At 62.4% G+C, this 113,243-nt stretch carries 108 protein-coding genes, 1 tRNA gene and 1 pseudogene (1 of these 110 running past the window's edge); 73 read left to right on the forward strand and 37 right to left on the reverse strand.

Going from position 1 to position 113,243, the window contains the following annotated elements:
* Positions 1-105: 105 nt before the first annotated feature.
* From PH586_RS02820 to yjeH, 4 genes are all read right to left on the reverse strand, one after another.
* On the reverse strand, positions 106-927 hold the full coding sequence (locus PH586_RS02820) for a polyphosphate kinase 2 family protein (RefSeq protein ID WP_271346242.1): 822 nt from the start codon (positions 925-927) through the stop codon (positions 106-108).
* An 82-nt stretch (positions 928-1,009) separates the two neighbouring features.
* The gene (gene yejK / locus PH586_RS02825) at positions 1,010-2,017 is read right to left on the reverse strand and encodes a nucleoid-associated protein YejK (protein ID WP_271346243.1); all 1,008 of its coding nucleotides are present in this window, start codon (positions 2,015-2,017) and stop codon (positions 1,010-1,012) included.
* A gap of 88 nt (positions 2,018-2,105) precedes the next feature.
* The gene (locus PH586_RS02830; protein ID WP_271346244.1) at positions 2,106-3,449 is read right to left on the reverse strand and encodes a TAXI family TRAP transporter solute-binding subunit; all 1,344 of its coding nucleotides are present in this window, start codon (positions 3,447-3,449) and stop codon (positions 2,106-2,108) included.
* Between the two features lie 49 nt (positions 3,450-3,498).
* Positions 3,499-4,761 carry an L-methionine/branched-chain amino acid transporter gene (yjeH, locus tag PH586_RS02835; RefSeq protein WP_271346245.1) on the reverse strand — a complete coding sequence of 421 codons (1,263 nt, stop codon included), beginning with the start codon at positions 4,759-4,761 and terminating at the stop codon, positions 3,499-3,501.
* 129 nt (positions 4,762-4,890) lie between these two features.
* Here yjeH and PH586_RS02840 point away from each other — a divergent pair, with 129 nt between their 5' ends.
* The 5 genes from PH586_RS02840 to PH586_RS02860 all read left to right on the forward strand — a co-directional run bounded on the left by PH586_RS02840 (position 4,891) and on the right by PH586_RS02860 (position 10,879).
* On the forward strand, positions 4,891-5,310 hold the full coding sequence (locus PH586_RS02840) for an Lrp/AsnC family transcriptional regulator (protein ID WP_271346246.1): 420 nt from the start codon (positions 4,891-4,893) through the stop codon (positions 5,308-5,310).
* A gap of 8 nt (positions 5,311-5,318) precedes the next feature.
* On the forward strand, positions 5,319-6,539 hold the full coding sequence (gene sbcD / locus PH586_RS02845; RefSeq protein WP_271346456.1) for an exonuclease subunit SbcD: 1,221 nt from the start codon (positions 5,319-5,321) through the stop codon (positions 6,537-6,539).
* The gene (locus PH586_RS02850) at positions 6,536-9,955 is read left to right on the forward strand and encodes an AAA family ATPase (protein WP_271346247.1); all 3,420 of its coding nucleotides are present in this window, start codon (positions 6,536-6,538) and stop codon (positions 9,953-9,955) included. The genes sbcD and PH586_RS02850 overlap by 4 nt, the downstream gene beginning before the upstream one ends.
* Before the next feature lie 133 nt (positions 9,956-10,088).
* On the forward strand, positions 10,089-10,529 hold the full coding sequence (locus tag PH586_RS02855; protein ID WP_271346248.1) for a type 2 periplasmic-binding domain-containing protein: 441 nt from the start codon (positions 10,089-10,091) through the stop codon (positions 10,527-10,529).
* Positions 10,530-10,573: 44 nt separating this feature from the next.
* Positions 10,574-10,879, forward strand: a complete 306-nt coding sequence (locus PH586_RS02860; protein WP_271346249.1) for a type 2 periplasmic-binding domain-containing protein — start codon at positions 10,574-10,576, stop codon at positions 10,877-10,879.
* 201 nt (positions 10,880-11,080) lie between these two features.
* Here PH586_RS02860 and PH586_RS02865 read toward each other — a convergent pair whose 3' ends face one another.
* Positions 11,081-11,989: a haloalkane dehalogenase gene (locus tag PH586_RS02865; RefSeq protein ID WP_271346250.1), complete on the reverse strand. Its 909-nt coding sequence runs from the start codon at positions 11,987-11,989 to the stop codon at positions 11,081-11,083.
* Positions 11,990-12,314: 325 nt separating this feature from the next.
* Here PH586_RS02865 and PH586_RS02870 point away from each other — a divergent pair, with 325 nt between their 5' ends.
* The gene (locus PH586_RS02870) at positions 12,315-12,740 is read left to right on the forward strand and encodes a potassium channel family protein (RefSeq protein ID WP_271346251.1); all 426 of its coding nucleotides are present in this window, start codon (positions 12,315-12,317) and stop codon (positions 12,738-12,740) included.
* A 101-nt stretch (positions 12,741-12,841) separates the two neighbouring features.
* Positions 12,842-14,137 carry an ABC1 kinase family protein gene (locus tag PH586_RS02875; protein ID WP_271346252.1) on the forward strand — a complete coding sequence of 432 codons (1,296 nt, stop codon included), beginning with the start codon at positions 12,842-12,844 and terminating at the stop codon, positions 14,135-14,137.
* Between the two features lie 34 nt (positions 14,138-14,171).
* Here the strand turns inward: PH586_RS02875 and PH586_RS02880 are convergent, their stop codons facing one another.
* A complete protein-coding gene (locus tag PH586_RS02880; protein WP_271346253.1) occupies positions 14,172-14,984 on the reverse strand; it encodes a substrate-binding periplasmic protein in 813 nt (270 codons plus the stop codon).
* 238 nt (positions 14,985-15,222) lie between these two features.
* On the opposite strand from PH586_RS02880, the gene osmF reads away from it, so the two are divergent.
* Genes osmF through PH586_RS02900 form a run of 4 tightly spaced genes read left to right on the forward strand, consistent with a single transcriptional unit; the run spans position 15,223 to position 18,997 of the window.
* Positions 15,223-16,143, forward strand: coding sequence for a glycine betaine ABC transporter substrate-binding protein OsmF (osmF, locus tag PH586_RS02885; RefSeq protein ID WP_408636737.1), 921 nt, complete (start codon positions 15,223-15,225; stop codon positions 16,141-16,143).
* Between the two features lie 7 nt (positions 16,144-16,150).
* Positions 16,151-17,329, forward strand: a complete 1,179-nt coding sequence (locus PH586_RS02890) for an ABC transporter permease (protein ID WP_271346254.1) — start codon at positions 16,151-16,153, stop codon at positions 17,327-17,329.
* Positions 17,313-18,257: an ABC transporter ATP-binding protein gene (locus PH586_RS02895; protein ID WP_271346255.1), complete on the forward strand. Its 945-nt coding sequence runs from the start codon at positions 17,313-17,315 to the stop codon at positions 18,255-18,257. Before PH586_RS02890 ends, PH586_RS02895 begins: the two co-directional genes overlap by 17 nt.
* Positions 18,254-18,997, forward strand: coding sequence for an ABC transporter permease (locus PH586_RS02900; protein ID WP_271346256.1), 744 nt, complete (start codon positions 18,254-18,256; stop codon positions 18,995-18,997). The genes PH586_RS02895 and PH586_RS02900 overlap by 4 nt, the downstream gene beginning before the upstream one ends.
* Before the next feature lie 13 nt (positions 18,998-19,010).
* On the opposite strand, the gene rlmF is transcribed toward PH586_RS02900, so the two are convergent.
* The 8 genes from rlmF to PH586_RS02940 form a co-directional block, all read right to left on the reverse strand.
* The gene (rlmF, locus tag PH586_RS02905) at positions 19,011-20,066 is read right to left on the reverse strand and encodes a 23S rRNA (adenine(1618)-N(6))-methyltransferase RlmF (RefSeq protein ID WP_271346257.1); all 1,056 of its coding nucleotides are present in this window, start codon (positions 20,064-20,066) and stop codon (positions 19,011-19,013) included.
* 98 nt (positions 20,067-20,164) lie between these two features.
* On the reverse strand, positions 20,165-20,725 hold the full coding sequence (locus PH586_RS02910) for a VTT domain-containing protein (protein ID WP_271346258.1): 561 nt from the start codon (positions 20,723-20,725) through the stop codon (positions 20,165-20,167).
* A gap of 14 nt (positions 20,726-20,739) precedes the next feature.
* A complete protein-coding gene (locus PH586_RS02915) occupies positions 20,740-21,036 on the reverse strand; it encodes a winged helix-turn-helix domain-containing protein (protein WP_271346259.1) in 297 nt (98 codons plus the stop codon).
* An 80-nt stretch (positions 21,037-21,116) separates the two neighbouring features.
* Positions 21,117-22,499, reverse strand: a complete 1,383-nt coding sequence (gene nhaD / locus PH586_RS02920; protein WP_271346260.1) for a sodium:proton antiporter NhaD — start codon at positions 22,497-22,499, stop codon at positions 21,117-21,119.
* A 290-nt stretch (positions 22,500-22,789) separates the two neighbouring features.
* The gene (locus PH586_RS02925; protein WP_271346261.1) at positions 22,790-25,639 is read right to left on the reverse strand and encodes a valine--tRNA ligase; all 2,850 of its coding nucleotides are present in this window, start codon (positions 25,637-25,639) and stop codon (positions 22,790-22,792) included.
* 143 nt (positions 25,640-25,782) lie between these two features.
* Complete coding sequence (locus PH586_RS02930) at positions 25,783-26,181, reverse strand: DNA polymerase III subunit chi (protein ID WP_271346262.1); 399 nt, start codon at positions 26,179-26,181, stop codon at positions 25,783-25,785.
* A gap of 10 nt (positions 26,182-26,191) precedes the next feature.
* Positions 26,192-26,611 carry a DNA polymerase III subunit chi gene (locus tag PH586_RS02935; protein WP_271346263.1) on the reverse strand — a complete coding sequence of 140 codons (420 nt, stop codon included), beginning with the start codon at positions 26,609-26,611 and terminating at the stop codon, positions 26,192-26,194.
* 76 nt (positions 26,612-26,687) lie between these two features.
* On the reverse strand, positions 26,688-28,178 hold the full coding sequence (locus tag PH586_RS02940; protein WP_271346264.1) for a leucyl aminopeptidase: 1,491 nt from the start codon (positions 28,176-28,178) through the stop codon (positions 26,688-26,690).
* Between the two features lie 142 nt (positions 28,179-28,320).
* Between PH586_RS02940 and lptF the strand changes: the two genes are divergently transcribed.
* Together lptF and lptG are read left to right on the forward strand one after the other, a co-directional pair.
* The gene (lptF, locus tag PH586_RS02945; protein ID WP_271346265.1) at positions 28,321-29,442 is read left to right on the forward strand and encodes an LPS export ABC transporter permease LptF; all 1,122 of its coding nucleotides are present in this window, start codon (positions 28,321-28,323) and stop codon (positions 29,440-29,442) included.
* Positions 29,435-30,496 (forward strand): LPS export ABC transporter permease LptG, encoded by a 1,062-nt coding sequence (gene lptG / locus PH586_RS02950; RefSeq protein WP_271346266.1) that lies wholly within the window; start codon positions 29,435-29,437, stop codon positions 30,494-30,496. The genes lptF and lptG overlap by 8 nt, the downstream gene beginning before the upstream one ends.
* A 53-nt stretch (positions 30,497-30,549) precedes the next feature.
* Here the strand turns inward: lptG and PH586_RS02955 are convergent, their stop codons facing one another.
* Together PH586_RS02955 and PH586_RS02960 are read right to left on the reverse strand one after the other, a co-directional pair.
* A complete protein-coding gene (locus PH586_RS02955; protein WP_271346267.1) occupies positions 30,550-31,050 on the reverse strand; it encodes an RDD family protein in 501 nt (166 codons plus the stop codon).
* 113 nt (positions 31,051-31,163) lie between these two features.
* A complete protein-coding gene (locus PH586_RS02960; RefSeq protein WP_079203013.1) occupies positions 31,164-31,376 on the reverse strand; it encodes a cold-shock protein in 213 nt (70 codons plus the stop codon).
* Positions 31,377-32,329: 953 nt separating this feature from the next.
* Between PH586_RS02960 and PH586_RS02965 the strand changes: the two genes are divergently transcribed.
* The 7 genes from PH586_RS02965 to PH586_RS02995 all read left to right on the forward strand — a co-directional run bounded on the left by PH586_RS02965 (position 32,330) and on the right by PH586_RS02995 (position 41,997).
* A complete protein-coding gene (locus PH586_RS02965; RefSeq protein WP_271346268.1) occupies positions 32,330-34,498 on the forward strand; it encodes a hypothetical protein in 2,169 nt (722 codons plus the stop codon).
* Between the two features lie 301 nt (positions 34,499-34,799).
* Positions 34,800-35,918 carry a hypothetical protein gene (locus PH586_RS02970; RefSeq protein WP_271346269.1) on the forward strand — a complete coding sequence of 373 codons (1,119 nt, stop codon included), beginning with the start codon at positions 34,800-34,802 and terminating at the stop codon, positions 35,916-35,918.
* Between the two features lie 9 nt (positions 35,919-35,927).
* Positions 35,928-36,485, forward strand: coding sequence for a sigma-70 family RNA polymerase sigma factor (locus PH586_RS02975; RefSeq protein ID WP_271346270.1), 558 nt, complete (start codon positions 35,928-35,930; stop codon positions 36,483-36,485).
* A gap of 91 nt (positions 36,486-36,576) precedes the next feature.
* Entirely contained in the window at positions 36,577-37,209 is a 633-nt protein-coding gene (locus tag PH586_RS02980) for an anti-sigma factor family protein (protein WP_271346271.1), read from the forward strand.
* Between the two features lie 389 nt (positions 37,210-37,598).
* Positions 37,599-38,729, forward strand: coding sequence for a S8 family serine peptidase (locus PH586_RS02985; RefSeq protein ID WP_271346272.1), 1,131 nt, complete (start codon positions 37,599-37,601; stop codon positions 38,727-38,729).
* Between the two features lie 135 nt (positions 38,730-38,864).
* Positions 38,865-40,142, forward strand: coding sequence for a hypothetical protein (locus PH586_RS02990; protein ID WP_271346273.1), 1,278 nt, complete (start codon positions 38,865-38,867; stop codon positions 40,140-40,142).
* A 1,228-nt stretch (positions 40,143-41,370) separates the two neighbouring features.
* Entirely contained in the window at positions 41,371-41,997 is a 627-nt protein-coding gene (locus PH586_RS02995) for a trimeric intracellular cation channel family protein (RefSeq protein ID WP_271346274.1), read from the forward strand.
* Between the two features lie 216 nt (positions 41,998-42,213).
* Here the strand turns inward: PH586_RS02995 and PH586_RS03000 are convergent.
* Both PH586_RS03000 and PH586_RS03005 read right to left on the reverse strand, forming a co-directional pair.
* Positions 42,214-42,324, reverse strand: a pseudogene (locus PH586_RS03000) (IS5/IS1182 family transposase); the annotation flags it as partial.
* A 180-nt stretch (positions 42,325-42,504) separates the two neighbouring features.
* Positions 42,505-42,589 (reverse strand) — tRNA-Leu (locus tag PH586_RS03005).
* 112 nt (positions 42,590-42,701) lie between these two features.
* Between PH586_RS03005 and queA the strand changes: the two genes are divergently transcribed.
* From queA to PH586_RS03035, 6 genes are all read left to right on the forward strand, one after another.
* A complete protein-coding gene (gene queA / locus PH586_RS03010) occupies positions 42,702-43,751 on the forward strand; it encodes a tRNA preQ1(34) S-adenosylmethionine ribosyltransferase-isomerase QueA (RefSeq protein ID WP_271346275.1) in 1,050 nt (349 codons plus the stop codon).
* A gap of 14 nt (positions 43,752-43,765) precedes the next feature.
* Complete coding sequence (gene tgt / locus PH586_RS03015; RefSeq protein WP_271346458.1) at positions 43,766-44,881, forward strand: tRNA guanosine(34) transglycosylase Tgt; 1,116 nt, start codon at positions 43,766-43,768, stop codon at positions 44,879-44,881.
* A 40-nt stretch (positions 44,882-44,921) separates the two neighbouring features.
* Positions 44,922-45,254, forward strand: a complete 333-nt coding sequence (gene yajC, locus PH586_RS03020) for a preprotein translocase subunit YajC (RefSeq protein WP_271346276.1) — start codon at positions 44,922-44,924, stop codon at positions 45,252-45,254.
* 62 nt (positions 45,255-45,316) lie between these two features.
* Positions 45,317-47,185 carry a protein translocase subunit SecD gene (gene secD, locus PH586_RS03025; RefSeq protein WP_271346277.1) on the forward strand — a complete coding sequence of 623 codons (1,869 nt, stop codon included), beginning with the start codon at positions 45,317-45,319 and terminating at the stop codon, positions 47,183-47,185.
* A gap of 9 nt (positions 47,186-47,194) precedes the next feature.
* Entirely contained in the window at positions 47,195-48,100 is a 906-nt protein-coding gene (secF, locus tag PH586_RS03030; RefSeq protein WP_271346278.1) for a protein translocase subunit SecF, read from the forward strand.
* Between the two features lie 113 nt (positions 48,101-48,213).
* Positions 48,214-48,750: a glycine zipper 2TM domain-containing protein gene (locus tag PH586_RS03035; RefSeq protein ID WP_271346279.1), complete on the forward strand. Its 537-nt coding sequence runs from the start codon at positions 48,214-48,216 to the stop codon at positions 48,748-48,750.
* 89 nt (positions 48,751-48,839) lie between these two features.
* Here PH586_RS03035 and suhB read toward each other — a convergent pair whose 3' ends face one another.
* The gene (suhB, locus tag PH586_RS03040; protein ID WP_271346280.1) at positions 48,840-49,655 is read right to left on the reverse strand and encodes a type III secretion system regulator SuhB; all 816 of its coding nucleotides are present in this window, start codon (positions 49,653-49,655) and stop codon (positions 48,840-48,842) included.
* Positions 49,656-49,800: 145 nt separating this feature from the next.
* Here suhB and trmJ point away from each other — a divergent pair, with 145 nt between their 5' ends.
* The 22 genes from trmJ (at position 49,801) to PH586_RS03150 (ending at position 68,886) form a co-directional block, all read left to right on the forward strand.
* On the forward strand, positions 49,801-50,580 hold the full coding sequence (gene trmJ / locus PH586_RS03045) for a tRNA (cytosine(32)/uridine(32)-2'-O)-methyltransferase TrmJ (protein WP_271346281.1): 780 nt from the start codon (positions 49,801-49,803) through the stop codon (positions 50,578-50,580).
* Positions 50,573-51,352 carry a serine O-acetyltransferase gene (cysE, locus tag PH586_RS03050; RefSeq protein ID WP_271346282.1) on the forward strand — a complete coding sequence of 260 codons (780 nt, stop codon included), beginning with the start codon at positions 50,573-50,575 and terminating at the stop codon, positions 51,350-51,352. The genes trmJ and cysE overlap by 8 nt, the downstream gene beginning before the upstream one ends.
* Positions 51,353-51,492: 140 nt before the next feature.
* Positions 51,493-51,984: a Fe-S cluster assembly transcriptional regulator IscR gene (gene iscR, locus PH586_RS03055; protein WP_271346283.1), complete on the forward strand. Its 492-nt coding sequence runs from the start codon at positions 51,493-51,495 to the stop codon at positions 51,982-51,984.
* 49 nt (positions 51,985-52,033) lie between these two features.
* The gene (locus tag PH586_RS03060; RefSeq protein ID WP_271346284.1) at positions 52,034-53,248 is read left to right on the forward strand and encodes an IscS subfamily cysteine desulfurase; all 1,215 of its coding nucleotides are present in this window, start codon (positions 52,034-52,036) and stop codon (positions 53,246-53,248) included.
* Positions 53,249-53,289: 41 nt separating this feature from the next.
* The gene (gene iscU, locus PH586_RS03065) at positions 53,290-53,676 is read left to right on the forward strand and encodes a Fe-S cluster assembly scaffold IscU (RefSeq protein WP_079203001.1); all 387 of its coding nucleotides are present in this window, start codon (positions 53,290-53,292) and stop codon (positions 53,674-53,676) included.
* 11 nt (positions 53,677-53,687) lie between these two features.
* Complete coding sequence (iscA, locus tag PH586_RS03070; protein ID WP_079203000.1) at positions 53,688-54,011, forward strand: iron-sulfur cluster assembly protein IscA; 324 nt, start codon at positions 53,688-53,690, stop codon at positions 54,009-54,011.
* Between the two features lie 7 nt (positions 54,012-54,018).
* Positions 54,019-54,540, forward strand: a complete 522-nt coding sequence (gene hscB, locus PH586_RS03075; protein ID WP_271346285.1) for a co-chaperone HscB — start codon at positions 54,019-54,021, stop codon at positions 54,538-54,540.
* Between the two features lie 53 nt (positions 54,541-54,593).
* Positions 54,594-56,459: a Fe-S protein assembly chaperone HscA gene (gene hscA / locus PH586_RS03080; protein ID WP_271346286.1), complete on the forward strand. Its 1,866-nt coding sequence runs from the start codon at positions 54,594-54,596 to the stop codon at positions 56,457-56,459.
* Positions 56,460-56,461: 2 nt separating this feature from the next.
* Complete coding sequence (gene fdx / locus PH586_RS03085; protein WP_271346287.1) at positions 56,462-56,800, forward strand: ISC system 2Fe-2S type ferredoxin; 339 nt, start codon at positions 56,462-56,464, stop codon at positions 56,798-56,800.
* A 22-nt stretch (positions 56,801-56,822) separates the two neighbouring features.
* Positions 56,823-57,023 carry a Fe-S cluster assembly protein IscX gene (gene iscX / locus PH586_RS03090; RefSeq protein WP_271346288.1) on the forward strand — a complete coding sequence of 67 codons (201 nt, stop codon included), beginning with the start codon at positions 56,823-56,825 and terminating at the stop codon, positions 57,021-57,023.
* 176 nt (positions 57,024-57,199) lie between these two features.
* On the forward strand, positions 57,200-57,631 hold the full coding sequence (ndk, locus tag PH586_RS03095) for a nucleoside-diphosphate kinase (protein ID WP_238039797.1): 432 nt from the start codon (positions 57,200-57,202) through the stop codon (positions 57,629-57,631).
* A 24-nt stretch (positions 57,632-57,655) separates the two neighbouring features.
* Positions 57,656-58,804 carry a 23S rRNA (adenine(2503)-C(2))-methyltransferase RlmN gene (rlmN, locus tag PH586_RS03100; RefSeq protein WP_271346289.1) on the forward strand — a complete coding sequence of 383 codons (1,149 nt, stop codon included), beginning with the start codon at positions 57,656-57,658 and terminating at the stop codon, positions 58,802-58,804.
* A 13-nt stretch (positions 58,805-58,817) separates the two neighbouring features.
* Positions 58,818-59,576 carry a type IV pilus biogenesis/stability protein PilW gene (pilW, locus tag PH586_RS03105; RefSeq protein WP_271346290.1) on the forward strand — a complete coding sequence of 253 codons (759 nt, stop codon included), beginning with the start codon at positions 58,818-58,820 and terminating at the stop codon, positions 59,574-59,576.
* Positions 59,576-60,532, forward strand: a complete 957-nt coding sequence (locus PH586_RS03110; RefSeq protein WP_271346291.1) for a RodZ domain-containing protein — start codon at positions 59,576-59,578, stop codon at positions 60,530-60,532. The genes pilW and PH586_RS03110 overlap by 1 nt, the downstream gene beginning before the upstream one ends.
* Before the next feature lies 1 nt (position 60,533).
* The gene (gene ispG, locus PH586_RS03115; protein ID WP_238039793.1) at positions 60,534-61,646 is read left to right on the forward strand and encodes a flavodoxin-dependent (E)-4-hydroxy-3-methylbut-2-enyl-diphosphate synthase; all 1,113 of its coding nucleotides are present in this window, start codon (positions 60,534-60,536) and stop codon (positions 61,644-61,646) included.
* Positions 61,647-61,664: 18 nt separating this feature from the next.
* Positions 61,665-62,954 (forward strand): histidine--tRNA ligase, encoded by a 1,290-nt coding sequence (hisS, locus tag PH586_RS03120; protein ID WP_271346292.1) that lies wholly within the window; start codon positions 61,665-61,667, stop codon positions 62,952-62,954.
* 38 nt (positions 62,955-62,992) lie between these two features.
* On the forward strand, positions 62,993-63,637 hold the full coding sequence (locus PH586_RS03125; protein ID WP_271346293.1) for a tetratricopeptide repeat protein: 645 nt from the start codon (positions 62,993-62,995) through the stop codon (positions 63,635-63,637).
* Positions 63,630-64,781, forward strand: a complete 1,152-nt coding sequence (bamB, locus tag PH586_RS03130) for an outer membrane protein assembly factor BamB (protein ID WP_271346294.1) — start codon at positions 63,630-63,632, stop codon at positions 64,779-64,781. The genes PH586_RS03125 and bamB overlap by 8 nt, the downstream gene beginning before the upstream one ends.
* A gap of 128 nt (positions 64,782-64,909) precedes the next feature.
* Positions 64,910-66,382, forward strand: coding sequence for a ribosome biogenesis GTPase Der (der, locus tag PH586_RS03135; protein ID WP_271346295.1), 1,473 nt, complete (start codon positions 64,910-64,912; stop codon positions 66,380-66,382).
* Positions 66,383-66,535: 153 nt separating this feature from the next.
* On the forward strand, positions 66,536-67,684 hold the full coding sequence (locus PH586_RS03140) for a pyridoxal phosphate-dependent aminotransferase (protein WP_271346296.1): 1,149 nt from the start codon (positions 66,536-66,538) through the stop codon (positions 67,682-67,684).
* A complete protein-coding gene (locus tag PH586_RS03145) occupies positions 67,672-68,463 on the forward strand; it encodes an amidohydrolase (RefSeq protein ID WP_271346297.1) in 792 nt (263 codons plus the stop codon). The genes PH586_RS03140 and PH586_RS03145 overlap by 13 nt, the downstream gene beginning before the upstream one ends.
* Before the next feature lie 63 nt (positions 68,464-68,526).
* The gene (locus tag PH586_RS03150) at positions 68,527-68,886 is read left to right on the forward strand and encodes a hypothetical protein (protein WP_271346298.1); all 360 of its coding nucleotides are present in this window, start codon (positions 68,527-68,529) and stop codon (positions 68,884-68,886) included.
* A gap of 1 nt (position 68,887) precedes the next feature.
* Here the strand turns inward: PH586_RS03150 and leuA are convergent, their stop codons facing one another.
* The 5 genes from leuA to xseA all read right to left on the reverse strand — a co-directional run bounded on the left by leuA (position 68,888) and on the right by xseA (position 75,061).
* Positions 68,888-70,558: a 2-isopropylmalate synthase gene (gene leuA, locus PH586_RS03155; RefSeq protein WP_271346299.1), complete on the reverse strand. Its 1,671-nt coding sequence runs from the start codon at positions 70,556-70,558 to the stop codon at positions 68,888-68,890.
* Positions 70,559-70,872: 314 nt separating this feature from the next.
* Complete coding sequence (locus PH586_RS03160; protein ID WP_271346300.1) at positions 70,873-72,129, reverse strand: mechanosensitive ion channel family protein; 1,257 nt, start codon at positions 72,127-72,129, stop codon at positions 70,873-70,875.
* Between the two features lie 91 nt (positions 72,130-72,220).
* Complete coding sequence (locus PH586_RS03165) at positions 72,221-72,763, reverse strand: hydrolase (protein WP_271346301.1); 543 nt, start codon at positions 72,761-72,763, stop codon at positions 72,221-72,223.
* Positions 72,764-72,802: 39 nt separating this feature from the next.
* Positions 72,803-73,627: a M23 family metallopeptidase gene (locus PH586_RS03170; RefSeq protein WP_271346302.1), complete on the reverse strand. Its 825-nt coding sequence runs from the start codon at positions 73,625-73,627 to the stop codon at positions 72,803-72,805.
* 54 nt (positions 73,628-73,681) lie between these two features.
* The gene (xseA, locus tag PH586_RS03175) at positions 73,682-75,061 is read right to left on the reverse strand and encodes an exodeoxyribonuclease VII large subunit (protein ID WP_271346303.1); all 1,380 of its coding nucleotides are present in this window, start codon (positions 75,059-75,061) and stop codon (positions 73,682-73,684) included.
* A 107-nt stretch (positions 75,062-75,168) separates the two neighbouring features.
* On the opposite strand from xseA, the gene PH586_RS03180 reads away from it, so the two are divergent.
* The 5 genes from PH586_RS03180 (at position 75,169) to tadA (ending at position 81,158) form a co-directional block, all read left to right on the forward strand.
* Positions 75,169-75,720 carry a sugar ABC transporter ATPase gene (locus PH586_RS03180; protein ID WP_271346304.1) on the forward strand — a complete coding sequence of 184 codons (552 nt, stop codon included), beginning with the start codon at positions 75,169-75,171 and terminating at the stop codon, positions 75,718-75,720.
* A 128-nt stretch (positions 75,721-75,848) separates the two neighbouring features.
* Positions 75,849-77,318 (forward strand): IMP dehydrogenase, encoded by a 1,470-nt coding sequence (gene guaB, locus PH586_RS03185; protein WP_271346305.1) that lies wholly within the window; start codon positions 75,849-75,851, stop codon positions 77,316-77,318.
* Positions 77,319-77,544: 226 nt separating this feature from the next.
* Entirely contained in the window at positions 77,545-79,125 is a 1,581-nt protein-coding gene (gene guaA, locus PH586_RS03190) for a glutamine-hydrolyzing GMP synthase (RefSeq protein WP_271346306.1), read from the forward strand.
* 183 nt (positions 79,126-79,308) lie between these two features.
* A complete protein-coding gene (locus PH586_RS03195; RefSeq protein WP_271346307.1) occupies positions 79,309-80,676 on the forward strand; it encodes a multicopper oxidase family protein in 1,368 nt (455 codons plus the stop codon).
* The gene (gene tadA, locus PH586_RS03200) at positions 80,676-81,158 is read left to right on the forward strand and encodes a tRNA adenosine(34) deaminase TadA (protein ID WP_271346308.1); all 483 of its coding nucleotides are present in this window, start codon (positions 80,676-80,678) and stop codon (positions 81,156-81,158) included. The genes PH586_RS03195 and tadA overlap by 1 nt, the downstream gene beginning before the upstream one ends.
* Before the next feature lie 524 nt (positions 81,159-81,682).
* Here tadA and mltF read toward each other — a convergent pair.
* A complete protein-coding gene (gene mltF, locus PH586_RS03205) occupies positions 81,683-83,143 on the reverse strand; it encodes a membrane-bound lytic murein transglycosylase MltF (RefSeq protein ID WP_271346309.1) in 1,461 nt (486 codons plus the stop codon).
* 143 nt (positions 83,144-83,286) lie between these two features.
* Between mltF and purL the strand changes: the two genes are divergently transcribed.
* The 3 genes from purL (at position 83,287) to PH586_RS03220 (ending at position 88,119) form a co-directional block, all read left to right on the forward strand.
* On the forward strand, positions 83,287-87,180 hold the full coding sequence (purL, locus tag PH586_RS03210) for a phosphoribosylformylglycinamidine synthase (protein WP_271346310.1): 3,894 nt from the start codon (positions 83,287-83,289) through the stop codon (positions 87,178-87,180).
* Between the two features lie 168 nt (positions 87,181-87,348).
* The gene (locus tag PH586_RS03215; protein WP_271346311.1) at positions 87,349-87,618 is read left to right on the forward strand and encodes a CDGSH iron-sulfur domain-containing protein; all 270 of its coding nucleotides are present in this window, start codon (positions 87,349-87,351) and stop codon (positions 87,616-87,618) included.
* Between the two features lie 183 nt (positions 87,619-87,801).
* Entirely contained in the window at positions 87,802-88,119 is a 318-nt protein-coding gene (locus PH586_RS03220) for a Nif3-like dinuclear metal center hexameric protein (protein ID WP_271346312.1), read from the forward strand.
* 101 nt (positions 88,120-88,220) lie between these two features.
* Here PH586_RS03220 and PH586_RS03225 read toward each other — a convergent pair whose 3' ends face one another.
* The 4 genes from PH586_RS03225 to PH586_RS03240 form a co-directional block, all read right to left on the reverse strand.
* The gene (locus tag PH586_RS03225) at positions 88,221-88,649 is read right to left on the reverse strand and encodes an organic hydroperoxide resistance protein (protein WP_271346313.1); all 429 of its coding nucleotides are present in this window, start codon (positions 88,647-88,649) and stop codon (positions 88,221-88,223) included.
* A 240-nt stretch (positions 88,650-88,889) separates the two neighbouring features.
* Positions 88,890-89,339 (reverse strand): MarR family winged helix-turn-helix transcriptional regulator, encoded by a 450-nt coding sequence (locus PH586_RS03230; RefSeq protein ID WP_271346314.1) that lies wholly within the window; start codon positions 89,337-89,339, stop codon positions 88,890-88,892.
* Between the two features lie 151 nt (positions 89,340-89,490).
* Positions 89,491-89,988 carry a L,D-transpeptidase family protein gene (locus tag PH586_RS03235; protein ID WP_271346315.1) on the reverse strand — a complete coding sequence of 166 codons (498 nt, stop codon included), beginning with the start codon at positions 89,986-89,988 and terminating at the stop codon, positions 89,491-89,493.
* A gap of 19 nt (positions 89,989-90,007) precedes the next feature.
* Positions 90,008-90,565 (reverse strand): NUDIX hydrolase, encoded by a 558-nt coding sequence (locus PH586_RS03240; RefSeq protein WP_271346316.1) that lies wholly within the window; start codon positions 90,563-90,565, stop codon positions 90,008-90,010.
* Positions 90,566-90,733: 168 nt separating this feature from the next.
* On the opposite strand from PH586_RS03240, the gene PH586_RS03245 reads away from it, so the two are divergent.
* From PH586_RS03245 to PH586_RS03265, 5 genes are all read left to right on the forward strand, one after another.
* On the forward strand, positions 90,734-91,336 hold the full coding sequence (locus PH586_RS03245) for a CoA pyrophosphatase (RefSeq protein ID WP_271346317.1): 603 nt from the start codon (positions 90,734-90,736) through the stop codon (positions 91,334-91,336).
* A 42-nt stretch (positions 91,337-91,378) separates the two neighbouring features.
* On the forward strand, positions 91,379-91,903 hold the full coding sequence (locus PH586_RS03250; protein ID WP_271346318.1) for a gamma carbonic anhydrase family protein: 525 nt from the start codon (positions 91,379-91,381) through the stop codon (positions 91,901-91,903).
* Positions 91,900-92,091: a DUF1289 domain-containing protein gene (locus PH586_RS03255; RefSeq protein ID WP_271346459.1), complete on the forward strand. Its 192-nt coding sequence runs from the start codon at positions 91,900-91,902 to the stop codon at positions 92,089-92,091. Before PH586_RS03250 ends, PH586_RS03255 begins: the two co-directional genes overlap by 4 nt.
* Positions 92,092-92,138: 47 nt before the next feature.
* Positions 92,139-93,320 carry a formate-dependent phosphoribosylglycinamide formyltransferase gene (gene purT, locus PH586_RS03260; RefSeq protein ID WP_271346319.1) on the forward strand — a complete coding sequence of 394 codons (1,182 nt, stop codon included), beginning with the start codon at positions 92,139-92,141 and terminating at the stop codon, positions 93,318-93,320.
* Between the two features lie 68 nt (positions 93,321-93,388).
* Positions 93,389-94,051, forward strand: coding sequence for an SGNH/GDSL hydrolase family protein (locus PH586_RS03265; protein WP_271346320.1), 663 nt, complete (start codon positions 93,389-93,391; stop codon positions 94,049-94,051).
* A 98-nt stretch (positions 94,052-94,149) separates the two neighbouring features.
* On the opposite strand, the gene PH586_RS03270 is transcribed toward PH586_RS03265, so the two are convergent.
* Positions 94,150-95,436 (reverse strand): HlyC/CorC family transporter, encoded by a 1,287-nt coding sequence (locus PH586_RS03270; RefSeq protein ID WP_271346321.1) that lies wholly within the window; start codon positions 95,434-95,436, stop codon positions 94,150-94,152.
* A 10-nt stretch (positions 95,437-95,446) separates the two neighbouring features.
* Complete coding sequence (locus tag PH586_RS03275) at positions 95,447-96,247, reverse strand: cytochrome C assembly family protein (RefSeq protein WP_271346322.1); 801 nt, start codon at positions 96,245-96,247, stop codon at positions 95,447-95,449.
* Positions 96,248-96,404: 157 nt separating this feature from the next.
* On the opposite strand from PH586_RS03275, the gene ffh reads away from it, so the two are divergent.
* From ffh to rplS, 5 genes are all read left to right on the forward strand, one after another.
* Positions 96,405-97,778, forward strand: a complete 1,374-nt coding sequence (ffh, locus tag PH586_RS03280; protein WP_271346323.1) for a signal recognition particle protein — start codon at positions 96,405-96,407, stop codon at positions 97,776-97,778.
* A 193-nt stretch (positions 97,779-97,971) separates the two neighbouring features.
* Positions 97,972-98,223, forward strand: a complete 252-nt coding sequence (rpsP, locus tag PH586_RS03285; protein WP_238039762.1) for a 30S ribosomal protein S16 — start codon at positions 97,972-97,974, stop codon at positions 98,221-98,223.
* 8 nt (positions 98,224-98,231) lie between these two features.
* The gene (gene rimM / locus PH586_RS03290) at positions 98,232-98,768 is read left to right on the forward strand and encodes a ribosome maturation factor RimM (RefSeq protein ID WP_271346324.1); all 537 of its coding nucleotides are present in this window, start codon (positions 98,232-98,234) and stop codon (positions 98,766-98,768) included.
* 5 nt (positions 98,769-98,773) lie between these two features.
* Positions 98,774-99,526, forward strand: a complete 753-nt coding sequence (gene trmD / locus PH586_RS03295) for a tRNA (guanosine(37)-N1)-methyltransferase TrmD (protein WP_271346325.1) — start codon at positions 98,774-98,776, stop codon at positions 99,524-99,526.
* Between the two features lie 42 nt (positions 99,527-99,568).
* On the forward strand, positions 99,569-99,919 hold the full coding sequence (gene rplS, locus PH586_RS03300) for a 50S ribosomal protein L19 (protein ID WP_238039759.1): 351 nt from the start codon (positions 99,569-99,571) through the stop codon (positions 99,917-99,919).
* 443 nt (positions 99,920-100,362) lie between these two features.
* Here the strand turns inward: rplS and PH586_RS03305 are convergent, their stop codons facing one another.
* The gene (locus PH586_RS03305; protein WP_271346326.1) at positions 100,363-102,204 is read right to left on the reverse strand and encodes a cation:proton antiporter; all 1,842 of its coding nucleotides are present in this window, start codon (positions 102,202-102,204) and stop codon (positions 100,363-100,365) included.
* A gap of 85 nt (positions 102,205-102,289) precedes the next feature.
* Here PH586_RS03305 and xerD point away from each other — a divergent pair, with 85 nt between their 5' ends.
* From xerD to thrC, 4 genes are all read left to right on the forward strand, one after another.
* On the forward strand, positions 102,290-103,186 hold the full coding sequence (gene xerD / locus PH586_RS03310; protein ID WP_271346327.1) for a site-specific tyrosine recombinase XerD: 897 nt from the start codon (positions 102,290-102,292) through the stop codon (positions 103,184-103,186).
* Between the two features lie 92 nt (positions 103,187-103,278).
* Complete coding sequence (locus PH586_RS03315; protein WP_271346328.1) at positions 103,279-104,004, forward strand: DsbC family protein; 726 nt, start codon at positions 103,279-103,281, stop codon at positions 104,002-104,004.
* Between the two features lie 119 nt (positions 104,005-104,123).
* Complete coding sequence (locus PH586_RS03320; RefSeq protein WP_271346329.1) at positions 104,124-105,428, forward strand: homoserine dehydrogenase; 1,305 nt, start codon at positions 104,124-104,126, stop codon at positions 105,426-105,428.
* Positions 105,429-105,508: 80 nt separating this feature from the next.
* Positions 105,509-106,918: a threonine synthase gene (gene thrC, locus PH586_RS03325; protein ID WP_271346330.1), complete on the forward strand. Its 1,410-nt coding sequence runs from the start codon at positions 105,509-105,511 to the stop codon at positions 106,916-106,918.
* 82 nt (positions 106,919-107,000) lie between these two features.
* On the opposite strand, the gene PH586_RS03330 is transcribed toward thrC, so the two are convergent.
* Together PH586_RS03330 and PH586_RS03335 are read right to left on the reverse strand one after the other, a co-directional pair.
* On the reverse strand, positions 107,001-107,264 hold the full coding sequence (locus PH586_RS03330; protein WP_271346331.1) for a hypothetical protein: 264 nt from the start codon (positions 107,262-107,264) through the stop codon (positions 107,001-107,003).
* A gap of 20 nt (positions 107,265-107,284) precedes the next feature.
* Entirely contained in the window at positions 107,285-108,484 is a 1,200-nt protein-coding gene (locus tag PH586_RS03335; protein ID WP_271346332.1) for a CaiB/BaiF CoA transferase family protein, read from the reverse strand.
* 97 nt (positions 108,485-108,581) lie between these two features.
* On the opposite strand from PH586_RS03335, the gene PH586_RS03340 reads away from it, so the two are divergent.
* From PH586_RS03340 to recJ, 3 genes are all read left to right on the forward strand, one after another.
* Complete coding sequence (locus PH586_RS03340; protein ID WP_271346333.1) at positions 108,582-109,121, forward strand: YaeQ family protein; 540 nt, start codon at positions 108,582-108,584, stop codon at positions 109,119-109,121.
* A 105-nt stretch (positions 109,122-109,226) separates the two neighbouring features.
* A complete protein-coding gene (locus PH586_RS03345; RefSeq protein WP_271346334.1) occupies positions 109,227-109,631 on the forward strand; it encodes a DUF1330 domain-containing protein in 405 nt (134 codons plus the stop codon).
* A gap of 65 nt (positions 109,632-109,696) precedes the next feature.
* A complete protein-coding gene (gene recJ / locus PH586_RS03350; RefSeq protein ID WP_271346335.1) occupies positions 109,697-111,409 on the forward strand; it encodes a single-stranded-DNA-specific exonuclease RecJ in 1,713 nt (570 codons plus the stop codon).
* A 192-nt stretch (positions 111,410-111,601) separates the two neighbouring features.
* Here the strand turns inward: recJ and PH586_RS03355 are convergent, their stop codons facing one another.
* The 3 genes from PH586_RS03355 to PH586_RS03365 all read right to left on the reverse strand — a co-directional run.
* Entirely contained in the window at positions 111,602-112,273 is a 672-nt protein-coding gene (locus PH586_RS03355) for a transglutaminase-like cysteine peptidase (RefSeq protein WP_271346336.1), read from the reverse strand.
* 248 nt (positions 112,274-112,521) lie between these two features.
* Positions 112,522-112,998: an ester cyclase gene (locus PH586_RS03360; RefSeq protein ID WP_271346337.1), complete on the reverse strand. Its 477-nt coding sequence runs from the start codon at positions 112,996-112,998 to the stop codon at positions 112,522-112,524.
* 63 nt (positions 112,999-113,061) lie between these two features.
* On the reverse strand, positions 113,062-113,243 hold the end of the coding sequence (locus tag PH586_RS03365) for a gamma-aminobutyraldehyde dehydrogenase (protein WP_271346338.1). 1,243 nt of this gene lie beyond the right edge of the window; the window shows 182 of its 1,425 coding nt (coding positions 1,244-1,425); its start codon lies off the right edge, out of view; its stop codon occupies positions 113,062-113,064.

Raw genomic sequence — 113,243 nt, forward strand, 5'->3', positions numbered from 1 at the left:
ACGCGGGCGCGGCTGCAGCCGCTCAGCGCTTGCTTGCGGCTCGCGCTGAACACCGCCTCAGGGCGCGCCTCAGCGGTTACCCCGGGCGAGCAACGGGAAGGGCCGCTAGTCCGCGCCCTGCAGATCGTCCAGCGTGAACGGCGGCGGGCGATCCGGCCACTCGAGGTGCAGCCGTTCGAATTCGCGGGCCAGCAGGCTGGCCAGCAACCAGTCGCGCAGCCAGCGATGTTCGGCCGGCAGCACATACCAGGGCGCCGACTGGCTGTGGCTGGCCGCCAGCAGTTCGCTCCAGTGTTGCTGGCGCACCTCGTAGCTGCGGTAGGCCAGCAGGTCACTGGCGCGCAGTTTCCAGCGCTTGTCCGGGCGCTGCAGGCGTTGCAGCAGGCGGGCTTTCTGTTCGTCCCGGGAGATCTGCAGGTAGCACTTGAGCGGATGCAGGCGCTGCGCCGGCAGGCCCGCTTCCAGGGCCAGCACGCGCTGCAGCCGAGCGGGCAGTTCGGTGGCGCCGATCAGGCCGTCGAACAGGTCGCTGGCCAGGCCTTCGTAGTAACTGCGGTTGAACACCCCGAGCAGTCCGGGGTCGGGCAGCCGGCGCCGATAGCGCCAGAGGAAATCATGCCGTCGCTCGCCGGCATCCGGTTGCTTGAAACTGTGCAGGCGCAGGCCTTGCGGGTCGATGCTATTGAGCACGCGGCGGATCACGCCGTCCTTGCCGGCGCAGTCCGGGCCTTGCAGCACCAGCAGCAGGGCGTCCTGGCCGTTGGCCCAGAGCCGGCGCTGCTGGTCGTTGAGCCAGGCGCGCAGTTCGGCCAAGGCCAGTTGCGCGGTCGTTCTCTGCAGGCCGAAATCGCGCGCCGGATCCTGGGCAAAAGGGGCCGCCGGATCGAGCAGGCAATCGTCGAGCACACTGTCGGGCAGGCGTGACATGGCACAGTGCCTCGCAGGTCATGAAACTATCGAACCCAGCAGCACGAGTACCTGCGGTTGCTTGCCGTCGGCACTCGGTCGTTCAGTCCTTGCGGCGTTTCAGCTGATCGGTCAGTTGGGTCGGCAGGTTGCGCAGGATCAGGGTGCCCTGGCTCTCGTCGTATTCGACTTTCGAGCCGAGCAGGTGGGCTTCGAAGCTGATCGACAGGCCTTCGGCGCGACCGGTGAAACGCTGGAACTGGCTGAGGGTGCGCTTGTCGGCGGGAATTTCCGGCGACAGGCCGTAGTCCTTGTTGCGGATATGCTCGTAGAAGGCGCGCGGGCGCTCCTCGTCGATCAGCCCGGAGAGTTCCTGCAGGCCCATGGGCTCGCCGATCTTGGCCTGACTGCTGGCGTAGTCGACCAGGGTCTTGGTTTTTTCCCGCGCCGCTTCTTCTGGCAGGTCCTCGCTTTCGACGAAGTCGCTGAAGGCTTTCAGCAGGGTGCGGGTCTCGCCCGGCCCGTCGACGCCTTCCTGGCAGCCGATAAAGTCGCGGAAGTACTCCGACACCTTCTTGCCGTTCTTGCCCTTGATAAAGGAGATGTACTGCTTGGAGTTGGCGTTGTTCTGCCATTCGGAAATGTTGATCCGCGCCGCCAGGTGCAACTGGCTCAGGTCCAGGTGCTTGGCGGCGGTCACGTCCAGCGCCTCGTTGACCGCCACGCCCTCGCTGTGATGCAGCAGGGCGATCACCAGGTAGTCGGTCATGCCTTGCTGGTAGTGGGCGAACAGCACATGGCCGCCGGTGGACAGGTTGGACTCCTCCATCAGCTTCTGCAGGTGCTCGACCGCCTGGCGGCTGAACGCGGCGAAGTCCTGGCCGGCGTCGAGGTAGTGCTTCAGCCAGCCACTGAAGGGGTAGGCGCCGGATTCGCCGTGAAACAGGCCCCAGGCCTTGCCCTGCTTGGCGTTGTAGCTCTCGTTGAGGTCGGCGAGCATGTTCTCGACGGCCTGCGAGGCGCCCAGTTCGCTGTCGCGGGCGTGCAGCACGGCGGGCGTGCCATCGGGTTTCTTGTCGATCAGGTGGACGATGCAGTGGCGGATCGGCATGGACGAGCTCTCACAAATCTTCAGCGGTGAACGGGGGCGCTGACAGCGGGCGATGGCCGGTTTCGCTGCCCCGGGAATGCTGCGCAGTTTACCCGAGTGTCTTGGCTTCGGTCGCCCGTCGCTGCTGCAAGGTCTGCAATCGCTCGATCACGTAGCGCAGGTGCACATGCAGCTCGTACAGTTCGTTGGAGTAGGACAGCGGCACCTCGACCTTGGCCAGTTCGTCCTGCAGCTGTTCCAGGCGCGCGATCTCGCTGCCCAGGCGTTCCGGCAGGGTGCCGGCGTCCAGTTGCCGGTCAATCTCGCGCAGGTGCTTGTACCAGCGGTAGATGCGCGCGCGGATGCGCCAGCGATACAGCGGGCCGACGGCCTTGAGCAGCGGTACCAGCACCACGATCAGCGGGATCAGCAGGATGATGTAGCGATCGGCCAGGGACGCGATGCGAAACGGCAGGTAGCGCTGCAGCAGCGGTAGGCCGCTCTTGTAGTAGTGCTCGGCGTCGCTGGACAGCTCGAAGGTGCGTGGCACGGCACTGGGAAAGGCGCCGGCCTGATCGAGCAGGCTGCCGTCCTTCATCACCTCGCGGCTGGCCTCGAGGAACAGTGGCACCAGGCCCGGGTGGAAGTGCTGGTTGATCACCAGGGTGGCCACCGGGGACAGGGTGACGGTGGTCTGCGGCGGGCTGTTCAGCGCCAGGTTGAGCAGGCCCTCCTCGATCGTCACGCGCTTGAAGAACGGCAGGCGGGCTTCATAGGCGGCGGCGCGGCGGAAGTTGGCCAGGCGTAACGCCGGGTTGGCCGCCAGTAGTTGCACCCGGGCGTTCTCCGCCGGGCCGACGAAAAAGGCCGCGTCCAGCTCGCCGGAGTTCAGGGCGGCGGCGGCCTTGTTGCCGCCCAGATTCTGCCAGGTGGCGGGGTACTGCTGCGGGGCGATGGCGTTGGCAGCGAGGATTGCCGCGCTGGCCGCATGGGTGCCGCTGCCGATGCTGCCTAGGGCCAGGCGCAGCGGCAGCAGATCGGCGATGCGCTCGAGCGCAATATCCTTGCGGTAGAACAACCACAGTGGCTCCTGATACACCGCACCGAGGCTTTGCAGGCGGTTTTGCTCGGCGCCACTGAGCTGGCGCTCCAGGCCGCTCTGCACCAGGGCGATCTCGACCTGACTGTCCTGCGCCAGCAGCCGCTCGAGGTTGTCCCGCGAGCCGGCGCTGGGTACCAGGCTCAGCTCGAAGCCCTCCTTGGCCAGCTGCGTCTTGAGCTTCTCGGCAAATAACCGGTAATTGCCCCCCTCCGCACCGGTGGCCATGCTGGCGTGCATCGGCGGCGGCGGGGCGACGAAATAAAACACGGCGCCGACCAGCGCGGCGACCACCGGGACTATCCACAGATTGGCCAGCAGCATGATCTTCAGGTCTTTGACTACGCGGTGCATGGAGCTTCCTTCCGGCGGGTTCGCCCCAAGGATAGAAGCATCCAGGGCCTCAGGTCACCTTTGCCGCTTGCATCGGCGGGTTGCGCAGGTAATCGAGCGCCGCCAGCACGGCCAATAGCCCCAGGGCGTACCAGGCATCCATGCCCAGCATCAACAGCACCAGGGTGCAGAGCAGCGCGCTGAAGCCGGCTAGCCAGCGCCAGACGCCGCGCAGCAGTGCCCAGCCGGCGGCCATGCTCAGCAGGTAGATGACCACGAAGTTGCCGTTGGCGTAGCGGATCAGGTCGTCCACCGAGAGCTTGAACAGCCCGGCCAGGCTGGCGCACAGGGCGCAGCTCAGGACCACCAGCAGCAGGGCGCGGGCCGGCACGCCGTGGTGATTGCGTTGGGCCAGGCGGGCGGGCAGCTTGCCTTCGTCGGCCAGGCTCCAGATCAGCCGGGCGAAACCCTGGATATAGACGTTCATAGAGGCGAAACAGGCCAGGTAGCCGACCAGCGCGATCAGCCAGCGCGCCCGCTCGCCCAGCAGCAGGTCGAACAGCCGTGGCAGCGAGGCGGCGTCGCTGTGCACATTGCCGTATGCCTGAAAACTCAGCACCGCGACCGAGCAGGCCCAGTACACCAGGCCGGCAAGGAGTACGCCGAGTAGCAGGGCCAGCGGGAAGTCGCGCGTGGGGCGCTTGAATTCCTCGCCCATGTGGGTGAACGCCTCGATGCCGACGAAACACCAGAACATCACCCCCAGTGCCGCGGGGAGCAGGTGCCAGGCGCCGTCGATGGGCGGCAGCAAGGGCTGGCTGGCGTGGGGCAGGTCGCCGACCCACCAGATCAGGCCGACACTGCCGACAATGGCCACGGCGATCAGGCCCTGCACCAGCCCGGAGGCCTTGGCCGGCCGCTGGCCAAGCAGCAGGATGGCGCCGAGGGTGGCGAGCTGGATGGCCAGCGCCTGGCCGCGACTCAAGTCGACCACCGCCTGCCAGAAGCCGCTGGCGATATTCAGTGCCGCCGGCAAGCCGACCGGCAGCACGGCGAGGAACAGCCAGGCGCTGAGGCGCTCCATGCGCGGGCCGAAGGCGCGGCCGATCAGGTGCGGCGCCCCGCCGGCATGGGGGTAGTGCCGGCCCAGCTGGGCGAAGGTGAAGGCGATCGGCAGGACCAGGGCGATGAGGATCATCCAGGCCCACAGCGAAGCCTCGCCAGCCGCGGTGGCGGCCAATGCCGGCACGACGAAAATGCCGGTGCCGAGCAGCGAGGTGCTCAGCAGGCCGATGCCCTGCAGCAGGCCCAGTTCTTGGTTGAGGCGGCTCATGTTGTATGCTCTGCGGTTGTGTTCGTCATGATAATTCCCCCGCCTGCTGCTGGATGCTGGCGAAGCGTCGGTTTTGTCCGACGAACTGGCGGAATTGACCGTCAAATTGCCTTTTGCCCGAGAGCCCAAGTGGACAAGTTCGATCAGCAGATCCTCGCCCTGTTGCGCGCCGATGCGCGTGTACCGGTGAGTCAGATTGCCCGTGACGTCAACCTGTCGCGCTCCGCCGTGAGCGAGCGCATTCGCCAGCTGGAGCAGCGCGGCATCATCAGCGGCTACCATGCCCAGGTCGCCCACCCGGCCGATGCGGGCATCAAGGCCTATCTGGAGCTGTTCTATCAGGGCGGGCGCTGCGAACACTACGTGGAGCGCATGCGCAGCTTCAGCGAAGTCCGCCGCTGCAGCGGTATCAGCGGCGAAACCGACATGCTGGTGTATATCGAAGCGCCCTCGATGCAGCGCCTCAGCGAGGTCCGCGCAGAGATCGAAAACTTCCCCGGGATGCAGAAGGTCAAGACCCATATGGTGGTCAAGGATTGGGCCATGTGAGCGGAACCATGCGCATCCTCCACACCTCCGACTGGCACCTTGGCCAGCACTTCATGGGCAAGACCCGCCAGGCCGAGCACCAGGCCTTCTGCGCCTGGCTGATCGAGCAGGTGCGCGCGCATGAGGTCGATGCGCTGCTGATCGCCGGCGATATCTTCGATACCGGCGCGCCGCCCAGCTACGCCCGCGAGCAGTACAACCGCTTTATCGTCGAGCTGCGCGGCAGCGGCTGCGAGCTGGTGGTGCTCGGTGGCAACCACGATTCGGTGGCCATGCTCGGCGAGAGCAAGACCCTGCTGGCGCAGCTGGATACCCGGGTGATCCCTGGCGTCTGTGCGGATCTGCGCGAGCAGCTGCTGGTGCTGCACCGGCGTGACGGCGCGCCCGGGGCAATTCTCTGCGGCATCCCCTTTATCCGCCCGCGCGATGTGCTGCAGAGCCAGGCCGGGCAGAGTGCGCAGGACAAGCAACTGTCGTTGCAGCAGGCGATCCAGCAGCATTACCAGGCACTGTATGCCCTGGCGCTCGGCATGCGCGCCGAGCTGGGTGGCGACTTGCCGATCATCGCCACCGGGCATTTGACCACGGTCGGCGCCAGCGCCAGCGAGTCGGTGCGCGAGATCTACGTCGGCAGCCTGGAGGCCTTTCCCACCAGCGCCTTTCCGCCGGCCGCCTATATCGCCCTGGGGCATATCCACCGGCCACAGAAGGTCGGCGGCCTGGAGCATATCCGCTACTGCGGCTCGCCGATCCCGTTGAGTTTCGATGAGGCCCGACAGCAGAAGGAGGTGCTACTGGTCGACCTGGATGGCAGCGGCTTGCGCGCGATCACGGCCCTGCCGGTGCCGCGTTTCCAGCCGCTGCTGTCCGTGCGCGGATCGCTCGAGGAGCTGCAGCCGGCGATTGTCGAGGCCGCGCAGCAGGGCAGTAGCGCGTTACCGGTGTGGCTGGAAGTGCTGGTGAGCACCGATGACTACCTCAGCGACCTGCAGCTGCGCATCGCCGCGCTGTGCGAGGGCTTGCCGGTCGAGGTGCTGCGCATCCGCCGCGAGCGCGGCAATGCCGTGGCCGCGTTGCAGGGCCAGGCCCGGGAAACCCTGGACGAGCTGAGCGTGGAGGAGGTGTTCGCCCAGCGCCTGGGCAGCGAAAGCCTGGATCAGGCGCAGCAGGCACCCTTGCTCGCCCTGTACCGCCAGGTGGTAGGCGAATTGCGCGAGGACCAGGCATGAAGATCCTCAGCCTGCGCCTGAAGAACCTCAACTCGCTGAAGGGCGAGTGGAAGATCGATTTCACCGCCGAGCCGTTCAAGGACAACGGCCTGTTTGCCATCACCGGGCCGACCGGCGCCGGCAAGACCACCCTGCTCGACGCCATCTGCCTGGCCCTGTACCACCGCACCCCGCGCATGAGCAGCATCTCGGCCAGCGCCAACGAGCTGATGACCCGGCACACCGGCGATTGCCTGGCCGAGGTCGAATTCGAGGTCAAGGGCGCGCGTTACCGCGCCTTCTGGAGCCAGCGCCGCGCCCGCGACAAGGCCGACGGTGCGCTGCAGGCGCCCAAGGTGGAGCTGGCCACGGCCGATGGCACCATCCTCACCGACAAGATCAACGAGAAACTGCGCGAGACCGAGCGCCTCACCGGCCTGGATTTCGAACGCTTCACCAAATCCATGTTGCTGGCCCAGGGCGGTTTTGCCGCCTTCCTCGAGGCCAACGCCAACCAGCGCGCCGAGCTGCTCGAAGAGCTGACCGGCACCGACATCTACGGGCAGATTTCCCAGCGCGTGTTCGAGCAGACCCGCGAGGTCAGAGGCGCCCTCGACCAGCTGCGTGCGCGCGCCGCCGGCGTCGAGTTGTTGGGTGACCAGCAGCGCAGCGAGCTGCAGCTCGAAGCCCAGCGCCTGGGCGCCGAAGATGCCCGCCTGAATGCCGAGCAGGACGACCTGCACCGCCAGCGCCAATGGCGCGAAGACCTGGGCAAAGCGCAGCACCAGCAACACAGCATGGCGCTGGCCGAGCAGGGTGCCCGGGACGAGTTGCAGGCCGCCCAGGCGCAGCTGGCGCAACTGGCCGCCAGCGAGCCGGCGGCAAGGTTGCAGCCGGTTCATCGCGACTGGCAGCAGGCTCAGCAGGCCGTGCGCCAGGCCGAGCAGGCCTTGCAGCAGACCCAGGTCGCGCAGCAGCAGGCCGCGCAGCGCATCGGCGAGTGCCTGTGGCAGGCTCACCAATACAGCCAGCAGCTGCTTGGCGAGCGACAGCACGCCTACGACCAGCTGGCCGCGCAGCGCCAGCACCTGGACAGCCGCCTGGCCGAGCAGGCGCCACACGCCCGGCTCGGTGAGCAGCTGGTGGCATGGCGCAATCAGTTCGCGGTGCGCCAGCAGTTGGGCATGGACATCGACCAGCTTGGCAGCCGCCAGCAGCAGACCGCCCAGGACGCGCAGCTGCTGCAGCGACAGTTGACCGAGCAGAGCGCGCAGTTGAGCGCCGAGCAGGCGCGCCTGCTGGAGGCGCAGCGGGCAGAGGGCGAGCAGCAGCGGCTAGTCGATGAGCTGTTGGCCGGGCGCAGTGAAGCCGCCCTGCGCGAGCACTGGCAGCTGCTGCACCGGCGCAGCGGCCTGCTGGAGCAGCTCAAGCAGCTGGCCAGCGCTCGCCAGCAACTGGCCGAACAGCAGGCGCAGCTGGACGGCAACGTCGGCGAGTTGCACGGTCAGCACGCCGCCAAGGATGCCGAAGTGCTCGCCTTGCGCGCGCGCTACAAGGATCTGCAGCAACAGCTGCGCGACCAGGAAAAACTGCTGGCGCAGGAGCAGCGCATCCAGGCCCTGGAGGCCTACCGCGCGCAGCTGCAGGAGGGCGACGCCTGCCCCTTGTGTGGTTCCCACCAGCACCCGGCGATTGCCGCCTACCAGGCGCTGGACGTATCCGCCACCCAGCTGGCCCTGCTGGCGAAGAAGGCCGAACTGGAGACCCTGACCGGCAGCGGTCAGCGTCTGGCCAGCGAGCTGGCGACCTTGACCTCCCAGCTCGAACAGCAGCGGCAGCAGTTGCAAGCTGCCCGTCAGGAGCGCACTGAGCAGGACCAACGCTGGCAGCAGTTGACCGAACAGCTCGGCACCGCGCTGGCCGATGCCAGCGCCGTGGCCGCGTACGCGCAGCAGCAGGCGGGCGAACTGGAGGCTAGCCAGCGCCGCCTGGATCAGCTCGATCATTTGAAGAGCGCCCACGAAGGCGCGCGCACGGCTCGTCAGCAGCTCGAACAGGCGTCTGTCGCCCGGCAGCAACAGCTGGCCCTGAGCCAACAGCAGCGCCAGCACCAGGACACTCAGCTGGCGGAAATCGCCGCGCGCCTGGAACAATTGCAGGGCCAGCGCCGCGAACGCGACGGCGTCCTCGGCGCAGAACTGACCGCCCTCGGCTACAGCCTGCCCGCCGACGGTGATGCCTGGCTGCGCGAGCGCGAAGTCGAATGGCACAGCTGGCAGCAGGCGCAACAGCGGCGCCAGCAGCTGGAGGCTGAACAGCGCGAGCTGGAGCATGCTCTCGGCCTTGCCCGCGAGCTGCACGGCAACTGGCTACAGCGCTGGGCGGCAGAGCCGCGGGAACAGTCGTCGGCACTGGCGGCGGTCGCCGATGCGCGGGCCGCCCTGCAACACGCCGAAGCGCAGCTCAGCCATGAGCAGAGCCGTCAGCAGCAATTGCACGGTACCCAACAGACCCAGGCGCAGCGGCTGAGTGATGATCAACATGCCCTGCAGACCAGCGTGCAGCAGTGGGCGGCGGCCCTGGCCGCCAGCCCGTTCGACGACGAGGGCGCATTCCGGGCCGCGCTGCTGGACGATCAGCAGCGCGCTGCGCTGTCCCGGCTCAAGGAGCGCCTGGACCGCTCCCTGGCCGAGGCCCAGGCGCTGAAGACCGCCGCCGACCAGCAGGTGGCGACCTTGCAGGCCAATCCGGCCAGCGAACTCGAGCGCGAACAGCTGGACCAACGCCTGCAGTTGCTGACTGCCGAGCTGAAAACCCTGACCCAGCGCCAGGGCGAAATCCGCGCCCAGCTGCAGGGCGACGATGCGCGGCGGCTGGGCCAGCAGAGCCTGTTCGCCGAGATCGATGCCAAGCAAATCGAGTATGACCTCTGGCAGCAACTCAACAGCCTGATCGGCTCGGCCGACGGCGCCAAGTACCGCAAGTTCGCCCAGGGCCTGACCCTCGACCATCTGGTCTACCTGGCCAACCAGCAGCTCGAACGCCTGCATGGCCGCTACCAGTTGGCGCGGCGTGGCAGCGGCGAGCTGGAACTGGAGGTGATCGACACCTGGCAGGCCGATGTCGCCCGCGACACCAAGACCCTGTCCGGCGGCGAAAGCTTCCTGGTCAGCCTGGCCCTGGCGTTGGCCCTGTCCGACCTGGTCAGCCACAAGACCAGCATCGACTCGCTGTTTCTCGACGAAGGCTTCGGCACCCTCGACGGCGAAACCCTGGAAATCGCCCTGGATGCCCTCGACAGCCTGAATGCCAGCGGCAAGATGATCGGCGTGATCAGCCATGTCGAGGCCATGAAGGAGCGGATTGCGGTGCAGCTGAAAGTGCACAAGAGCGTGGGCATGGGCTACAGCGCCCTGGATCGACGTTATGCCCTGTGACGCGTCGATGCTTGCCCGGCAACCCGGAGGTGCGCCGCGTCTTTACTATGCTGGCCCGGGTACTGACCAGGTTCTTCGGTACAAGCTGGAACCATGGACGTGATGCCCCATCGGGGCGAGGGAGAAGCACGCTTTGCTCAGGCCGCTCATCTGTACTGCTTGGTTGCTGTTTTGCCCCGACGTGGTCCTGGCCGAGCAAGCAGCGGCCGCGCCACTGAGGTTCTGCCATGAGGATCAGGACGCCTATCCCTGGGTCATGACCGACAAGCGCGGGCTCAACCTGGAGTTGCTGGATTTGGTCGCGCAGTCCCTGGCGCAGACCTTCAGCTTTGTTCCCGTGCCCTGGAAGCGCTGCCTGTCCGGGCTGCAACAGGGTATTTATGACGGCGCCTTCGCCGCCAGCTTCAAGGTCGAGCGCATGAGCGCCGGGCGATATCCCCTGGCGGCGGATGATCAGCCGGACGCGAGCAGGCGCCTGCACATGTCGCGTTATGCGCTTTACCGCCGCCGGGGCGACGCGGTGAGCTGGGACGGTTCGGCGTTCCGCCAGCTGAGTGCCGAATCGGCTCGCTGAGCGGGTTTTCCATTGCGGCTTTTCTGCGTGAGCAGGGCGCCGAGGTGGATGAAACCAGTCGCGACCCCTTGGCGCTGCTGCGCATGCTCCAGTACGGACGTATCGAGGCGGCGGCGCTGCAGAGCCAGCGCGCCGACTTCATCCTGCAGGCCAATCCGCCGCTGGCCGCCCGGATCGAAAAGGTCGAGTCGCTGCTGGAAGAAAAACCCTATTACCTGATGCTGTCCAAGGCCCTGGTCGCCGAGCATCCCGCCCTGGCGCAGGCTATCTGGCGCGAGATCGCCCGGCAACGCGAGTCCGCGACCTATCAGCAACGCATGCGTGTATTCCTCAGCAGCGCCACGCCTTGAGGCATGGCGCGGGCGGCCGACGAGCCGACTCAGGCCCTAGCAGCCTGTCGGACTTAACACTGTCCTACTGCGGAAAAGCCGGATTTGATCATTTCTTGCGCGCTTTCTCGTTAAATAGAGCGACTATTCGCCTCAAAAGCGCGCAAGAACTGCTTCAAACCGAACTTTCCCTCGCTACGGACGGTCAAGTCCGACAGGCTGCTAGGGCGTGGCAACGATAAAGCGCAGCACCACTGCGGCCAGCTCTTCGCCCCGGTCTTCCTGGAGGAAGTGCCCGGCACCGGCGATGGTGGTATGGGCCTGGCCCTGGGTGCCGGGAATCACTTTTTGCATCAGTTTGTCGCCGCCGGCGGTGATCGGGTCGCTGTCGCTGAAGGCGGTCAGGAACGGCTTGCACCAGTTGGCCAGCACCGCCCAGGCCGCGCGGTTGGCCGCTGCGGCCGGATCGTCCGGGGTGGTCGGTACCAGCAGTGGAAACTGGCGGGCACCTTCCTTGTAACGCTCGTCCGGGTAGGGGGCGTCGTAGGCGTCTATCACCGCCTGGGGCAGGGGCGTCAGGGTGCCGCCCTTGATCACCCCGCCGGCGGGAAATACCGGCACCTCCTGGGAGAATTTCTGCCAGTTGCTGAAGGCCGCGCCGGGATTGTGATCGCCGGTCGGCAGCATGGTGTTGGCGGCCACCACCCGGGCAAAGCGCAGCGGGTGTTCCGCGACCAGGCGCAGGCCGATCAGGCCGCCCCAGTCCTGGCAGACCAGGGTGACGCGCTTGAGGTCGAGTTGTTCGAGCACCGACTGCATCCAGTCCACATGCCGTTGATAGCTGTAGTCCTGGCGTTGAGTCGGCTTGTCGGATCGGCCAAAACCGACCAGGTCGGGAGCGATGACCCGATGCCCGGCGGCGACGAGTAGGGGGATCATCTTGCGATACAGGTAACTCCAGGACGGTTCGCCGTGCATCAGCAGCACGGGATCGGCAGTGGCAGGCCCCTCGTCGAGGTAGTGCACGCGCAACTGGCCGCTCTCGCCGTCATCCACCTGCAGATAATGGGGCGTGAAGGGATAGCCCGGCAGATTGGTAAAACAGCTGTCCGGGGTGCGTAGAAACTCCATGGGGTTGTTCCTCTTACTGGAAAAACTGACAAACTGGTGCTTGTTGGTGGCGCTGGACAGTCAGTTAACTGCCATGAATATAGCTGCATCAGCGGGGGAGGGGGCGTGACCAGCGCTGGCCTCAAGCCTGCTGGGCCTCCCGGGCATACGCATGCATGATGGCCTGGTAAAGGCCTCACGACTGCCCCTGGCCGCTGGGGTAGGCCGGAGCCAAGCGTGGCACTGAGGCAGTGGCCAACCCGCGACTCATGGCGGAGGCTATGCTCGACGTGGCTGCCGCGAAGCAGCGCTGCGACCTATCAACGCCCTAGAAGCAGGATTGCCAGTGATTGCCGTATTTCTAGTCAACAGCCTGATCGTGATGGCCGCCGTCATCATTCACTACGAGTTTCTCTATAGGCTGACGCAGCTGTTGCCGCGCATCCAGGTGCTCCATCGTTTTCGCATCGTGCTGGGCGTCGGTGGCGCTCTGCTGGCGCATGCGGTCGAGGTGTGGATATTCGCTTTCGCCTACTACCTGATGCACCGTGCCGGTGGCTGGGGCTACCTGGAAGGCAACTTCAACGGCAGTTTGATGGACTCGGTGTATTTCTCCTTCACGACCTTCACCACCCTTGGTTTTGGCGATATCCAGCCGCACGGCGATCTGCGCTTTCTCACCGGTATCGAATCGCTCACCGGGCTGGTGCTGATTACCTGGACCGCGTCCTTTCTCTTCGTGGAAATGCAGCGGTTCTGGAATACGCGATAGCACCGGTCATGGCTGCGCTGTCATCTTTGCTAACAGGCTTGCCCGTTGGTTACTGCCCCGAGCTGGCGCATGATCAGGGCTGGTACTGATGAGCAGCGCACATGGCCAAGCCCCCGCTAATTCCACCCCCAGCCTCCGCACTCGGGCGTTTTTTCAAACTGGCCAGTACCGCGACGCGTATCGGTGGCGGTGTGCTGGGACAGCAGCTTAGCCCGGGGCGTTCGGCTATTGATTGGCAGCCGGTGGCCGAGCAGCTGGGCACTTTGCTCGGCGAGATGAAAGGCCCGGTGCTCAAGCTTGGGCAGATGGCCTCGCAATGGCACGACGTGCTCCCCGAACCGGTGGCGCAGGCCTTGGGCAAGCTGCAGAATCGGGTGCCGGCATTGCCCTTCAGTGCCCTGCAAGGGCATTTGCAGCAGGTCTATGGCGATGAGTTAAGCCAGTACTTCCAGAGTATCGAGGAGCAGCCGTTTGCCGCTGCTTCGTTGGGCCAGGTGCATCGTGCGGTGGCGCTGGATGGGCGGGCGCTGGTGCTCAAGATTCAGTACCCCGGTATCGCCGAGATCTGCGCGGCGGATTTGCGTCAGCTGCGTCGTCTGCTGCCGCTGGGGCGTTTGTTCCGCGCGCCGGCCGAACAGTTGGAAGGGGTCTATCAGGAACTGGCGGCGGTGATCGCGGCCGAGCTGGATTACCCGGCGGAGATGCGCCGCCTGCAGCAGTTCCGCGCGTACTTTGCCGACTGGCCGGGGCTGCGCCTGCCGCAGCCGCAGGAAGATCTGTGCCGCCCGGGCGTACTGGCGTTGAGCGAAGAGCCCGGCTTGCCCTTTGCCGACGTCGCTCAGGCCAGTGCCGAGGTGCGCGAACGCCTGGCCCTGACCCTGGTGCGCTGGCTGAGTACGCAGGCCTTCGAGCTGGGGTTGCTGCATGCCGACCCGCATCCGGGCAATTTCGCCTACACCGCCGCTGGCGAGTTGGTGGTGTATGACTTCGGCTGCGTGCTGGCAGTGTCGCCCGCGTTGCTGGGCGCCTATGTGCAAACCTACCGGGCGCTGCAGGCGCGCGATGGCGAACAGCTGGAGCGGGCTTTCCAGGCGCTGGGTACGCGCCAGCCGCAATCGACCACCCCATATGGCCTGTATCGCCAGTTGCATGGCTTGCTCGGGCCGCTGTTGCAGCGCGGTAAGCGCTGGGATTTCGCCGCCACGCCGCTGCACCAGCAGGTGCAGGCGCTGTTGCCGGATGTATTGGGCGCGCTTGGCAGCCTGCAACCGGCGCCGGCCACCCTGCTGATCAACCGCACCCTGGAAGGGCATTACTGGAATCTCAGCCGGCTTGGGGTGGCCTTGCCGCTGGCGGATCTGCTGCATGAGCAGATGGCGCATGCGCAGAGCCACTAGCCGCCTGCGCGCTCGAGACCAGGCCGGCCGAGGCTTAGGGCGCGACTGAGTCGGCCTCGGGGGCGGTGTTCTGGCCTGCTGCCTGTTGGTACTTGCCCAGCTGAAGGTCGCGGAAATACTGCTGGTAGCGGCCGCTGTCGCGATACTGCTGCAGGCGCCGGTTGAAGCGCTCGCGTAGCGCCTGGCTGCCTTCGAGCTGCCTGGGGAACAGCAGGTAGCTGAAGTTGTTGAGCAGGGGCTTTGGGTGGTGGGTGATCTTGGCGATGTCGGCCGGGGTGAAATGGTTGTGCAGTGCGGCGTAGCCGACGTTGATTTCCTGTGGGTAGAGTGCCACGCGATTTTTCAGCAGTTTCTCGAAGTTCTGCATGTCGCTTGGGACCCGTTCCATGCGCACTTTACCGGTGTCGAGAAAGGCATCGAATTTGGCGCCATAGCTGTACCCCAGGCCGCCGCCGAGGGTCAGGCCGGTCAAGTCGTAGAGGCTGCGCCAATTGAACGGAAAGCTTTTCAGGTGGAAGAACACGAACTGTTCGTCGAGGATCGGCGCGCTATAGAGGAAATCCGCCTCGCGCTCGTTCTTGTGCATCCACACTGCGCTGGCGGCAAATCGGCCAGCGGCGGTTGCCGCATAGGCACGGGGCCAAGGCAGGAACTGGAAGCGCACGCGATAGCCTTCGTCGGCGAACAGGTCGCTGATCAGGTGGGCAATCACGCCGTTGTGCTTGAAATCGGCAGACAGGTAGGGGGGCCAGTCGCCGACACTGATGACCAGCTCCTGGCGTTCGGCGGCCTGAGTGCTCAGGCACAGCAGCAGGCAAAGGCTGATGCATAGTCGTCGGGCATTCATTTGCGCTACTCGGTTTGCACTGCATCCATAATGGCACGTTGGCCAGCCCTTTGTACGTTATCGCACATAGGCCAGTGCTCAAGGGGGCGGCGCATTGCCTGAGCGTGATAAACGCGGCAATGACGACGATTTGCTCTGTGATTGATGCGTGCCTATGGTCATAAACAGCAAGCCGGTTAAGCTTAAAGGCGCTGCCTGGCGGTAGTGCCGGGTCGTCAACCAACAGGGTGGAAAAACCATGTCTTCATTGGGCAAGCTACTGAGTCGTGCACTTGCACTGCTGGCGCTGTGGGGCGTAATGGGTGCTGTCCAGGCGCAGTCAAGCGTGGTGGTCGCCTCCAAGATCGACACCGAGGGCGCGGTGCTGGGGCAGTTGATCTATCAGGCACTCAAGCGAGGCGGGGTGCCGGTGGAAGATCGCACCCAGCTCGGCGCCACCAATATCGTGCGCAATGCGCTGATCGCCGGTGAAGTCGGCATCTACCCGGAGTACACCGGCAATGGCGCGTTCTTTTTCGACAGCGCCGACAGCAGCTTGTGGAAAGACGCCGGGCAGGGATACGCCAAGGTCAAGCAACTGGACTTCGAGGCCAACCAGCTGGTCTGGCTGCAGCCGGCCAACGCCAACAACACCTGGGCCATGAGCGTGCGCGGCGACCTGGCCCGTGCCCACGGCCTGAAGACGCTGGATGATCTGGCCCGCTACCTGAAAGAGGGCGGTGACTTCAAGTTCGCCGCCAGCGCCGAGTTCGTGGAGTCGCCGACGGCGCTCCCGGCATTCCAGGCGGCCTACGGCTTCAAGCTTGGGTCCGAGCAGCTGCTGATCCTCTCTGGCGGCAATACCGCGGCGACCATTCGCGCCGCATCGTTGCAGACCAATGGCGTCAATGCGGCCATGACCTACGGCACCGATGGTGGCTTGAGCGCCCTGGACCTGCAGGTGCTGGAAGACACCCGCGGCGTGCAGCCGGTCTATCAGCCCGCGCCGGTGGTGCGCGCGGATGTCCTGGAGGCCTATCCACAGATTGCCACGCTGCTCCAGCCGGTCTTCGCCGCCCTGGACCTGCAGACCCTGCAGCGGCTCAATGGCGAAGTGGCGGTACTGGGCGCCGAGCCGGCGAAAGTGGCGGCAGCCTTCCTCGATCACCTGGGCCAATGATGTTGGCATGATGGTGTCACTGCGGGGCAATAGAGTCATTCCGGTGCTGGCGCTGATGGCGCTGGCACTGCTGTGGAGCCTGGATTTCGTCAGTGTTCAGCCCAACCGTATCGCCCCGGGTAATGGCCTGGGCCTGCTGGCGGCTGTGGGGCTGCCGTGGGCGTTGACGCTAACGGCGGCATTGCTGGCCTGTGCGTTGCTGGCGCTGCGGCCGCAGCAACCGGCCTACTGGCCGATCCTGTGGCTGGTGTCGCTGCTGGTGCTGCAATTACCCCTGAGCCTGGCCTGGAGCATTGAGCGCCATATAGGCGCGGACATGCCCTATGCGCGGGTTGGCATAGGCGCGGGTTACTGGAGCCTGCTGTTCCTGCTGGGGCTGCTGCTGATCGAACTGCAGCAGCGCCTGCGTCTCGCGCGCGCCTGGCTGCTCGGCAGCGGCATCGCCCTGGCCCTGCTGCTGTGGTGGCTGGCCCCGCAGGATTGGCTGGAACCGTTGGCCTTGCTGCGTGAGTACAGCTCACGCCGCAGCCAATTCGCCGCGGCCTTGGCCAGTCATCTGGGCCTGGTCGGCGGGGCTGTGGGGCTGAGCCTGCTCCTGGGTGGTGCCATCGCCCTGCTGCTGCAACGTTATCCCGGGGCGCAAAAGGGCAGTATTGGCCTGCTGAGTTTTATCCAGACCATTCCCAGCCTGGCACTGTTTGGCCTGCTGATTGCGCCGCTGAGTTACCTGTCGGCGCAGTTTCCCTGGCTGCAGCAGCTGAATATCCGCGGTATCGGCTGGGCGCCGGCGCTGCTTGCCTTGATCGCCTACAGCCTGCTGCCGATCGTGCGCAATACCTGCGTCGCCCTGGCGGAAGTCGAGGCCGCTGTCATCGAGTCCGCCCGCGGCATGGGCATGAGCCCCACTCAGGTGTTCCTGCAGGTACGCCTGCCGCTGGCCATGCCACTGATCATCGAGGGCGTGCGGGTTACCAGCATCCAGGCCATCGGTCTGACGGCAGTCGCCGCGCTGATCGGTGCGGGCGGTTTTGGCACCTTTATCTTCCAGGGCCTGGGCCAGTCGGCGATGGACCTGATCATTCTCGGCGCCTTGCCCATCATCGCCCTGGCGCTGCTGGCGGACAGCCTGTTCAGTCTGTTGGCCGAACGCTTTTACTCAGGAGTGGGCGATGATCGAGCTGAGTAACGTCAGCAAGCTGTTTGACCAGGCCCGGGCGGTGGACGATATCTCCCTGACCGTGGCCACCGGCGAGCTCTGTGTGCTGGTCGGGACCTCCGGCTGTGGCAAGTCGACCACCTTGCGCATGATCAATCGCCTGATCGCGCATTCGGCTGGCAGCATCCGCATCGATGGCCGCGACATCGAACAGATCGATCCGCAGCAGCTGCGCCGCGGCATCGGCTATGCGATCCAGAGCACCGGTCTGTTTCCGCACTGGACGGTGGCGCGCAACATCGCCGTGGTGCCGCGCCTGCTCGGTTGGCCGGCCGAGCGTGTGCGGCAGCGGGTCGAGGAGTTGCTGCAGTTGCTCGAGCTGGCGCCGGCCGAATTTGCCGGCAAATACCCCCGCCAGCTGTCGGGCGGCCAGGCCCAGCGGGTCGGTGTGGCCCGGGCCCTGGCCGGCGACCCGGACATCCTGCTGATGGACGAACCCTTCGGCGCACTCGATCCCATCACCCGCGAGAGCCTGCAGAACGAGCTGTTGCGCATCCAGCAGCAGGTGCGCAAGACCATCGTCTTCGTTACCCATGACATGGACGAGGCGCTCAAGTTGGCCAGTCGTATCGTGGTGATGGACAAGGGGCGGATCGTCCAGCAGGACAGTCCGCAGGCGCTGCTGGCCAAACCGGCCAATGCCTTTGTCGAGAACCTGCTCGGTGGCCAGGAGCGCGGCCTGAAACAGGCCGGACTGTTGCGCGTCGATAGCCTGATGCAGGCGCTGGCCAGGCCCACCTCCGCGGTCACCGGCCCCAGGATCAAGGCCACGGACAGCCTGCGCCAGGCGCTGTCGCTGATGCTCTGGCATCGCTGCAGCAGCTTGCCGGTGGTCGATGACCAGGGGCGGCAGGTCGGTGTGCTGCAACTGGATGCGCTGATGAGCCGACCCCAGTGAGTCAGCCCGCGCTGCTGCGTGGTGGCGGCTGGCAGCCGCTGCTATGGCTGGCCTTGTTGCTGGCGGCGGCGCTGGGGCTGGCCGAGCTGGAGGGATTGTTCCGCCTGATCGAGCCGGACAGCCGCACGGTGATCTACGGCCGCGCCGCCTTCATCGACCTGCTCGGCAGCCATGTGCTGCTGGTGGCGCTGGCCGCCGGCGTCTCCAGCCTGGTCGGGGTGGGCGCGGCGATCATGGTGACCCGGCGTTGGGGCGCGGATTTTCTGCCACTGGTCAGTCAGCTCGCCTCGATCGGCCAGACCATACCGCCGGTGGCGGTGCTGGCCCTGGCGGTGCCGGCGCTCGGCTTCGGCAGTGGGCCGACGCTGTTCGCCCTGATGCTCTATGGCCTGCTGCCGATTCTGCGCAACAGCCTGGCGGGCTTGCGCGGCATCGATCCGGCGGTGCTGGAGGCGGCGCGCGGCATGGGCATGGCGCCGCTGCAGGTGCTCTGGCAGGTGGAGTTGCCGCTGGCCCTGACCGTTATCCTGGCCGGGATTCGCACCTCGGTGACGATCAACATCGCCACGGCGGCCATCGGCTCCACTATCGGCGCCCGTACCCTGGGCGACCCGGTGATCTCGGGGTTGGTCATCGGCAATACCGCCTTTATTCTGCAGGGCGCCATCCTGATCGGCCTGCTGGCCGTGGCGGTCGACAGCCTGTTCGAGCAGCTGCAACGCCGCGCGCCCGGAGCCTAGCGGGCTGCCGACCTCAGGTGTTATTGCTCCTTGCGGCGCTGCCCGCGGCTCCCGGCGCCCAGCGGGCATTTCGCCAGCTCTGCTGCTGTGCGGCGGTCAGAAAGGTCCAGGCGACAAAGCGGCTCTGCTTCTGCCCCTGGGCCATTTCCACGGTGCGCACTTCGAGCGCGCCGGCTTGTTTCAAGGCGCTGTAAACACCGGGCAGGTTGCTCGCCTTGGAGATCAGGCTGGTGAACCACAGCACCTGCTGGGCATGCTGGGCACTTTCCTTGATCAAACGGCCGACGAAGGCCGCTTCACCGCCCTGGCACCACAACTCCGCCGCCTGACCGCCAAAATTCAATACCGGCAGTTTGCGCTTGGGGTCGAGCTTGCCCAGGTTGCGCCACTTGCGCTTGCTGCCGCTGCTGGCTTCCTCGGCGCTGGCGTGGAAGGGCGGGTTGCACAGGCTCAGGTCGAAGCGCTCGTCGGCCTGCAGCAGGCTCTGGAAAATATGCGCGCCATCGCTCTGCTGGCGCAGTTCGATGGCATCTCTGAGCCCCGGATTGGCCTGCACGATGGCCTTGGCTGCAGCAATGGCGTTGCTGTCGATATCCGAACCGAGAAATTTCCAGCCGTACTCGCGGTTGCCCAGCAGCGGGTAGATGCAGTTGGCGCCGACGCCGATATCCAGTGCGCGTACCTGGGCGCCCCGCGGTATCTCGCCGTCATTGCCGCTGGCCAGCAGATCGGCCAGGTAATGCAGATAGTCGGCGCGCCCCGGAATCGGCGGGCACAGGTAATCGGCCGGAATATCCCAATGGCTGATGCCGTAGAACTGCTTGAGCAGCGCCCGGTTGAACACCTTGACCGCCGCCGGGTTGGCGAAGTCGATGCTCTCCTTGCCGTAGGGGTTGATGATCACGAATGCCGCCAGCTCCGGACTGGCCTTGATCAGCGCGGGAAAGTCGTAGCGACCCTGGTGACGGTTGCGCGGGTGCAGCTGGCCCTTGGCGGCAGCGGGCCTGGCCGGCAAAGGAGGGCGCGGCGCGGATGGTTTGCGGCTGGGGCGTTTGGTCGGCGATGTCATGCTGGCGCTATCGGCAGGGGCGGAGCGCGGCATTTTCCCATAGCTGCTGCGGTTGTGCTGGAAAAGAGTGGCGTGGAGGGTGTGGCACCAGTCGCCGGCTAGGCGATATGCAGCCACATCGCCAGGTAATCGAAGAACAGGCAGTACAGCGCGATCGGCAGCGGCAGGCCGAGCAGGGTGCCGAGCAGGTAGGTGCGAAAAGGCACGCCGGACAGGGCGAGGCTGTAGTTCAGTGCCGGCACCGTCTGGAACAGCGTGCGCAGGGCGACGATGCTGGCCAGTGGATGACGGTCGAGGCCGGCCAGTAGGCGTTGCGCCAGGCGGCTATCCAGCTCGCGCAGGGCGTTGCCGCCCAGGTAGCGGATGGTCAGGAAGGTGAACACGCAGGAGACGCTGGCGGCCAGGTAGGTGGCGATGCCGCCATAGACCCGCCCGAGCGCCAGCACCGCGGCGGCGAGGAAGATCCAGCCGGGGATCTGGATCAGATTGCCCAGGGCGAACAGCGCGATGAAGCCCAGCAGGCCGATAACCGGATGCATGAGGATCAGGCTTTGTAGGGCTTGCAGGCTGAACTGCGCACGGATACCCAGTGCCTCGAACAGCAGGAACAGGCTCAGCAGGAACAGGATTACCAGTAACAGTCGGCGGGAGCTGCGCATGGCGAGTCTCTTGTTCAGGGATAACCGAGTATGGCCTTGATGGGCACCAGGTTGGCCGCGATCCATTGTGGATTGATCGCGCCCCAATCGCGAATGAGGTAATGCCCGGCGTTGTTGCGCTCACCCTCTTGCTGGACGAAGACGCAGTCGATATCCAGATCGGCGAGTGCCGCCAGCGTGTCCTGGGCCGTGCGCCGGGGCATGCCGGTGGCGTCGATCAAGGCCGGCACGCTGCAGGCCGTGCCGCTGTCAATCAGCCAGGCCACATAGAGGCGGCGGTAGAAGCTGGTTTTGGTCTTGCTGACATCCATCCAGGGGCACTCCTGCTGCAAGGGCAAGGCTGCGTCGCTAGGCGCGCACAGCCTGCCGTAAGCGATTGCTGATGGCCTGGTCAGGCCAGGGTGGCGAGTCCGATATAGGTCGCCGCGCCGGCCAGGTATCCAACCAGGGCCAGCCAGCTGATCTTCTTCAGGTACCAGATGAAGTTGATCTTCTCCATGCCCATGGCTGCCACACCGGCCGCCGAGCCGATGATCAGGCAGCTACCGCCAGTACCGGCACAGTAGGCCAGCATTTCCCAGAAGGTGCCATTCACCACGAAGTTGCCGACCCAACTGCTGTCGCTACCGGCCATCGCCAGGGTCTCGGGGCTGACCAGTGGGTACATCTTCATGGAACCCGCCACCAGCGGCACGTTGTCGACCACCGAGGACAGCAGACCAATGGCGATGTTGATGGTGAAGACGTTGCCCAGGCTGTCCTTCAGCGCGGTGGCGACCTGGGTCAGATGCCCGGCGGTGGCCAGGCTGGAGACGGCGAGCAGGATGCCGAGGAAGAACAGCACGCTGGTGGTGTCGATCTTGCGCAGTACACCGACGACCGACAGTGGATGTTTGTCCTCTTCGTTCTTGCCGCGGTGCAGCACTTCGGTCACTACCCAGAGAATGCCGAGGCCGAACAGGATGCCCATATACGGCGGTAGGTGGGTGACGGTCTTGAAGACTGGGACAAACAGCAGGGCGCCGATGCCGAGGATGAACACCAGGTTACGCTCGAATGCGGTGGTCGGGTCGCGACGCTCTTCCTTGGTTGGCTTCACTACCGGGCGCTCGAATTCGCCCTTCATGGTCAGGCTAAGTAGCAACAGCGGTGCCAGCAGGCAGACCAGGCTGGGAATGAACAGCTGGGCAACGATGCCGCTGGCCGTGATCTGGTTGCCGATCCACAGCATGGTGGTGGTCACGTCGCCGATTGGTGACCAGGCGCCGCCAGCGTTGGCGGCGACCACTACGATGCCGACGTAGAACCAGCGCTCGTGCTGTTCCTTGATCAATTTGCGCAGCAGGGAAACCATGACGATGGTGGTGGTCAGGTTGTCCAAGGCGGCAGAGAGGAAGAAGGTGATGAAGCCGATCATCCACAGCAGGTGGATGCGCTTGTTGGTGCGGATGCGGTCGGTGATGACCTTGAAACCCTCGTGGGCGTCGATCAGCTCGACGATGGTCATGGCGCCCATCAGGAAGAACAGGATTTCCGACACTTCGCCGAGGTGATGGCGCAGTTCAAGTACCACATGATGGGCGTTGGTCGACGCGCCGGCCGTGCCGCTCCCGATAATCGGCAGGATACTGTCGGCCCCCAGCACCAGTACCGTCCAACATATGACGGCGGTGAGAATGGCCGTGGCGGCCTTGTCGATCTTTAGCGGGTGTTCAAGGGCGATGCAGAGATATCCGAACACGAATATCAATGCCATGAGTACATACGCAAACATAGGCTGAGTTTCCAGTTAGGAGGTTGAAGTTTTTGAAATTGTTATAAAAACCTGGGCGGCAGCATGCACCGAGAATGCACCGAGCGGAAAGCGGCGTGCCAATGGCTGGCGTTTATAGGCGATTCCACGTCGTGTTGCGTTGATGCCGGACAAGAACAGAATCCTTCTGTCGTGCAGTTGAGTTGTGCCAGCCAAGGTCTGCCCTGGCCGCTGTCGGGGCCATGCTGGCTGGAGCCTTGCTGCGGATAGAGAAAAGCCCGCGATCTTGCGACGGCGGGCTTTTTTGATTGCTACAGTTCGGCGATGCGCTCGCGCTGCTCGGCGAGCCTGGCGAGAGCCTGTTCGGCCTCGGCCAGCTTGGCGCGCTCCTTGTCGAGCACCTCGGCGGGCGCCTTGGCGACGAAGCCTTGGTTGCTCAGCTTGCCGCCGACCCGCTTGACCTCGCCGTCCAGGCGCTGGATTTCCTTGTCCAGGCGCGCCAGTTCGGCGTCCTTGTCGATCAGCCCGGCCATCGGTACCAGCACCTGCATGTCGCCGACCAGGGCGGTGGCAGACATCGGCGCCGCTTCCCCGGCTTGCAGCACGCGCACCGATTCCAGTTTGGCCAGCTTGTTCAGCAGCGGCTCGTTATCGGCCAGGCGGCGCAAATCTTCGGCGCTGGCGTTCTGCAGGATGATGTCGATGCGCTTGGCCATGGAGATTTTCATCTCGCCGCGGATCTGCCGCAGGCCGAGCATCAGTTGCTTGACCCACTCGATATCGCCTTCGGCGGCGGCGTCGAGGCGGCTCTCAACGGCCACCGGCCAGGCCTGCAGCATGATGGTCTCGCCGCTGACGCCGGCCTGCGCCTTGATCCGCTGCCAGATTTCTTCGGTGATGAATGGCATGAACGGGTGGGCCAGACGCAGCGCCACTTCCAGCACGCGCACCAGGGTGCGGCGGGTGCCGCGCTGGCGCTCGATCGGTGCGTTCTCGTCCCACAGCACCGGCTTGACCAGCTCCAGGTACCAGGCGCAGTACTCGTCCCAGATGAACTCGTACAGAGCCTGCGCGGCCAGGTCGAAGCGGAAGGCGTCGAGCTGGCGGGTGACTTCGGCTTCGGTGCGCTGCAGCGCCGAGATGATCCAGCGATCCACCGAGGACAGCTCCACCGGCTCGCCATTGACGCCGGTGTCCTGGCCATCGGTGTTCTCGATGACGAAGTTGGCGGCGTTCCAGATCTTGTTGCAGAAGTTGCGGTAACCCTCGACCCGGCCCATGTCGAACTTGATGTCGCGGCCAGTGGAGGCCAGCGCCAGGTTGGTGAAGCGCAGGGCGTCGGTGCCGTAGGCGGCGATGCCCTCGGGGAACTCGGCGCGGGTCTGCTTGGCGATCTTCTCCGCCAGCTTGGGCTGCATCATGCCGCTGGTGCGTTTGGCCAGCAGGCTGTCCAGGTCGATGCCGTCGACGATATCCAGCGGGTCGAGCACGTTGCCCTTGGACTTGGACATCTTCTGGCCCTGTCCATCGCGCACCAGGCCGTGCACGTAGACGGTCTTGAACGGCACTTGCGGCGTGCCGTCGTCGTTCTTCACCAGGTGCAGGGTCAGCATGATCATCCGGGCGACCCAGAAGAAGATGATGTCGAAACCGGTGACCAGCACGTCGGTGGGGTGGAAGGTCTTCAGCGCTTCGGTCTGCTGCGGCCAGCCGAGGGTGGAGAAAGTCCACAGGCCAGAGCTGAACCAGGTGTCGAGCACGTCGTCGTCCTGGCGCAGGTTGGCGTCGCCGAGGTTGTGCTTGGCGCGTACTTCCGCTTCGTCGCGGCCGACGTAGACGTTGCCGGCCTCGTCGTACCAGGCCGGGATGCGGTGGCCCCACCACAGCTGACGGCTGATGCACCAGTCCTGGATGTCGCGCATCCAGCTGAAGTACATGTTCTCGTACTGCTTGGGCACGAACTGGATGGCGCCGTCTTCCACGGCTTTGATCGCCGGCTCGGCCAGCGGCTTGGTGGAGACGTACCACTGATCGGTCAACCAGGGTTCGATGATGGTGCCGGAGCGGTCGCCTTTCGGCACTTTCAGCGCATGGTCGTCGATGCTTTCCAGCAGGCCGGCGGCCTCGAAGGCGGCGACGATCTGCTTGCGCGCGACAAAACGATCCAGCCCGGCATATTCGGCGGGCAGGCGGCCATCGACTGCGCTGTTGACGCTGCCGTCGACATTGAACACCTGGGCAGTGGCGAGCACGGCGGCGTCTTTGTCGAAGATGTTGAGCAGCGGCAGGTTGTGGCGCTTGCCGACTTCGTAGTCGTTGAAATCATGGGCCGGGGTGATTTTCACGCAACCGGTGCCGAACTCGGGATCGCAATAATCGTCGGCGATAATCGGGATGCGCCGGCCAACCAATGGCAACTCGACGAAGGTGCCGATCAGGGCCTGGTAGCGTTCGTCGGTGGGGTTTACCGCGACGGCGCTGTCGCCGAGCATGGTTTCCGGGCGGGTGGTGGCGACGATCAGGTAGTCCTTGCCGTCAACCGTGGTGTTGCCGTCCGCCAGCGGGTAGCGCAGGTTCCACAGCTTGCCTTTCTCGTCGTGGTTCTCCACTTCCAGATCGGAAATCGCCGTGTGCAGCTTGGTGTCCCAGTTGACCAGACGCTTGCCGCGGTAGATCAGGCCGTCTTCGTGCAGGCGCACGAAGGCCTCCTTGACCGCTTCGGACAGGCCATCGTCCATGGTGAAGCGCTCGCGCGACCAGTCCACCGAGCTGCCCAGGCGGCGGATCTGTCGGGTGATGTTGCCGCCGGATTCTTCCTTCCATTCCCAGACTTTCTCGAGGAATTTCTCGCGGCCCAGGTCGTGGCGGCTAATGCCCTCTGCGGCCAGTTGCCGCTCCACCACCATCTGGGTGGCGATGCCGGCATGGTCGGTACCTGGTTGCCACAGGGTCTTGCGGCCCTGCATGCGACGGAAACGGATCAGCGCATCCATGATCGAGTTATTGAAACCATGGCCCATGTGCAGGCTGCCGGTGACGTTCGGCGGCGGAATCATGATGGTGTAAGGCTGGCCCGAGCCCTGGGGGGCGAAATAGTTGTTCGCCTCCCAGTTCTGGTAGAGGGCGGTTTCAATGGCGTGCGGCTGGTAGGTCTTGTCCATGCGCGGCGGGACCCTTATGACGGCTGATCGGAAAAGCCGGCAAGTATAACGGGCTGGCACATGAGGCGTAAGGCCAGCGTGGGGCGAGTGACTGACGGCTGGGGCAATCCTTCCCGAATTGCAGCCGGGCTACTGGTGTTTTTCTACTTGCGCGGCGGCAGCAGGCGGCTCAGGCGGGCTTGCAGGCGGCGCTTGAGCTCGGCTTCGATCTGCGGCACGAAGTCGTCGATTACATCCTGCAGAATCAGCTCGGCGGCGGCGCGCAGTTCGTTATCCAGGCGGTGCATGTCGCTGTCGCGGCCGAGGGTCTGCCGGATGCTGCTGTGCAGGGTCGCGGCCTGCGCCAGCGGAGCGGCCTCCACGACTGGCGGATGGGCCGGTGCCGGCGGCGTGACGATGTCCGAGAGCAGGGGGATGCTGTCCGGGTCGATCGAGTCGGTCAGCAGTGGCAGATCGAGGTTTTCGTCGCCCAGCAGCTGGCGGATCGACTCGAGGTCGTCCAGCAGGTGGGTGGGCTTTTGCGGCGGTTTTGGCATGTCCATGGTGCAGAACTTAAAGTTCGACTCGTTTCGGATCATAGCCGCGCTGGCGGTAGCTGCGGAAGTTTTCCCGGCAGGCGGTCAATAGATCGGGTTCTTGGTTGACGATCTCGATCACCCGGCTGAAGCGTTCGACAAAGGGCGAAAGGGTCGGGCTCAGGTTGATCAGCACGCCTTGCTGGGAGAGCGGCTCTTCGTCCAGGCCAATCACCACCGGTGCCTGCGGGTCGTCCTGCTGCAAGTTGTGCGGTACGAATGCTTCGGCCTTGAAACGCCAGAGAAGTTCGTCGAGCGCCGTGCATTGCTCTGTATCGCAACCGCGCAGAAACACCGGCAGGCCATGGCGCCAGGCTTTCATCGCCAGTTGGCAGGCTGCCCGCAGGCGGTCTGCCGGGGCGGCGGAGGATAAGACATAGAATTCTATTCGGGGCATGGTGATTTCATTATGTGGGCCGCTGCAGGCGCGGCCGAGGCGGAATGGCGCTCGGCCGCGCCTGCAATAATCGGCATCAGCCGTTGGTGCGATCCAGCAGGTACTGGGTCAGCAGCGGCACCGGCCGACCGGTCGCGCCTTTCTCCTTGCCGCCACTGATCCAGGCGGTGCCGGCGATGTCCAGGTGCGCCCAGTGATACTTCTTGGCGAAGCGCGACAAGAAGCAGCCAGCGGTGATGCTACCGGCTTTCGGGCCGCCGATATTGGCAATGTCGGCGAATGGACTGTCGAGCTGTTCCTGGTATTCGTCGAACAGCGGCAACTGCCAGGCGCGGTCGTCGGCGCTCTGGCCGGCTTTGAGGAGCTGTTGCAGCAGTGCCTCGTCGTTGCCCATCAGGCCCGAGGTATGGGCGCCCAGGGCGACGATGCAGGCGCCGGTCAGGGTGGCGATATCGATTACGGCCTGCGGTTTGAAGCGTTCGGCGTAGGTCAGGGTGTCGCACAGCACCAGGCGGCCCTCGGCGTCGGTGTTGAGAATTTCCACGGTCTGCCCGCTCATGCTGGTGACGATATCGCCAGGGCGGGTGGCGCCCCCGCTGGGCATGTTCTCGGCGCAGGCCAGCAGGCACACCAGGTTGATCGGCAATTGCAGTTCCAGCACGGCCTTGAGCGTGCCGAACACACTGGCGGCGCCGCACATGTCGTACTTCATCTCATCCATGCCGGCCGCCGGCTTGATGCTGATGCCACCGGTATCGAAGGTGACGCCTTTGCCAACCAGGACGAAGGGCTTGTCGGTTTTCTTGCTGCCCTGGTAGTTGAGCACGATCATCCGCGGCGGCTGGTCGCTGCCTTGGGCCACGGCGAGGAAGGCGCCGGCACCGAGTTCCTTGAGTTTTTTCTCGTCGAGAATCTCGACCTTGAGGTTCTTGTAGGTCTTGCCCAGGGTCTTGGCTTCTTCAGCCAGGTAGCTGGGGTGGCAGAGGTTCGGCGGCATGTTGCCGAGATCACGGGTGAATGCCATGCCGCAGGCAATTGCCTGGGCATGCTTGGCCGCGCGCTGGACGTCAGCCAAATCAGCCTTGTCGCTGAGCAGGGTGAGTTTCTTCAAGGCTGGGACGTCGCCTTTCTCGCTCTTGAACTGGTCGAACTGATAGCCGCCGTCGGCCAGGCTTTCCACCAGCAGGCGGGCCTTGCCGTAGGCGTCACGGCCTTTGACCTGAAGTTCGCCCAGCGCAAGCACGGCATCGCTGCCGCCCAGGGTTTTCAGCACACCATGCACGGCATTGAGCATTTTGCGCAGTTGGCGGTCAGAGAGTTCAGCCTCCTTGCCACTGCCGACCAGCAGCACACGCTCGGCCTTGAGATTGGGCAGGTTGTGCGCGAGCAGGGTCTGGCCAAGCTTGCCGGCGAGGTCGCCGCGCTTGAGCAGCGCGCTGATCGCGCCGCTGCTGGCGTTATCAATTGCTTTCGCCGTTTCACCGAGCTTGTGGCCTTCGCCGATGGCAATCACCAGGGTGGCGGTTTTCAGGGTTTCCGGGCGAGCGCTTTTGACAATAAATTCCATGGCGTGGTGTTCCCAAGACAATGAGGCGTTATTGCAGGATAATGCCGGCTATTTTTCGATGGTTCGTCTGTGTGCGGACCGGCAAACAGTGTGGCTAGTGTGATCGTAGCCGCCTGAGCCTGACAACCCTGGAGTGTCTGGTTTGATCGTGTTCCGTTATTTGTCTCGTGAAGTGCTGGTTACCTTGAGTGCGATGAGTGCCGTGCTCCTGGTGATCATAATGAGTGGCCGTTTCATCAAGTACCTGGCGCAGGCGGCCCAGGGATTGCTGGATCCGGGCGTGTTGTTCATGATCATGGCCTTTCGCCTGCCGGGGTTCCTGCAGCTGATCCTGCCGCTGGGGTTGTTCCTCGGCATCCTTATGGCCTACGGCCGGCTCTATCTCGACAGCGAGATGACGGTGCTCTCGGCCACCGGCATGAGTCAGCAGCGGTTGCTGGTCTACACCATGGCGCCGGCCTTGCTGGTGGCCCTGCTGGTGGCCTGGTTAAGCATGGGCCTGGCGCCGCAGGGTGTGGCGCAGGTCGCGAGCATTCTCAATCAACAGGACGCCCTGACCGAATTCGATACCCTGGTGCCTGGGCGTTTCCAGGCCATGCGGGATGGTTCGCGGGTGACCTATACCAAGGAATTGTCGGCAGATCGCGCGGAGCTGGCCGACATCTTCATCTCCGAGAAGCGTTTTTCCCGGACGGGCGACAAGGAGCGCGGCATCACCGTGCTGGTGGCGGAAAGCGGGCGTCAGGAGATTCAGGCCGATGGCAGTCGCTATCTGATTTTGCAGAACGGTTACCGTTACGATGGCAATCCAGGTCAGGCCGACTACCGGGCGATTCAGTACGACACCTATGGCGTGCTGTTACCCAAACCCTCGGTCAGTAGCGAGATCAGTGAGCGTGAGGCCGTGACGACCGCTGAATTGATCGGCAGTGACAATCCGCGCTTCCAGTCCGAGCTGCAGTGGCGTCTGTCACTGCCGCTGCTGGTGTTCATCGTGACCCTGCTGGCGGTGCCGCTGTCGCGGGTCAATCCACGGCAAGGCCGCTTTCTCAAGCTGCTGCCGGCAATCCTCTTGTATATGACGTACCTGGCGCTGCTGATCGCTGCGCGCAGCGCACTGGATAAAGGGCGAATTCCTCAGGCGCTAGGGTTGTGGTGGGTACATGGAGTATTTCTGTTGATTGGTCTTGTGCTGCTGTATTGGGAGCCGTTGCGCCTGAAGTGGGCGAGCCGCCGTGCCGGGTCGGAGGTGGCTCATGCTTAGATTGGATCGCTACATCGGCACCCAGGTATTTTTCGCGATTCTCACCGTATTGGGCGTCCTCGTCGGGCTGGCCTTGCTGTTCGCCTTTATCGATGAGATGGGCGATGTCGAGGGTGGTTATGGTTTGCCGGAAGCCGCCTGGTATATCTTCTTGACTCTGCCGCGGCGCGTCTACGAGATGCTGCCGATGGCGGCCCTGGTCGGTTGCTTGGTCGGGCTGGGCAGTCTGGCCAGCAGCAGTGAGCTGACCATCATGCGCGCTGCCGGGGTTTCGATCAGGCGCATCGTCTGGGCGGTGATGAAACCGATGCTGGTGTTGATGCTGGCAGGCATTCTGATCGGCGAGTACCTGGCCCCCTGGAGTGAAAATCAGGCTCAGGCCGATCGCGCCATGGCGATGGGCGGTGGTGAGGCGCAAAGCTCCAAGCGTGGCTTGTGGCATCGCCAGGGCGACGAGTTCGTGCATATCAATGCGGTGCAGCCCGATGGCGTCTTGTTTGGTGTGACCCGTTATCGCTTCGATGATCAGCGTCACATGCTGTCTTCCAGCTTTGCCCGGCGTGCGCAGTATCAGGGCGACCACTGGCTGCTGGAGAATGTGGCAACCACACATTTTCGTGAGCGCAGTACCGAGGTGGTCAAGGCGCCGAATGAGCGCTGGGATGTCGAACTGAACCCGCAGCTGCTGGGTACTGTGGTGCTGGAGCCTGACGCGCTGTCGGTAACCGGCCTGTGGCGCTATATCCACTACCTGGGCGAGCAGGGCCTGAACAATGGGCAGTACTGGCTGGCGTTCTGGAGCAAGGTGCTGCAGCCAGTGGTGACCGCCGCACTGGTGTTGATGGCCATATCCTTCATCTTCGGTCCATTGCGCTCGGTCACCTTGGGTCAGCGGGTCTTCACCGGCGTGGTCGTGGGCTTCGTGTTCCGCATTGCCCAGGACCTGCTTGGACCTTCCAGCCTGGTGTTCGGTTTCTCACCCTTGTTTGCCGTGCTGATCCCCGCAGGGGTGTGCGCCTTGGCCGGTGCCTGGCTGTTGCGTCGCGCGGGATAGCTGCTGCAGTCGATAAAAAGCCGGCTAATTGCCGGCTTTTTCGTTTGCAGGCCCTAGCGCTGGGTTTTGTGGATGTTCTTCGGCAGCTGCACGGTGTGGCTGTCGGAATAGATGTCGTGCCAACTGCGCTTGTCCTTGTCCCAGAGCACCCAGAAAAACCCCAGGCCCAGGCACAGCCAGGAGGCAATGGCGACCAGAAAGCGCAGCAATGCCTGCCATAGGCTGATGGCCGTACCGTCGGCGTTCTGGATACGAATGCCCCAGACCTGCATGCCCAGTGTCTGGCCGCTGTGCGTCCAGAACTTGCTGAAGAAGCCAAACAGGCTGAGCACCAACAGGGTAGACAGTAGCGGGTCGCCATCCAGTGCACCGGCATCGGAGAGCTGTTTGAGCTGCGCTTCGCCATAAAAGCCCATCAGGATCAGCTTGTAGGCAAAGGTCACGACGATCAGCAGGGCCAGGCACAGCAGCAAGTCATAGAACATGGCGGCCATTCGGCGGATAAATCCGGCAGGGGGGAAATCACCCTGCGGGCGCAGCAGGTGGTTGGGCATGAGGGGCTCGATATGCAAAGTATGACGCTAAGGCTTGAGGGGACGGTTCGCGGTATGCAGGAGCATAAAAAAACCCCCGACGTTGCCATCAGGGGTTCTTAGCAGCAGCAGGATTATTCCTGGACTTGAACCTGGTCGGCCTGCATGCCTTTTTGCCCTTGTACGGCAACGAAACTGACTTTCTGGCCTTCTTTCAGGCTCTTGAAACCGTTGCCCTCGATCGCGCGAAAGTGCACGAAAAGATCCGGGCCGCTTTCTGGCGTGATGAAGCCAAAACCTTTCTCGTCGTTAAACCACTTGACGGTACCGCTCTGACGATTCGACATATCTTAATATCCTTGAAACCTTAGTTGATGACAGCCTCTACGCGATAGAGGGCTGAGACTGGTTGCAAGGAGTAATGCGACGTCGAACGGGATGTAGCGGATCTGGACGATCTACTGCACCAGGCCACGAATTACGGCGACCCATGCAAACACAGTGCAAAGCACTCTACGCTAACTAAAAGGCAAATGCCAACCCCCTCCAGGCCTGCGTTTCAGGCTTGATCGGGCGGCTTTTGTGTCTCTGCAATAAGCGAAAAAGCGGTGCTCGCCGCTGCGTTAACTCGCATACGGATGGACGCGCTTCACCAGCGCCTGGGTGTGTTCTTCCGCGTTCTCCCTGGAGTTATCGGCATGCCGTGAAAATAAACTGAACCTCACTACGGGTGAGGCACGACAGAGGGGTGCAGGCTCACCAGATTGGAGTTCCTTATGTGCGGTGTTATTCAACGAGTTTGGTTGCGCTCGGTCATCGGCTGGGCACAGTCGATCCGGTTTTTGGGGATCGCGTTTCACGCGACGGCAGTCGTGCTGCTGGACGGGTTCAAATGAGCAGTACTGCGCGTAGCCACATGTACAGATCAGCTTGCGATCCTGGCGCGCTTTCGATGTTTCGGGATCGGCTTGGCTGGGGCTGGGGCGGCAATCCGTTTCAGATTTGTGCGCCAATACCCAATGTTGACTATGTTGAACTCGCGAGTCTCGGGTTTGAAAGCTCCGGGCTTGTATCCTTGCGCACCTGCGGAGCATCTGCTTTGCGCGCCTTCGACGTGCCGCCGCCAAGTCGGGTACGGCTAAACAATAACAAGAAGCGGATCACTGCAGCTGAACGCAATCTAGGCAAAAAGCTATTCCGGGAGGGGCTCGATGGCAGTATCGATCGGGTCACTGCTGTCGATATGCGCCAGCCAGATAGACAGGTTGCCCGGCGATACGCTCCAGTCACAGGTTTTGCCATGAATAGTCTCCAGCATGCTCAACAGCGTCTATGGCAGGGGCTGTCCCTCCTGTTGCTCAGCACCCTGGTCGGCAACGCCCGTGCTGAGCCGGTACTCAATCTGGACCCTGCGCAAGACCACTTGAACTTCAGTGTGCCGCTCAGTGCGCCTTTGGCGGCAGGAGATCAGCTGGCCGTTGAACTGGATGGCTATGACGTGACGGCCTTGCTCAGTTGCACCGACGGCGACTGCCAGTTGGCGCTGCCGGTGCCATTGGCCGGGGGCTCACACCCCTTGCGGGCGATGATCTTTTACGACAACGGCGATATCGCCACGGTGTTGGAAGCGCGTGTGCAGGTCGCTGGGGGCTCCGATGGCTCCGATGGCTCCGCGGGGGCAGTGGAAGGCGAACAAGCGGGCGCGCCAGTCAATATGGCAACCGACGATCCCGGGACTCCTGTGCGGGGGGGCTCGGCAGTGCCTGTACAGCAGCGGTTCAGCGCGTTATTCAGCAGCGGCTATCGGCTGGATGAAAAACAGCCAGATAATTATCGTGGCATCCCGCGGCAGGCCAGCAATGGCGGCCTGAGCTACCAAGGTGCCGGCGCCGGCGCCGATTGGCGCTGGGACGCCCAAGTGGATGCGCTGTATGACAGCCTCAGCGAAAACAACCCCGATGGTGACGAGTGGGTGCTACCCAATTACCGTCTTGCCGCCTCACGTGGCACCGGCCTTGGGCGTCAGGGGCTGGCGTTGGGCACTTACAACCTGGCCCGCGAAAACCTGCTGTTCAGCGCCTATCAGCGGCGTGGGGCCGTGGTGAGCTTGGGCGATGATGTAGGTAGCCCACTGAAGCTTGATGTATTCGCGCTACAAAGCGAGCCCATCACAGGTTACAAAAGCCGCCTGGGTTACCCGAGCAATTCCCAGGAACGCAGTAGCGGGGCACTCTTGACCCTGAGCCCTTGGCAGGATGAGCCGCAGTTGCTGCAACTGAGCAGTGGCTTGATCAAGGGTGAAACCACCGATAGTGGTACCGGTATGTGGACGCCCGATGAGCAGGCTCGCTATGGCGGCGACACCTGGAACCTGGCAGTGGATTCCCGCTTGGGCGATAACAGCCTGTGGCTGCATGCTGACTACGCCCGTGCCAGTTTCGACAGCGATGGCATTGGCTATGGCCAGGATGAACGCAGCGACAGCGCTCACGAATTGCTGGCGCAGTTCAACTCCGGTAGCTGGCTGCCCGCCGGCCCTTTCGACCAGTGGAACCTGACCTTGCAACACAAGCAGGTCGGCCTGGACTTCTTCACCCTGGGTAACCTCGGCTTGCCTGGCGACTTACAGCTCAACCGTGCCAACTGGCTCGGCTATCTGGGCAGCCTGCAGTTAGAGGCAGAGGTCGCGCAGGAAACCAATAATCTTAATGACCGGGCTGATGTGGCCAACCAGACGGTCGACCGTCAGCTATTCAGTGCCTATTACTTCCCGATGGTGGATGCCGACGCGCTGCCTTGGCGATTGCTCGGCGTACCCTCGTTGAATGCCGGCCTGACCCGCACGCGTCGGCACCAGGACCGCGCCGATGCTCAAGTGGTGGGTTATGACCTCAACGACGAGACGTTAGAGCGTCTGGCCGGCATCAGCTTCTACCACAATCGCTGGAACTGGTCGGTGCAGCAGACGTGGCAGGACACTCAGGACTATTCGAATTCGGTCGAGCAGCAGGGGTATCTGGTTTATACGCCGCCCTCGGATCAGCGCAACCGCTTCACTACCGTGCAAGTCGGTTTTATCCCTGTGGACGGGTTGAGCGTGTCTACCAACTGGCAATGGAACAAGCTGCAGCAAACCGATGACGACAATGTTTCCCGTAGTACAGGCCAGGGGCTGGATTTGGCCTGGCAAATAGTGCCGCAGCGCTGGCGGCTGAATGCCTCCTATTTTCGCGGGCATGACAGCAGCCGCTTCGGCAATGGGGAATTTCTCGGTGATGACCTGCGCCAGCAAACGGCCAACTTGCAGCTGACCTGGAGTGTCGCCCAGCCACGTGGTCTGCAGCCGGGCCTTGACTGGTTTGTGAAAACCAGCTACGCCCGTCTCGATAGCTCTCTCTTCAATCAGGGCATGGAAGATTGGCAGCTGCTGCTCGGTTTCGACCTGCGTTGGGATACCCACACACAGTGACAGTTTGCCTGCACGCCTTTCACTTGGCGTGTTATCGGAGATGATCATGGACAGACAAAACATGCAGATTTTTTTCACCGCATTGATGCTGATTTTATTGCTGCCTGCGACCTGGGTTGAAGCGGCTCTGCCGGGCCAGCCTCCGCAGCTAGGCTCGCCGGGGCAGCCGGGCCAGCCCCCTCAGCTAGGCTCGCCGCCACAGCCGGGCCAGCCGCCACAGCTAGGCTCGCCGCCACAGCCGAGCCAGCCGCCACAGCTGGGCCAGCCACCACAGCTAGGCCAGCCTCCGCAGTCGACGCCTGTGCGTGGCGCTGCACTGACCAGGGCCAATGCGCAGCCGGCCCAGCGGCAGTTGCTGGCCACTCAAGGCAATAGTTTTGGCGTGGTCTGGCAGGTTGCCGCCACCCCTGGCTACAGCGCCGGGGTCTCATCTAGAAATGCGCAGATCGTTAACCCCGCCACCGGTGCCGTACTGGGTACTGTGGGTGGTTTTTTGTCGCAGGCAGGCGGCGCTCCGTTCATGTTCAGCGAGCTTGTCGACTTGCCTGCAGCCAGCGTACAGGGCTGGGTTAATAGTGGCCTGCGTCGGTTGTTGCTGGTGCGTAATTTCAATGGTTCGGGCCCCAGCGTACGCGCACAGGTAGTACTGAATATTTCCAGCAGCGCCTTGCGTGCGCCGCGTGAGAACAACGAGGGTGAACTACTGGTGCAGCGCTTGAACCTTAGTTTTGTCGATAACCAGCGGGTCAAGGTGGTGCAGCCGGCCGACGAGGTGAAAGCCAAGGTGCAGATTAGCTACAGCGGCAACGGCCAGTTGCAGGGACGCTGGCAGGTGGCTGAGCCAGCCAGCACCCAGGGGGTGCCGGTGTACCGCACGTTGACCCTGGTCAGCCAGTACCTGGGTGCAGCGCAGCAGACCGTGCTGACCAGCCCGCTGTTGCCGAGTAATGCCGCGGGCAAATACCTGGTGCGCTTTTGCGTCACTAATAGAGAGATGGTTGCAGCGGATCAGTTAGTACTGGATGCCGGTTGCCCGAGTGAGGCGTTGACAGTGGAAACGGTGTATCAAGTGCTCGGTAGCGCTGAGTCCGAGGCATTAATAGAGGCCAGCCCTCAGAGCGGCACCGTGACGGCGGCAAGTCCATTTCAATGGCGCGCGGTGCCAGGTGCTGTGGTCTATCAACTGCAGGTGTTTGCCAGTAGCGCAGCACCTACTAGTGAAGGCAATAACCTCGATCAGGCACCGAACTTTATTGCCGGTATGTTGCTGCCAGCCGGGGTGACTGAAACCACCTGGTCTAGCTGGCTGCTGAGTAAGCTTGAACCTGGGCAGAGTTACCTGTGGCGGGTGACTGCCCACGATCAGAACGGCAGCTTGATTGGTCGCAGTCGTGAATGGCGCGTGCGCTATCAGCCCTGAGGATGTGGTGTGACTGAAGCAACCGATGAGCAGTTGTTGCAACGCATAGCTGGGGGCGATCAGGCGGCGTTACGCGTGTTCTATGAGCGTTTCCATGGTGCGGTTTATCAGTTTTCCCTGCGTACACTGAACAACGCCGCCGATGCCGCTGACGTGCTCAACTTGGTGATGCTGGAGGTGTGGCAGAAGGCGGGCAGTTTTGCAGGGCAGTCGCAGGTGCGCACCTGGCTGTTCAGTATTACCCGCAACAAGTCGGTCGATCTGCTCCGGCGCAAGCGCCCCAGCGAGCCGTTTGATGAGGCCGTGCTGGAGGCCGATGCTGAAGACCATTGTGAGCATTTTGCAGGCTTGCAGCTAAAGCAGCAGGGCGCTCAGGTGCGCCACTGCCTGGACAAGCTCAAGGACAGCCATCGTCAGGTGGTGTACCTGACGTTCTTCGAAGACATGGCCTACCCCGATATCGCCGAGGTAATGAGCATCCCCTTGGGGACGGTAAAAACCCGCATGCTGCACGCCAAGCAGCAATTGTTGCAGTGCCTGGGGCGGCTGCTGAGGATGGACGCTTGAAATACGCGGATAACGTGCTGTTCCTAGCCCGAAATAGTGAACCGCAGCCTGGCAGCAGTCGACCTAGTGGCACAGGTTGCGGAGGTGTTAAATGAGCCATGAACAGAATGATGAGGCCCTGCTGGCGTTGCTGCCGTGGTACCTCAGTGGGCAGTTGGAAACCGCCGAGAAGGCTCAGGTCGAAGCCTTGTTAGCGCGTTCTGAGAGCGCTCGTGACGAGCTGGAAACACTGCGGAGCCTGGCCCAGGCGGTGCGTGCCGAGGAGGCTGAGCATAGTCGTCAGCACCCAGTTCCCTCGGAGCTGGGTTGGGCGCGATTGCAGCGCAGCCTAGCCCAGTCGGCAACGGTGGCTAAGCCTCGGCGAGACTGGTGGCGGCCATCACTCGCGGCTGCTGCGGCGCTGATCGTGGCCCTACAGATTGGCATTCTGGCGCGGCCGACCAGCCTCGAATCCGATTGGCGCTTACAAAGCGGCGGCGCAGTGCAGCAGCTAACCGGCGGCTATAGAGTGCAAGTGCGCTTTGTCGATCACGCACAGTGGCAGCACGTGCGCGCCTTGCTGTTGGACCTCGACGGCGTGTTGGTGGATGGGCCCTCGGCACTGGGTGTCATGCAGGTTTATGTGCCGGCCAATCGCCGCTTTGCAGATGCTCAGGCCATGCTGAACTATGTGCAACAGCAGTCGGTGGTGCAGTACGCCGCCTTGCTCGGTCAGGGGCGCTAGTGATGCGGCGGCGCTGGTTGGGCTGCTGGCTGGCGCTGCAGGTGGCGCTGCCGCTGCACGCCGCTCCGCCGCCTACGGGGGCACCCGGCACACCGCCGGCCGCCGAGCAGGTTCCCGCGCGGGTAGCATTGCCGGTGGTGCGTGAGTCAAGTCCGCGCGCCACTGATCCGACAGGGTTGCCCGGTGCGCCGGTGCCTGCAAAGCGGCTGCCGGATGGCGAAAAACTGCCAGCGCAACGCGAGCCAAGCCCACGTAACACTGATCCGACAGGGTTGTCCGGTTCACCGGTACCTGCTGAACTGCTGCCGGATAGTGAAAAGCGACCCGCGCCGCGCGCGCCAGGTTCCGGTGCGCCAACCATCCGCGGGGCGGGTGATGAGAGGGGGCGCTTGCTTGATCAGTCGCTGCCGCCCCAGCAATGGCGCGGTATCAAACAACCGGCGGCTGACGCGCAGGTGCCCTTACGTGAGTGGTTGGTCTTCAGTCGTAACCTGGCTGAGGCGCAGAGTCAGCGGCAGGCCTTACAGCCTTTCGCGTTGAGCATCTTGCGCCGGCAGCAGCTGGGTGAGCTGGGGCGGGTGATCAGCGTTTATCGAATTCCTGACAGTGCCGATCTGCAACAGCTGGAGGCGCGCTTGCGCCAACAGTTTCCGGATTGGCAGCAAGAGCTGAACTTACGCTACCTGCCCCTGAGCGAAGCGCTTGAAGAAGGCAATGACGATCCGCTGGAGCGCTGGGGGCAACACGCCGTCGGGCAAGCGCAAGTGTCGCCAGCCAATTGCAGCGAGGGGTTGGTGGTGGCCATGCTGGATGGACCGGTTAATCCGAACCTGGCAGCGTTCGCGGGGGCTGCACTGAGCTATCAAAGTGTGGTCAGTGAAGCCTTTCGTCCGCGCAGCCTGGTAGCTGATCGGCATGGCAATGGGGTTGCCGCCTTGCTGGTGGGCCGGCGACTGGTGCATGGGTTGATACCCGGCGCGAGCCTATATGCGCTGGGCGTGTTTGGTGAAGATGCCGAAGTCGGTTTGCATACGCGCACCGACTGGTTGTTGAGCGGGCTGGATCGCTTACTGGCGTTGCCGGTGCCTGTGCAGGTGGTCAACCTCAGTTTTGGCGGTGGTTACAGTCGCCTTCTGGAAAGCAGTGTTCAGCGTCTGCAGTCCCGTATGCAGTTTGTCGCGGCGGCGGGGAATGATGGGGCCGAGGGCTTGCGTTACCCGGCGGCCTATCCCGGCGTGGTCGCGGTGGGGGCAGTGGATGCTCGCTTGCAGCGCCTGCGCCAATCCAACTACGGGGCCGGTCTGAGTCTGGTCGCCCCCGGTGAGGATATCTGGACTTTGGATGAGCAGGGTCAGGGCTACTTTGCCAGCGGCACGTCATTGGCTGCGCCTTTTGTCAGTGCCGCCCTGGCCCTGAATGGCTCGCTCGAGCAGTTACGGATGCGGACCAAGGATCTCGGTCCTCCGGGTCAGGACCACTGGTATGGTGCCGGTTTGGTGCAGCTGCCGCGCTGCCGATAAGGCTTGTGTGTGCTTTGCTCCTGAGTAATTGCAAAAAACTTTGAACCGCTAGCTGGGTGACTGACGACAGAGGGATGAAAGGCGCGGTCATCGCTTCGGCCAGCGCTTCAGCACGCTACTCAAGAGGATGGACCAATGGATATGCAAGTAAACGCCAAGAAGATAGTCAGCATTGGTTTGCTGGCCATGCTGCCGCTAGCGGCACTCCAGGCTGCGCCGGAAGTGAAGTCGGTAACCTTTGACTACAGTGGCAGCAAGGCCAAAGAAACCAAGTTTCAGGTGAAATACAGTAATGGCAACTTTAAATCCCTTACCCCGTCGGTATTGATGACGCTTGGCGATGGCGAAGTGTTTTGCGAAAAGCACACTGATTTTGGCGGGGCCAAGTTATATCTTGGCTCGCCTTGGTACGTGAATAACAGCATCGCTGACAACGGTGCCTACATGAAACCCGCCAGTAATATGGTCACCGCCCCTGTTGTGGGGGATCCAGTGACCGAGGGGGTGCCTCAATACAGCTTGAAGTTCAATATCGTGCTGGCTCAGGTGAGCAAGCAAATTTTTGACCCGGTGCAAGTGGTCAAGGACGAGCTGGCCAAGGCCAAGAGCCAGGGCATGAGTGAGGCCGATTTCCTCAGGCAGGACCGCCTGTTTGAAGTTAAGCGCAAGGTGACGCTGGCAGGTCGTTGCTATGGCAATAACACCCAGGCCGCCATGGGCTGGGAGATCAGTGAGAAAAACGTCAGCTTTATGGTGCAGTATCAGGGTGATCCTGATTTCAAAGCGCTGGGCGTGCAGGCACCGGCCAAGCCCAAACCAGGCTTTCAACAAGGCAAAATCAACCTCAAGGTTACCGATGGCAACATCCTCACCAACTCGTTGAACTACACCAACCTGAACTGCCCGGCCAATCTGGACTTTTCGGTGAAATACAAAGGCGTGGGCAAGGGGCGGGTGGTATTCCATGTGATCGAGAACAATCAGACCGTCTATGAGTCGGCTCCATCCGAATATGAGGCGGCCGACGGTTGGGTGCAGAAGAACTTCAAGGTTAATGTGCCGGCAAGCCCACAGAACATGAACAGCAAGGTGCAGCGCAAATTCAGCTTGTCCTTCCGAGTCAGAGATCAGGATGGCAATTCGTTTGACTGGGTTCCGACGGGTAACTTCCAGGGGCTGAACTGGTCGCATACCTGTAAACCCAAAGTTGCAGTGCCAATGGGGCAGGGCGGAGTCATCTATGCGCCGAACACCCCTAAGCCCGGGATGCAGATCAAGGCTCAGCCAAGCAGCCCACAGCCACCGGTTGCACCTTCTAGAGTCCAGGCGCAACCGACTCCACCGCCGCAGGCGCCACTGCAAATCAAGGCGCAGCCAGTGGAGCCGCAACAGCCACTGCGTAAGACTAACTAAGTCTGCCGGAGCTACTACTAAAACCGCCGACCATCACGGCGGTTTTTTTATGCCTTCAGCATGCGTGGTTCACCGCTCCTGAAAAAGCTCGAATTAGGCTGCCTGGCAGCCTTGGGGTCTCAAGCGCTGGGGGTGGCGGCCTGGGCCAGGTGCGATCAGGCGTTTGCTAGCACCGCCTTAGGTTCAGCCATCAAACTGCTGTGCATTGAGGTGAGCCGCTGGGCGCTATGGCTGGGCTGCACCTAGTCGGAGAGCTTGGCCTGGAGGCCCGTGCTGAGCGCTACGACCGCGCCTAGAGCTTGCATGTCATGGATCTGCCCTGCGGGAAGTTCGAGGGCCATGGCGTCGAGTTCCCCATTGATAACTAAGGGCATAGGGCATGAATTCATGCGCCTCTGCAGGGGGCGAGGTGATGGTCAGCATCAATGCTCATCCCGCTAGCCGCTGCAGCGTAACCTGTCGGCGGCAAGGCATGAGCGAAACCACTGGCGAACTGTTGGTCATCAGCAGGCCGGCGGAGGCGTTGGGCGCCTGGTCGGCGGCGGCTGATTCGTTTGCCACGCTGCACTGGCGGAACGTTGCGGGTGTCAGCCAAGTCAATCTAGGACAAGTCCCATGACGCTAGCCGAACACCTCCAGTCCTTGCCGATCGAGTGGCTGATCGCAATGGCAAGAGGAGGTATCGATGCTCAGGCGATTGCAGTCGAGTTAATGACGGGGCGTGGGGTGGACGGGGAGGGTAGTCATCCAAACTCTTGGGAAGCAGCGTACTTAGCCCGCGATGCTTTCCCTGGATAAAACGCTGCATTGACGCCCCCTGCCGATATGAATCCATCAAATCACAGCAAGGTCGATGCCAGCGTTTTTACACCGTCGGGGCCAGGAGCGGAGTGATCGAATGGTCCGCTCTATGAAGATTGGCGGTATCTAAAAAACTAGAGGCGATTCAGACTCCTGAACCGGATGTTCGCTGAATGGCCGACATGCCGAACTGAATATTGGCAGGAAGGTCTCATTTGTGGCCTTTATTTTCGGGCTAGGGTCATCGTTAAAGTTGTACTTCATGATCTGGATGGCCAGTTCCATGATCTCGATTTTCGAAATGCTCACTCGCTGTTTTCTTTTGCGAGAATTTCTACCGTCCTGCATGATTTTTTTGTCAAAGCTGTTTCGTTAAATGCAGGAACCATTGTAGTATTTAACGAAAAATTCATGAGAGAGGGCTTCTGTGGCGTTCGATATTACCATTGCCGTGAATATTATGGGATTGTCTGCTGTGGCAGTCTTTGCAATCTCGGGAGCACTCAGTGCGGCTCGCCAGAAAATGGATATTCTAGGCTTCATGCTAATCGGAACAGTTACCGGCATCGGTGGTGGTACGTTACGTGATGTCCTGCTGGGTAATTTGCCAGTATTCTGGATCCGCGAACCTACATGGATCGTCGTCTGTCTTCTTTTCTCTGCAGCAACCTATTTTGTCGCGCCAAGATTGACCTCCCTGTCACGCGCACTGCTCTGGATGGATGCTATTGGAATCGCACTGTTTGCGGTGGTGGGTACTGAAATAGGTCTGGAGTCTGAAGCGTCACCATTGATCGCTATTTGCATGGGGGTAATGACAGCTACCTTTGGTGGAATTGCCCGAGACGTACTCTGTGGTAGCAATCTTACCCTTATGAATGAAGAGCTATATATAACAACAACATTGGCTGGCTCCACGACATACCTCTGTCTCAGCATGCTAGGCCTTCCTTATAGTTATGATTTAATTGGCGGATTTCTGGTCGCATTTACGTTGCGAGCTCTAGCGATTCAATTCAATCTTAAACTTCCTAACCGCTACAGAGTGGAATAACTTTTTGCTGGGCTTCTACCTCGAATAACACGGACACTTTGCTAGTTGCTTGGGAGCGGTTCGTTGGTGCTCCCTGAGAATTTTCATTTGGTGCTCCCTGGTCATCTGGATTGGTAACCGCTGAGTGGTCTTATCAGCAGGCACCTTCACTCAGATGTACTGGATAGAAGCCTGTCTTTGTGGCAGTCAGGCGGCGCCACAATGGCTATGGTTCCCAATCAAATCCTTCCACGGCACAACCCGATCCATCTCGAACAGGAACAGCTCTTTGCGGGTCTGCTTGCGCTTGCCGCTGTACTCGGCGTCGGCGAAGGTTATCTGCTTTATTGGAAAACTCAGCGGGTGGAGTCCGGGTTTTTTGCCAAAATCAGGAAGTCTTTTTCAGCGTTTCCCTAAAACTTCGGGCTTGCAAGGGAAGGGTGGGGAATTGCGGGCAATAAAAAACCGGCTCAAGCGGCCGGTTTTCTAGGGGTTCAGGTCGTTTCGGTACGATCTGAGATGTTTGTATGGTGCCCCGGGGGAGACTCGAACTCCCACTTCTTTCGAAAACGGATTTTGAATCCGCCGCGTCTACCGGTTCCGCCACCGGGGCACAATGGCGGCGAAGTATAGGGATGCCGGTGGCCTTGGTCAATCCACTTGCGTGGTCAGATTGCACTATTTCCGGTAAGCTTTGCCGCCCTGCTAGACGACCTCCTCCGAACATGCGTGTTGCCGACTTTGATTTCGAGCTGCCTGACGCTCTTATTGCCCGCCATCCGCTTGCCGAACGGCGTGCCAGCCGTTTGCTGGTGCTGGATGGACCGAGTGGTGCGCTGGCGCACCGTCAGTTCAGTGATTTGCTGGAGTATTTGCGCCCCGGCGACTTGATGGTGTTCAACAACACGCGGGTGATTCCTGCGCGTTTATTCGGCCAGAAGGCTTCTGGCGGCAAGCTCGAAGTGTTGGTCGAGCGGGTGCTGGACCGCCATCGCGTCCTGGCCCATGTCCGTTCGAGCAAATCGCCCAAGCCGGGTTCGACGATTCTGATCGATGGCGGCGGTGAGGCGCAGATGCTGGCGCGGCATGAGGCGCTGTTCGAGTTGCGCTTTGCCGAAGAGGTTTTGCCGCTGCTCGAGCGGGTTGGTCATATGCCGCTGCCTCCTTACATAGACCGCCCGGACGATGCCGCCGATCGTGAGCGTTATCAGACCGTCTATGCCGAGCGCGCCGGTGCAGTGGCGGCGCCAACCGCAGGCCTGCACTTCGATCAGGCGCTGTTGGCGTCCATTGCCGCGATGGGGGTGGAGAGTGCCTTCGTCACCCTGCATGTGGGCGCCGGGACTTTCCAGCCGGTGCGGGTCGAGCGTATCGAAGATCACCCGATGCACAGCGAGTGGCTGGAGGTCGGCCAGGATGTGGTCGATGCCGTGGCGGCCTGCCGTGCCCGAGGCGGGCGTGTGGTGGCGGTGGGCACCACCAGCGTGCGCTCGCTGGAAAGCGCGGCGCGCGATGGCGTGCTCAAGGCGTTCAGCGGCGACACCGACATCTTTATCTACCCGGGTCGGCCGCTGCATGTGGTCGATGCCCTGGTGACCAATTTCCATTTGCCGGAATCGACTTTGTTGATGCTGGTATCGGCGTTTGCCGGCTACCCCGAAACCATGGCGGCCTATACCAGCGCGATCGCCGAGGGTTATCGCTTCTTCAGTTATGGTGATGCCATGTTCATCACCCGCAACCCCGCGCCACGCGGGCCAGAGGATCACCTATGACGCGCACTTGCCGGATGGCTTTCGAATTGCTGGCGACCGATGGCAAGGCGCGGCGGGGCCGCATTACCTTTCCGCGTGGCGTGGTCGAGACGCCGGCGTTCATGCCGGTCGGCACCTATGGCACGGTCAAGGGCATGTTGCCGCGCGACATCGAGGCGATTGGCGCGCAGATGATCCTCGGCAATACCTTTCACCTGTGGCTGCGTCCCGGCACCGAGGTGATCAAGCGGCACGGCGACTTGCATGATTTCATGCAGTGGCAGGGGCCGATCCTCACCGATTCGGGCGGCTTTCAGGTGTTCAGTCTGGGGGCGATGCGCAAGATCAAGGAGGAGGGGGTGTATTTCGCCTCGCCGGTGGATGGCGCCAAGGTGTTCATGGGCCCCGAAGAGTCGATGCAGGTGCAGCGTGACCTGGGCTCGGACATCGTGATGATCTTCGACGAATGCACGCCGTATCCGGCCGAGTTCGACGTGGCCAAACGCTCCATGGAGCTCTCGCTGCGTTGGGCCAAGCGTTCGAAGGAGGCGCACGGCGACAATACGGCGGCGCTGTTCGGTATCGTGCAGGGTGGCATGCATGAAGAATTGCGCATGCGCTCGCTGGAAGGCTTGAATGCGCTGGATTTTGACGGTTTGGCGATTGGCGGCCTGTCGGTCGGCGAGCCGAAGGAAGAAATGATCCGCGTGCTGGATTACCTGCCCGCCCTGCTGCCCGCCGATAAGCCGCGCTATCTGATGGGGGTTGGCAAGCCCGAAGACTTGGTCGAAGGGGTACGCCGCGGTGTGGACATGTTCGACTGCGTGATGCCGACGCGCAATGCACGTAATGGCCATCTGTTCGTCGAGACCGGGGTGCTGAAGATTCGTAATGCGATGCACCGACATGATGATTCGCCACTCGATGCAACCTGTGATTGTTATACCTGCCAACATTTCTCCCGCGCCTACCTGCACCATTTGGATAAATGTGGCGAAATGCTGGGCAGTATGCTGAATACAATCCATAACTTACGGCACTATCAGCGGCTGATGGCTGGTTTGCGCGAGTCTATTCAACAGGGTACATTGGCCGCCTTTGTCGATGCCTTCTACGCCCGTCGTGGCCTGCCGGTTCCGGCGCTGGACTGATAAATCAACGTTTTCGAGTAGTTTCTAACAGGAGTGTTAAATGAGCTTTTTGATCCCTGAGGCTTTTGCCGATGCCGCTGCCCCAGCTGGTGCTGTGGGTTCTGGTTTCGAATGGGTGTTTCTGGTCGGCTTTCTGGTCATCTTCTACCTGATGATCTGGCGTCCCCAGGCCAAGCGAGCCAAGGAGCACAAGAATCTGCTCGGCAACCTGCAGAAAGGTGATGAGGTCGTGACCAGCGGCGGTATCGCCGGCAAAGTGAACAAGGTCAGCGATGACTTCGTGGTACTGGAAGTGTCCAGCACAGTCGAGCTGAAGATTCAGAAAGTGGCCATCGCCGCGACCCTGCCCAAGGGCACGCTGAAAGCTATTTAAGCGTCACACTCTTACCATCTGACGGGGCGCTTAAGGCGCCCCGCGTCATAACGGGCGGCGTCATGCTGAATAAATTCCCCCTCTGGAAGTATCTGCTGATCCTGGCTGTGCTGGCGATCGGCTTCCTTTATTCTGCGCCCAACCTGTATCCAGATGATCCGGCGATCCAGGTCAGCGGTACCAGCTCGGCCATGCAGGTCGAACAAGCTGATCTGGAGCGCGCCACGCGTGCCTTGCAGACCGCAGGAATTGAGGTCAAGGCTTCGAGTCTGGCTGCGCAAGGCCGTGCCGGCCTGCTGCGTCTGACCAAGCAGGCTGATCAGCTGCCTGCCAAGGATGTGGTGCGCAAGACCTTGGGCGAAGACTTCGTGGTCGCCTTGAACCTTGCGCAGACTACCCCTGATTGGCTGCGCAACCTGGGTGCGGGGCCGATGAAGCTGGGTCTGGATTTGTCCGGTGGCGTGCACTTCCTTCTGGAAGTGGACATGGACAAGGCTCTGGACGCGCGGCGCAAGGTCTACGAGGGGGAGGTCAAGAGCATGCTGCGCAAGGAGCGCGTGCGCTACCGCACCCTGCCCGAGCTCAACGGCGCGATTCAGTTGGGTTTCGTCGACGAGGCGACCCTGGAAAAGGCCCAGAGTCTGATTCGCAAGGAGTTCTCCGATTTCGAGTTGAGTTCGACCGAGCGTAGCGGTTTGCAGGTGCTGCGCTTGAACCTGACTCAGGCCAAGCTGGCGGAAATTCGCGAATATTCGATCAAGCAGAACCTGACGACCGTGCGTAACCGGGTCAACGAGCTGGGCGTGGCCGAGCCGCTGGTTCAGCGTCAGGGCGCCAACCGGATCGTGGTTGAGTTACCCGGGGTGCAGGACACCGCCGAGGCCAAGCGCATTCTGGGCAAGACGGCCAACCTCGAGTTTCGTCTGGCTGCCGATCCCGATGCATCGAGAGCCACGACCGAATCCTTCGAGTTCCGTGAGGAAGGGCGCCCGCCCGCGCAGTTGGAGCGTGAGCTGATCATCACCGGTGATCAGGTCACCGACGCCCAGGCCAGCTTCGATGAGAATGGCAGTCCGCAGGTAAACATCCGCCTGGATGGTCATGGCGGCGAGTTGATGAACCGTGCGACGCGCAGCAACGTCGGGCGCAGCATGGCGGTGATCTTTATCGAGCAGAAGCCGACGGTGCGTTACCTGCGCCAGGTGGTCGATGGTGTCGAAAAGGAAGTCGCGGTTCAGAGTTTCGTCGAAGAGAAGAAGATCATCAGTCTGGCGACCATCCAGTCGCCGCTGGGTAGCCAGTTCCGCATTACCGGCCTCGATGGTCCGGGTGAGTCGACCGAGCTGGCATTGTTGCTGCGTGCCGGCGGCCTGGCGGCGCCCATGTACTTCGCCGAAGAGCGCACCATCGGCCCGAGCCTGGGTGCCGACAACATCGCCAAGGGCGTCGATGCCGCCCTCTGGGGCATGTTGTTCGTGTCGCTGTTCATCATCGTCATCTATCGGTTCTTCGGCGTGCTGGCGACCATTGCCCTGGGCTTCAACATGGTGCTGCTGCTGGCGCTGATGTCGCTGCTGAGTGCCACCCTGACGCTGCCGGGCATCGCCGGTATCGTGCTGACCATGGGTATGGCGGTGGATGCCAACGTGCTGATCTTCTCGCGGATTCGCGAGGAAATCGCCAATGGCATGTCGGTGCAGCGGGCCATTCATGAGGGCTTCGATCGCGCTTATTCGGCGATTATCGATGGCAACCTGACCACCTTGTTGGTGGGGGGGATTCTTTTCGCCATGGGTACCGGTCCGGTCAAAGGCTTTGCGGTGACGCTGTCGCTGGGCATTCTCACCTCGATGTTCACCGCCATTCTGGTGACGCGAGCCATGGTCAACCTGAGCTTCGGCGGGCGTGACCTGAAGAAGTTGTGGATTTGAGGGGCTGAGATGAATCGTGTAATCAACTTCATGGGCGTGCGCCACATCGCGCTCGCCGCCACCGTGCTGCTGACGGTTATTGCGCTGGGTAGCCTGGTAGTAAAAGGTCTGAACTTCGGTCTGGATTTTACCGGTGGTACGCAGATCGAGCTGGCGTATGAGCAGCCTGCGGACCTCGGCAGTATTCGCCAGAGTCTGGCGGGCGCCGGTTATGGCGATGCCGTGGTGCAAAGCTTTGGTGCAACTACCGACGTGGTCGTGCGTATGCAGGGCGATGATGCGAACCTGGGCGACAAAGTCGCCACGGTTCTGCAGCAGTCTGGTGACAGATTGCAGGTAAAGAAGGTCGAGTTCGTCGGCCCGCAGGTCGGTGAGGAACTGCGTGATCAGGGCGGCCTGGGCATGCTCCTGGCGCTGGGTGGCGTCATGCTCTACCTGGCCTTCCGCTTCCAGTGGAAGTTCTCCATGGGTGCGTTCATCTCGCTGGTGCATGACGTCATCGTCACCCTGGGCATCCTGTCGTTCTTCCAGGTCACGTTCGACCTGACCGTGCTGGCGGCGATACTGGCGATCATCGGTTATTCGTTGAATGACACCATCGTGGTATTCGATCGGGTTCGCGAGAATTTCCGGGTACTGCGCAAGGCCAGTTTGATCGAAAACATCAATATTTCTACCACGCAAACCCTGTTGCGCACCCTGGCCACGTCGATTTCGACCTTGCTGGCGATTGCTGCCTTGCTGGTCTTTGGTGGCGATAATCTGTTCGGTTTTGCGATCACGTTGTTCGTGGGGGTGCTGGTGGGGACTTATTCATCGATCTATATCTCCAACGCGACACTGATCTGGTTTGACCTGACGGTCGAAGATCTGATTCCGCCAGTGCCGACTGAAGAGGTTGATGAGCGTCCCTGAGTCTGCCTCGGTAGCGGCCTGTTTTTCGCCTATTGAACTTGCCGCGCATCGCGCCTGTCCTATGTCGGGAAATCAGGCGCCATGCGCCTAATAAGCGAAAATCAGGAGTTCTTATGAGCAAGTCAATGCTCGTTGGTGCTGTGCTGGGTGCCGTCGGTGTGACGGCAGGCGGTGCGGTAGCCACTTACAACTTGGTAAGTGGTCCCGAGTACGCGGAAGTTCTAGCTGTGCAGCCGATCAAGCAGACGATCAAAACCCCGCGTGAGGTCTGTGAAGATGTCACCGTGACCCGGCAGAAGCCGGTACAGGATCAGCATCAGATTGCCGGTACGGCGATTGGTGCGGTTGTTGGCGGTTTGCTGGGTAACCAGGTTGGCGGCGGTTCCGGCAAGAAGATTGCTACCGTGGCCGGTGCCGTTGGTGGCGGTTACGCCGGCAACAAGGTGCAGGAAAACATGCAGGCCAATGCCACCTATACCACCACTGAAAACCGCTGCCGCACCGTGACCGATACCAGCGAAAAAGTGGTCGGTTATGACGTGAAGTATCAGTTGGACGGTAAGGAAGGGCGGGTGCGTATGGACAGCGATCCTGGCAGTCGGATTCCGGTCAAGGATGGGCAGTTGGTGGTGGCTGAAGCAGCCGAGTAACCCTGCACATGGAAAAGCGCCCTGCGGGGCGCTTTTTTTGTGGGTAATAAAAAACCGGCCAGCGGCCGGTTTTTTTATTTATCGCGCAGTCAGCGCTTCATTGAAGCGGAAAGATGCGGCTGGATGGCCGTCAGGACTGCCTTGAAGCACTTGGTGTTGCCGGCGACGATCTGGCCCTTCTCGAGGAATTCGTGGCCGCCGGTGAAGTCGCTAACCAGGCCGCCTGCTTCCTGAATCAGCAGGGCGCCGGCTGCCATGTCCCATTCGGACAGGCCGAACTCCCAGAATGCATCGTAACGGCCGGCGGCCACGTAGGCCAGGTCCAGGCTGGCAGCACCTGCCCGACGAACGCCGGCGGTCTGGCCAACCAGGTTGCGGAACATGCCCAGGTAGTTTTCCAGGTTGTCCAGCTGGCTATCGCGGAACGGGAAGCCGGTGCCGAGCAGGGCGCCTTCCAGGCTCTTGCGTGGGCTGACGCGCAGGCGGCGGCCGTTGAGGGCTGCGCCACGACCGCGACTGGCGGTGAATTCTTCCTGGCGCACCGGGTCGATGACCACGGCGTGCTCCAGTCGGCCGCGGTATTTGCAGGCCAGGCTGACGGCGAAGTGCGGCACGCCGCGGATGAAGTTGGTCGTGCCGTCCAGCGGGTCGATGATCCACAAGTAATCGGCGCCTTCACCGCTGCCTTGGATCAGGCCACCTTCCTCGCCGAGGAAGCCGTGGGTCGGATAAGCCTTGCGCAGCGCTTGGATGATCAGCAGCTCGGCCGAGCGATCGATCTCGGTGACGTAATCCTTGGCATCTTTCTCGTCGACCGAGATGACGTCCAAGCGTTCGATCGAGCGGAAAATCATTTCACCGGCGCTACGGGCTGCGCGCAGGGCGATATTCAGCATGGGGTGCATGGGTGATTCACCTGGGTCGTTAAAGAAAGCCGGCCATATTAGCAGAAAAGGCTGGTGGATGAAGTGCCGTCTGTGTCTTGCATGGCATTACCCCGAGCGGTTCTGTAAGCTTTGCTGCCCTTGGCTGCCCATGTGAGCGTTTGCGTTGCTGCAAAATATTCGAGTGGTTCTGGTTAATACCAGTCATCCCGGCAATATCGGCGGTGCTGCGCGCGCCATGAAAAACATGGGCCTGTCGCGCCTGGTGCTGGTCGATCCGATGGACTTTCCCAGTGGCGATGCGGTGGCCAGGGCTTCGGGCGCGACTGATATTCTCGAGGCTGCGCAGGTCGTCGGCACGCTCGAAGAAGCGTTGGTCGGTTGCAGTCTGGTGCTGGGCACCAGTGCGCGCGATCGGCGCATACCCTGGCCGTTGCTCGATCCACGCGAGTGCGGGCTGGCTGCGTGCGAACAGGCCCTGCAGGGTGGCGAGGTGGCCTTGGTGTTCGGTCGTGAGTACGCAGGCCTGACCAACGAAGAGCTGCAGCGATGTCATTTTCATGTGCACATTCCGTCTGATCCGGATTTCAGTTCGCTAAACCTGGCGGCGGCAGTGCAGGTGCTGGCCTATGAAGTGCGCATGGCCTGGCTGGCGGCGCAGAATCAGCCGACCAAGACGCTCAAGCTGGAGACCACGGCGATTCAGAGTTCCCAGCCGGTGACGACGGACGAGTTGGAGTCCTTTTATGCGCATCTGCAGCTCGCGCTGGTCGAGATCGGTTTCCTTGATCCGGCCAAGCCGCGGCATTTGATGAGCCGCTTACGGCGACTGTACGGCCGTAGCGGTATCAGTAAACTGGAAATGAATATCTTGCGTGGCATTCTGACGGAAACCGTCAAGGCGGCGCGTGGTGAGCACCATAAGCAGGGGAAAACTGATGTTTGAGCGCATGCGGGAAGATATCCAGGGCGTATTTCATCGCGATCCGGCGGCGCGTAATGCGCTGGAGGTGGTCACCTGCTATCCGGGCCTGCACGCAGTCTGGCTGCATCGCCTGGCTCATGCACTGTGGACGTCCGGCTGGAAGTGGTTGGCGCGGGTGGTCTCCAATCTGGGGCGCTGGTTGACCGGAATCGAGATCCATCCAGGGGCGAAGATTGGCCGACGCTTCTTCATTGACCATGGCATGGGCATCGTCATTGGCGAGACGGCCGAGATTGGCAATGATGTCACCCTGTATCAGGGCGTGACCCTGGGCGGCACCAGCTGGAACAAGGGCAAGCGCCATCCGACGCTGGAAGATGGCGTGGTGGTCGGTGCGGGGGCCAAGGTGCTCGGGCCGTTTACGGTGGGCGCGGGGGCCAAGATCGGCTCCAATGCAGTGGTGACCAAGGAGGTACCGGCGGGGGCGACCGCAGTCGGTATCCCCGGGCGAATCATCGTCAAGGTGGATGACGAGCAAGCGGCCAAGCGTCAGGCCATGGCGGAAAAACTGGGCTTCGATGCCTATGGCGTCGGTCAGGACATGCCGGACCCGGTGGCGCGCGCCATTGGTCAGTTGCTCGATCACTTGCAGGCGGTTGACGGGCGCCTGGAGGGCATGTGCAAGGCGCTCAACGAGTTGGGGAGTGACTACCGCGCCAAGGAGTTGCCGGCGCTACGTGACGAGGACTTCGTTGGTGTGTGCAAGGATCAGGATGACAAGCCGGCGGCGTGATGCGTCGGGGCGGGCGCTTTGCTATGCTGGGCGCCCTCCAGCGGCGGCTAATCCCGAGTAAAACCCTTGGTCTTATAGTTGACTTAAATACTCGGGAATTGCATACTCGCCGCAAATTGTGATCCCGTGGTAACTCCCTCATGCGACTAACCACCAAAGGCCGTTACGCTGTCACCGCCATGCTCGATCTGGCGTTGCATGCGCAGCATGGGCCGGTGTCCCTGGCCGATATCTCCGAGCGTCAGGGTATCTCCCTGTCATACCTCGAGCAGCTGTTCGCCAAGCTGCGCCGGAGCAATCTGGTGTCCAGCGTGCGTGGTCCCGGTGGCGGTTATCAGTTGTCGCGCGACATGCAGGGTATCCAGGTAGCCGAAGTAATCGATGCGGTCAACGAGTCGGTCGATGCCACGCGCTGTCAGGGGCAGGGCGATTGCCATAGCGGCGATACCTGCTTGACCCATCATTTGTGGTGCGACCTGAGTCAGCAGATTCATGAGTTCCTCAGTGGCATCAGTTTGGCTGATCTGGTGACGCGCCGCGAAGTGCAGGAGATCGCGCAGTGTCAGGATCAGCGACGCACTAATGGCAGGATGCCGCACTTGGACAAGATTGCAGCATCCACCGTCGATTGAACGTAGGGTGCCGGCCCGCGTGGCCCGAAACCTGATTAGGAGAAGATCAATGAAATTGCCGATTTACCTCGATTATTCCGCCACCACCCCGGTCGATCCGCGTGTGGCGCAAAAGATGAGTGAGTGTTTGCTGGTTGATGGCAACTTCGGCAATCCGGCATCGCGCTCCCATGTGTTTGGCTGGAAGGCCGAGGAGGCTGTTGAGAATGGTCGCCGTCAGGTCGCCGAGCTGGTCAATGCCGATCCGCGCGAGATCGTTTGGACCTCCGGTGCCACCGAGTCGAACAACCTGGCGATCAAGGGCATTGCGCACTTCTACAGTGGCAAGGGCAAGCACATCGTCACCTCGAAGATCGAGCACAAGGCGGTGCTGGACACCACCCGCCAGTTGGAGCGCGAAGGCTTCGAGGTGACCTATATCGAACCGGGTGAAGACGGGCTGATTACTCCGGCCATGGTCGAGGCGGCGCTGCGCGAGGACACCATTCTGGTGTCGATCATGCATGTGAACAACGAAATCGGCACCATCAACGATATCGCCGGCATCGGTGAAGTGACCCGTTCGCATGGCGTGTTCTTTCACGTCGATGCGGCGCAGTCCACCGGCAAGGTGGCCATCGATCTGGACAAGCTCAAGGTCGACCTGATGTCCTTCTCGGCACACAAGACCTACGGGCCCAAGGGCGTTGGTGCGCTCTACGTTCGGCGCAAGCCACGTGTGCGTCTGGAGGCCCAGACCCATGGCGGTGGTCATGAGCGCGGTATGCGCTCCGGCACCCTGGCGACTCACCAGATCGTCGGCATGGGCGAAGCCTTCCGGATTGCCAAAGAAGAAATGGCCCAGGAAAACCTGCGCATCAAGGCCTTGCGTGATCGTTTCTTCGAGCAGGTCGATGGCCTGGAAGAGTTGTACGTCAACGGCAGCATGACCTCGCGTGTGCCGCACAACCTCAACCTCAGCTTCAACTATGTCGAAGGCGAGTCGTTGATCATGGCGCTCAAGGATCTGGCGGTATCGTCGGGTTCGGCCTGTACCTCGGCCTCGCTTGAGCCGTCCTATGTGTTGCGCGCCCTGGGCCGTAACGACGAGTTGGCGCACAGTTCAATCCGTTTCACCTTCGGCCGGTTCACCACTGACGAAGAAGTCGACTACGCCGCGCAGAAGGTTCGTGAGGCGGTCACCAAGCTGCGTGAACTGTCGCCGCTGTGGGATATGTTCAAAGAGGGTGTCGATCTGTCCAAGGTCGAGTGGGCTGCACACTAAAGCTGCCGTTGAGCAGCCCCTGATGAGAGAGGAATACCAGCATGGCTTACAGTGAAAAGGTTATTGATCACTACGAAAATCCGCGCAACGTCGGCAAGATGGACGCGGAAGATCCGGATGTCGGGACCGGCATGGTCGGCGCCCCGGCCTGCGGCGACGTGATGCGCTTGCAGATCAAGGTCAACGAGCAGGGCGTGATTGAAGACGCCAAGTTCAAGACATATGGCTGCGGTTCCGCGATTGCCTCCAGCTCCCTCGCCACCGAGTGGATGAAGGGCAAGACCCTGGATGAGGCGGAAACCATCAAGAACACTCACCTCGCCGAAGAGTTGGCGTTGCCACCGGTTAAAATTCACTGTTCGGTACTCGCCGAGGACGCCATCAAGGCGGCCGTGCGTGATTACAAGCAGAAGAAAGGTTTGCTCTAAGGAGGTTGTCGATGGCTATCAGCATGACCGAAGCTGCCGCTCAGCATGTGCGGCGTTCGCTTGAAGGGCGCGGTAAGGGCGATGGCATCCGCCTGGCCGTGCGCACTACGGGCTGTTCGGGCCTGGCTTATGTGCTGGAGTTCGTCGACGAGGCCGCCAGCGAAGACCAGGTGTTCGAGACTCACGGGGTCAAGGTGATCATCGATCCCAAGAGCCTGGTGTACCTCGACGGCACCGAACTGGACTTCGTCAAGGAAGGGTTGAACGAAGGTTTCAAATTCAATAATCCTAACGTGCGCGGCGAGTGTGGCTGCGGCGAAAGCTTCAACATCTGAGGCCTTTGTGGGTAGTCCTTGTCATTTCGCCCTGTTTGATCTGCAGCCAAGCTTCCGTCTGGATCTTGAGCAGTTGGCCGTGCGTTATCGCGACCTGGCGCGCACTGTCCATCCGGATCGTTTTGCCGATGCCCCTGATCGTGAGCAGCGCTTGGCGCTGGAGCATTCGGCCAGCCTCAATGAGGCCTATAGCACCCTGAAAAGTGCCCCCAAGCGCGCGCGCTACCTGTTGGCCTTGAGTGGGCCGGAGTTGCCCCTGGAGGTCACGGTGCAAGACCCGGACTTCCTGCTGCAGCAGATGCATTGGCGTGAAGAGCTGGAAGATCTGCAGGACAGCGCTGACTTGGCGGGTGTGGCGACGTTCAAGTGCCGCCTGAAGATTGCTCAGGATGAGTTGCATGAAAGCTTTGCCGTTTGTTGGGATGATTCGTTGCGTCGCGCGGAGGCCGAGCGCCTGATGCGCCGCATGCAGTTTCTCGACAAGCTTTCCCACGAGGTGCGCCAGCTGGAAGAGCGCCTCGACGATTAACCCTCGCGCAGCCAACGTGGCACGCCTGATATACAGATAAGCATTTATTACTCATGGCCTTACTGCAGATCGCTGAGCCCGGACAGAGCCCCCAGCCCCACCAGCGTCGGTTGGCGGTGGGGATTGATCTGGGAACCACTAATTCGCTGGTCGCTGCCCTGCGCAGCGGCCTGTCCGAGCCGATCGCCGATGCCGCAGGGCAGGTCATTCTGCCCTCGGCGGTGCGCTATCACGCCGACCATGTCGAGGTCGGTGAGGCCGCCAGGCTGGCCGCATCGGCTGACCCGCTGAATACCGTGCTGTCAGTCAAGCGCCTGATGGGGCGCGGCCTGGCCGACGTCAAGCAGTTGGGCGAGCAGTTGCCCTATCGCTTTGTCGACGGCGAGTCGCACATGCCCTTCATCGATACGGTGCAGGGGCCGAAAAGCCCGGTCGAAGTGTCTGCCGATATCCTCAAGGTATTGCGCCTGCGTGCTGAGGCCGCTCTGGGTGGCGAGCTGGTTGGTGCGGTGATCACGGTGCCGGCCTACTTCGATGATTCCCAGCGCCAGGCCACCAAGGATGCGGCGCGCTTGGCCGGCTTGAATGTGCTGCGCCTGCTCAATGAGCCGACCGCTGCGGCCGTGGCTTATGGCCTGGACCAGCATGCCGAGGGCGTGGTGGCGATCTATGACCTGGGCGGCGGCACCTTCGATATCTCTATTTTGCGTCTTACCGGCGGGGTTTTCGAGGTCATGGCCACCGGCGGTGACAGTGCCTTGGGTGGTGACGATTTCGATCATGCAATTGCAGGCTGGATAATCGAGCAGGCCGGTCTTTCGGCCGATCTCGATCCGGGCGAACAGCGCAGTCTGCTGCAGGCCGCCTGCGTGGCCAAGGAAACCCTGACCAGTTGTGCTACGGCCCAGCTGAGTCATGGGGCCTGGCAGGGGCAGTTGAGTCGTGAGCAGTTCGAGGCGTTGATCGAGCCGATGCTGGCGCGCAGCCTCAAGGCCTGTCGGCGTGCCGTGCGCGACGCCGGCATCGAGCTGGAAGAAGTCCAGGCCGTGGTCATGGTCGGTGGTTCGACCCGCGTGCCGCGTGTACGCCAGGTAGTCGCCGAGATGTTTGCTCGCGAGCCCTTGACCGATATCGACCCGGATCAGGTTGTGGCCATTGGTGCCGCGATCCAGGCCGATGCCCTGGCGGGTAACAAGCGTGCCGATGGTGACGAGCTGCTGCTGCTCGATGTCATTCCGCTGTCGCTTGGCCTGGAAACCATGGGTGGGCTGATGGAGAAGGTGATTCCACGCAACACCACCATTCCGGTGGCGCGTGCCCAGGACTTCACCACCTATAAAGATGGCCAGACGGCCATGATGATTCATGTATTGCAAGGTGAGCGCGAGCTGATCAGCGATTGCCGCTCCCTGGCGCGTTTCGAGTTGCGCGGTATTCCGCCCATGGTTGCCGGTGCGGCGAAGATTCGTGTGACCTTCCAGGTCGATGCCGATGGTTTGCTCGGCGTAGCAGCCCGCGAGCTGGCGTCGGGCGTGGAGGCGAGCATCCAGGTCAAGCCGTCTTACGGGCTTACCGATGGCGAAATCGCGCGAATGCTGCAGGACTCGTTCAAGAATGCCGGTGACGACAAGGTCGCCCGTGTCTTGCGTGAGCTGCAGGTGGATGCCCAGCGGCTGATCGAGGCGGTAGAGGCTGCCTTGCAAGCCGATGGCGAGCGTTTGCTGGACGCCGATGAGCGCCTGGCAATCGATGCGCAAATGCAGCAATTGCGCGAGCTGATGGTGGGTAACGATGGCTTGGCCATCGAGCAGCAGACCAAACGTTTGACCCAGTTGACCGATGCCTTTGCCGCTCGCCGCCTGGATGCCACGGTCAAGGCCGCATTGGCTGGCCGTAGTCTTAATGAAATCGAGGAATAAGCATGCCGCAGGTGATTTTTCTGCCCAACGCCGACCACTGCCCTGAAGGGGCGGTGCTTGAAGCGCAGCCGGGCGAAACGGTGCTCAACGTCGCGCTGCGCAACGGTATCGACATCGAGCATGCCTGTGAGAAATCCTGTGCCTGCACGACCTGTCATGTGGTGGTTCGCGAGGGGTTTGCCTCCATGGATCCATCCGACGAACTCGAAGACGATATGCTGGACAAGGCCTGGGGACTGGAGCCTAATTCGCGGCTGTCTTGCCAGGCTGTGGTGGCTGAACAGGATCTGGTGGTCGAGATCCCCAGGTACACCATCAATCAAGTGTCCGAAGGGCATTGAACACTCGGCAAGGGAGCAGGTCATGAGTCTCAAATGGTCCGATGTGCTGGAAATCGCGATCCAGTTGGCGGAAAGCAAGCCTGACATTGATCCGCGTTTCGTCAATTTCGTCGACCTGCATCGCTGGGTGCTGGCGTTGCCGGATTTTTCCGACGATCCGCAGCGTGGCGGCGAGAAAGTGCTTGAAGCCATTCAGGCCGCCTGGATCGAAGAGGCGGAGTGACCCGCTTGTAAGCCATAAGTGGCAAGCTGCTAACCCGTTGGCGATTACCCAGGTCGACGACGCTTGCTTGGCGCTACTGGTGCGCCGCTTGGCACTGCTCTTATGTTTTCCCCCCAAACCCGCGTATAATTCGCGGGTTTAATTTTTCGTATTACCCACCGTTTCTGGAGTTACACATGGCTGTTCAACGTACTTTCTCCATCATCAAGCCCGACGCTGTTGCCAAGAATGTTATCGGCGAGATCGTTAGCCGTTTCGAAAAAGCCGGCCTGCGCGTCGTTGCCTCGAAAATGGTCCAGCTGTCCGAGCGCGAAGCTGGCGGTTTTTACGCCGAGCACAGCGAGCGCGGCTTCTTCAAGGATCTGGTTGCCTTCATGGTTTCGGGTCCGGTTATCGTTCAGGTGCTGGAAGGTGAAGATGCCATCGCCAAGAACCGTGAGCTGATGGGCGCAACCAACCCGAAAGAAGCGGCTGCCGGCACCATTCGCGCCGATTTCGCCGTATCCATCGACGAGAACGCGGTACACGGTTCCGATTCCGAGGCGTCCGCCGCTCGTGAAATCGCTTACTTCTTCTCCGCTACCGAGGTATGTGCGCGCATTCGCTAAGGCGACGCGTGCGAGGGTGAAGCCATGACTGAAGCGACCGGCAAAATCAATCTACTGGGTCTGACCCAGGCAGAAATGGAACAATTCTTCGAGGACATCGGGGAAAAGCGTTTCCGTGCCGGTCAGTTGATGAAGTGGATTCACCACTTTGGCGTCGATGATTTCGATGTCATGAGCAACGTAAGCAAGGTCTTGCGGGAAAAACTCAAGGCCTGTGCTGAAATTCGTGGCCCGGAAGTGGTCAGCGAAGATATTTCTACTGATGGCACGCGCAAGTGGGTGGTGCGGGTGGCGTCAGGCAGTTGTGTGGAAACCGTATATATCCCGCAAGGTACGCGCGGCACCCTGTGTGTTTCCTCGCAGGCGGGCTGTGCTCTGGATTGCAGTTTCTGCTCGACTGGTAAGCAAGGCTTCAACAGCGATCTGAGCGCCGCCGAAGTGATCGGCCAGGTGTGGATCGCCAACAAGTCGTTCGGTAGCGTGCCCGCCAGGGTCGATCGCGCCATCACCAATGTGGTGATGATGGGCATGGGCGAGCCGCTGCTGAACTTCGATAACGTGGTCGCCGCCATGAAGATCATGATGGACGACCTCGGTTATGGTATCTCCAAGCGCAAGGTGACCCTGTCCACCTCGGGCGTGGTGCCGATGATCGACAAGCTGGGCGAAGTCATCGACGTGTCCCTGGCCTTGTCGCTGCATGCGCCGAACGATGAGTTGCGCAACCAGTTGGTGCCGATCAACAAGAAGTATCCGCTGGAGATGCTGCTGGCGGCGTGCCAGCGTTATGTCTCGCGTCTCGGCGAGAAGCGTGTGCTGACCATCGAGTACACGCTGCTCAAGGATGTCAACGATAAGCCCGAGCACGCTGAGCAGATGATCGCACTTCTGCAAAATGTACCTTGCAAGATCAACCTGATTCCGTTTAATCCCTTCCCCTTCTCGGGTTACGAGCGGCCGAGCAACAATGCCATTCGCCGTTTCCAGGATCTGCTGCACAAAGCCGGGCACAATGTCACCGTGCGCACCACGCGCGGCGAAGACATCGATGCTGCCTGCGGCCAGTTGGTCGGCCAGGTCATGGATCGTACTCGTCGTAGCGAACGCTACATCGCCGTGCGTGAGTTGAGTAGCGAGGCCGAGACGCCGAGTTCCGCCGCCAATCGAACTTGAAGAGAGGATACCCATGACCCTGCGCCCAGCGCTGTTCTTGTTAATCGCCAGCCTGTTGGCAGGCTGTGTGTCGACTGGCGACGTCGACCCGATGAGAACCGAAAAAGGGCGTGATGGTGCGCGTGATGCCTACATTCAGCTGGGGCTCGGTTATCTGCAGCAAGGCGCCAGTGAGCGGGCCAAGGTGCCGTTGAAAAAGGCACTCGACCTCGACCCGTCCAACGCGGATGCGCATGCGGCTCTGGCGTTGGTGTTTCAGCACGAAATGGAATACAAGCTGGCCGATGAGCATTATCGCACCGCGTTATCGCAACGCCGCGACGATGCCCGGCTGTTGAATAACTACGGTGGTTTCCTGTTCGAGCAGGAGCGCTATCAGGAGGCGCTCGAGCATTATCAGCAAGCTTCGCGCGATACCCTTTACCCCGAGCGGTCACGGGTGTTCGAGAACCTTGGTTTGACTGCCTTGAAGCTCAATCAGCGCGACCAGGCGAAAACCTATTTCGCGCGCTCGCTTCGCCTGAATAGTCGCCAGCCGCGGGCACTCCTCGAGATGGCGGTCATGCTCTACGAGGACAAGCAATATGTGCCGGCGCGCGGCTATTACGATAGCTACAGCCTGCTGGCCGAGCAGAATGCGCGTAGCCTGTTGCTCGGCGCGAATCTGGCGACCATCTTCGAGGATCGCGACACGGCGGCCAGCCTGGGTCTGCAATTGAAACGTCTTTATCCCGGTACGCCGGAATATCAGCAATATCGGTCGGAGCAATGATGAAAGTGGCGCATCCTGAAGTTGTAACAACCCAGCGCGTCAATCCCGGTGAGTCACTGCGCGAGGCGCGCGAGAGCAAGGGCTGGGCCGTAGACGAAGTGGCCGCCCAACTGAATCTCACGCCGCTGCGCCTGAGTCAGATCGAAGCGGGGGCTTTCGATAAATTGCCGGGCAATACCTTTGCCCGCGGCTATGTTCGCGCTTATGCCAAACTCCTGGGCATGGATCAGAGTCGTCTGGTCCTGGAGTTCGATCAGTTCACTGGCAGTGATGCCGTGGGCAGCGATGTACACAGCCTGGGCCATATCGAGGAGCCCGCGCGTTACTCGCAAAGCATCCTGCGATTCGTCAGTTTTGCCTTGCTGCTGGCGCTGACTGGCGTCGGTTTTTACTGGTGGCAAGAGCAGGGCGCGCGGCATGTCGGTGAGTCGCCTGTCACCACTATCGAGCAGGTTGAAGTAGACGGTGCCGATGGCCTGACCCAGCTGCATCCTCTGGATGAGCCGGAAGATCAGGCCGTGCTGGCGGCTCAGGGCGTGACTGAGCTGAACCTGACGCCTGCCATCGCCGAACAAACCGCGGAGTCGGAATTGGACGCTGCCGTCGAACAGGCAGCAGCTGAGCCGGCTGGCGAAGAGCCCCAGGCCGAACCTGCAGTTGCCGACAGCCCCGTAGCGGCCAACACGACTGAATCGCTGGCCGTGGCTGCCGGCGAGGGCATGGTCAGTGTCAGCTATGTCGCTGACTGCTGGACACAATTGACCGACGCCAGTGGCAAGGTGCTGTTCAGTGCGCTCAAGCGTAAAGGCGATACTTTGCAGGTGGCCGGCAAGGCGCCGTTGGAGTTACGCCTGGGCTTTGCCCGTGGTGCGCAGGTCAGCTTCAACGGTCAGGCGGTCGATGTGACGCCCTATCTCACGGGTGAAACCGCACGTATCAAGTTGGGTGGTCAGTAAGATGCATTGCGAATCGCCGATCAAGCGTCGTCTGACGCGCAAGATTTGGGTTGGCTCGGTGCCGGTGGGGGGCGATGCGCCCATCGCTGTGCAGAGCATGACCAATACCGATACCAACGATGTGGCTGCCACAGTGGCCCAAGTCCGCCGTCTGCAGGACGCCGGTGCGGATATCGTGCGTATTTCGGTGCCGGACATGGACGCCGCCGAAGCCTTTGGCCGAATCAAGCAGCAGGTCAGCCTGCCGCTGGTGGCGGATATCCACTTCGATTATCAGATCGCCCTGCGGGTGGCCGAACTGGGCGTAGATTGCCTGCGCATCAATCCGGGCAATATCGGCCGTGCAGATCGGGTCAAGGCGGTGGTCGAGGCGGCCCGCGATCGCGGGATCTCGATTCGCATCGGGGTCAACGCCGGTTCGCTGGAAAAAGACCTGCAGAAGAAATACGGCGAGCCGACCCCGGAAGCACTGGTCGAGTCGGCGCTCCGCCATGTAGAACATCTGGATCGTTTGAATTTTCCCGACTTCAAGGTCAGCGTCAAAGCCTCCGATGTGTTCATGGCGGTGGAGGCCTATCGGCTGCTGTCCAAGCAGATCGAACAACCCTTGCACCTGGGCATCACCGAGGCCGGTGGTCTGCGCTCGGGCACTGTGAAGTCGGCGGTGGGGCTGGGTATGCTGCTGGCCGAGGGCATTGGCGATACCATCCGCATCTCCCTGGCCGCGGACCCGGTGGAAGAGATCAAGGTTGGCTTCGATATTCTCAAGTCGCTGCGCCTGCGCTCTCGAGGGATCAACTTCATCGCCTGCCCGAGCTGCTCGCGGCAGAATTTCGATGTGGTCAAGACCATGAACGACCTTGAAGGTCGCCTGGAAGACCTGCTGGTACCGCTGGATGTCGCGGTGATCGGCTGTGTGGTCAACGGCCCGGGCGAAGCCAAGGAAGCAGACATCGGCCTCACCGGCGGTTCGCCGAGCAACCTGATCTATATCGATGGCAAACCGGCGCAAAAGCTGAACAACGACAACCTGGTGGATGAGCTGGAAAAGTTGATACGCCAGAAGGCGGCCGAGAAGGTCGCTGCTGACGCCGCGGTCATCGTGCGCAGCTAACCCTGTTAAGGAAATGAATTGAGCAAGTCCCTGCAAGCCATTCGTGGCATGAACGATATCCTGCCGGAGCAGACCCCGCTTTGGCGTTATTTCGAAGACAGCGTCGCGCGCCTGCTGGATGGCTATGGCTATCGGCAGATCCGCATGCCGATCGTCGAGTTCACCGAGCTATTCAAGCGCTCGATCGGCGAAGTGACCGACATCGTCGAAAAGGAGATGTACACCTTCGAGGATCGCAACGGTGATTCCCTGACCCTGCGTCCGGAAGGCACCGCCGCCTGCGTGCGAGCCGTGCTCGAGCACGGCCTGGCCGGTGGCGGGCAGACCCAGAAACTCTGGTACATCGGCCCGATGTTTCGTCACGAGCGTCCCCAGAAGGGGCGCTATCGGCAATTCCACCAGATCGGTGTCGAAGTCTTCAACATCGACGGCCCGGATATCGACGCCGAGTTGATCATCCTGACCTGGCGTCTGTGGGGCCTGCTCGGCATCCGCGATGCGGTCACGCTGGAGTTGAACAGTCTTGGCACCAGCGCGGCGCGCGCGGTCTATCGCGAGGCCCTGATCGAGTACCTCACGGCCCGCGCCGAGCTGCTTGATGAAGACAGTCGCCGACGCATGACCAGTAATCCGCTGCGTGTGCTCGACAGCAAGAACCCGGACACCCAGGCGCTGCTGGCCGACGCGCCGAAGCTGGCCGATTACCTGGACGACGAATCGCGGGTGCATTTCGCCGGCCTGAAGGCGCGCCTGGATGCGGCCGGGGTGCCCTATGTGATCAATCCCAAGCTGGTGCGTGGCCTGGATTACTACAGCAAGACCGTGTTCGAGTGGGTGACCGATCAGCTCGGTGCCCAAGGCACCGTCTGCGCCGGTGGTCGCTACGATGGCCTGGTCGAGCAGATGGGCGGCAAGCCGACACCGGGTGTGGGATTTGCCATGGGCATCGAGCGTCTGGTGCTGCTGATCGAAACCCTGGACAAGGTACCCGCAGAAATCGCCCGGCAGGTCGATGTCTACCTCTGTGCGCTGGGTGAACCGGCAGAACTGGCAGCCCTGGCCCTGGCCGAACGCCTGCGTGATCAACTGCCGGCGCTGCGTTTGCAGGTCAATGCCGGCGCCGGCAGCTTCAAGAGTCAACTGAAGAAGGCCGACAAGAGCGGCGCGCTTTATGCCTTGGTCATGGGTGAAGACGAACTGGCCCAGCAAGTGGTAGGTTGCAAGCCGCTGCGGGGCCAGGGTGAACAACAAAGTATCGCCTGGGCGGCACTGGCCGACCATTTGGCGACCTGCGTCTTGCAGGCCTGACAGGCTGTTAAGCGATTTAGCGAATAGGAGTATCTGGGGTGGTTTCGCGTACCGATGATGAAGAACTGGCGGTAATCAAGGATTGGTGGCAGCGCAACGGCAAGCCATTGCTCACTGGCAGCGTATTGGCGCTGGTGGTGGTGTTTGGCTGGCAGGGCTGGCAGAAATACCAGACCAGCCAGGCTCATGGCGCCTCGATGCTCTATCAGCAATTGCTCGAGACCGCGTTGAACCCGAGTGGCCAGCCTGATCCGGGCAAGGTCGCTGAGTTGGCCGGCAAGCTCAAGAGTGATTTTTCCGGCACTCACTATGCCCAGTACGGCAGTCTGTTCGTTGCCAAGGTCGCAGTCGAATCCGGCCAGCTGGACGATGCTGCGGCCGAGTTGCAGGCGATTGTCGACGAGCCGGTAGACGACACGCTGGCTGAACTGGCCCGGCAGCGTCTGGCCCGTGTTCTGGCTGCGCAGGACAAAGTCGATGAGGCCCTCAAGCTGCTCGAGGGTGATGCCGATCAAGCCTACCTCGCCAGCCGAGAAGAGCTTAAAGGCGACCTGTTGGTGAAGTTGGGTCGTAGCGATGAGGCCTATGCCGCCTATGTAAAAGCCAAGGCGGCGCTGGCCGAAGACGCTGCAGTAGGTGGCTTGCAATTGAAGCTCGACGATTTGGCCAAAGGGGATGCGTGACGTGATGCGTTGGAAGAATGCCGCACTGCTGGCCCTGGCCGTTCTGGCCGTAGGTTGCAGCAGCAACAGTAAAAAGGAATTGCCGCCTGCCGATCTGCCTGACTTCGAAGAAGAAGTCGTGCTGCAGAAGGAGTGGAGCCGTTCGATCGGTGAAGGCCAGGGTAAAACCTTCAACATGCTGGTACCCGCTGTCGAGGGTGACAGCATTTATGCGGCCGATGTCGAGGGCCTGGTCATGGCGCTCGACCGCATGACCGGTAAGGTGATCTGGAAACAAGACCTGGATCTGCCGGTTTCGGGTGCCGTGGGCGCCGGTTACGGCCTGGTGGTGCTTGGCACACTGAAGGGTGAGATCATTGCCCTTGATGCCAGCTCCGGTGAGGAAAAGTGGCGCGCACAAGTGGCCAGTGAGGTGCTCGCGGCTCCGGCAGTCAATGGCGACATCGTGCTGGTGCAAACTCAAGATGATAGTCTGGTTGCCCTGGATGCTGACACCGGCAGCCAGCGCTGGATCTTTGAAAACACCCCGGCAGTTCTGACCCTGCGCGGCACCGGTAGCCCGGTACTGACCAATCGTCTGGCCATTGCCGGCCTGTCCAGCGGCAAGGTGATCGCCCTCGATGCCCAGCGCGGTATTCCAGTGTGGGAGCAGCGTGTGGCGATTCCGCAAGGGCGCTCCGAGCTTGAACGCGTGGTGGACATCGACGGCGGCCTGCTGCTTTCGGGTGGCAAGCTGTATGTCGTCAGCTACCAGGGCCGTGTGGCTGCGCTGGATTTGGAAAGCGGGCGGGTGCTGTGGCAGCGCGAAGCCTCCAGTTCGGTCGGCGTCGCCCAGGGTTTCGGCAACGTCTATGTCAGCCTGGCCAATGGTACGGTCGAGGGCATCGACGAGCGTTCCTCCTCGGCGCTGTGGAGCAACGATGCACTGGCGCGTCGCCAATTGTCGGCGCCGGAAGTGTTTTCCAGCTATATCGCCTTCGGCGATCTGGAAGGTTACCTGCACCTGATCAGCCAGGTGGATGGGCGTTTTGTCGGGCGTGCGCGCATTGATAGCGATGGCTTGCGTGCCCGTCCACTGGTGGTCGGGGCCTGGCTGTATGCGTTCGGCAACGGTGGCAAACTGGTCGCACTGACCGTCAAGTGAGCCACTGCTAACGGGCTTGGCTATGCTGCACGGCAATGCCGTGCTGCTGGCCGTTTGGCCCTGTAAATTCCGGCCGCTGCCCATGCAGCGGCTTTTGTATTTTTTGAAATAACGAAGTGGAGAGCCTAATGGTTCCCGTAATTGCCCTGGTGGGCCGCCCTAACGTCGGCAAGTCCACCCTATTCAACCGCTTGACCAAAAGCCGCGACGCGATTGTCGGCGACCTGTCCGGTCTGACCCGTGATCGCCAATACGGCGAGGCCAAGTGGCAGGGGCGAACCTATATCGTCATCGACACCGGTGGTATTTCCGGTGATGAAGAAGGTATCGACGCGAAGATGGCCGAGCAGTCGCTGCAGGCCATCGAAGAGGCCGATGCCGTGTTGTTTATGGTGGATGCCCGCGCCGGGTTGTCGGCGTCCGACCAGATGATTGGCGAGCACCTGCGTCGACGCAACAAGCGCAGCTTCCTGGTGATCAACAAGGTCGACAACATTGACGCCGACCTGGCCCGCGCCGAGTTTGCGACGATGGGTATGGGCGAGTCCCTGGCGATTGCCGGCGCCCACGGCCGTGGCATCACCCAGATGCTCGAAGCCGTGCTGGGTTCCTTTCCCAAGGATGCCACCGAGCTGCCGGAAGGCGAGGAAGAAGAAGTCGTGCTGGAAGGCCAGGAGGCCAAGCGCATTCCCGGTCCGAGCGAGAAGGACGGCATCAAGCTGGCGATCATCGGCCGACCCAACGTCGGCAAGTCGACCCTGGTCAACCGCATGCTTGGCGAAGATCGGGTCATCGTTTTCGACCAGGCCGGCACCACCCGCGACAGCATCTATATCCCGTTCGAGCGCGACGATGAGAAGTACACCCTGATCGACACCGCCGGCGTGCGTCGTCGAGGCAAGATCTTCGAGGCGGTGGAAAAGTTCTCGGTGGTCAAGACCCTGCAGGCGATTCAGGACTCCAACGTGGTGGTGTTCGTCATGGATGCCCGCGAAGGGGTGGTCGATCACGACCTCAACCTGCTCGGCTTCGTTCTGGAAAGCGGTCGTGCCCTGGTTATCGCCCTGAACAAATGGGATGGCATGGACCCCAGCGAGCGCGACTATGTGAAGGTCGAGTTGCAGCGTCGGTTGTTCTTCGTCGACTTCGCCGATATTCACTTTATCTCGGCCTTGCACGGCACCGGTGTCGGTCATCTGTACAAGTCGGTGCAGGACTCGTTCAAGTCGGCGATTACTCGCTGGCCGACCAACCGCCTGACCCAGATTCTCGAAGATGCGGTCGGCGATCATGCGCCGCCAATGGTCAGGAACCGCCGGATCAAGCTGCGCTACGCTCACCTCGGGGGGGCCAACCCGCCGCTGATCGTGATCCACGGCAACCAGGTCGATGCGGTGCCCAAGTCCTATGTGCGCTACCTGGAGAACACCTACCGGCGCGTGCTCAAGTTGGTCGGCACGCCGATCCGCATCGAGTTCAAGGGTGGCGAAAACCCTTACGAGGGTAACAAGAACACCCTCACCGACCGCCAGGTGAACAAGAAGCGCCGCATGATGACCCACCACAAGAAGGCCGAGAAGAAGCGCAAGGACAAGCGCTAGGCTTGAGCCCGATCGCTCTATAAAGGCACCTGCGGGTGCCTTTTGCGTCTCTGGGGGATCGGCTATCCTGTGCTATCAACAGTGGCGTAGGGCGGGTGCAACCCGCCAGCTTGGGATCTTTGGCGGGTTGCGCCCGCCCTACGGAATATAGCGATGCTTATCAGCAAACTGCCGAATGTCGGCACCACCATCTTCACTCGCATGTCGCAGCTTGCCGTGGCAACCGGCGCACTCAACCTGTCCCAAGGCTTTCCCGACTTCGATGGCCCGCAGGCCTTGCGCGAGGCGGTCGGCCGGCACATAGCCGCCGGGCATAACCAGTACGCGCCTATGACCGGGTTGCCGGCGTTGCGCGACCAGGTGGCGGCAAAGATCGCGCGCAGCTATGGCCGCCCAGTCGATGCCGATACCGAAGTCACCATTACCCCGGGGGCCACCCAGGGGATCTTCTGTGCGATCCAGGCGCTGATTCATCCGGGTGATGAAGTGATAGTGTTCGATCCCTGCTACGACAGCTACGAACCCTCGGTTGAGCTGGCTGGCGGGCGCTGCGTGCATGTGCCGCTGGCCTTGCCCGACTTTGCCATCGATTGGCAGGCCTTGAGCGATGCCCTGAGCGACAAGACCCGCCTGATCATCCTCAACAGTCCGCACAACCCCAGTGGCGCGTTGATCTCGCGGGCCGAGCTGGATCAGTTGGCGGCGCTGATCCGTGGGCGCGACATCTACCTGATCAGTGACGAGGTCTATGAGCACCTGGTGTTCGACGGGGTCGGGCATGCCAGCGTGCTGGCCCACGAAGAGCTGTACCAGCGCGCCTTGGTGGTCAGCTCGTTTGGCAAGACCTATCACGTCACGGGCTGGAAGACCGGCTATGTGGTGGCGCCGCCGGCCTTGAGCGCCGAGCTGCGCAAGGTCCACCAGTACGTCAGCTTCTGCGGCGTCACCCCGCTGCAGTGGGCGCTGGCCGACTTCATGGCCGAGCATCCGGAGCATGTCGAGGCGCTGCCGGCGTTCTATCAAGCCAAACGCGACCTGTTCTGCGACCTGCTCGGCGACTCGCGCTTCAGTTTCAGCCGCGCCGCCGGCACATATTTTCAGCTGGCCGATTATTCGACTATTCGCGATGACCTGGATGATCTGGCGATGGCCGAGTGGTTGACCCGCGAGCATGGGGTGGCGGCCATTCCGGTGTCGGTGTTCTACCAGCAACCGCCGAAGGGCCTGCGCCTGCTGCGTTTCTGCTTCGCCAAGCGTGAGGAGACCCTGCGCCAGGCCGCGGAGAAACTATGCGCGATATAAACGCATTGCCCGACCTTGAACTGGCGCTGATCCAGACCGAACTGGCCTGGCAGGACCCTGCAGCCAATCGCCGACATTTTCAGGCTTTGCTGGAGCAGGCCCGCGGCGCCGACCTGATCGTGCTACCCGAGATGTTCAGCACTGGTTTCTCCATGGATTCGGCGGCCCTGGCCGAGCCGGAGAATGGCCCAACCAGCCAGTGGCTGCTGGAGCAGGCCGCGCGGCTGCAGGCGGTGATCTGCGGCAGCCTGATCACCCAGGCGGCCGATGGCAGTTACCGCAACCGTCTGCTCTGGGCGCGTCCAGACGGCTCGCTGGCCCACTACGACAAGCGTCACCTGTTCCGCATGGCCGGCGAGCACAAGCATTACGCCGCCGGTGAGGAGCAGGTGCTGCTGGAGCTCAAGGGCTGGCGGATTCGCCCGCTGATCTGCTATGACCTGCGTTTCCCGGTCTGGAGCCGCGACCCGCACGCCACCGACCTGCTGCTGTATACCGCCAACTGGCCGGCGGCACGGCGTCAGCACTGGAACCGTTTGCTACCGGCGCGGGCGATCGAAAACCTCTGTTATGTGGCGGCGGTGAATCGCATTGGTCAGGACGGTAAGGGCCATGCCTACAGTGGCGATAGCCAGGTGCTGGATTTCCAGGGTGAGACCCTGCTCGATGCGGTCGCTGCCGATGGCGTGTTTCGGCTGAGTCTCAAGGCCGCCGAGCTGGCGGCCTACCGGGAGCGCTTCCCGGCCTATCGGGACGCCGATGGGTTCAGCCTGCTGTGAGCCAATGACTGCTACTGGGTCAGGTAGTGGTAAGGGCGGAATCTTCTCGCCGAGCTGCTGCGGGTGGCGGCCGTCGATCCGCAGCTGGCGGGTCAGGAGGTCCTGGCCCTGGATGTCGCCACTTCCAACCTGCGAGGCATGCTCGAACAATTGGCCACCGTCCTTGGCGTCAGCGCACCGCGCCGGCATGTGCCGCTGCCGCTGTTGCGCTGGTTACTGAAGATTCCAGGTGCGCCCGGGCTCTTGCACAGCGAGCCGGAGTCGCTGGATTTTAACCAGACCATGCGCTTCGATACTGCTGCGACCCAGGCGCTGGCGCGGCGCCATCAACTGGTGTGGCCGGAGATTACCCAGGCCTTGCAGGCCACCGCGCATTATCTGGCAGCCCAGCAGCGCCCCCGCGGCAGGGCGGGGGCCGGCTGACTCAGGCCGCCTGTTCGGCCGCCTGGCCGAGGGCGCGGTTGAGCGCGCTGAACAGGGCGCGGAAGCTTGCCGTGGTCAGGTTCTCGTCGATGCCGACGCCATGCAGCGCCCGCCCGCCGTTGACCCGCAGTTCGATGTAGGCGGCGGCCTTGGCGTTGGTGCCGGCACCGATGGCGTGCTCGCTGTAGTCCATGATCTCCACGGTCACCGGCAAGCCGGCGACCAGGGCTTCCAGCGGGCCCTTGCCGATGCCGCGCCAGTGCTGGGTCTCTCCCTTGCTGGTGACTTGCACATCCACCGCGCTGGTGCCGTTTTCCTCCTGCAGGCGATGGCCCTGAAGCGCATACGGGGTCATGGCTTGCAGGTATTCGCGGTCGAGCAGCTGGTGAATCTGCCCGGCGCTCATTTCCAGGCCCAAGCGGTCGGTTTCCTTCTGCACCACCTGACTGAACTCGATCTGCATGCGTCGCGGCAGGCAGATGCCGTATTCCTGTTCCAGCAGGAAGGTGATGCCGCCCTTGCCGGACTGGCTGTTGACCCGAATGACGGCTTCATAATCGCGGCCGATATCGGCCGGGTCGATCGGCAGGTAGGGCACCTCCCAGATGCCGTCCGGGTCCTGCTGGGCGAAGCCCTTGCGGATCGCATCCTGGTGCGAGCCGGAAAACGCGGTATGCACCAGGTCGCCGACATAGGGGTGGCGCGGGTGCACCGGGATCTGGTTGCACTCCTCGACCACCTTGCGCACGTTGTCGATGTCGGAGAAGTCCAGGCCCGGGTGGATGCCCTGGGTATAGAGGTTCAGCGCCAGGTTGACCAGGTCGACGTTGCCGGTGCGCTCGCCGTTGCCGAACAGGCAACCTTCGACGCGATCGGCGCCGGCCATCAGGCCCAGCTCGCTGGCGGCCACGCCGGTGCCGCGGTCGTTGTGGGTGTGCAGGCTGATCAGCACGCTGTCGCGGCGGCTGATATGGCGGCCGAACCATTCGATCTGGTCGGCGTAGACATTCGGCGTGGCCACTTCCACGGTCGCCGGCAGGTTGAGGATCGCCTTGTTGTCCGGGGTCGGTTGCCAGACGTCGAGCACTGCATCGCAGACCTGCACGGCGAACGCCAGTTCGGTGGAGGTGAAGATCTCCGGCGAGTACTGAAAGGTCCAGCGGGTGTCCGGCTGCCGAGCGGCCAGGTCCTTGATGATCTGCGCGGCATTCACCGCGATGTTCACCACGCCGGCCTGGTCCTGGTTGAAGACGATGCGGCGGAAGCTCGGTGCGGTGGCGTTATAGACGTGAACGATGGCCTGCTTGGCGCCGACCAGGGATTCGAAGGTGCGGGTGATCAGGTCTTCGCGGGCCTGGGTCAGCACCTGGATCGTGGTGTCCTCGGGGATATGGCCACCTTCGATCAGTTCGCGGACGAAGTCGAAGTCGGTCTGCGAGGCGGAGGGGAAGCCCACCTCGATCTGCTTGACGCCGACCTGCACCAGGGTCTTGAAGAAACGCATCTTCTTCGCCGCATCCATCGGCTCGATCAGCGACTGGTTGCCGTCGCGCAGGTCCGAGCTGCACCAGATCGGCACCTCGGTGATGGTCTTCGACGGCCAGGTGCGATCCGGCAGGTCGATGGCTGGGAAGGCGCGGTACTTGCTGGACGGGTCTTTGAGCATGCTCATGAGGTAATCCTTTTGACAGCGGCCGGAGAGGGTGGCCAGGCGTAGTCGAGGTGGTTGCGGCGCTTCGGTTCAGTCACGCAGTCGCTGGCTGACCAGGCAGAGGGTGGCAAGTTGCCGCAGCAGAATCAGGGTGTGGGAAGCGTTCATGGCGTCAACCCTATCCGGGGCGCTTAAAGCTGGCAAGCGTTGCAAGAAAATTGGTGATTTCGGTCGGCTACGTGTTTTATGCGCATTTTTATTGCGTGGAGGCGGGCGGCACTGCTCGCCGATTGTGCAGTGCTTCCCCCCCCGGTCAGCCGCGCGGCCTGGCCGTATCAGTGCGCCGTTTGCGCGGCTCGGCTGCGTCCCAGTTCGCGCATGTCCGCGCCACTGGGGTGTTGGAACACGCGCAGGCCGAACTCGGGGAGGATCGCCAGCAGGTGGTCGAAGATATCCGACTGGATGCTCTCGTAGCTGCCCCAGGCGATGGTGTTGGTGAAGCAATAGAGTTCCAGCGGCAGGCCGTCGGCCGTCGGACTGAGTTGGCGCACCAGTTGGGTCATGTCCTGGTTAAGCTGCGGGTGCTGGCGCAGGTAAAATTCCACGTAGGCGCGGAAGGTGCCGATATTGGTGATGCGCCGGGTGTTGGCCGGTTCCTGGGCATCTTCGGCCAGCGCGCCGTTCCAGCTGAGCAGTTCGCTCTGCTTGAGCTTGAGGTATTGCCTGAGCAGGCTGACGCGTTGCAGGCGGACAATGGCCTCGGCGCCGAGGAAGCCGATGCTGGTCTGGTCGAGGTACAGGCTGCGCTTGATCCGCCGACCGCCGCACTCCTGCATGCCGCGCCAGTTCTTGAACGGGTCGCTGATGAAGCGCTTGGTCGGGATGCTGCTGATGGTCTTGTCCCAGTTCTGCACCTTGACCGTGTGCAGGGCGATGTCGATCACGTCGCCATCGGCATTCAGTTGTGGCATTTCTATCCAGTCGCCGACGCGGATGATGTCGCTGGAGGTGATCTGCACGCTGGCCACCAGCGACAGCAAGGTGTCCTGGAAGATCAACATCAATACCGCGGCCATGGCGCCGAGGCCGGATAGCAGGATCAGCGGCGAGCGGTCGAGCAGGGTGGCGACCATGAGGATCGCCGCCACCGCGAACCCCGCAATCTTCAGCACCTGCAGGTAGCCCTTGATCGGCCGCAGGTGGGCATCGTGGCGCAGGTGGTAGAGCATGTTGGCAATATCCAACAGGGTGCTCAGGGCCAGGGCGACGGTCAGCACGATAAAGGCGCTGCAGACGTTGCGTGTCACGGTCACCAGGGCGTCTGGCAGATGCGGTAGCAGGCCGACGCCGGTGGAGAGAATCAGCGCCGGCACTATATTGGCCAGGCGCTTGATCAGTTGGTTATCGAGGTCCTGTGCATTGCGCCCCAGGGTGGTCGCGTCGATCAGGCGGCACAGGGCGCGCACCAGGATGCGTTTGACCAGCCAGTTGGATAGCCAGGCGGCGATGATCAGCAGTGCGCAGAAGGTCAGGGTTTGCAGCTCTGGGTGGGTGTTCAGCCACTCGAGCCAGCCGTTGAATGGGTTAGGCATGTTTCAACTCCGGGTTGCATGGGGGCGGGCGGCATGCGGCTGTGCATGCCTGGCAGTCCGCGGTGTTCAGGGGGCAGGGGATGGCGCGCGTTCAGCGGATGAAGGTCTTGCTCACCTCGCGAAACAGCGGGTTGCCGGCTTGCTCAAGCCATTCGAAGGCGACCATTTCCCGCGAGACGATGCTGGCGCCGGCTTGCTGCATGCGCGCCAGGGCCAGCGCCTTGTCCGAGGCCTGGCGCGAGCCGACAGCCTCCGCCACCACGAATACCTGGCGGCCCTCGGCGAGCAGGTCGAGTACGGTCTGCAGCACGCAGACATGCGCTTCGCTGCCGCACACCACGAACTGCGCGCGTTCGCCGCCGGCGCGCTTGAACAGCTCGCCCTCGCTGACGGCAGAGAAATGCAGCTTCTCGATGATGGCCGAGGCCGGGTGGCCATCGCGCAAGGACGGGATCGTCTGCCCCAGGCCCTTGCTGTACTGCTCGGTGAGCAGCACGGGCACGCCGATGCGTTGCGCCACCTGCTGCAGCCACAAGGCGTTTTCGGCCAGTGCGGCGCTGTCCTGGATGACCGGAAACAGGCGGGCCTGAATATCGATGATCAGCAGGGTTGAAGTCTCGGCTTTGATTCGCATCAACAGTCCTTCGGTCAGTCAGTGGAGCACGGCAATGTTTCAGGGTTTGAACGCGCCAATAAAAATGGCCGGGTCGATCCGCGCATCATTCAGGCTGAGGTTCCAGTGCAAATGCGGCCCGGTGGCGCGGCCGGTGGCGCCGACCTTACCGAGCACGCCGCCGCGCGGCAGTTCGTCGCCGACGCTGACGCCGATTTCCGAGAGGTGGCAGAACATGCTGATCAGGCCCTGACCGTGGTCGACGAACACGGTCTTGCCGTTGAAGAAGTAGTCGCCGATCAGGATCACCCGGCCTGCCGCTGGTGCCTGGATCGGGGTGCCGCGCTTGGCGGCGAAGTCCAGGCCGGAATGCGGGTTGCGCTCCTCGCCATTGAAGAAGCGGCGCAGGCCGAAGGGGCTGGACAATGGCCCGCTGACCGGCTTGTCGAACAGCAGGTTGCTCGGCTGGCGGGCACTGAACTGCTGGTAGGCACGGGTCTGCTCGGCCAGTTCGCGGCCGATGCGTTTGAGGTTGGCGGCGTTGGGGTTGACCTGCTGCTGGTTCTTCAGGGTGATGCGCTGCTCGGCGTAATGCTTGTCGCCGACCTGGAAGCTCAGGCGCCGCGTACCGTTGAGCTCGATCTGCTGGCTGCCGGGTTTGGTCGTCAGGGGCAGGCCGACGATGGCGATCCAGCGCTGGCCGTCTTCGTGGATCACCAGCACCGGCTTGCCTTGGTAAGTGGCGCGGGGTGGGCTGGCCAGTGGGCCCAGGTCGATCACGGCGACACCGCCGGGTATCGGCTGGTTGAGCAGGCGGGTGATAAAGCCTTCGGCCTGCACGGGCAGGGCGAGGCAAAGGGTGACGAGCAAGGCTAGAAAACGCATGCGGTATCCCGGGTGCAGGGTGGATGCCGTTGTGCGCATCCACTTGGTGATTGATCAGTCCAGCAGCGACAGGGTCGCCGGCTGCACGTGGTTGTCCTCGACCCGCACATCCAGCTCGCCTTCGCCCAGGCGTGCCTTCAGGCGCTGGCCGGTGTGGGTGTCGGCGGCGCTGCGCACGGCCCGGCCGCGCTCGTCGAGGAGGATGCTGTAGCCGCGGCCGAGGGTGGCCAGCGGGCTGACCGCATGCAGGGTCTGCACCTGGCTTTGCAGTTGCAGGCGGCGTTGTTTCAGGCCTTCGCGCATGGCCCGCGGCAACCGCTCGGCGAGGCTGCCCAGGCGCTGGCGTAGCAGTTGCAGCGTGCGCTCGGGATGCTGGCCGGCCAGGCGGGTTTGCAGGCGCGCCAGGCGCTCGCGGCGGTTGTTCAGCTGGCGCTCGAAGGCCCGAGCCAGGCGCATTTCCAGATCGTCCAGGCGCTGGGCGTGCTGGCGCAGGCGTTCGCCTGGGTGGCGCAGGCGGCGGCTCAGGCCATCCAGACGCATGCGTTCGCGCTCCAGGCGGTTGTGCATGCGCATGATCAGGCGGCGCTGCAGGCTGTGCAGGCGCTGCACCAGTTCGCTGGCGTCGGGGGCCAGCAGTTCGGCGGCGGCCGAGGGTGTCGGGGCGCGTACGTCGGCGACGAAATCGCAGATGGAGACGTCGGTTTCGTGGCCCACCGCGCAGACGATCGGGGTGGCGCAGGCGGCGACCGCGCGGGCCACGGCTTCTTCGTTGAAGCACCAGAGGTCTTCCAGCGAACCGCCGCCACGGGCCAGGATCAGCGCGTCGAAGCCCTGGCGGTCGGCCAGTTGCAGGGCGCGGATGATCTGCCCGCTGGCTTCGCGGCCCTGTACGGCAGTGGGGATCAGGGTCAGGGCGACCTGCGGGGCGCGGCGGCGGAATACGCTGATGATGTCGCGGATAACCGCGCCGGTCGGCGAGCTGACGATGCCGATGCGCTTGGGGTGGGCGGGCAGGGCGATTTTGCGTTCGCTGGCGAACAGGCCTTCGGCACTGAGCTTATCCTTCAGCGCTTCGAAGGCCAGGCGCAGGGCGCCGTCGCCGGCCGGCTCGACGCTGTCGAGAATCAACTGGTAATCGCCGCGCCCTTCAAACAGCGAGACCTTGCCGCGCACCTTGACCGCCAGGCCATCGCGCAAGGCCTGACGAACCTTGGCGGCGTTCTGTCGGAACAGCGCGCAGCGTACCTGGGCCTGGCTATCTTTAAGGGTGAAATAGATATGCCCGGAGGCCGGCTTGGCCAGGTTGGAAATTTCCCCCTCGACCCAGATGCCGGAGAACACATCCTCCAGCAGCAAGCGTGCGCGGTTATTGAGCTGGCTGACGCTGAGCACTTCGCGGTCGAGGTTCAGGCGTTGGAACGGGTCTTTGATCATGCCCGGCATGATAAAGGCTTTGCCGGGCCGGCCATAGGCCGTTTGCCTTGACCGGCGGCGCCGGGGCATTAAGCTGCGCGGCTATTACCCCGGAGCAGAGTCCTTTCATGAGCGAACAGCAAGCCATCATAGTGCCGAAAATCTCCAGCTTTCCCGGGCATGAAGCCCGGGCGCGGGCGATTGTGCGCTGGCTGGTGCAGCAGAATGTGATCGAGGCGCAGCTCAGTACCTGCGGCCGAATGTTCAACAAGATGGCCTATGGCATTGCCCCGGGTGCCCGGCGGGTGGTCGAGCGGCCGCAGTTGTTGCCTTTCGCCCAGCCGGTCAATGGCCTGGAAATTGTCTACAAACGCTGCATCTATACCCCGCTGCATGACTTCCTCGAGGAGGCCGGTTGTCCACAGTGTCGCCAGGAGGTGGGCGTGGAGCTGTTCGATCGTCTGGAGGACTGGATGCCCGGCCATAGCGACACCTTCCTCTGCCCGCTATGCGGTCACGAAGATGACATCAATGGCTTCCTGTTTCTGCAGCCCTGCGGCTTTTCCAATCTGGGCTTTATCTTCAACAACTGGGCCGAAGCGGGTTTCAAGCAGAGCTTTCTCGACGAATTCGCTGCCCGACTGGGGTATCCGCTGTCCGTGGTTGAGGTCAAGCTGTAGCGCCGGTTGGCCGCCGCGTGCGCTGGCTGCGACAGGGCGCGGCATTACGGCCGATTGTTTGCATTGAGTGAAGGGGCTTGCCTGAGTATAATGGCGCGCTTCCAATTTCCCGCCTGGGAGCCCCCGCCATGCTGCGTATCAGTCAAGAAGCTCTTACCTTCGACGACGTTCTACTTGTTCCTGGTTACTCCGATGTTCTGCCGAAGGATGTGAGTCTCAAGACTCGCTTGACTCGTGGTATCGAGCTGAATATTCCCTTGCTCTCTGCTGCAATGGACACCGTTACCGAGGCCCGACTGGCGATCGCCATGGCCCAGGAAGGTGGCATTGGCATCATTCACAAGAACATGACCATCGAGCAGCAGGCGCTCGAAGTGCGCAAGGTCAAGCGCTACGAGTCCGGTGTGGTCAAGGACCCGATCACCATCGATGCCGACGCCACCGTCGGCGATCTGTTCGACCTGACTCGGCAGAACAACATCTCCGGCGTGCCGGTATTGTCCGGTGGCGACCTGGTTGGCATCGTCACCTCGCGTGACGTGCGCTTCGAGAACCGCATGGATGCGCGGGTGCGCGAAGTGATGACGCCGAAAGAGCGTCTGGTCACGGTCAAGGAAGGCGAAGACACCCAGGTGGTGCGCAAACTGCTGCACAAGCACCGTATCGAACGCGTGCTGATCGTCGACGACAGCTTCCGCCTCAAGGGCATGATGACCGTCAACGACATCGAAAAGGCCAAGGCCTATCCGCTGGCGAGCAAGGACGACCAGGGTCGCCTGCGCGTCGGCGCGGCGGTCGGTACCGGTGCCGATACCGGGGATCGGGTTGCCGCACTGGCGGCGGCAGGTGTCGATGTGATCATCGTCGACACCGCCCACGGCCACTCCAAAGGGGTGATCGACCGGGTTCGCTGGGTAAAGCAGACCTTCCCTGAAGTGCAGGTAATCGGCGGCAATATCGCCACCGGCGATGCAGCCAGGGCCCTGGTCGAAGCTGGCGCCGATGCGGTCAAGGTCGGTATCGGTCCAGGTTCGATCTGCACCACGCGCATCGTTGCCGGGGTCGGCGTACCGCAGATTTCTGCCGTGGCCAATGTTGCCGCCGCACTGGAAGGCACCGGCGTTCCGCTGATCGCCGACGGTGGCATCCGCTTCTCCGGTGACCTGTCCAAGGCCATCGTGGCGGGTGCATCCTGCGTCATGATCGGCTCGATGCTGGCCGGTACCGAAGAGGCGCCGGGCGAAGTCGAGCTGTTCCAGGGCCGTTCCTACAAGGCTTATCGCGGCATGGGCTCGCTGGGCGCCATGTCCCAGGCCCAGGGTTCCTCGGATCGCTATTTCCAGGATTCCTCCGCCGGTGCCGAGAAGCTGGTGCCGGAAGGCATCGAAGGTCGCGTGCCTTACAAGGGCGCCATGGGCGCTATCGTTCATCAGATGATGGGCGGGTTGCGTGCTTCCATGGGCTATACCGGCTGCGCCACCATCGAAGATATGCGTACCAAGCCACAGTTCGTGCGCATCACCGGGGCCGGCATGGCTGAGTCTCACGTGCACGACGTGCAGATCACCAAGGAAGCGCCGAACTACCGGGTCGGCTGAAAAATCGCCGGATCGCTGCTGCGCTGGCTCATGCGGCGTTGGAAAGCAGTTCGCAATGCTCATTGGCTCCAGCCAACTGCGCTTGCTCGCTACTTTCCGCCTTGCCTGAGCTGCGCTCGCGACGCGAATCCAACGATTTTTAATACTGTTGAGTACACGGGCTGCTGCTGTTGAGAACGATGGGGCAGCCCCGTGTCATTTGTGAATTCCGCTACGAGAGACGGCCATGGCTCATCCTGACATTCACGCCCACCGCATCCTGATCCTCGACTTCGGTTCCCAGTACACCCAGCTGATCGCCCGCCGTGTGCGCGAGATCGGCGTGTATTGCGAGCTGCACCCCTTCGACATGAGCGACGAAGACATCCACGCCTTCGCTCCGCGCGGGATCATTCTCGCCGGCGGTCCGGAGTCGGTGCATGAACTCGATAGCCCGCGGGCACCGCAGGCGGTGTTCGACCTCGGCGTGCCGGTACTGGGCATCTGTTACGGCATGCAGACCATGGCCGAGCAGCTCGGCGGCAAGGTGCAGGGCTCGGATCTGCGCGAGTTCGGCTATGCCCGCGTCGACGTGGTCGGCAAGGCCCGTCTGCTCGACGGCATCGAAGACCATGTCGACGACGATGGCGTGTTCAGTCTGGATGTGTGGATGAGTCATGGCGACAAGGTCACCGACTTGCCGGAAGGCTTCCATATCCTCGCCAGCACCCCGAGCTGCCCGATCGCCGGCATGAGCGACGACGCGCGTGGCTATTACGGCGTGCAGTTCCACCCCGAGGTGACCCACACCAAGCAGGGTGGGCGGATTCTGTCGCGCTTCATCCTGGAAATCGCCGGCTGCGAAGCGCTGTGGACGCCGTCGAATATCGTCGAAGACGCCATCGCCCAGGTACGCGCCCAGGTCGGCGGTGCCAATGTCCTGCTCGGCTTGTCCGGCGGCGTCGATTCTTCGGTGGTCGCGGCCTTGCTGCATAAGGCGATCGGCGATCAGCTGACCTGCGTATTCGTTGATAACGGCCTGCTGCGCCTGCATGAAGGCGAGCAGGTGATGGCCATGTTCGCCGAGAACATGGGGGTCAAGGTGATCCGTGCCAATGCCGAGGCGCAGTTCCTCGACAACCTGGCCGGCGAAGCCGACCCGGAGAAGAAGCGCAAGATCATCGGTCGCACCTTTATCGACGTGTTCGACGCTGAAGCCAGCAAGCTCGACAGCATCAAGTTCCTTGCCCAGGGCACCATCTATCCCGACGTGATCGAGTCGGCCGGAGCCAAGACCGGCAAGGCCCACGTGATCAAGTCGCACCACAACGTCGGCGGTCTGCCCGAGGAGATGAACCTCAAGCTGGTCGAGCCGTTGCGCGAGCTGTTCAAGGACGAAGTGCGGCGTATCGGCCTGGAACTGGGCCTGCCCTACGACATGGTCTACCGCCACCCCTTCCCGGGCCCGGGCCTGGGCGTGCGCATCCTTGGCGAGGTGAAGAAGGAGTACGCGGACCTGCTGCGCCGCGCCGACCATATCTTCATCGAAGAGCTGCGCAACTTCGACTGGTACCACAAGACCAGCCAGGCCTTCGTGGTGTTCCAGCCGGTCAAGTCGGTCGGCGTGGTCGGCGATGCCCGTCGTTACGCCTGGGTCGTGGCCTTGCGTGCGGTGGAAACCATCGACTTCATGACCGCTCGCTGGGCGCACCTGCCCTACGAGCTGCTGGAGAAGGTGTCCAATCGCATCATCAACGAGATCGAGGGCATCTCCCGCGTCACCTACGACGTGTCGAGCAAGCCGCCTGCCACCATCGAGTGGGAGTGATCTGAAGCACAAGGGCAGCCCAGGCTGCCCTTGTGCTATCTGTGCGGTCGGCGCTGCGTTGCCTCTACAGGGCGCTGGTCAGTCAGTATGCCAAATGAGAAGACTTAGCAATTGCATCTGGTTAAACTCGCACGGCTTGAACAGCGGCACCGCTGATCGCATGGCTCGGTTACAGGATTGAATATGGCGTTTACCCGAAGACAAGTTATTGCCGGCCTGGCGGGGCTTGGTGTGGTCGGCGTCGGCGCGGGCGGCGCACGTTATTGGTTGGGCCGTACCCTTGAGGCGCAGACCCACGACTACGAATTGATCGCCGCGCCCCAGGATATCGAACTGGTGCCCGGGCACATGACCCCGGCCTGGGCCTATGGTGGGCAGGCGCCGGGCGTGGAAATCCGTTCGCGCCAGGGCGATTGGCTGCGGGTGCGCTTTATCAATCACCTGGATGAGCCAAGCACCATTCACTGGCATGGCATTCGCCTGCCGCTGGAAATGGACGGCGTGCCCTACGTCTCGCAGTTGCCGGTACTGCCGGGCGAGTATTTCGACTACCGCTTCAAGACCGAAGACGCCGGCAGCTTCTGGTACCACCCGCACCTGTCCAGCGCCGGGCAACTGGGCCGTGGGCTGGTCGGCCCGCTGATCGTCGAGGAGCGCGAGCCGAGCGGCTTCAGGCATGAGCGCACGCTGAGCCTGAAGACCTGGCATGTCGACGAGCAGGGCGCCTTCACCGCGTTCAGTGTGCCGCGCGAGGCGGCCCGCGAGGGTACGCGCGGACGCCTGAGCAGCATCAACGGCAAGTCGCGGCCGACCCTGGAGCTGCCGGCCGGGCAGGTGGTGCGCCTGCGCGTGCTGAACCTGGACAACACCGTGACCTACCGGCTCAATCTGCCTGGCGCCGAGGCGCGCATTTATGCGCTGGACGGCCACCCGATCGAGCCGCGCGAGCTGGGCAAGGAGTACTGGCTGGGGCCTGGTATGCGTATTGATCTGGCTGTGCGCGTACCTGCCGCCGGCCAGGAGCTGTCGCTGCGCAACGGGCCGGTGCGCCTGGCCACCCTGAAGAGCGTTGCGACGACTGAACGCGCGGGCGACTGGCCGGCGCGGCTGCCGCGCAACCCGGTGGCGGAGCCCGATCTGGCACGGGCCGAGACCCTGCGTTTCAACTTCGAGTGGTCGGCAAAGCTGGCTGAGGTGGGCGACCAGGGCCCGGCCAAGTATTGGCAGATCAACGGCCAGGCCTGGGACATCAATGACAAGACCTGCGCGGATCGCCCCATCGCCAGCCTGAAGAAGGACGGTCACTATATCTTCGAGCTGCGCAACATGGCCCAGTACCTGCACCCGATCCACCTGCACGGGCTGTCGTTCAAGGTGCTCGACTCGAACCGCAAGAAGATCATCCCGTATTTCACCGACACCTATCTATTGGGCAAGAACGAGGTCGCGCGAATTGCCTTGGTCGCGGATAACCCCGGCATCTGGATGTTCCATTGCCATGTCATCGATCATATGGAAACCGGCCTGATGGCCGCCATCGAGGTGGCCTGATGCGCCAGGCAAAGATCATCGACCGTAGTCGCGACCAGCAGTTCATGCGCGAGGCCCTGGCCCTGGCCGCCGAAGGCGCAGCCCTGGGTGAGGTGCCGGTCGGGGCGGTGCTGGTGCAGGATGGCGTGATCATTGGGCGCGGCTTCAACTGCCCGATCTCCAGTCACGACCCCAGCGCGCATGCCGAGATGGTGGCGATCCGCGCCGCGGCCCGCGCCGTCGACAACTACCGCCTGCCGGGCAGCACCCTGTATGTGACCCTGGAACCATGCAGCATGTGCGCCGGGCTGATCGTGCATGCGCGGATTCAGCGGGTGGTGTATGGCGCCACCGAGCCCAAGGCCGGGGTGGCGCTGAGTCGTGGCGAGTTCTTCAACCAGGCGTTTCTCAATCATCGGGTGCTGATCGAGGGTGGAGTGCTGGCCGAGGAGTGCGGCGCAGTGCTCAGCGAGTTCTTCAAGACGCGGCGCGCAACGCGGTAGAGACCTTCTCTACTTCAGGCTGGCAGCGTATAGCCCGAATAAGCCTAGCAGGCCGTTGAAAAACTACCTGCGTTGCCGATGCGTCGTTAAAAACAGGCTCGAGTGCGAGCCCAGTCGGAATGCTCATTTACAACCCGTAAACTCCACTTCCTCGCCTGTTTTTGCCTAGCTTCGGCTGCCTCGCCTACGTTTTTCAACGGTCTGCTAGTGTCGAAACAACGTTGCAATGTCGGTTCAGTGCCAGAGCATAGTGGGAGTAACCGGCAGGCTGGAGCGCGTAAGTTGATCGTGGGAGGCGCTTTAGCGGCGCTGGCGTGCAGCGCCCTCGAACGAGGCCGTCGCGGCTCAAGCCCTTCCCGTCAGTGCCTCGCTATCGGTCAGGTTCGAGCGTTGCAGGCGTTCCCCGGATTTCATCCAGGCTACCAAGCTGATGCGAATCGCTGCGCTCATCCTGCGCGGCCCGCGCTACTGCTGGTTGGTGACGGTGAGGCGTTTGGCTCAAGCGCTGGGTCGTTCATCATGCGCTAGAGCGGCGGCAGTTCGTCCTGCGGCGGCGTCTTGTTCACCCCGGGCGTGTGCAGGTTGCTGGCGGCCACTTGGCTACCTTCCAGCTGCGGCTGGGTGACCCAGGTGAGGATGTCGTAATAGCGGCGGATGTTGCGCACGAAATGCACCGGTTCACCGCCGCGGGCATAGCCGTAGCGGGTCTTGCTGTACCACTGTTTCTGCGCCAGGCGGGGCAGTATCTTCTGCACATCCAGCCACTTGTTCGGATTGAGCCCCTCGGCCTCGGTGAGCTTGCGCGCGTCTTCCAGGTGGCCGCCGCCGACGTTGTAGGAGGCCAGGGCGAACCAGGTGCGATCCGGTTCTTCGATACTCTCGGGCAGCTGATTCTTGACGTGGACGATGTACTTGGCGCCGCCGCCGATGCTCTGCTTGGGGTCGAGGCGGTTGGCTACGCCCATGGCCTGAGCGGTGCGCAGGGTCAGCATCATCAGGCCGCGCACTCCGGTTTTCGAGGTGGCGGTTGGTTGCCAGAGCGACTCCTGATAGCCCATTGCAGCCAGCAGGCGCCAGTCGACCTGGTTGACCTGTGCCGCCTGGCGGAAATCCTTCTCGTAACGGGGCAGGCGCTGTTGCAGGTGCTTGGCGAAGGTGTAGGCGCCGACATAACCCAGCACGTCGACGTGGCCGTAGTAGCGTTCCTTCAGGCGTTGCAGGCTGCCGTTCTGCTGGGCACGTTCGAGAAAGCGGTTGATCTCCTCGAGCAGGCTGTTGTCTTCGCCGGGGGCGACGGCCCAGGCCAGGCTTTGCGAGTCGTCGAGGTCGAAGGCTACCCGCACGTTGGGGAAGTACACCTGGTTCATCGCCAGTTCGTTGGAGTCGACCAGGGTCAGGTCGATCTGTCCCTCGTCGACCATGCGCAGCAGGTCGACCACTTCCTCCACCGCCGATTCTTCGTAGTTCAGCTCCGGCAGTTTGACCTTCAACTTGGCCAATTGCTCGGCGTGGCTGCTGCCCTTGAGGACCAGGATGCGCTTGCCGAGCAGGTCTTCTGGGCGGGTCGGGCGGCGCTGGCCGTTGCGGTAGATGATTTGTGGGGTGACTTGCAGATATGGCAGGGAGAAGCGGGCCATCAGCTGCCGTCCGTCGCTTGCTACCAGGCCGGCGGCGGCCAGCACCGGGCCATGTTCCTTGCCGAGGCTGGCGAAAAGCTCGTCCAGGTTGTCGGCGGTCTCGATTTGCAGCTTCACGCCCAGGTCATCGGCAAAGCGCTTGACCAGTTCGTACTCGAAGCCGGTTTCGCCGTTGCGATCCTGAAAATAGGTGGCCGGGCTGTTACGAGTGATCACCCGCAGTACACCCTCCGCCTTGACGCGCTCGAGGGCGCTGGGGGCTTCAGCGCAGCTGACGAGCACTAGGAGGATTCCGATCGCCGAGAGCCAGTGGGCGCAGCGTGTGCGGAACGCGGATTGAGCAAACATTGGCGCAGTATACGCAAAGCGTGCCGCTCACCATATCTCGGCAGTGAAGACGATAGTTCTGGCGCCGCCATGGGTGCCGCGGCGAGCGCTTTAGGCTAGAATGCACGGCCTCAAAGTACACCCCTTCCCAGAGGCTGTCCCCGATGTTGATCCTGCGCGGCGCTCCCGCCCTTTCTGCTTTCCGCCACGGTAAATTGCTTGAGCAACTGACCAGCAAGGTACCCGCTGTGACTGGGCTGTATGCCGAGTTCGCGCATTTTGCCGATGTCACCGGAGCGCTCAGCGCCGATGAAGAACAGGTGCTGGCCCGTCTGCTGAAATACGGCCCGAGTGTGCCGGTGCAGGAGCCTGGCGGCCGTCTGCTCCTGACCATTCCGCGTTTTGGCACCATCTCGCCCTGGTCGAGCAAAGCCAGCGACATCGCGCGCAACTGCGGTCTGGCGAAAATCCAGCGCATCGAGCGCGGCATCGCCTATTACATCACCGGTGAGTTGAACGAAGCCGAGATGCAACTGGCCGCGGACTTGCTGCATGACCGCATGACCCAGCTGGTGTTGACCGATGTGCAAGGCGCCGCCGCGCTGTTCAGTCACGCCGAGCCCAAGCCGCTGACCGTGGTGGATGTGCTCGGCGGTGGTCGCGCCGCCCTGGAGCAGGCCAACGTCGAGCTGGGCCTGGCCCTGGCCGAAGACGAAATCGATTACCTGGTCAGCAGCTTCAATGACCTGAAGCGTAACCCGCACGACATCGAATTGATGATGTTTGCCCAGGCCAACTCCGAGCATTGCCGGCACAAGATCTTCAATGCCAGCTGGGATATCGACGGCGAGAGCCAGGACAAGTCGCTGTTCGGCATGATCAAGAACACCAACGAGTTGCATGGCGAGGGCGTGCTCTCGGCCTATAAAGACAACGCCGCGGTGATCGTTGGCCACACTGCCGGGCGTTTCTACCCGAACGCGCAAACCCGTCAGTACGGCGCTCATCAGGAGCCGGTGCATATCCTGATGAAGGTGGAAACCCACAACCACCCGACTGCCATTGCGCCGTTCCCAGGTGCGGCTACGGGCTCCGGCGGCGAGATCCGTGACGAAGGCGCGACTGGCCGCGGCGCCAAGCCCAAGGCCGGGCTGACCGGTTTCAGCGTGTCCAATCTGCAGATCCCCGGCTTCGAGCAGCCGTGGGAAGTGCCCTATGGCAAGCCGGAACGCATCGTCACGGCGCTGGACATCATGCTTGAAGGCCCGCTCGGTGGCGCGGCGTTCAACAACGAATTCGGTCGTCCGGCGTTGACCGGCTATTTCCGTACCTTCGAACAGGCGGTCGATTCTCCTCGCGGCTTCGAGGTGCGTGGCTACCACAAGCCGATCATGCTCGCTGGCGGCATGGGCAACATCCGCGCCGATCACGTGCAGAAAGCCGAAATCACCATCGGTTCCAAATTGATCGTGCTCGGTGGCCCGGCCATGTTGATCGGTCTGGGCGGCGGTGCCGCCTCGTCGATGGCCACGGGCACCAGCTCGGCTGATCTGGATTTCGCCTCGGTGCAGCGCGAAAACCCGGAGATGGAACGGCGCTGTCAGGAAGTGATCGACCGCTGCTGGCAGCTTGGCGAGCAGAACCCGATCAGCTTTATCCATGACGTCGGTGCCGGCGGCTTGTCCAATGCCTTCCCCGAACTGGTCAACGACGGTGGTCGCGGTGGGCGTTTCGAGCTGCGCAATGTGCCCAATGACGAGCCGGGCATGGCCCCCCATGAAATCTGGAGCAACGAATCCCAGGAACGCTACGTGCTGGCCGTCGATGCCGCCGAATTCGAGCGCTTCAAGGCGATTTGCGAGCGTGAGCGTTGCCCGTTCGCGGTGGTCGGCGAGGCCACCGAGGAGGCGCACCTGACCGTTGCCGACAGCCATTTCGGCAACAAGGCGGTGGACATGCCGCTCAATGTGCTGCTCGGCAAGGCGCCGCGCATGCATCGCTCGGCAAGCCACGAAACCGAGCAGGGCGATGATTTCGATCCCAGCGGCCTGGCGATCGACGATGCCCTGACCCGTGTACTGCATCACCCGGCCGTGGCCAGCAAGAGCTTCCTGATCACCATCGGCGACCGCACCATCACCGGTCTGGTCGCGCGCGATCAGATGGTCGGCCCGTGGCAGGTGCCCGTGGCCGATTGTGCGGTCACCGCCACCAGCTTCGACGTCTATACCGGCGAAGCCATGGCCATGGGCGAGCGCACGCCGCTGGCCTTGCTCGATGCGGCTGCATCGGGGCGTATCGCCATTGGCGAAACCTTGACCAACCTGGCCGCGGCCCGGATCGAGAAGATTTCCGACATCAAACTGTCTGCCAACTGGATGGCCGCCGCCGGCCACCCGGGCGAAGACGCCCGCCTGTACGACACGGTCAAGGCCGTGGGCATGCAGCTGTGTCCGGAGCTGGGAATCAGCATCCCGGTGGGCAAGGATTCGATGTCGATGAAAACCCGCTGGCAGGATGACGGCGCGGAGAAGAGCGTAACTTCGCCGCTGTCGCTGATCGTTACCGGCTTTGCCCCGGTCAGCGATATCCGCAAGACCCTGACGCCGCAGCTGCGCATGGACAAGGGCGAGACCGACCTGATCCTGATCGACCTGGGGCGCGGGCAGAACCGCATGGGCGCCTCGATTCTGGCCCAGGTGTACGGGCAGATCGGCAAGCAGGCCCCCGACGTCGACGACGCCGAAGACCTCAAGGCGTTCTTCGCGGTGATCCAGGGGCTGAACGCCGATGGTCACCTGCTGGCCTACCACGACCGTTCCGACGGCGGCCTGCTGGTCAGCGCGCTGGAAATGGCCTTCGCCGGCCATTGCGGCCTGCACCTGTCGCTCGACTCACTGGCCGGTAGCCCCGAGGAATTGGCGGCGGTGCTGTTCAACGAAGAGCTGGGTGCGCTGATCCAGGTGCACAAGGACGCCACGCCGCAGGTGCTGACGCAGTTCAGTGCGGCAGGGCTTGATTGCGTCGCGGTGGTCGGTCAGCCGGTCAACAATGGCGAGGTGCGGATCAGCTTCAACGATCAGCCGGTTTTCGCCGGTCAGCGGCGCTTGCTGCAGCGCCAGTGGAGCGAAACCAGCTACCAGATCCAGCGCCTGCGCGACAACGCCGAGTGTGCCGAACAGGAGTTCGAGGCGTTGCTCGAGGAAGACAATCCGGGCCTCAGCATCACGCTGGACTTCGACGTCAACCAGGACATCGCCGCGCCCTACATCAAGAAGGGCCTGCGTCCACAAATTGCCGTGCTGCGCGAGCAGGGCGTCAATGGCCAGGTGGAAATGGCCGCCGCCTTCGATCGTGCCGGTTTCAATGCGATCGACGTGCACATGAGCGACATCCTTGCCGGTCGTGTCGACCTCGAGGCCTTCAAGGGGCTGGTCGCCTGCGGCGGCTTCTCCTATGGCGACGTGCTCGGTGCCGGTGAGGGCTGGGCCAAGTCGATCCTGTTCAACAGTCGTGCCCGCGATGGCTTCCAGGCCTTCTTCGAGCGCAAGGACAGCTTCGCCCTGGGCGTGTGCAACGGCTGCCAGATGATGAGCAACCTGCATGAGCTGATTCCGGGTAGCGAGTTCTGGCCGCACTTCGTGCGCAACCGTTCGGAACAGTTCGAGGCGCGGGTGGCCATGGTCCAGGTGCAGGAGTCGGCCTCGATCTTCCTGCGCGGCATGGCCGGTTCGCGCATGCCGATTGCCATCGCCCATGGTGAGGGCCATGCCGAGTTCGAGAATGAAGAAGCCCTGCTCGAGGCCGATCTGTCCGGTTGCGTGGCCATGCGCTTCATCGACAACCACGGCAAGGTCACCGAGACCTATCCGGCCAACCCCAATGGTTCGCCGCGCGGCATTACCGGCCTGACCAGCCGCGACGGCCGGGTGACCATCATGATGCCGCACCCGGAGCGGGTGTTCCGCGCCGTGCAGAATTCCTGGCAGCCGGAAGAGTGGCAGGAAGATGCCGGTTGGCTGCGCATGTTCCGCAACGCGCGGGTCTGGGTGGACTGACCGCGAGGCCTGGGCTGTTCTGCTGGCCCTCTCTCATTCTTGGGAGCGGGTCAGTCGTTACCTCTGGTGTCTCCATTTAACGGTCCTTGAGGCGCAGTGCAGCCGCCCGGATGCTGTCCGGGTTGGTCTAACCATTGTCCTCGGAGTGCATCCGTGCTTGCGGTGTCGATGACTGAACGCGATTTGCCAATCCTCCCCGAGGTCCGTCAGGTCAAGCCAGGCGAGACGCACCTGTTGTGCCGTTGCGGACATTCGTCCGCGCTACCCGATTGCTCTCCCGGATGCTGCGCAGGATTGCGCCTCGAGCCGCGGCACGAGCAGCGTCTCTTGCTCTGTCGCTGTGGCCAGTCGCGGCACTTGCCCTATTGCGATGGCCGCCACAATCCGCCGGTCGATGGCCTGCGGGCGCGCTGGCGCCGTTTTAGCAAGGGTGATTAATTGCGGCCTTCTTATAACCAATTGCTCTAATAAGAGAATGGATGATCTGCCTTTCCAGCGCTCCAATATAAAGTTGTGAGCTGGGCCATGGGTGCTGAATAAGGCAAAATGCCATTATTGCTGTGGCTGGGTGATCCTGAGGTTCTGGGTTGCCATATGCGTCAACGCATTATGGAGAGTTCGATGTACAAACTGTGTTTCTACGTCCCGGAAAGCCATCTGGAAGAGATCAAACAGGCTGTTTTCGCGGCAGGCGCCGGGCGCATCGGCAACTACGACAGCTGCTGTTGGCAGGCCCTGGGCCAAGGCCAGTACCGACCGTTGGAGGGAAGCGCGCCTTTCCTCGGCCAGCAGGGGCAGGTGCACCATGTCGCCGAATGGAAAGTCGAGCTGGTGGTGGCCGACGAGCTGCTGCATGACTCGGTCAAGGCGATGAAAAAGGCCCATCCCTATGAGACGCCTGCCTTCGAGGTCTGGCGCCTGTCCGACCTGCAGTTCTGAATGGCTCAGCAGACATGCCAAAGCCCCGGCCCGCCTATGGCGAGTCGGGGCTTTTGTATTGATGGCTTACTGCTGACCGTTCAGGCCGGTAGGTTGGCGTTTCACACGGCGACGTTCAGGCGCACGTCAATGTTGCCGCGGGTGGCGTTGGAGTACGGACAGACCTGGTGAGCGGCGCCGACCAGTTCTTCGGCGACGGCCTGTTCAAGACCCGGCAGGCTCACGTGGAGTTCTACTTCCAGGCCGAAACCGCCAGGGATCTGGCCGATGCCGACCTTGCCAGTGATCGAGGTATCTGCCGGCAGGGCGAGTTTCTTCTGGCTGGCGACGAACTTCAGCGCACCGATGAAGCAGGCCGAGTAGCCGGCAGCGAACAGCTGTTCCGGGTTGGTCGCTTCGCCACCCTGGCCGCCCAGTTCGCGCGGGGTGGACAGTTTCACGTCGAGGATACCGTCGGAGGAAACGGCGCGACCGTCACGGCCCCCGGTGGCGGTGGCGCTCGTGCTGTAAAGGGCTTGGATGGCTTGCATGGCGATGTCTCCGGATTAGGTTTGTCATCTAAAATATTGCGCGCTAACTAAGTGCGTGGCAGGCAATGTAGTGCTCAATTAGTTGGTGCGCAATATATTTATAAGAATTAACGGCTATTGAATGACGTTTTTATGGAATAAGTAAGGTGGGGTGCGGATTGCAGGGGGGGGGGGAGGCGGCGTTCGCGGGGCAGGGCAATAGGCAAGGACTAGCGGCCGGAAGAGGCGCCGCTGCCTGGGTCAGATCGACTGTTGTAGCTTGCTGCGCAGGGCCAGGACTTCTTCCTTGAGCGTCATTAGTTCGGCCGTGCTGTGCCCGCTGGCCTCGACAATGCAGGCGGGGAAACGCTCGGCTTGCTGCTGCAGGGCGCGACCCTGCTCGGTCAGGTACAGCTCGACCACACGCTCGTCAACACGGCTGCGGGTGCGCTTGAGCAGACCTTCGGCTTCCAGGCGCTTGAGCAGTGGCGTCAGCGAGCCGGGGTCGGTCAACAGGCGGGCGCTGATCTCGCCAACGGTGATGCCGTCGCGTTCCCATAGCACCAGCATGGCCAGGTACTGCGGGTAGGTCAGGCCGATGCTCTGCAGCAGCGGCTTGTAGGCCTTGGTCATCAGCAGGGAAGTCGAATACAGGGCGAAGCACAGCTGATTGTCCAGCAATAGCGCGGCGCAGGGTTGCGGCTGTGTCATGGGGCGGTCCCGCGATCAGGTGAGTAGCACAATAAGTTATCGCGCAAGATTAGCGTGTGCAAATATTTGCTGGCGCGTGGCGTGCTGGCTGACTGGTAGGCAGATTGCTCCGCAGCCCGGGCGTTGAGTGCAGGAGCAGGGTTCGCGGCCCTCAGGGCCTGATCTCGATCAGGGTGCCGTCCTTGACCAGCTTCCAGATCTCGCGCATGTCGTCATTTTTCAGGGCAATACAGCCTTCGGTCCAGTCCAGTGTGTGGAAGAACCACTCAGGGTACTCCTCATCCAGCGGTGTGCCGTGGATCATGATCATGCCGCCGGGTGGCACGCCTTGCTCGCGGGCGTAGGCCTGGTCGCGGGCATTGGGGTAGGAGATGTGCATGGATAGTTGGTATTTATCGCTGGTTTTGCGCCAATCGATCCAATAGATGCCTTCCGGTGTGCGCCGATCGCCCTCGCGCCGTTTGGCTCCTTTGACCTGCTTGCCGAGGGATACCCGGTAGGATTTGAGCGTTTCGCCATGGCTGATCAGATGCAGCCGGCGTTCCGATTTGACCACCAGCACCTTGTCGATCGAGGGGGACTCGAGCGTGGCAGTGGCTTGAGCATTAGCGGTAAGGGACAGGCAGAGCAGAATGAACAACCAGCGCATCGGAGGGGTATCCCGGGGATCAATGAACTTTCTTGTAGTGCGCGCGCAAGGCTTCCAGCGGCTCGTTGCGTACCGGGTAAACATGCTGCTGCCGGTCAGCGAAGTAGCATTCTAAGGTACGCCCGACGGTCGGGAAAGCCAGCTCGGACCAAGGGATCTCGGATTCCTCGAATAGCTGCACCTCGAGGCTCTCTTCGCCGACGGCAAAGTCCAGGTCAACCAGATCGGCGCGGAAGAACATGTACACCTGATTGATATGCGGCAGGTCGAACAGGGTGTAGAGGCTCAGGTCGCGTACTCGGGCGCAGGCTTCCTCGTGGGTTTCGCGCGCAGCGGCCTGCTCCAGGGTTTCACCATTCTCCATGAAGCCGGCTGGCAGGGTCCAGTAGCCGCGGCGCGGCTCTATGGCGCGGCGGCACAACAGCACACGCTGGCCCCATACGGGCAGGCAGCCGGCAATGATGCGCGGGTTCTGGTAATGAATGGTGTGGCAGTGTTCGCACACATGGCGCAGACGGTTGTCGCCCTCGGGAATCCTCAGGGTAACGGGGCTGCCGCACTGGCTGCAGAACTTCATGGCGAGTCCTCTTTGTTGCCCCCTATCTTGGCGCGCGAGGGTGCCGGTCGGCAAGCGCGATCCGACCTCGCTTCGGCACCCCGAATGATCGTCGCGCGCGTTGCAGAGCTTGGGCCGCGGGTGGCTTTCGTGCAATCATCGAAACAAGAATAAAGACTGAGAATCGCCATGCTGGACGAACTGCTCCACCGTGTGCGCGGCTATACCCCGCGTCTTCTGGAGACCGACCGCAGCTTTCCCGAGGCGGCGGTGTTGATTCCTCTCACCCGCAACGACCAACCGGAAGTGGTGTTGACCTTGCGCGCCAGTGGCCTGTCCACTCACGGCGGCGAGGTGGCTTTTCCCGGCGGTCGACGGGATCCGGAAGATGCCGATCTGATCCGTACCGCACTGCGTGAGGCGGAAGAGGAAATCGGCCTGGCGCCGGGGCTGGTCGAGGTGGTCGGGCCGCTCAGCACCTTGGTTTCGCGTCATGGCATTCAGGTCACGCCCTATGTCGGCCTGGTGCCGGATTACGTCGAATACCTGGCCAACGATGACGAAATCGCCTCGGTGTTCTCGGTGCCCCTGGCGTTCTTTCGCGACGATCCGCGCGAGATGACCCATCGCATCGACTACCTCGGACAGAGCTGGTACGTGCCGAGTTACCGTTATGGCGAATACAAGATCTGGGGGCTTACGGCGATCATGCTGGTGGAATTGATCAACCTGATCTATGACGCCGACATCAATCTGCACCAGCCACCTGAGCACTTCATCACGCTCCGCTAATTGCGCAAGTGCGGGGATCAATCGCGAGACGAGGATCAATCAATGAAATATCGCCTGGGGCAATCCAGCGTCGACGTCCACCCCGAGAGTTGGGTGGCGCCGAATGCCACGCTGGTCGGCAAGGTCAAGCTGGAGCAGGGTGCCAGCGTCTGGTTCGGCGCGGTGTTGCGCGGCGACAACGAGCTGATCCACATCGGCGAGCAGAGCAATGTGCAGGACGGCAGCGTGATGCACACCGACATGGGCTTTCCACTGACGCTCGGCAAAGGCGTGACCATCGGCCATAACGCCATGTTGCATGGCTGCACGGTCGGCGATTACAGCCTGATCGGCATCAATGCGGTGGTGCTCAACGGCGCGAAGATCGGCAAGTACTGCATCATCGGCGCCAACACCCTGATCGGCGAAGGCAAGGAGATCCCCGATGGCTCGCTGGTGGTCGGCTCGCCGGGCAAGGTGGTGCGCGAGCTGAGCGAGGCGCAAAAGACGATGCTCGAAGCCAGCGCTGCGCACTATGTGCACAACGCGCAGCGTTACGCCCGCGACCTGGTCGAGCAGGACGGCTGATGGAGCACGAGCGCCCGGTTGCCTCGCCCTGCGTGCACATCTGTGCGCTGGACGATGACGACACCTGTATCGGCTGTCAGCGTACTGTTGCCGAAATCACCCGCTGGAGTCGCATGGACAATGCCGAGCGGCGCCAGGTGCTGCAGCTCTGTCATGCGCGGGCGCAAGCCCAGGGTGTACTGCTTTAACTCCGCCGCCTGGTGGCCTTTTATCCCTGTTAGTTCGAGGACTCTTCATGCCCCGTATCGGAACCCCGTTGTCGCCGAGTGCGACTCGCGTCTTGCTCTGTGGTTCAGGTGAGCTGGGCAAGGAAGTGGTGATCGAGTTGCAACGCCTCGGCGTCGAGGTGATCGCCGTGGATCGCTATGCCAATGCCCCGGCGATGCAGGTGGCGCACCGCAGCCATGTGATCGACATGCTCGATGGCGCGGCGTTGCGTGCGGTGATCGAGTTGGAACAGCCGCATTACATCGTTCCCGAAATCGAGGCGATCGCCACGGCGACCCTGGTCGAGCTGGAGAACGAAGGGTTTACCGTTATTCCCAGCGCACGTGCCGCGCAGTTGACCATGAACCGCGAGGGTATCCGTCGTCTCGCGGCCGAAGAGTTGGGCTTGCCAACGTCGCCATACCAGTTCGCCGACTCGCTCGAGGCGTGCCGGGCGGCTGTGCAGCAGATCGGTTTTCCCTGCCTGATCAAGCCGGTCATGAGCTCCTCCGGCAAAGGCCAGTCATTGCTGAAAACCAGCGATGACCTGGCGGCGGCTTGGGAGTATGCCCAGGCCGGTGGTCGCGCCGGCAGGGGGCGGGTCATCGTCGAGGGCTTTATCGATTTCGACTACGAAATTGCCCTGCTGACGGTGCGGCATGCCGGAGGCACCAGCTTCTGTGCCCCGGTCGGTCATCGTCAGGTCAAGGGCGACTACCAGGAGTCCTGGCAGCCGCAGCCGATGAGTGCGAAGGCCCAGGCCGAGGCCGAGCGGATTGCCCTGGCGGTCACGGATTCGCTGGGCGGTCGCGGGCTGTTTGGCGTCGAGTTGTTCGTCAAGGGCGATCAGGTCTGGTTCTGCGAAGTCTCGCCGCGGCCCCACGATACCGGTCTGGTCACGCTGATTTCCCAGGATCTGTCCGAATTCGCCCTGCATGCGCGGGCCATCCTCGGCCTGCCGATTCCGCTCATTCGTCAGCTCGGTCCCTCCGCTTCGGCGGTGCTGCTGGTGCAGGGTGATTCACGCCAGGTCAGTTTTGCCAACCTCGGTGCGGCGCTGGCCGAGCCTGACACGGCGCTGCGATTGTTCGGTAAGCCGGAAGTCAGTGGTCAGCGGCGCATGGGCGTGGCCTTGGCGCGCGACGAGTCGCTGCCGGCGGCGCGGGCCAAGGCCACTCGTGCGGCGCGGGCGGTCCGCGTCGAGCTGTGAGCTCACTGCGCGCATATGCCTGGTGGCTGACTGTGCTGGCCCTGTCGCCTGTGCTGGTGCCGCTGGCCATGCACACGCGCAGGCAGGCACTCAGGCTGTCGCCAGCCGAAGGTCCGCAGCGCGGGTTGGCTGGGGCTGATCTGGCGGGCGAGCCATTGCGCTTGCTGGTGTTGGGTGAGTCCACGGTGGTGGGTGTTGGCGTGAGCTGCTTGCGTGCGGCGCTGGTGGGGCGGTTGGCCGAGGCGCTGGCCGTTCGGCACGGCCGGCCGGTGGCCTGGCGTGCCTGTGGTGAGAACGGCATCACCGCCGTGCAGGCCTGTGAAAGGTTGTTGCCACAGGTGCTGGACGAGCCGTTCGATCTTGCGCTCTTGGTGTTCGGCGTCAACGATGTCACCCATCTGACGTCGCTGTCGCGCTGGCGCGTTGCGCTCGGCAACATGGCCGAGGCGCTGGCTGGGCGTGGTACGCGGGTGGCGTTCAGTGGTGTCCCGCCGCTGCAGCATTTCAGCGCCTTGCCCTGGCTGCTGCGGCAGGTGCTAGGCAAGCGTGCGGCTTTGCTCGATAGCTGCTTGCGCCAACTCGCCGCGCGCCTTGGTGCGGAGCACCATCCGCTGAGTCTGAAATTTTCCGCAGATTACCTGGCAGTCGACGGCTACCACCCGTCGCGCCTCGGTTATCGGATCTGGGCCGAGGGGCTGGCGGCGCGTGGCCTGTTTGCTCGGTTCGATTAGCCTACTTCGGATGCCCTGAGCCCTGAGCGGTGCAGTCATGGCGGCAATGACTCGTCGCCGCGACTTGGCGCCAACCCCCAGGCTGGCTGCGCCAGCCACTAATCTGCGGGTGTTTCGCTCGGCGAAGCGGCGTTGGCCTTCCAGGCTCGTACGCTTTTCACCCGGTTCTCCGACGACTGCAGGATTTCCAGGCGGTAAGGGCCGATCTTCAGGCATACGGCGCTGTCGGGAATGCTTTCCAGCGCTTCGGTGATCAGGCCGTTGAGGGTCTTGGGGCCGTCGCAGGGCAGGTGCCAGCCGAGCATCTTGTTCACTTCGCGGATGTAGGCGGCACCATCGATGACCTGGGTGCCATCGTCTTGCGGGTGAATGTCCGGGCTGCGCAGGGTGTTCTGGTTGCTGAAGTCGCCGACGATTTCTTCGAGGATGTCTTCCAGGGTCACGATGCCGATCACATCGCCGTACTCGTCGACGACGATGCCTATTCGGCGTTTCTGCTTCTGGAAGTTGATCAGCTGAGTCGACAGCGGTGTGTTCTCTGGCACGAAATAGGGTTCGTTGCAGGCGGCGAGCAAGTCGTCTTTGGTCAGCTGGTTCTGGCTCATCAGGCGCGCGATCTGGCGCATGTGCACGATGCCTTCGATCTGGTTGATGTTGTGGCGAAACACCGGCAGGCGCGTGTGGGTCGTGGTGGTGAGCAGGTTGATGATGGTTTCGATATCGTCTTCCAGGTCGATACCGGTAACTTCGTTGCGCGGGATCATGATGTCGTCGACCGTGACATTCTCCAGGTCGAGAATGCCGAGCAGCATGTTCTGGCGGTTTTTCGGCAGTTCATGGCCGGACTCACGCACCACGCTGCGCAGTTCTTCGGTGGTCAGGCTGTCGTTGCTTTTACTGGCCGGGTCGACACCCAGTAGCCTGAGCAGGCCGTTGCTGATCCAGCCAAGCAGAATGACCAGCGGGTAGAACAGCTTGAGCAATATCAGCAGCGGCAGGCTGAACGGGTAGGCAACTTTTTCCGGGTGCAGGGCTGCCAGGGTTTTCGGGGTGATTTCACCGAAAATCAGCAGCGCCAGGGTCAAGCCTATGGTGGCAATCGCGATCCCGGCTTCGCCCCAGAGCTGGATGGCCAGCACGGTGGCGATGGCCGAGGCCAATATGTTGACGAAGTTGTTGCCGATCAGGATGGTGCCGAGCAGGCGGTCCGGGCGGCTGAGCAGGTCGCTGACCCGCTTGGCGCCGCGGTGCCCTTCTTTGGCCATATGGCGCAGGCGATAACGATTGAGGCTGAGGATGCCGGTTTCCGAGCTGGAGAAGAATGCCGAGCAGGCGAGCAGGAAGAGCAGCAGGCCAATCAGAAAGCCAGGGTGAGCGTTTTCCACGGAAAATGGCCTAGATATGCAGAATGAATTCGCGAACCAGCTTGCTGCCAAAGTACGCCAACATCAGCAGGCAGAAACCGGCCAGGGTCCAGCGGATCGCCTTGTGCCCACGCCAGCCAAGCTGGTGTCGGCCCCAGAGCAGTACGGCGAAGACAGCCCAGGCGAAGAAGGACAGGATGGTTTTATGCACCAGGTGCTGGGCCAGCAGGTCATCGATGAAGATTGCACCGGACAGCAATGACAGCGATAGCAGAATCCAGCCGGCCCAGAGAAAGCCAAACAGCAGGCTTTCCATGGTTTGCAGCGGAGGGAAGTTCTTGATCAGTCCCGACGGGTGCTTGTGCTTGAGCTGATGGTCCTGCAGCAATAGCAGCAGCGCCTGGAATACGGCGATGGTCAGCATGCCGTAGGCCATGATCGACAGCAGGATGTGAGCGAGGATGCCCGGCGCTTCATTGATCGACTGCAGGGTGCCGGACGGCATGAACTGCGCCAGCAATACTGTCAGGCAGCCGAGCGGAAATAGCAGCAGTAGCAGGTTTTCCACCGGAATGCGGCTGCAGGCGAGCAGGGTCAATGCGATCACGGCAAAGGCAATCAGGCTGGCGGCATTGAAGAAGTCGAGCGACAGGCCGGATGCCTGGCTCATCTGCAGGAACAGGCTGGCGCCATGGAAGAGCAGGGCGAGCACACCCAGCAGCGCCAGCAGGCGTTTGTCGGGGGTGCTGCGCTGGCTCAGGCGCAGGCCTTGGTAGAAAGTGGCGCCGGCATAAAGGCTGGCAGCAGCGAGGCTGGGAAGCAGAGGGTGCATAAATCCTTGTTAGGCAAGCCCGAAAGGCGCTGAGTGTGGCATACAACAAGCATTTCACGAAAGACCGCTGACAGTGTCGGCCGGTGGGAGTCTTCGATATAATCGCTGGTCTGTTGCAAGCCCACCCTCGGCTCGATAGGGCCCGAAAGGAACGTGCATGTTCGAAAATCTAACCGACCGCCTCTCGCAGACGCTGCGCAATGTCACTGGCAAAGCCAAGCTGACCGAAGACAATATCAAGGACACCCTGCGCGAAGTGCGCATGGCGTTGCTCGAAGCTGACGTCGCATTGCCGGTGGTCAAGGACTTCGTAGCCAAGGTCAAGGACCGTGCGGTCGGAACCGAGGTGTCGAAAAGCCTGACGCCGGGTCAGGCCTTCGTGAAGATCGTGCGCGCCGAGCTGGAAGAGCTGATGGGCGCGGCCAATGAAGACCTGGTGCTGAATGTCACGCCGCCGGCCGTTGTGCTGATGGCGGGCTTGCAGGGCGCGGGTAAAACCACCACGGTCGGCAAGCTGGCGCGCTTCCTCAAGGAGCGCAAGAAGAAGACCGTGCTGGTGGTGTCGGCCGACGTCTACCGTCCCGCCGCCATCAAGCAGCTGGAAACCCTGGCTGCCGATATCGGGGTGACCTTCTTTCCCTCGGATCTCAGTCAGAAGCCGGTGGCGATTGCCGAGGCGGCAATCAAGGAAGCCAAGCTCAAGTTCATCGATGTGGTGATCGTCGATACCGCCGGTCGTCTGGCCATCGATGCCGAGATGATGGCGGAGATTCAGGCGCTGCATGCGGCGATCAAGCCGGCCGAGACCCTGTTCGTGGTCGATGCGATGACCGGCCAGGATGCGGCCAACACCGCCAAGGCCTTCGGTGATGCGTTGCCGCTGACCGGGGTGGTGTTGACCAAGGTCGATGGTGATGCGCGTGGTGGTGCGGCCTTGTCGGTGCGGCATGTCACCGGCAAGCCGATCAAGTTCATCGGTATGGGCGAGAAGAGCGATGCGCTGGAGCCATTCCATCCGGACCGTATCGCTTCGCGCATCCTCGGCATGGGCGACGTGCTCAGCCTGATCGAGCAGGCCGAGCAGACACTCGACCGCGAGAAAGCCGACAAGCTGACCAAGAAGCTGAAGAAGGGCAAGGGCTTCGATCTCGAAGACTTCCGTGACCAGCTGCAGCAGATGAAGAACATGGGCGGTCTTGGCGGCCTGATGGACAAGTTGCCGCAGATGGGTGGTGTCAATCTGGCGCAGATGGGTAACGCCCAGGGCGCGGCCGAAAAGCAGTTCAAGCAGATGGAAGCCATCATCAACTCGATGACTCCGGGCGAGCGACGTGATCCTGATGTCATCAGTGGCTCGCGCAAGCGGCGCATCGCCATGGGCTCCGGGACTCAGGTGCAGGACATCGGTCGCCTGATCAAGCAGCACAAGCAGATGCAGAAGATGATGAAGAAGTTCTCGGCCAAAGGCGGCATGGCCAAGATGATGCGCGGCATGGGCGGTATGATGCCGGGCGGTATGCCGAAGATGTAACTGTGAGCGACAAGCAGCAAGCCAGGGACCTCGGCCTGCAGCTTGTCGCTGCTGTTTTGCAATGCCTTTTCTGTCTCTGGGAAAAAGGCTTTGCAAAAGTAGTGATAATCCTTAGAATATGCGGCCTTTCGGGCCTTGTGCCCTATGCTTGCATTTTTTTGTTTTGCAGCACCGACTACAGGAAAGAAGTTCAATGGTAACCATCCGTCTTGCCCGTGGCGGCTCCAAAAAGCGCCCGTTCTACCACCTCACCGTGACCAATAGCCGCAATCCGCGCGATGGTCGCTTCGTTGAGCGTATTGGTTTCTTCAACCCGGTTGCTTCGGGTGCTGAAATCAAGCTGTCGATCAACCAAGAGCGTGCCACTTACTGGCTCGGTCAAGGTGCACAGCCGTCTGAGCGCGTTGCTCAGCTGCTCAAGGAAGCTGCCAAGGCTGCTGCCTAAGCAACCTTATGAGCATGACGCCAGCTCCCGCCGAGGACTTAGTGGTCCTTGGCAAGATATTCTCGGTGCATGGCATAAAGGGTGAGGTGAAGGTGTTTTCCTTTACTGATCCTTTGACCAACGTGCTCGATTATCCTCGCTGGACGCTCAGGCGTGACAACGAGGTCAAGCAAGTCGAATTGGCTAGTGGCCGCCTGCAAGGCAAGGTTCTGGTAGCAAGGCTCAAGGGTCTCGATGATCGCGAGGTAGCACGTAGCTATGCCGGTTTTGAGATTTGTGTGCCGCGCAGCCAGTTGCCTGATCTGAGCGAAGGCGAGTTCTACTGGTATCAGTTGGAAGGTCTCAAGGTTATCGATCAGGTGGGGCAATTGCTCGGCAAGATCGACCATTTGTTCGAGACCGGTGCCAACGATGTGATTGTGGTCAAACCCTGCACCGACAGCCTGGATGATCGTGAACGCCTGTTGCCCTATACGGAACAATGCGTGTTGTCGATTGACCTGGATGCCGGCGAAATGCAGGTCGACTGGGATGCGGACTTCTAAGCCTGATGCCAAATCTGCGCGTTGAAGTCATTACGCTGTTCCCGGAGATGTTTACCGCAATCAGCGATTACGGCATCACCAGCCGTGCGGTGAAACAGGGCTTGTTGCAATTGACCTGTTGGAACCCGCGGAGCTACACCACGGACCGCCATCACACTGTTGATGATCGGCCTTTTGGTGGCGGTCCGGGCATGGTGATGAAGATCAAGCCGCTTGAGGATGCCTTGCTCGATGCCAGGCAGGCCGCAGGTGTAAAAGCGAAGGTGATTTACCTATCGCCGCAGGGTCGTCAGCTGACGCAGTCAGCCGTACGCGAACTGGCGAACGAGGAGGCTTTGATCCTCATTGCCGGGCGCTACGAAGGCGTCGATGAGCGTTTCATTGAAGCGCATGTCGATGAAGAATGGTCGATTGGGGATTACGTCCTGTCTGGCGGTGAGCTGCCGGCCATGGTGCTGATCGATGCGGTGACGCGCCTTTTGCCTGGTGCATTGGGTCATGCATGTTCGGCCGAGGAGGATTCCTTTACGGATGGCCTGCTCGACTGCCCGCATTACACTCGTCCGGAGGTGTATGCGGATAAGCGTGTTCCTGAGGTGCTGCTCGGCGGCAACCATGAACACATCCGGCGCTGGCGTTTGCAGCAGTCCCTTGGTCGGACCTGGGAACGCCGTGTCGATCTTCTGGATAGCCGCTCGCTTTCTGGGGAAGAGAAAAAGCTGCTGGAGGAATACATCCGCCAGCGGGACGATAGTTAATGTATCGATGACCGGCCAGACGGCTTGTCTTAGGAGCGCAGCATGACCAACAAGATCATTCAGCAAATCGAAGCTGAGCAGATGGGCAAAGTAGTCCCTCCCTTCGCCCCGGGTGACACCATCATCGTCCAGGTGAAAGTGAAGGAAGGCGACCGTGAGCGTCTGCAGGCATTTGAAGGCGTGGTAATCGCCAAGCGTAACCGTGGTCTGAACAGCGCCTTCACTGTGCGCAAGATCTCCAACGGTGTTGGTGTAGAACGTACCTTCCAGACCTACAGCCCGCTGGTCGACAGCCTGGCCGTCAAGCGTCGCGGCGACGTGCGTAAAGCCAAGCTTTACTACCTGCGTGACCTGTCCGGTAAGGCAGCACGTATCAAGGAAAAACTGGGCTAAGCCTCAGCTTCCTTATGAAAAGCAGCCTTCGGGCTGCTTTTTGCGTTTATGGGGCGGGCTGGGCGAAGCGTGTGGCCTGATCTGCGTCCCGATTACCCGTCTGGCTAGGCGCTCGGCCTCATGCCGCGATGCGGCATTGTGGCAGCCACGTCCATGGCTGCTGGAGAGTCGCAGGCGCTGCAAGGCGGGCATGGCTCGGATGGAGCAGGTGCCAGGCATGGTTGCGGCACGTATTTGGCTAACCGCCCATGGTCGCGCGGATGGCCGGCCGTAGCGTCTGCTGATACTCGGTCGTGACCAAGAGGCTTGCGCCTGCCGGGTCTCTGGTGTGTGGATCATCTGAGGTGGGCTGCCATGCGCGTACAGATCAGGATTTGGCCGAGATATGGATACGCCTGCCTTGGTTGATCGCCCGTCCGGGGGGCTGTTGGTTCAGTCGTTGCTCAGGTAGTCTGCAGGCTATTGTGCTCCGCGCCCGCGGTGTTCGCCGTTTGCGTTTCTATCAGTGACACCAGGGTCCAGCCGGTCTGCGGTTGCAAGTTGTGGCCTGGCGTTGCCACGTGCACCCAGCCCTCACGGTCGCGAGCGAACAGCAGGGTAGCGCGCGTGCCATGCAGGGCCTGGTAATCGTTCCAGCCGAAGCCGTCGGTCAATGTTGTGTTGTACAGTTCGGCGCCATGGGACAGGCGGCTGGCTGCATGAGGGTAGGTCAGGGGCTGACTGCCCAGTGGTCGACCACGGTGTTCGTCGCTGGCGCGGTGCTTGTCGCCGCGGCGACTTTCCTGGCCGCTTGCCAAGCTGAACAGGCGCGTGGCACCGAACTCATGGCGAAAGCGCATGCTCGCCAGGGTGTTCAGTTCGCCGGCCGGCGACAGCGCCAGCAGGTGGCCGAGGCCGACCAGATCCAGGTGCGCCTCGGCATGTTGCGAGGCCGGATTGCCGAAATAGGTCGGCAGGTTCTCCATGCGCGCGGCACGCATGTTTTCCCAGCTGGAGTCGGTGAGCAGTACGCGACAGTTGAGTTGTTGCAGGGCCTTGCCAATCGCTCGGGCGACTGAGTTGGCGCCAACGATGAGAAAGCCGCTGGGCGCCGGTTCAGCCACCTTGAGCAGTTTTGCCAGCGGGCGGGCGGTGGCGCTCTGTAGTACCACGGTGCCGATGATGACCGCAAAAGTCAGGGGCACCAGCAGCTGGGCACCGTCATGGCCTGACTCGCTCAGGCGAATGGCGAAGGTCGCCGAGACCGCTGCGGCGACTATGCCGCGTGGGGATATCCAGGCGAGCAGGGCGCGCTCGCGCCAGTTGAGGCTGGAGCCAAAGGTAGACAGCGCCACGCTGAGTGGGCGGGCGACGAACTGAATGACGGCCAGCAGCAGCAACACTGCCGGTCCCATCGCGAGCAGGGCGCCGAGGTCCAGGCGTGCGGCGAGCAGAATGAACAGGCCGGAAATCAGCAGCACGCTGAGGTTTTCCTTGAAGTGGAGGATATCCCGGACATCCACGCCCTTCATGTTGGCCAGCCACATGCCCATCAGGGTGACCGCGAGCAGGCCGGACTCGTGCATGACCTGGTTGGCGCCAATGAACACCCCGAGGACGGTGGCCAGCACGGCGAGGTTATGCAGGTAGTCTGGCAGCCATTGCCGCCGCAGTACTTGACCGAGTGCCCAGCCACCGGTCGCGCCGAACAGGCAACCGCAGAGGATCACTCCGGCGAAGGTGCCCAGGCCATGGTTCCAACCGTCGCCGTCACCGCTGGCGATAATGAAGCTGTAAACGACCACGGCAAGCAACGCGCCAATCGGGTCGATGACGATACCTTCCCAGCGCAGGATGTTCGACACCGAGGCTTTCGGGCGTACCACGCGCAGCATCGGTACGATCACGGTGGGCCCGGTGACCAGGGTCAAGGTGCCGAACAGCAGGGCCATGTCCCAGGCGAAGTCGAGCAGGTAGTGGGTGGTGACGGCGATAGTCGCCCAGGTGGTCAGTGCGCCTACTGTTACCAGGCGTCTGACCACGCTGCCGATTTCGCGCCATTCGGACAAGTGCAGGGTCAGGCTGCCTTCGAACAGGATCAGCGCCACGGACATCGAGACGATGGGGAATAGCAGTGGGCCGAACAGCGCCTGTGGGTCAAGCCAGCCGAGAATTGGCCCCGCGAGTATGCCGCTGATCAGCAAAAATAGAATGGCCGGCAGGCGCAGGCGCCAGGCCAGCCACTGACAGGCGAGGGAGGCTGCACCAATGACCGTGAAGGCAAGGAGAATTTGTTGCTCGTCCATCGGTGATCCTTGTGTGCGCACTACTAGTCGGGCATGACCAGGCTGTGAAAGACTAACCCGCTTTCAATTGCCGCCATAGTCTCCCATGCCCGCCATCGATCACCCGCTGATTGACCGTTTTCTCGATGCCCTGTGGCTGGAGAAAGGCTTGTCCGTGCACACTCGGGCGGCCTACCGCAGTGATCTGGCGTTATTCCATGGCTGGCTGCAGGCGCGCGATCTGGAGTTGGTCGGCGCCGGCCGTGAGCTGATCCTCGATCATCTGGCCTGGCGCTTGAATGAGGGCTACAAGGCCCGCTCGACGGCGCGGTTGATCTCGGGGTTGCGCGGCTTTTATCGGTTCTTGTTGCGTGAAGGGCTGATCGGCACCGATCCGACTCTGCAGGTCGATATGCCGCAGCTCGGCAGATCGCTGCCCAAGTCCCTCTCGGAGGCGGATGTCGAGGCACTGCTGGCGGCGCCGGAAGTGGATGAGCCGATCGGTCTGCGTGACCGTGCCATGCTCGAGGTGCTGTATGCCTGTGGCTTGCGGGTCAGCGAGTTGATCGGCCTGACCCTGGAGCAGGTCAATCTGCGCCAAGGCGTGCTGCGGGTGTTCGGCAAGGGCAGCAAGGAGCGCCTGGTGCCGCTGGGCGAAGAGGCGATCCTGTGGATCGAGCGCTACAATAAAGAGGCGCGAAATTTATTGTTGGGCGGGAAGCCGAGTGACGTGCTGTTTCCCAGTTCGCGCGGCGAGCAAATGACCCGGCAGGCCTTCTGGCATCGGATCAAGCTGCAGGCCAGAGTCGCTGGCATCGCCAAGAGTCTCTCGCCGCATACCTTGCGTCATGCGTTTGCTACTCATTTGCTCAATCACGGTGCCGATCTGCGGGTGGTGCAGATGCTGTTAGGGCACAGCGATCTGTCGACCACGCAGATTTATACCCATATCGCTCGAGCGCGCCTGCAAGAGTTGCATGCCCAGCACCATCCGAGGGGCTGAAGTGGCCGTCCGACCTGCTGTGGTCTGCCTTTGCGGGCATCTATGGTAGGCTGTTGCAACCTTTGTTTGCCCGACGCTCGTTAGGAGTATGCATGCGCGTGACCCGCATTTTCGCAGCCGTGGCCCTCGGTCTTGCCAGCAGCCTGAGCCTGGCCGCCGACCCTGACCAGCTGATCCGCAAGAGCCTGCAGTCGATCCAGCCAGACCTGCCTATCGAAGCGATTGCCGAGAGTCAGATGCCCGGTGTGTATCAGATTCAGCTCAAGGGCGGCCGCCAGCTGTACGCCAGTGCCGACGGCCAGTTCCTCCTGCAGGGCTATCTGTTCCAGATTCAGGACGGCAAGGCGGTCAACCTGACCGAGCAGCATGAAACCAAAGAGATCGCCAAAGAGATCAACGGCATTCCGACCCAGGAAATGGTGATCTTTGCGCCGGAGCAGGCCAAGACCCACATCACCGTGTTCACTGACACCGATTGCGGTTACTGCCAGAAGCTGCACAGCGAAGTTCCGGAGCTCAATCGCCTGGGCGTTGAGGTGCGCTACGTGGCCTTCCCGCGCCAGGGGTTGAGCAGTCCGGCCTATAAAGAGCTGGTCAGTGTCTGGTGCGCCAAGGATCGCCAGGCGGCGATGAACCTGGCCAAGACGCGCCAGGAGGTCCCCGCTGCCGAATGCGCCAATCCGGTGGCCAAGCAATACGCCCTGGGGCAGACGATCGGGGTCAGTGGCACGCCGGCGATCGTCTTGGCCAACGGTAAACTGATACCCGGCTACCAGCCCGCGGCGCAACTGGCCAAGCTCGCGCTCGACGCCAAGTGATTGCGGGCCTCAGGCCGATTGACTAATAAACAGCCGCTTCGTAAGGTGCGGCTCTTTTTTCTTTTTTGCGGCCGGAGCTAGCTCCGGCCGTTTTACGCAGTGCAGATGGGGAGTTCAGTGTGAAACCGGTCAAAGTAGGCATCTGTGGGCTAGGTACCGTCGGTGGCGGTACCTTCAACGTGCTCAAGCGCAACGCCGAGGAAATTGCGCGGCGTGCCGGGCGTGACATTGAAGTGGCGCAGATTGCGCTGCGTTCGCAGAACCCGCAGTGCGACATTACCGGTACCCCCATTACCAACGATGTCTTCGCGCTGGTCGACAACCCCGAGATCGAGATCGTCATCGAGCTGATCGGCGGCTATACGCTGGCCCGCGAGCTGGTGCTCAGGGCCATCGACAATGGCAAGCATGTGGTCACCGCCAACAAGGCGTTAATCGCCGTGCATGGCAATGAGATCTTCGCCCGGGCGCGTGATAAGGGCGTGATCGTCGCGTTCGAAGCCGCCGTGGCGGGTGGCATTCCAGTGATCAAGGCGATTCGCGAGGGACTGGCAGCCAATCGCATCAACTGGCTGGCCGGGATCATCAACGGTACCGGCAACTTCATCCTCAGCGAAATGCGCGAGAAGGGCCGGGCCTTCGACGACGTGCTCAAAGAAGCCCAGGCCTTGGGCTATGCCGAGGCGGATCCGACCTTCGACGTCGAAGGCATCGATGCGGCGCACAAGCTGACCATCCTCGCCTCCATCGCCTTCGGCATTCCGCTGCAATTCGACAAGGCCTACACCGAAGGCATCACCAAGCTGACCACGGCTGACGTGGGCTATGCCGAAGCCCTGGGTTATCGCATCAAACACTTGGGTGTGGCGCGTCGCACCGAGGCCGGTATCGAGTTGCGCGTGCACCCGACCTTGATCCCGGCCGATCGCCTGATCGCCAACGTCAATGGCGTGATGAACGCGGTGATGGTCAATGGCGACGCGGCGGGCTCGACCCTGTATTACGGCGCGGGTGCTGGCATGGAACCGACTGCGTCCTCGGTCATCGCCGACCTGGTCGACGTAGTGCGCGCCCTGACCACCGATCCGACCAATCGGGTGCCACACCTGGCCTTCCAGCCGGATTCGCTGTCCGATCACCCGATTCTGCCGATCGCCGCGTGCGAGAGCGCCTACTACCTGCGCATCCAGGCCAAGGATCATCCCGGTGTGCTGGCTCAGGTGGCGAGCATCCTGTCGCAGCGTGGCATCAACATCGAGTCGATCATGCAGAAGGAAGTCGAAGAACACGACGGCTTGGTGCCGATGATTCTGGTAACCCATCGGGTGGTCGAGGCGCGCATCGACGAGGCGCTGGCCGCCCTGGAAGCGCTGGACGATGTGGTTGGCAAGGTCATGCGCATTCGCGTCGAACAGTTGAACTAACCCGCAGCAGGCCGCGCGCGCAGCAGGCGCGTGCGGCTTGCCGCTTGAAGCTTGCAGCTCAAACCGAAGGTTTGCCAAACATGCGCTATATCAGTACCCGCGGCCAGGCACCGGCCCTGAATTTCGAAGACGTTCTGCTGGCTGGCCTGGCCAGTGATGGCGGTCTCTACGTACCGGAAAACCTGCCACGCTTCACCCAGGAAGAAATCGCCTCCTGGGCCGGCTTGCCCTACCATGAGCTGGCCTTCCGGGTGATGCGCCCGTTCGTGACCGGCAGCATTCCGGATGCCGATTTCAAGAAGATTCTCGAAGAAACCTACGGCGTGTTTGCCCACAGCGCGGTGGCGCCACTGCGTCAGCTGAACGGCAACGAGTGGGTGCTTGAACTGTTCCACGGCCCGACCCTGGCGTTCAAGGATTTCGCCCTGCAGTTGCTCGGCCGCTTGCTCGACTATGTGCTGGCCAAGCGCAACGAGCGCGTGGTGATCATGGGGGCCACCTCGGGTGACACCGGTTCGGCGGCCATCGAAGGCTGCAAGGCCTGCGACAACGTCGACATATTCATCCTCCATCCGCATAACCGGGTGTCCGAGGTGCAGCGCCGGCAGATGACCACCATCCTCGGCGAGAACATCCACAACATCGCCGTCGAAGGCAACTTCGACGACTGCCAGGAGATGGTCAAGGACAGCTTTGCCGACCAGAGCTTCCTCAAGGGCACGCGTCTGGTGGCGGTCAACTCGATCAACTGGGCGCGGATCATGGCTCAGATCGTCTACTACTTCCACGCTGCCCTGCAGCTCGGCGGCCCGGCGCGCTCCATTGCGTTCTCGGTGCCGACCGGCAACTTCGGCGACATCTTCGCCGGCTACCTGGCGCGCAACATGGGCCTGCCGATCAGCCAGCTGATCGTCGCGACCAACCGCAACGACATCCTCCATCGCTTCATGAGCGGCAATCAGTACGTCAAGGGCGATCTCTACCCGACGCTGTCGCCGTCCATGGACATCATGGTCTCGTCGAACTTCGAACGCCTGCTGTTCGATCTGCACGGGCGTAACGGTGCGGCGATTGCCGAGCTGATGAACAACTTCAAGCAGGGGGGCGGTTTCAGCGTGGAGCAAGATCGCTGGACCGAGGCGCGCAAGTTGTTCGATTCCTTGGCGGTCGATGACCAGGCGACCTGCGAAACCATCGCCGAAGTGTTCGCCGAGTGCGGCGAGCTGCTCGATCCGCATACCGCCATCGGCGTGCGTGCCGCCCGTGAGTGTCGGCGTAGTCTGGCCACGCCCATGGTCATCCTGGGGACTGCACATCCGGTGAAGTTCCCCGAGGCGGTGGAGCAGGCCGGCGTCGGCCAGGCCCCGGCGTTGCCGCCGCATCTGGCTGATCTGTTCGAGCGCGAAGAGCGCTGCACGGTACTGGCCAATGACCTGAAAACGGTGCAGGGCTTTGTCACCCAGCACGGCAATCGCGGCAAGCCGCTGTAAGGGCGCGCGCGATTGGCCCAAGGCCGGTCACCGCAAGGTGCCGGTCTTTTTCGTTGGCGTGGGCTCGGGGCGCGCGGGTGTCTCAGCCGACCAGCAGCAGGTAGGTCAGGGTCATGAGCACGATCAGGCCCAGCCAGATCAGGGCATTGAGCTTGCTTCGGGCCACTATGCCGGGGCCGCGCAGGCAGATCGGTGGGTTTTCCTCTTGGTAGCGGTTGATCCGTTCCTCGGCTTCTTGCGCGCTTATCCCTTGGCGTACCTGCAGCAGTTCGATGGCTTCTTCGCGCCTGTCCTGCTGCAAAAGCAGTAGCACCTCCCCGGGCAGTGAGGGTTCATCGGCCGGCATGACTCTGCTCCTGGGCGGATTCAGATGGCGCCGTTGCGGCGCAGTTCGGCAACAGCTTCATGCTTATAGCCTAGCGCAGCGAGGATCTGCTCGGTGTGTTCGCCCAGTTGCGGGCCGGTCCACTCGACGCCGCCCGGGGTGTCGGACAACTTGGGTACGATGCCGGGCATCTTGAATGGCTTGCCGTCCGGCAGCTTGGCGCTGAGGAGCATTTCGCGGGCCAGGTATTGCGGGTCGTTGAACATGTCCTCGGCGCTGAAGATGCGGCTGGCCGGTACTTCGGCCTGATTCAAGGTCTCTAGTACCTGATCCAGCGGCAGCGAGCCGACCCAGCGATCGATCACCCCATACAGCTCGTCGCGGCGTGCGTCACGGCCGTCATTGCTGGCCAGGCTGGGGTCGTCGGCCAGGTCGTGGCGGTCGAGGGCCTGCATGAAACGTTTGAAGATGGCATCGCCGTTGGCGCCGATCTGGATGTGCTTGCCATCGCTGCTGGTGTGGATCGAGGACGGCGTGATGCCGGGCATGATATTGCCGCTACGTTCGCGGATAAAACCGAATACATCGAACTCCGGCACCATGGACTCCATCATGGCGAAGATCGCCTCATACAGCGCCACATCGACCACCTGGCCCTGGCCGCCATTCACTTCGCGGTGACGCAGCGCCATCAGCGCGCCTATCACGCCCCAGAGTGCGGCAATCGAATCGCCGATGGAAATGCCGGTGCGCACCGGGGGGCGGTCCTCGAAGCCAGTGATATAGCGCAGCCCGCCCATGGCTTCGCCGACCGCGCCGAAGCCCGGTTGATCCTTCATCGGCCCGCTCTGGCCGAAGCCGGACAGGCGCACCATTACCAGCTTGGGGTTGAGTGCATGCAGCACCTCCCAGCCCAGGCCGAGTTTTTCCAGCACGCCGGGGCGGAAGTTCTCGATCAGGATATCAGCCTCGCCGAGCAGCTTCTTCAGCACCTCCAGGCCTTGCGGGTGCTTGAGGTTGAGGGTGATCGACTGCTTGTTGCGCGCCTGCACGAACCACCACAAGGATGTCCCCTCGTAGAGCTTGCGCCACTTGCGCAGCGGGTCGCCGCCGTCGGGCGATTCGACCTTGATCACCTCGGCGCCGAACTCGGCGCAAATACGTGCGGCGAACGGGCCGGCGATCAGGCTGCCGAGTTCGATCACTTTCAGGCCGGCGAGGGGTTTGCTGGGCAGTTGCATGGCGCTTCCATCTATCAGGCTGTGGTCGCGACTCTAACGTGAGCGGGCGGCATCGGGTAGACTTGCCGACTTATTTGCTCAGCCAAGAAGCCCGTCCATGGCCCTGCCTTCCACGACCTACAAGATCGATCTGAACCTCACCGATATCGACCGCAGCATCTACCAGACCCTGCGTTTCACCGTGGCCAAACACCCCTCGGAAACCGAAGAGCGCCTGGCTGCGCGGTTGATCGCCTATGCCCTGTTCTACGACGAGCAGCTGGCTTTCGGTCGTGGCCTGTCGGATGTCGACGAGCCGGCGCTGTGGGAAAAGAGCCTGGACGACCGTGTGCTGCACTGGATCGAAGTCGGCCAACCCGATAGCGACCGCATCACCTGGTGCTCGCGGCGCACCGAGAAGTTCAGCCTGGTGGCCTATGGCAACTTGCGCGTGTGGCAGACCAAGGTGCTCGCTCCGGTGCGCAGCCTGAAGAACATCAACGTGGTGGCGCTGGACCAGGAGGCGCTGGCCAGCCTGGCGCTGGATATGCCGCGGGCGCTGAGCTGGAGCGTGATGATCAGCGACGGCGAACTGTTCGTCACTGACGAGCGTGGCCAGCATGAAGTGCCGATCGAGTGGCTGATCGGCCAGCGCTGAGGGAATGCGGGCCTGCGAGGATAACCGGTTATCAGAGTGGCTGATGAAACTTGACCCTCGCTGGGGTGCTGCTCAGCCTGCCGGTTTGCATATGAGGAACCTGCCATGCCCAGCCTGAACCCCAGTCGCGAGCAACTTGCCGAATTCGCCGAAAACATGCCGGCCGATAAACCCATCCTGATGCTCAACCTGTTGCGTTACAACGAACAGGCCGCGTATCCGCCGGGCAGCGAGCACGCCGCCTGCAGTGGCCCTGAGGCTTACGCCCGCTATAGCCGCACGGCGATCGCCAAGGTGCGTGGTGTCGGTGGTGCGGTTGAGGTCATGGCGCAGGCGCAGGTCGCACTGATTGCGCCGCCGGATGAGTGCTGGGATCAGGTGTTGCTGGTGCGCTATCCGAGCAAGGCGGCGTTTTTGAGCATGCTTGCCGACAGCGAGTATCAAGCCGCCACCGTACACCGCAGCGCTGCCCTGGCCGATTCACGCCTGATCGGTTGCATCGCGCCATGATGAACTGGATGCGGGCGGCGGCCACGGTTTCTCCGAATAAATTCAACTAGCCGATAAAGAGTCCCATGCGCATCGAAGCCCGCCCGCTACCCGCCATCCTGCCCGATCTGGGCAATCTGCCGCCGCTGTTGACCCGCCTGTATGCCGCCCGTGGCGTGCAGTCGCTGGCCGAACTGGACAAGGGCCTGGCACGGCTGATCCCCTATCAGCAGCTCAAGGGCATCGAGGCAGCGGTCGAGTTGCTGGTGCAAGCCCTGGAGCAGGGCCAGCGCATGCTGATCGTCGGTGACTTCGATGCCGATGGCGCCACCGCCAGCACCGTAGGCATGCTCGGGTTGCGCATGCTCGGCGCGGCGCATATCGACTACCTGGTGCCGAACCGCTTCGAGTTTGGCTACGGCCTGACTCCGGAAATCGTCGCGGTGGCGCTGCAGCGCCAGCCGCAGTTGTTGATTACCGTGGACAACGGCATTTCCAGTGTCGAGGGCGTGGCGGCGGCCAAGGCGGCGGGGCTGATGGTGCTGGTCACCGATCACCACCTGCCGGGGGCCGAGCTGCCTGCCGCGGATGCCATCGTCAATCCCAATCAGCTGGGTTGCCAGTTCCCGAGCAAGGCCATGGCCGGGGTCGGGGTGATTTTCTACGTGCTGCTGGCGCTGCGTGCACGGTTGCGCGAGCTGAGCTGGTTCAGTGCACAGCGCCCGGAGCCGAATCTGGCCGAGCTGCTCGACCTGGTGGCGCTGGGCAGCGTCGCCGACGTGGTGCCGCTGGATGCCAACAACCGCATCCTCGTGCATCAGGGCCTGGCGCGGATACGTGCAGGCCGCGCCCGACCGGGCCTGCGCGCGATTCTCGAAGTGGCCGGGCGTCAGGCCGAGCGCATCACCTCCACCGACCTGGGGTTTATCCTCGGTCCACGCCTGAATGCGGCGGGACGCCTGGATGACATGAGCCTGGGGATCGAATGCCTGCTCTGCGAGGATGAGGCCCTGGCCCGCGACATGGCGGTGGAGTTGGACCAGCTCAACCAGGACCGCAAGGCCATCGAGCAGGGCATGCAGCGCGAGGCCCTGGCCCAGCTCAAGGAACTGCCGCTGGAGGACATGCCGTTCGGCCTGTGCCTGTTCGACGCCGACTGGCACCAGGGCGTGATCGGTATCCTCGCCTCGCGCCTGAAGGAGCGTTACCACCGGCCGACCATTGCCTTCGCCGATGCCGGCGACGGTGTGCTCAAGGGGTCGGCGCGCTCGGTGCCGGGCTTTCATATCCGCGATGCCCTGGATGCCGTCGCGGCCAGGCATCCGCAGCTGATCAGCAAGTTCGGCGGGCATGCCATGGCGGCCGGCTTGTCGCTGCCCGAAGCCAACTTCGGTGCCTTTGCCGCGGCCTTCGATGCCGAGGTGCGGCGCCAGCTGGACGAAGACGACCTGACCGGGCGCTTGCTGTCCGATGGCGCCCTGTCGGTCGAGGAGTTTCACCTGCCCCTGGCCAAGGAGCTGCGCAATGCCGGGCCCTGGGGCCAGCATTTTCCCGAGCCGCTGTTTCACGGCGTGTTTCAGGTGGTGCAGCAGCGCCTGGTCGGCGACAAGCACCTCAAGCTGGTGCTGAAGACCGAGTGCGGCGGCCAGACCCTGGACGGTATCGCCTTCAATATCGACCGCGAGGTCTGGCCCAATCCCACCGTGCGCTGGGTCGAACTGGCCTACAAACTGGACGTCAACGAGTACCGCGGCCGGGAAAGCGTGCAGTTGATGGTGGCGCATCTGGCGCCGCGCTGAGCTGTCGCCCGCTAATTGACGGTGCACTGCCTGTTGCGAGTGACACCTTGCTGGATCGGGGGTTTATCCAGATTCTGCGGCCTGTCCGTAGGGCGGCTTCGGCGCGAAGCGACAACCCGCCAGTTTTGCGCCGCGCCGATGCGCCCTGGTGCACTGCCTGCGGCGAGTAATGATGGGATGGAGCGTAGGCTGTCAGCCCTGGTTGGCCTGCTGGCGTCGCTCATCGGCGAGCACGCGTTCGCTGACATCGTTCCAGCGCGAGAGCAGCTGCGGCGATTGCGCGGATTTCTGCTGCGGCGTCTTGGCCAGGAAGATCCCGTAGTTGTTGAAGGCATACACCGGCAGCAGGTCGCGGCGTTCGCCGGCCGGCTTGATCCGCGGCTCGATGTTGTCGAGGATCAGTGGCTGCGCCGCCTGGCTCGGGTAGTAGGCCAGCACCATGTGCGCCTGATTGAGCGCCAGCGCCTTGACGAATGTCAGGCGCAACTTTTCGCTGGGCACGCCCATCTCCACCAGGGTGAAGTACTTGCCGATGGCGAAATCCTCGCAGTCGCCCCGGCCGCGCGTCAGGGTCTGCGCCGGTGTCGCCCAGTACTCGTCCACGCCCCATATTTCGCGATCGCTGCCATAGCTCACCGAGCGATTGATGAAGTCGTTGACCGTTTGCAGTTTGCTGCGCTCGTCCAGGACGCCGCCCTGCTCGATCAGGCTGCGCCAACTGCTCCACCGGGCCTGCTCGATGGCTTGGTCGAGGGCGGAAGCGGCGGGCCGGGAGGCGCCAAGGCAGGAGTTGCCGGCCATGCTTAGCAGGATTGCCAGGGCAATGGGCAGTGTGCGGGTGAGGGTGACGGGAAATCGGGGCATGGTTGGGGTGTCTGCGCTGGACGGTTGAGCTATCCATAGCCTTGACCGAGTATTACCCGGTTTTGCCGCCATCCTACCGACGTCAATTAGTGAGCGCATAGAGGCAGTGTGTGATGGAAAACACTATTTGAGGATTTCCCCCGATTAACCGACGAACTGCATGGGGGTGGTGTTGGCGGGGTAATGACTGCGGCAGGGAAGTCGTGGCGCAGGGAGGGGCGCCGCCGGTGGCCGGCGGCGCGGTGGACTTACCAGCCCAGCTGCTTGTTGAAGCCGAGGGCGTCGTAGTAGTCGCCCTGGTAGGCGATCTTGCCGTCCTTGATGCGGATGAAGCTGACCCCTTCGAAACTCAGCGGCTTGCCGGTGGCCGGGGTGTCCGGACCCCAGGCGCCGCTGTTGGTGCCGCTGAACTGCCACTGGAAGGCGATGCCATCGGGGCCGACGATCGGCTCGCTGGTCATCTTCCAGCTCAGGTCCGGCACCGCGTCGATGAACACCTTGATCACGTTGTCGCGCGCGGCCGCCTTGCCATTCTGCGGGGTGCCGACGGTGGCATCGAAGTACACCGCATCCTCGGCCAGGAAGGTCGCGGCCTGCTCGGCGTCGTGGGCATTCCAGGCGGCCATGTAGCCATCGACGATGGCCTTGGCGTCATCCGCGGCCTGGGCCAGGCCGGCGGCGGCGAACAGCATGAAGAAACTGATACTGCGCAATGCGTTTTTCATTATGGGTGCTCCAGTTCAGAGTGAGTGGCCCGACATGGGCCGCCCGGCTTTTGTTACCAGCGGCTAATGCTTGAACATGACGTGACGCACGGCGGTGTAGTCCTCCAGTCCGTACATCGACATGTCCTTGCCATAGCCGGACAGCTTCATCCCGCCATGGGGCATTTCGTTGACCAGCATGAAGTGGGTGTTGACCCAGGTGCAGCCGTACTGCAGGCGCGCGGCGATGCGGTGGGCGCGGCCGA

Source organism: Pseudomonas aestuarii, from assembly GCF_027988105.1.
In the GTDB taxonomy this organism is placed as follows: domain Bacteria; phylum Pseudomonadota; class Gammaproteobacteria; order Pseudomonadales; family Pseudomonadaceae; genus Aquipseudomonas; species Aquipseudomonas aestuarii.

Excerpts from the sequence above, each read along its gene's own strand:
- PH586_RS02820 (WP_271346242.1), bottom strand. The coding sequence starts at position 927 with ATGTCACGCCTGCCCGACAGTGTGCTCGACGATTGCCTGCTCGATCCG.
- yejK (WP_271346243.1), bottom strand. The coding sequence starts at position 2,017 with ATGCCGATCCGCCACTGCATCGTCCACCTGATCGACAAGAAACCCGAT.
- PH586_RS02830 (WP_271346244.1), bottom strand. The coding sequence starts at position 3,449 with ATGCACCGCGTAGTCAAAGACCTGAAGATCATGCTGCTGGCCAATCTG.
- yjeH (WP_271346245.1), bottom strand. The coding sequence starts at position 4,761 with ATGAGCCGCCTCAACCAAGAACTGGGCCTGCTGCAGGGCATCGGCCTG.
- sbcD (WP_271346456.1), top strand. The coding sequence starts at position 5,319 with ATGCGCATCCTCCACACCTCCGACTGGCACCTTGGCCAGCACTTCATG.
- PH586_RS02850 (WP_271346247.1), top strand. The coding sequence starts at position 6,536 with ATGAAGATCCTCAGCCTGCGCCTGAAGAACCTCAACTCGCTGAAGGGC.
- PH586_RS02865 (WP_271346250.1), bottom strand. The coding sequence starts at position 11,989 with ATGGAGTTTCTACGCACCCCGGACAGCTGTTTTACCAATCTGCCGGGC.
- PH586_RS02875 (WP_271346252.1), top strand. The coding sequence starts at position 12,842 with ATGGCCAAGCCCCCGCTAATTCCACCCCCAGCCTCCGCACTCGGGCGT.
- PH586_RS02880 (WP_271346253.1), bottom strand. The coding sequence starts at position 14,984 with ATGAATGCCCGACGACTATGCATCAGCCTTTGCCTGCTGCTGTGCCTG.
- osmF (WP_408636737.1), top strand. The coding sequence starts at position 15,223 with ATGTCTTCATTGGGCAAGCTACTGAGTCGTGCACTTGCACTGCTGGCG.
- PH586_RS02890 (WP_271346254.1), top strand. The coding sequence starts at position 16,151 with ATGATGGTGTCACTGCGGGGCAATAGAGTCATTCCGGTGCTGGCGCTG.
- PH586_RS02895 (WP_271346255.1), top strand. The coding sequence starts at position 17,313 with ATGATCGAGCTGAGTAACGTCAGCAAGCTGTTTGACCAGGCCCGGGCG.
- rlmF (WP_271346257.1), bottom strand. The coding sequence starts at position 20,066 with ATGACATCGCCGACCAAACGCCCCAGCCGCAAACCATCCGCGCCGCGC.
- PH586_RS02910 (WP_271346258.1), bottom strand. The coding sequence starts at position 20,725 with ATGCGCAGCTCCCGCCGACTGTTACTGGTAATCCTGTTCCTGCTGAGC.
- PH586_RS02915 (WP_271346259.1), bottom strand. The coding sequence starts at position 21,036 with ATGGATGTCAGCAAGACCAAAACCAGCTTCTACCGCCGCCTCTATGTG.
- nhaD (WP_271346260.1), bottom strand. The coding sequence starts at position 22,499 with ATGTTTGCGTATGTACTCATGGCATTGATATTCGTGTTCGGATATCTC.
- PH586_RS02925 (WP_271346261.1), bottom strand. The coding sequence starts at position 25,639 with ATGGACAAGACCTACCAGCCGCACGCCATTGAAACCGCCCTCTACCAG.
- PH586_RS02930 (WP_271346262.1), bottom strand. The coding sequence starts at position 26,181 with ATGGACATGCCAAAACCGCCGCAAAAGCCCACCCACCTGCTGGACGAC.
- PH586_RS02935 (WP_271346263.1), bottom strand. The coding sequence starts at position 26,611 with ATGCCCCGAATAGAATTCTATGTCTTATCCTCCGCCGCCCCGGCAGAC.
- PH586_RS02940 (WP_271346264.1), bottom strand. The coding sequence starts at position 28,178 with ATGGAATTTATTGTCAAAAGCGCTCGCCCGGAAACCCTGAAAACCGCC.
- lptG (WP_271346266.1), top strand. The coding sequence starts at position 29,435 with ATGCTTAGATTGGATCGCTACATCGGCACCCAGGTATTTTTCGCGATT.
- PH586_RS02955 (WP_271346267.1), bottom strand. The coding sequence starts at position 31,050 with ATGCCCAACCACCTGCTGCGCCCGCAGGGTGATTTCCCCCCTGCCGGA.
- PH586_RS02960 (WP_079203013.1), bottom strand. The coding sequence starts at position 31,376 with ATGTCGAATCGTCAGAGCGGTACCGTCAAGTGGTTTAACGACGAGAAA.
- PH586_RS02965 (WP_271346268.1), top strand. The coding sequence starts at position 32,330 with ATGAATAGTCTCCAGCATGCTCAACAGCGTCTATGGCAGGGGCTGTCC.
- PH586_RS02980 (WP_271346271.1), top strand. The coding sequence starts at position 36,577 with ATGAGCCATGAACAGAATGATGAGGCCCTGCTGGCGTTGCTGCCGTGG.
- PH586_RS02990 (WP_271346273.1), top strand. The coding sequence starts at position 38,865 with ATGGATATGCAAGTAAACGCCAAGAAGATAGTCAGCATTGGTTTGCTG.
- queA (WP_271346275.1), top strand. The coding sequence starts at position 42,702 with ATGCGTGTTGCCGACTTTGATTTCGAGCTGCCTGACGCTCTTATTGCC.
- tgt (WP_271346458.1), top strand. The coding sequence starts at position 43,766 with ATGGCTTTCGAATTGCTGGCGACCGATGGCAAGGCGCGGCGGGGCCGC.
- yajC (WP_271346276.1), top strand. The coding sequence starts at position 44,922 with ATGAGCTTTTTGATCCCTGAGGCTTTTGCCGATGCCGCTGCCCCAGCT.
- secD (WP_271346277.1), top strand. The coding sequence starts at position 45,317 with ATGCTGAATAAATTCCCCCTCTGGAAGTATCTGCTGATCCTGGCTGTG.
- secF (WP_271346278.1), top strand. The coding sequence starts at position 47,195 with ATGAATCGTGTAATCAACTTCATGGGCGTGCGCCACATCGCGCTCGCC.
- PH586_RS03035 (WP_271346279.1), top strand. The coding sequence starts at position 48,214 with ATGAGCAAGTCAATGCTCGTTGGTGCTGTGCTGGGTGCCGTCGGTGTG.
- suhB (WP_271346280.1), bottom strand. The coding sequence starts at position 49,655 with ATGCACCCCATGCTGAATATCGCCCTGCGCGCAGCCCGTAGCGCCGGT.
- cysE (WP_271346282.1), top strand. The coding sequence starts at position 50,573 with ATGTTTGAGCGCATGCGGGAAGATATCCAGGGCGTATTTCATCGCGAT.
- iscR (WP_271346283.1), top strand. The coding sequence starts at position 51,493 with ATGCGACTAACCACCAAAGGCCGTTACGCTGTCACCGCCATGCTCGAT.
- PH586_RS03060 (WP_271346284.1), top strand. The coding sequence starts at position 52,034 with ATGAAATTGCCGATTTACCTCGATTATTCCGCCACCACCCCGGTCGAT.
- iscU (WP_079203001.1), top strand. The coding sequence starts at position 53,290 with ATGGCTTACAGTGAAAAGGTTATTGATCACTACGAAAATCCGCGCAAC.
- iscA (WP_079203000.1), top strand. The coding sequence starts at position 53,688 with ATGGCTATCAGCATGACCGAAGCTGCCGCTCAGCATGTGCGGCGTTCG.
- hscA (WP_271346286.1), top strand. The coding sequence starts at position 54,594 with ATGGCCTTACTGCAGATCGCTGAGCCCGGACAGAGCCCCCAGCCCCAC.
- fdx (WP_271346287.1), top strand. The coding sequence starts at position 56,462 with ATGCCGCAGGTGATTTTTCTGCCCAACGCCGACCACTGCCCTGAAGGG.
- iscX (WP_271346288.1), top strand. The coding sequence starts at position 56,823 with ATGAGTCTCAAATGGTCCGATGTGCTGGAAATCGCGATCCAGTTGGCG.
- ndk (WP_238039797.1), top strand. The coding sequence starts at position 57,200 with ATGGCTGTTCAACGTACTTTCTCCATCATCAAGCCCGACGCTGTTGCC.
- rlmN (WP_271346289.1), top strand. The coding sequence starts at position 57,656 with ATGACTGAAGCGACCGGCAAAATCAATCTACTGGGTCTGACCCAGGCA.
- pilW (WP_271346290.1), top strand. The coding sequence starts at position 58,818 with ATGACCCTGCGCCCAGCGCTGTTCTTGTTAATCGCCAGCCTGTTGGCA.
- PH586_RS03110 (WP_271346291.1), top strand. The coding sequence starts at position 59,576 with ATGAAAGTGGCGCATCCTGAAGTTGTAACAACCCAGCGCGTCAATCCC.
- ispG (WP_238039793.1), top strand. The coding sequence starts at position 60,534 with ATGCATTGCGAATCGCCGATCAAGCGTCGTCTGACGCGCAAGATTTGG.
- bamB (WP_271346294.1), top strand. The coding sequence starts at position 63,630 with ATGCGTGACGTGATGCGTTGGAAGAATGCCGCACTGCTGGCCCTGGCC.
- der (WP_271346295.1), top strand. The coding sequence starts at position 64,910 with ATGGTTCCCGTAATTGCCCTGGTGGGCCGCCCTAACGTCGGCAAGTCC.
- PH586_RS03140 (WP_271346296.1), top strand. The coding sequence starts at position 66,536 with ATGCTTATCAGCAAACTGCCGAATGTCGGCACCACCATCTTCACTCGC.
- PH586_RS03145 (WP_271346297.1), top strand. The coding sequence starts at position 67,672 with ATGCGCGATATAAACGCATTGCCCGACCTTGAACTGGCGCTGATCCAG.
- leuA (WP_271346299.1), bottom strand. The coding sequence starts at position 70,558 with ATGAGCATGCTCAAAGACCCGTCCAGCAAGTACCGCGCCTTCCCAGCC.
- PH586_RS03160 (WP_271346300.1), bottom strand. The coding sequence starts at position 72,129 with ATGCCTAACCCATTCAACGGCTGGCTCGAGTGGCTGAACACCCACCCA.
- PH586_RS03165 (WP_271346301.1), bottom strand. The coding sequence starts at position 72,763 with ATGCGAATCAAAGCCGAGACTTCAACCCTGCTGATCATCGATATTCAG.
- PH586_RS03170 (WP_271346302.1), bottom strand. The coding sequence starts at position 73,627 with ATGCGTTTTCTAGCCTTGCTCGTCACCCTTTGCCTCGCCCTGCCCGTG.
- xseA (WP_271346303.1), bottom strand. The coding sequence starts at position 75,061 with ATGATCAAAGACCCGTTCCAACGCCTGAACCTCGACCGCGAAGTGCTC.
- PH586_RS03180 (WP_271346304.1), top strand. The coding sequence starts at position 75,169 with ATGAGCGAACAGCAAGCCATCATAGTGCCGAAAATCTCCAGCTTTCCC.
- guaB (WP_271346305.1), top strand. The coding sequence starts at position 75,849 with ATGCTGCGTATCAGTCAAGAAGCTCTTACCTTCGACGACGTTCTACTT.
- guaA (WP_271346306.1), top strand. The coding sequence starts at position 77,545 with ATGGCTCATCCTGACATTCACGCCCACCGCATCCTGATCCTCGACTTC.
- PH586_RS03195 (WP_271346307.1), top strand. The coding sequence starts at position 79,309 with ATGGCGTTTACCCGAAGACAAGTTATTGCCGGCCTGGCGGGGCTTGGT.
- tadA (WP_271346308.1), top strand. The coding sequence starts at position 80,676 with ATGCGCCAGGCAAAGATCATCGACCGTAGTCGCGACCAGCAGTTCATG.
- mltF (WP_271346309.1), bottom strand. The coding sequence starts at position 83,143 with ATGTTTGCTCAATCCGCGTTCCGCACACGCTGCGCCCACTGGCTCTCG.
- purL (WP_271346310.1), top strand. The coding sequence starts at position 83,287 with ATGTTGATCCTGCGCGGCGCTCCCGCCCTTTCTGCTTTCCGCCACGGT.
- PH586_RS03215 (WP_271346311.1), top strand. The coding sequence starts at position 87,349 with ATGACTGAACGCGATTTGCCAATCCTCCCCGAGGTCCGTCAGGTCAAG.
- PH586_RS03220 (WP_271346312.1), top strand. The coding sequence starts at position 87,802 with ATGTACAAACTGTGTTTCTACGTCCCGGAAAGCCATCTGGAAGAGATC.
- PH586_RS03225 (WP_271346313.1), bottom strand. The coding sequence starts at position 88,649 with ATGCAAGCCATCCAAGCCCTTTACAGCACGAGCGCCACCGCCACCGGG.
- PH586_RS03230 (WP_271346314.1), bottom strand. The coding sequence starts at position 89,339 with ATGACACAGCCGCAACCCTGCGCCGCGCTATTGCTGGACAATCAGCTG.
- PH586_RS03235 (WP_271346315.1), bottom strand. The coding sequence starts at position 89,988 with ATGCGCTGGTTGTTCATTCTGCTCTGCCTGTCCCTTACCGCTAATGCT.
- PH586_RS03240 (WP_271346316.1), bottom strand. The coding sequence starts at position 90,565 with ATGAAGTTCTGCAGCCAGTGCGGCAGCCCCGTTACCCTGAGGATTCCC.
- PH586_RS03245 (WP_271346317.1), top strand. The coding sequence starts at position 90,734 with ATGCTGGACGAACTGCTCCACCGTGTGCGCGGCTATACCCCGCGTCTT.
- PH586_RS03250 (WP_271346318.1), top strand. The coding sequence starts at position 91,379 with ATGAAATATCGCCTGGGGCAATCCAGCGTCGACGTCCACCCCGAGAGT.
- purT (WP_271346319.1), top strand. The coding sequence starts at position 92,139 with ATGCCCCGTATCGGAACCCCGTTGTCGCCGAGTGCGACTCGCGTCTTG.
- PH586_RS03265 (WP_271346320.1), top strand. The coding sequence starts at position 93,389 with ATGCACACGCGCAGGCAGGCACTCAGGCTGTCGCCAGCCGAAGGTCCG.
- PH586_RS03275 (WP_271346322.1), bottom strand. The coding sequence starts at position 96,247 with ATGCACCCTCTGCTTCCCAGCCTCGCTGCTGCCAGCCTTTATGCCGGC.
- ffh (WP_271346323.1), top strand. The coding sequence starts at position 96,405 with ATGTTCGAAAATCTAACCGACCGCCTCTCGCAGACGCTGCGCAATGTC.
- rpsP (WP_238039762.1), top strand. The coding sequence starts at position 97,972 with ATGGTAACCATCCGTCTTGCCCGTGGCGGCTCCAAAAAGCGCCCGTTC.
- rimM (WP_271346324.1), top strand. The coding sequence starts at position 98,232 with ATGAGCATGACGCCAGCTCCCGCCGAGGACTTAGTGGTCCTTGGCAAG.
- trmD (WP_271346325.1), top strand. The coding sequence starts at position 98,774 with ATGCCAAATCTGCGCGTTGAAGTCATTACGCTGTTCCCGGAGATGTTT.
- rplS (WP_238039759.1), top strand. The coding sequence starts at position 99,569 with ATGACCAACAAGATCATTCAGCAAATCGAAGCTGAGCAGATGGGCAAA.
- PH586_RS03305 (WP_271346326.1), bottom strand. The coding sequence starts at position 102,204 with ATGGACGAGCAACAAATTCTCCTTGCCTTCACGGTCATTGGTGCAGCC.
- xerD (WP_271346327.1), top strand. The coding sequence starts at position 102,290 with ATGCCCGCCATCGATCACCCGCTGATTGACCGTTTTCTCGATGCCCTG.
- PH586_RS03315 (WP_271346328.1), top strand. The coding sequence starts at position 103,279 with ATGCGCGTGACCCGCATTTTCGCAGCCGTGGCCCTCGGTCTTGCCAGC.
- thrC (WP_271346330.1), top strand. The coding sequence starts at position 105,509 with ATGCGCTATATCAGTACCCGCGGCCAGGCACCGGCCCTGAATTTCGAA.
- PH586_RS03330 (WP_271346331.1), bottom strand. The coding sequence starts at position 107,264 with ATGCCGGCCGATGAACCCTCACTGCCCGGGGAGGTGCTACTGCTTTTG.
- PH586_RS03335 (WP_271346332.1), bottom strand. The coding sequence starts at position 108,484 with ATGCAACTGCCCAGCAAACCCCTCGCCGGCCTGAAAGTGATCGAACTC.
- PH586_RS03340 (WP_271346333.1), top strand. The coding sequence starts at position 108,582 with ATGGCCCTGCCTTCCACGACCTACAAGATCGATCTGAACCTCACCGAT.
- PH586_RS03345 (WP_271346334.1), top strand. The coding sequence starts at position 109,227 with ATGCCCAGCCTGAACCCCAGTCGCGAGCAACTTGCCGAATTCGCCGAA.
- recJ (WP_271346335.1), top strand. The coding sequence starts at position 109,697 with ATGCGCATCGAAGCCCGCCCGCTACCCGCCATCCTGCCCGATCTGGGC.
- PH586_RS03355 (WP_271346336.1), bottom strand. The coding sequence starts at position 112,273 with ATGCCCCGATTTCCCGTCACCCTCACCCGCACACTGCCCATTGCCCTG.
- PH586_RS03360 (WP_271346337.1), bottom strand. The coding sequence starts at position 112,998 with ATGAAAAACGCATTGCGCAGTATCAGTTTCTTCATGCTGTTCGCCGCC.